The 115,343-nt window shown below is 53.7% G+C and carries 107 protein-coding genes, 3 tRNA genes and 1 other annotated feature (1 of these 111 running past the window's edge); of the genes, 78 read left to right on the top strand and 32 right to left on the bottom strand.

Annotated elements, in window-relative coordinates; genetic code table 11:
• From ACSIPU_RS19105 to ACSIPU_RS19065, 9 genes are all read left to right on the top strand, one after another.
• Positions 1-135: the 3' end of a tagaturonate reductase gene (locus ACSIPU_RS19105; RefSeq protein ID WP_196551482.1), read on the top strand. 1,311 nt of this gene lie to the left of the window's left edge; the window shows 135 of its 1,446 coding nt (coding positions 1,312-1,446); its start codon lies beyond the left edge, outside the window; it ends in the stop codon at positions 133-135.
• A gap of 134 nt (positions 136-269) precedes the next feature.
• Complete coding sequence (locus ACSIPU_RS19100; protein ID WP_024273694.1) at positions 270-3,035, top strand: sigma 54-interacting transcriptional regulator; 2,766 nt, start codon at positions 270-272, stop codon at positions 3,033-3,035.
• Between the two features lie 99 nt (positions 3,036-3,134).
• Complete coding sequence (locus ACSIPU_RS19095) at positions 3,135-3,557, top strand: PTS sugar transporter subunit IIA (protein WP_004108510.1); 423 nt, start codon at positions 3,135-3,137, stop codon at positions 3,555-3,557.
• A gap of 14 nt (positions 3,558-3,571) precedes the next feature.
• On the top strand, positions 3,572-4,042 hold the full coding sequence (locus ACSIPU_RS19090) for a PTS sugar transporter subunit IIB (protein WP_004108507.1): 471 nt from the start codon (positions 3,572-3,574) through the stop codon (positions 4,040-4,042).
• Positions 4,043-4,060: 18 nt separating this feature from the next.
• The gene (locus ACSIPU_RS19085; protein WP_004108505.1) at positions 4,061-4,840 is read left to right on the top strand and encodes a PTS mannose/fructose/sorbose/N-acetylgalactosamine transporter subunit IIC; all 780 of its coding nucleotides are present in this window, start codon (positions 4,061-4,063) and stop codon (positions 4,838-4,840) included.
• Positions 4,818-5,669: a PTS system mannose/fructose/sorbose family transporter subunit IID gene (locus ACSIPU_RS19080; RefSeq protein WP_004108503.1), complete on the top strand. Its 852-nt coding sequence runs from the start codon at positions 4,818-4,820 to the stop codon at positions 5,667-5,669. Before ACSIPU_RS19085 ends, ACSIPU_RS19080 begins: the two co-directional genes overlap by 23 nt.
• A gap of 12 nt (positions 5,670-5,681) precedes the next feature.
• Entirely contained in the window at positions 5,682-6,743 is a 1,062-nt protein-coding gene (locus ACSIPU_RS19075) for an SIS domain-containing protein (RefSeq protein WP_004108501.1), read from the top strand.
• Positions 6,744-6,760: 17 nt separating this feature from the next.
• Positions 6,761-7,771, top strand: coding sequence for an SIS domain-containing protein (locus ACSIPU_RS19070; protein ID WP_004110359.1), 1,011 nt, complete (start codon positions 6,761-6,763; stop codon positions 7,769-7,771).
• Between the two features lie 139 nt (positions 7,772-7,910).
• The gene (locus ACSIPU_RS19065; RefSeq protein WP_017145046.1) at positions 7,911-8,837 is read left to right on the top strand and encodes an Rpn family recombination-promoting nuclease/putative transposase; all 927 of its coding nucleotides are present in this window, start codon (positions 7,911-7,913) and stop codon (positions 8,835-8,837) included.
• A 52-nt stretch (positions 8,838-8,889) separates the two neighbouring features.
• On the opposite strand, the gene opgB is transcribed toward ACSIPU_RS19065, so the two are convergent.
• From opgB to ACSIPU_RS19035, 6 genes are all read right to left on the bottom strand, one after another.
• The gene (gene opgB, locus ACSIPU_RS19060) at positions 8,890-11,181 is read right to left on the bottom strand and encodes a phosphatidylglycerol--membrane-oligosaccharide glycerophosphotransferase (protein ID WP_053064586.1); all 2,292 of its coding nucleotides are present in this window, start codon (positions 11,179-11,181) and stop codon (positions 8,890-8,892) included.
• Positions 11,182-11,437: 256 nt separating this feature from the next.
• Entirely contained in the window at positions 11,438-11,932 is a 495-nt protein-coding gene (locus ACSIPU_RS19055) for a DUF2501 domain-containing protein (RefSeq protein ID WP_004108494.1), read from the bottom strand.
• A 64-nt stretch (positions 11,933-11,996) separates the two neighbouring features.
• Entirely contained in the window at positions 11,997-12,734 is a 738-nt protein-coding gene (gene dnaC / locus ACSIPU_RS19050) for a DNA replication protein DnaC (protein ID WP_024273697.1), read from the bottom strand.
• A 2-nt stretch (positions 12,735-12,736) separates the two neighbouring features.
• Entirely contained in the window at positions 12,737-13,276 is a 540-nt protein-coding gene (gene dnaT, locus ACSIPU_RS19045; protein WP_004108490.1) for a primosomal protein DnaT, read from the bottom strand.
• 108 nt (positions 13,277-13,384) lie between these two features.
• Positions 13,385-13,858 (bottom strand): threonine/serine exporter, encoded by a 474-nt coding sequence (locus ACSIPU_RS19040; RefSeq protein ID WP_004108488.1) that lies wholly within the window; start codon positions 13,856-13,858, stop codon positions 13,385-13,387.
• A complete protein-coding gene (locus ACSIPU_RS19035; protein ID WP_004108487.1) occupies positions 13,849-14,625 on the bottom strand; it encodes a threonine/serine exporter family protein in 777 nt (258 codons plus the stop codon). The genes ACSIPU_RS19040 and ACSIPU_RS19035 overlap by 10 nt, the downstream gene beginning before the upstream one ends.
• A gap of 283 nt (positions 14,626-14,908) precedes the next feature.
• Between ACSIPU_RS19035 and pobA the strand changes: the two genes are divergently transcribed.
• From pobA to bglJ, 4 genes are all read left to right on the top strand, one after another.
• Positions 14,909-16,093 (top strand): 4-hydroxybenzoate 3-monooxygenase, encoded by a 1,185-nt coding sequence (pobA, locus tag ACSIPU_RS19030; RefSeq protein ID WP_024273698.1) that lies wholly within the window; start codon positions 14,909-14,911, stop codon positions 16,091-16,093.
• A gap of 23 nt (positions 16,094-16,116) precedes the next feature.
• A complete protein-coding gene (locus ACSIPU_RS19025) occupies positions 16,117-16,986 on the top strand; it encodes a helix-turn-helix domain-containing protein (protein ID WP_004108485.1) in 870 nt (289 codons plus the stop codon).
• 278 nt (positions 16,987-17,264) lie between these two features.
• Positions 17,265-17,987 carry a helix-turn-helix transcriptional regulator gene (locus ACSIPU_RS19020; protein ID WP_004108484.1) on the top strand — a complete coding sequence of 241 codons (723 nt, stop codon included), beginning with the start codon at positions 17,265-17,267 and terminating at the stop codon, positions 17,985-17,987.
• Positions 17,948-18,628 (top strand): DNA-binding transcriptional activator BglJ, encoded by a 681-nt coding sequence (bglJ, locus tag ACSIPU_RS19015; RefSeq protein WP_004108483.1) that lies wholly within the window; start codon positions 17,948-17,950, stop codon positions 18,626-18,628. Before ACSIPU_RS19020 ends, bglJ begins: the two co-directional genes overlap by 40 nt.
• Before the next feature lie 13 nt (positions 18,629-18,641).
• On the opposite strand, the gene ACSIPU_RS19010 is transcribed toward bglJ, so the two are convergent.
• Positions 18,642-19,100 carry a YbaK/EbsC family protein gene (locus tag ACSIPU_RS19010; RefSeq protein WP_004108482.1) on the bottom strand — a complete coding sequence of 153 codons (459 nt, stop codon included), beginning with the start codon at positions 19,098-19,100 and terminating at the stop codon, positions 18,642-18,644.
• A 341-nt stretch (positions 19,101-19,441) separates the two neighbouring features.
• Here ACSIPU_RS19010 and ACSIPU_RS19005 point away from each other — a divergent pair, with 341 nt between their 5' ends.
• Positions 19,442-20,785, top strand: a complete 1,344-nt coding sequence (locus ACSIPU_RS19005; protein ID WP_004108481.1) for a PTS cellobiose transporter subunit IIC — start codon at positions 19,442-19,444, stop codon at positions 20,783-20,785.
• Between the two features lie 42 nt (positions 20,786-20,827).
• Here ACSIPU_RS19005 and fhuF read toward each other — a convergent pair whose 3' ends face one another.
• Entirely contained in the window at positions 20,828-21,616 is a 789-nt protein-coding gene (fhuF, locus tag ACSIPU_RS19000) for a siderophore-iron reductase FhuF (RefSeq protein WP_004108480.1), read from the bottom strand.
• Between the two features lie 110 nt (positions 21,617-21,726).
• Complete coding sequence (locus ACSIPU_RS18995; protein WP_004110370.1) at positions 21,727-22,773, bottom strand: GGDEF domain-containing protein; 1,047 nt, start codon at positions 22,771-22,773, stop codon at positions 21,727-21,729.
• Positions 22,774-23,035: 262 nt separating this feature from the next.
• Between ACSIPU_RS18995 and ACSIPU_RS18990 the strand changes: the two genes are divergently transcribed.
• Positions 23,036-23,275 carry a DUF1435 domain-containing protein gene (locus tag ACSIPU_RS18990; RefSeq protein ID WP_004110371.1) on the top strand — a complete coding sequence of 80 codons (240 nt, stop codon included), beginning with the start codon at positions 23,036-23,038 and terminating at the stop codon, positions 23,273-23,275.
• Positions 23,276-23,294: 19 nt separating this feature from the next.
• On the opposite strand, the gene ACSIPU_RS18985 is transcribed toward ACSIPU_RS18990, so the two are convergent.
• The 4 genes from ACSIPU_RS18985 to rsmC form a co-directional block, all read right to left on the bottom strand.
• Positions 23,295-23,381 (bottom strand) — tRNA-Leu (locus tag ACSIPU_RS18985).
• 31 nt (positions 23,382-23,412) lie between these two features.
• Positions 23,413-23,499: transfer RNA gene (locus ACSIPU_RS18980), tRNA-Leu, on the bottom strand.
• A gap of 28 nt (positions 23,500-23,527) precedes the next feature.
• Positions 23,528-23,614, bottom strand: a tRNA-Leu gene (locus ACSIPU_RS18975).
• Positions 23,615-23,781: 167 nt separating this feature from the next.
• Positions 23,782-24,810, bottom strand: a complete 1,029-nt coding sequence (rsmC, locus tag ACSIPU_RS18970; RefSeq protein ID WP_032728863.1) for a 16S rRNA (guanine(1207)-N(2))-methyltransferase RsmC — start codon at positions 24,808-24,810, stop codon at positions 23,782-23,784.
• Between the two features lie 158 nt (positions 24,811-24,968).
• Between rsmC and ACSIPU_RS18965 the strand changes: the two genes are divergently transcribed.
• The 13 genes from ACSIPU_RS18965 (at position 24,969) to deoD (ending at position 37,366) form a co-directional block, all read left to right on the top strand.
• Positions 24,969-25,382, top strand: coding sequence for a DNA polymerase III subunit psi (locus ACSIPU_RS18965; RefSeq protein ID WP_017145042.1), 414 nt, complete (start codon positions 24,969-24,971; stop codon positions 25,380-25,382).
• Positions 25,351-25,797 (top strand): ribosomal protein S18-alanine N-acetyltransferase, encoded by a 447-nt coding sequence (gene rimI, locus ACSIPU_RS18960; protein WP_004108475.1) that lies wholly within the window; start codon positions 25,351-25,353, stop codon positions 25,795-25,797. Before ACSIPU_RS18965 ends, rimI begins: the two co-directional genes overlap by 32 nt.
• A 14-nt stretch (positions 25,798-25,811) precedes the next feature.
• A complete protein-coding gene (gene yjjG / locus ACSIPU_RS18955; protein ID WP_017145041.1) occupies positions 25,812-26,489 on the top strand; it encodes a pyrimidine 5'-nucleotidase in 678 nt (225 codons plus the stop codon).
• A gap of 92 nt (positions 26,490-26,581) precedes the next feature.
• Entirely contained in the window at positions 26,582-28,171 is a 1,590-nt protein-coding gene (gene prfC / locus ACSIPU_RS18950) for a peptide chain release factor 3 (protein ID WP_004108474.1), read from the top strand.
• Between the two features lie 217 nt (positions 28,172-28,388).
• The gene (osmY, locus tag ACSIPU_RS18945; RefSeq protein ID WP_004108473.1) at positions 28,389-29,000 is read left to right on the top strand and encodes a molecular chaperone OsmY; all 612 of its coding nucleotides are present in this window, start codon (positions 28,389-28,391) and stop codon (positions 28,998-29,000) included.
• A 124-nt stretch (positions 29,001-29,124) separates the two neighbouring features.
• Positions 29,125-29,286 (top strand): DUF1328 domain-containing protein, encoded by a 162-nt coding sequence (locus ACSIPU_RS18940; RefSeq protein ID WP_003856556.1) that lies wholly within the window; start codon positions 29,125-29,127, stop codon positions 29,284-29,286.
• Positions 29,287-29,406: 120 nt separating this feature from the next.
• The gene (locus ACSIPU_RS18935; protein WP_004108471.1) at positions 29,407-30,480 is read left to right on the top strand and encodes a patatin-like phospholipase family protein; all 1,074 of its coding nucleotides are present in this window, start codon (positions 29,407-29,409) and stop codon (positions 30,478-30,480) included.
• A complete protein-coding gene (locus ACSIPU_RS18930) occupies positions 30,477-31,256 on the top strand; it encodes a metal-dependent hydrolase (protein WP_032728864.1) in 780 nt (259 codons plus the stop codon). Before ACSIPU_RS18935 ends, ACSIPU_RS18930 begins: the two co-directional genes overlap by 4 nt.
• A 145-nt stretch (positions 31,257-31,401) precedes the next feature.
• Complete coding sequence (locus ACSIPU_RS18925) at positions 31,402-32,679, top strand: NupC/NupG family nucleoside CNT transporter (protein ID WP_004108467.1); 1,278 nt, start codon at positions 31,402-31,404, stop codon at positions 32,677-32,679.
• A gap of 414 nt (positions 32,680-33,093) precedes the next feature.
• Positions 33,094-33,873, top strand: coding sequence for a deoxyribose-phosphate aldolase (gene deoC, locus ACSIPU_RS18920; protein ID WP_004098396.1), 780 nt, complete (start codon positions 33,094-33,096; stop codon positions 33,871-33,873).
• A 78-nt stretch (positions 33,874-33,951) separates the two neighbouring features.
• A complete protein-coding gene (gene deoA / locus ACSIPU_RS18915; protein ID WP_004108464.1) occupies positions 33,952-35,274 on the top strand; it encodes a thymidine phosphorylase in 1,323 nt (440 codons plus the stop codon).
• Between the two features lie 52 nt (positions 35,275-35,326).
• Positions 35,327-36,550, top strand: a complete 1,224-nt coding sequence (gene deoB / locus ACSIPU_RS18910) for a phosphopentomutase (RefSeq protein ID WP_004108462.1) — start codon at positions 35,327-35,329, stop codon at positions 36,548-36,550.
• A gap of 93 nt (positions 36,551-36,643) precedes the next feature.
• Positions 36,644-37,366, top strand: a complete 723-nt coding sequence (deoD, locus tag ACSIPU_RS18905) for a purine-nucleoside phosphorylase (protein ID WP_004108460.1) — start codon at positions 36,644-36,646, stop codon at positions 37,364-37,366.
• Positions 37,367-37,420: 54 nt separating this feature from the next.
• Here the strand turns inward: deoD and lplA are convergent, their stop codons facing one another.
• Positions 37,421-38,437 carry a lipoate--protein ligase LplA gene (gene lplA, locus ACSIPU_RS18900; RefSeq protein ID WP_032728933.1) on the bottom strand — a complete coding sequence of 339 codons (1,017 nt, stop codon included), beginning with the start codon at positions 38,435-38,437 and terminating at the stop codon, positions 37,421-37,423.
• A 10-nt stretch (positions 38,438-38,447) separates the two neighbouring features.
• Entirely contained in the window at positions 38,448-39,089 is a 642-nt protein-coding gene (locus tag ACSIPU_RS18895; protein ID WP_004108456.1) for a YtjB family periplasmic protein, read from the bottom strand.
• 104 nt (positions 39,090-39,193) lie between these two features.
• Here ACSIPU_RS18895 and serB point away from each other — a divergent pair, with 104 nt between their 5' ends.
• Genes serB through nadR form a run of 3 tightly spaced genes read left to right on the top strand, consistent with a single transcriptional unit; the run spans position 39,194 to position 42,811 of the window.
• Positions 39,194-40,165 carry a phosphoserine phosphatase gene (gene serB / locus ACSIPU_RS18890; RefSeq protein ID WP_004108454.1) on the top strand — a complete coding sequence of 324 codons (972 nt, stop codon included), beginning with the start codon at positions 39,194-39,196 and terminating at the stop codon, positions 40,163-40,165.
• A gap of 9 nt (positions 40,166-40,174) precedes the next feature.
• Positions 40,175-41,557 (top strand): DNA repair protein RadA, encoded by a 1,383-nt coding sequence (gene radA / locus ACSIPU_RS18885; RefSeq protein WP_004110386.1) that lies wholly within the window; start codon positions 40,175-40,177, stop codon positions 41,555-41,557.
• A gap of 21 nt (positions 41,558-41,578) precedes the next feature.
• Entirely contained in the window at positions 41,579-42,811 is a 1,233-nt protein-coding gene (nadR, locus tag ACSIPU_RS18880; protein WP_004108450.1) for a multifunctional transcriptional regulator/nicotinamide-nucleotide adenylyltransferase/ribosylnicotinamide kinase NadR, read from the top strand.
• A gap of 189 nt (positions 42,812-43,000) precedes the next feature.
• Here nadR and ettA read toward each other — a convergent pair whose 3' ends face one another.
• Positions 43,001-44,668 (bottom strand): energy-dependent translational throttle protein EttA, encoded by a 1,668-nt coding sequence (gene ettA / locus ACSIPU_RS18875; protein ID WP_004108448.1) that lies wholly within the window; start codon positions 44,666-44,668, stop codon positions 43,001-43,003.
• A gap of 223 nt (positions 44,669-44,891) precedes the next feature.
• Here ettA and sltY point away from each other — a divergent pair, with 223 nt between their 5' ends.
• Together sltY and trpR are read left to right on the top strand one after the other, a co-directional pair.
• Positions 44,892-46,829, top strand: coding sequence for a murein transglycosylase (gene sltY / locus ACSIPU_RS18870; protein WP_017145038.1), 1,938 nt, complete (start codon positions 44,892-44,894; stop codon positions 46,827-46,829).
• A gap of 117 nt (positions 46,830-46,946) precedes the next feature.
• Entirely contained in the window at positions 46,947-47,279 is a 333-nt protein-coding gene (gene trpR / locus ACSIPU_RS18865; RefSeq protein ID WP_004108439.1) for a trp operon repressor, read from the top strand.
• Here trpR and yjjX read toward each other — a convergent pair.
• Positions 47,260-47,781, bottom strand: coding sequence for an inosine/xanthosine triphosphatase (gene yjjX / locus ACSIPU_RS18860; RefSeq protein ID WP_004110389.1), 522 nt, complete (start codon positions 47,779-47,781; stop codon positions 47,260-47,262). The genes trpR and yjjX overlap by 20 nt on opposite strands.
• Positions 47,782-47,895: 114 nt before the next feature.
• Here yjjX and gpmB point away from each other — a divergent pair, with 114 nt between their 5' ends.
• Complete coding sequence (gene gpmB, locus ACSIPU_RS18855) at positions 47,896-48,543, top strand: 2,3-diphosphoglycerate-dependent phosphoglycerate mutase GpmB (RefSeq protein ID WP_004108435.1); 648 nt, start codon at positions 47,896-47,898, stop codon at positions 48,541-48,543.
• Here the strand turns inward: gpmB and robA are convergent.
• Positions 48,540-49,409 carry an MDR efflux pump AcrAB transcriptional activator RobA gene (gene robA / locus ACSIPU_RS18850; RefSeq protein WP_004108433.1) on the bottom strand — a complete coding sequence of 290 codons (870 nt, stop codon included), beginning with the start codon at positions 49,407-49,409 and terminating at the stop codon, positions 48,540-48,542. The genes gpmB and robA overlap by 4 nt on opposite strands.
• Positions 49,410-49,618: 209 nt before the next feature.
• On the opposite strand from robA, the gene creA reads away from it, so the two are divergent.
• Genes creA through creD form a run of 4 tightly spaced genes read left to right on the top strand, consistent with a single transcriptional unit; the run spans position 49,619 to position 53,646 of the window.
• Positions 49,619-50,092, top strand: a complete 474-nt coding sequence (gene creA / locus ACSIPU_RS18845) for a protein CreA (RefSeq protein ID WP_004110391.1) — start codon at positions 49,619-49,621, stop codon at positions 50,090-50,092.
• A 12-nt stretch (positions 50,093-50,104) separates the two neighbouring features.
• The gene (gene creB, locus ACSIPU_RS18840; RefSeq protein WP_004108429.1) at positions 50,105-50,791 is read left to right on the top strand and encodes a two-component system response regulator CreB; all 687 of its coding nucleotides are present in this window, start codon (positions 50,105-50,107) and stop codon (positions 50,789-50,791) included.
• Between the two features lie 2 nt (positions 50,792-50,793).
• Positions 50,794-52,218: a two-component system sensor histidine kinase CreC gene (gene creC, locus ACSIPU_RS18835; RefSeq protein WP_032728866.1), complete on the top strand. Its 1,425-nt coding sequence runs from the start codon at positions 50,794-50,796 to the stop codon at positions 52,216-52,218.
• Between the two features lie 57 nt (positions 52,219-52,275).
• On the top strand, positions 52,276-53,646 hold the full coding sequence (creD, locus tag ACSIPU_RS18830; RefSeq protein WP_004110399.1) for a cell envelope integrity protein CreD: 1,371 nt from the start codon (positions 52,276-52,278) through the stop codon (positions 53,644-53,646).
• A gap of 53 nt (positions 53,647-53,699) precedes the next feature.
• On the opposite strand, the gene arcA is transcribed toward creD, so the two are convergent.
• Positions 53,700-54,416 (bottom strand): two-component system response regulator ArcA, encoded by a 717-nt coding sequence (arcA, locus tag ACSIPU_RS18825; RefSeq protein WP_002887843.1) that lies wholly within the window; start codon positions 54,414-54,416, stop codon positions 53,700-53,702.
• 95 nt (positions 54,417-54,511) lie between these two features.
• Between arcA and yjjY the strand changes: the two genes are divergently transcribed.
• From yjjY to thrC, 6 genes are all read left to right on the top strand, one after another.
• The gene (yjjY, locus tag ACSIPU_RS18820; protein ID WP_001541509.1) at positions 54,512-54,652 is read left to right on the top strand and encodes a protein YjjY; all 141 of its coding nucleotides are present in this window, start codon (positions 54,512-54,514) and stop codon (positions 54,650-54,652) included.
• Between the two features lie 398 nt (positions 54,653-55,050).
• The gene (locus ACSIPU_RS18815) at positions 55,051-55,737 is read left to right on the top strand and encodes a tRNA/rRNA methyltransferase (RefSeq protein WP_196558147.1); all 687 of its coding nucleotides are present in this window, start codon (positions 55,051-55,053) and stop codon (positions 55,735-55,737) included.
• Positions 55,738-55,949: 212 nt separating this feature from the next.
• Positions 55,950-56,018 carry a thr operon leader peptide gene (gene thrL, locus ACSIPU_RS18810; protein ID WP_004222578.1) on the top strand — a complete coding sequence of 23 codons (69 nt, stop codon included), beginning with the start codon at positions 55,950-55,952 and terminating at the stop codon, positions 56,016-56,018.
• Positions 55,957-56,074 (top strand) — a sequence feature (Thr leader region). Its footprint overlaps the gene before it by 62 nt.
• A 25-nt stretch (positions 56,075-56,099) precedes the next feature.
• A complete protein-coding gene (gene thrA / locus ACSIPU_RS18805; protein ID WP_023320300.1) occupies positions 56,100-58,562 on the top strand; it encodes a bifunctional aspartate kinase/homoserine dehydrogenase I in 2,463 nt (820 codons plus the stop codon).
• Position 58,563: 1 nt separating this feature from the next.
• On the top strand, positions 58,564-59,493 hold the full coding sequence (gene thrB / locus ACSIPU_RS18800; RefSeq protein WP_134883117.1) for a homoserine kinase: 930 nt from the start codon (positions 58,564-58,566) through the stop codon (positions 59,491-59,493).
• A 3-nt stretch (positions 59,494-59,496) separates the two neighbouring features.
• Complete coding sequence (gene thrC / locus ACSIPU_RS18795; RefSeq protein ID WP_004108418.1) at positions 59,497-60,777, top strand: threonine synthase; 1,281 nt, start codon at positions 59,497-59,499, stop codon at positions 60,775-60,777.
• Positions 60,778-60,828: 51 nt separating this feature from the next.
• Here thrC and yaaA read toward each other — a convergent pair whose 3' ends face one another.
• On the bottom strand, positions 60,829-61,602 hold the full coding sequence (gene yaaA, locus ACSIPU_RS18790; protein ID WP_126488404.1) for a peroxide stress protein YaaA: 774 nt from the start codon (positions 61,600-61,602) through the stop codon (positions 60,829-60,831).
• 77 nt (positions 61,603-61,679) lie between these two features.
• Positions 61,680-63,110 (bottom strand): alanine/glycine:cation symporter family protein, encoded by a 1,431-nt coding sequence (locus ACSIPU_RS18785; RefSeq protein WP_004108414.1) that lies wholly within the window; start codon positions 63,108-63,110, stop codon positions 61,680-61,682.
• A 203-nt stretch (positions 63,111-63,313) separates the two neighbouring features.
• Between ACSIPU_RS18785 and tal the strand changes: the two genes are divergently transcribed.
• The 3 genes from tal to ACSIPU_RS18770 all read left to right on the top strand — a co-directional run bounded on the left by tal (position 63,314) and on the right by ACSIPU_RS18770 (position 66,385).
• Positions 63,314-64,267 carry a transaldolase gene (tal, locus tag ACSIPU_RS18780; RefSeq protein WP_004108412.1) on the top strand — a complete coding sequence of 318 codons (954 nt, stop codon included), beginning with the start codon at positions 63,314-63,316 and terminating at the stop codon, positions 64,265-64,267.
• 99 nt (positions 64,268-64,366) lie between these two features.
• A complete protein-coding gene (gene mog, locus ACSIPU_RS18775) occupies positions 64,367-64,954 on the top strand; it encodes a molybdopterin adenylyltransferase (protein WP_004108410.1) in 588 nt (195 codons plus the stop codon).
• Between the two features lie 120 nt (positions 64,955-65,074).
• Positions 65,075-66,385 carry an MFS transporter gene (locus ACSIPU_RS18770; RefSeq protein ID WP_004108409.1) on the top strand — a complete coding sequence of 437 codons (1,311 nt, stop codon included), beginning with the start codon at positions 65,075-65,077 and terminating at the stop codon, positions 66,383-66,385.
• 47 nt (positions 66,386-66,432) lie between these two features.
• Here ACSIPU_RS18770 and satP read toward each other — a convergent pair whose 3' ends face one another.
• The 3 genes from satP to ACSIPU_RS18755 form a co-directional block, all read right to left on the bottom strand.
• The gene (gene satP / locus ACSIPU_RS18765) at positions 66,433-66,999 is read right to left on the bottom strand and encodes an acetate uptake transporter (RefSeq protein WP_004110413.1); all 567 of its coding nucleotides are present in this window, start codon (positions 66,997-66,999) and stop codon (positions 66,433-66,435) included.
• Positions 67,000-67,088: 89 nt separating this feature from the next.
• On the bottom strand, positions 67,089-67,838 hold the full coding sequence (msyB, locus tag ACSIPU_RS18760; RefSeq protein WP_004108405.1) for an acidic protein MsyB: 750 nt from the start codon (positions 67,836-67,838) through the stop codon (positions 67,089-67,091).
• 28 nt (positions 67,839-67,866) lie between these two features.
• Positions 67,867-68,271: a DUF2541 family protein gene (locus ACSIPU_RS18755; RefSeq protein WP_004108403.1), complete on the bottom strand. Its 405-nt coding sequence runs from the start codon at positions 68,269-68,271 to the stop codon at positions 67,867-67,869.
• Positions 68,272-68,656: 385 nt separating this feature from the next.
• Here ACSIPU_RS18755 and dnaK point away from each other — a divergent pair, with 385 nt between their 5' ends.
• The 4 genes from dnaK to ACSIPU_RS18735 all read left to right on the top strand — a co-directional run bounded on the left by dnaK (position 68,657) and on the right by ACSIPU_RS18735 (position 73,381).
• Positions 68,657-70,573: a molecular chaperone DnaK gene (dnaK, locus tag ACSIPU_RS18750; RefSeq protein ID WP_004108401.1), complete on the top strand. Its 1,917-nt coding sequence runs from the start codon at positions 68,657-68,659 to the stop codon at positions 70,571-70,573.
• 87 nt (positions 70,574-70,660) lie between these two features.
• Complete coding sequence (dnaJ, locus tag ACSIPU_RS18745) at positions 70,661-71,794, top strand: molecular chaperone DnaJ (protein WP_435322255.1); 1,134 nt, start codon at positions 70,661-70,663, stop codon at positions 71,792-71,794.
• 167 nt (positions 71,795-71,961) lie between these two features.
• Entirely contained in the window at positions 71,962-72,909 is a 948-nt protein-coding gene (locus ACSIPU_RS18740; protein ID WP_004108397.1) for a LysR family transcriptional regulator, read from the top strand.
• Positions 72,910-73,033: 124 nt separating this feature from the next.
• A complete protein-coding gene (locus ACSIPU_RS18735) occupies positions 73,034-73,381 on the top strand; it encodes a phage holin family protein (protein ID WP_004108395.1) in 348 nt (115 codons plus the stop codon).
• A gap of 76 nt (positions 73,382-73,457) precedes the next feature.
• Here the strand turns inward: ACSIPU_RS18735 and ACSIPU_RS18730 are convergent, their stop codons facing one another.
• A complete protein-coding gene (locus ACSIPU_RS18730) occupies positions 73,458-73,991 on the bottom strand; it encodes a glycoside hydrolase family 108 protein (protein WP_004110420.1) in 534 nt (177 codons plus the stop codon).
• Between the two features lie 16 nt (positions 73,992-74,007).
• The gene (locus ACSIPU_RS18725; protein WP_004108388.1) at positions 74,008-74,451 is read right to left on the bottom strand and encodes a winged helix-turn-helix domain-containing protein; all 444 of its coding nucleotides are present in this window, start codon (positions 74,449-74,451) and stop codon (positions 74,008-74,010) included.
• A gap of 389 nt (positions 74,452-74,840) precedes the next feature.
• Here ACSIPU_RS18725 and ACSIPU_RS18720 point away from each other — a divergent pair, with 389 nt between their 5' ends.
• From ACSIPU_RS18720 to nhaR, 16 genes are all read left to right on the top strand, one after another.
• A complete protein-coding gene (locus ACSIPU_RS18720) occupies positions 74,841-76,955 on the top strand; it encodes a glycosyl hydrolase family 18 protein (protein ID WP_032728873.1) in 2,115 nt (704 codons plus the stop codon).
• Between the two features lie 91 nt (positions 76,956-77,046).
• On the top strand, positions 77,047-80,106 hold the full coding sequence (locus ACSIPU_RS18715; protein ID WP_196558261.1) for a chitinase: 3,060 nt from the start codon (positions 77,047-77,049) through the stop codon (positions 80,104-80,106).
• A 311-nt stretch (positions 80,107-80,417) separates the two neighbouring features.
• The gene (locus ACSIPU_RS18710) at positions 80,418-81,134 is read left to right on the top strand and encodes a winged helix-turn-helix transcriptional regulator (RefSeq protein WP_017145027.1); all 717 of its coding nucleotides are present in this window, start codon (positions 80,418-80,420) and stop codon (positions 81,132-81,134) included.
• 417 nt (positions 81,135-81,551) lie between these two features.
• Positions 81,552-82,094: a fimbrial protein BcfA gene (locus tag ACSIPU_RS18705; protein WP_004108376.1), complete on the top strand. Its 543-nt coding sequence runs from the start codon at positions 81,552-81,554 to the stop codon at positions 82,092-82,094.
• 84 nt (positions 82,095-82,178) lie between these two features.
• Positions 82,179-82,862 carry a fimbria/pilus periplasmic chaperone gene (locus ACSIPU_RS18700; RefSeq protein WP_004108372.1) on the top strand — a complete coding sequence of 228 codons (684 nt, stop codon included), beginning with the start codon at positions 82,179-82,181 and terminating at the stop codon, positions 82,860-82,862.
• 10 nt (positions 82,863-82,872) lie between these two features.
• Positions 82,873-85,482: a fimbrial biogenesis usher protein gene (locus tag ACSIPU_RS18695; protein WP_196558263.1), complete on the top strand. Its 2,610-nt coding sequence runs from the start codon at positions 82,873-82,875 to the stop codon at positions 85,480-85,482.
• Positions 85,483-86,490: a fimbrial protein BcfD gene (locus tag ACSIPU_RS18690; protein ID WP_017145025.1), complete on the top strand. Its 1,008-nt coding sequence runs from the start codon at positions 85,483-85,485 to the stop codon at positions 86,488-86,490.
• On the top strand, positions 86,491-87,027 hold the full coding sequence (locus tag ACSIPU_RS18685; protein WP_004108360.1) for a fimbrial protein BcfE: 537 nt from the start codon (positions 86,491-86,493) through the stop codon (positions 87,025-87,027).
• Positions 87,028-87,062: 35 nt separating this feature from the next.
• On the top strand, positions 87,063-87,560 hold the full coding sequence (locus ACSIPU_RS18680; protein WP_196558271.1) for a fimbrial protein BcfF: 498 nt from the start codon (positions 87,063-87,065) through the stop codon (positions 87,558-87,560).
• On the top strand, positions 87,553-88,257 hold the full coding sequence (locus ACSIPU_RS18675) for a pili/flagellar-assembly chaperone (protein WP_032725853.1): 705 nt from the start codon (positions 87,553-87,555) through the stop codon (positions 88,255-88,257). Before ACSIPU_RS18680 ends, ACSIPU_RS18675 begins: the two co-directional genes overlap by 8 nt.
• A gap of 29 nt (positions 88,258-88,286) precedes the next feature.
• Positions 88,287-89,132, top strand: coding sequence for a DsbA family protein (locus ACSIPU_RS18670; RefSeq protein WP_004110447.1), 846 nt, complete (start codon positions 88,287-88,289; stop codon positions 89,130-89,132).
• Between the two features lie 62 nt (positions 89,133-89,194).
• Entirely contained in the window at positions 89,195-89,494 is a 300-nt protein-coding gene (locus ACSIPU_RS18665) for a hypothetical protein (protein WP_004108350.1), read from the top strand.
• Positions 89,495-89,927: 433 nt separating this feature from the next.
• Entirely contained in the window at positions 89,928-91,421 is a 1,494-nt protein-coding gene (locus ACSIPU_RS18660) for a sulfatase family protein (RefSeq protein WP_004108345.1), read from the top strand.
• A gap of 232 nt (positions 91,422-91,653) precedes the next feature.
• Positions 91,654-92,916 (top strand): IS1 family transposase, encoded by a 1,263-nt coding sequence (locus tag ACSIPU_RS18655; RefSeq protein ID WP_196558265.1) that lies wholly within the window; start codon positions 91,654-91,656, stop codon positions 92,914-92,916.
• 148 nt (positions 92,917-93,064) lie between these two features.
• Entirely contained in the window at positions 93,065-94,240 is a 1,176-nt protein-coding gene (nhaA, locus tag ACSIPU_RS18650) for a Na+/H+ antiporter NhaA (protein ID WP_196558267.1), read from the top strand.
• 52 nt (positions 94,241-94,292) lie between these two features.
• Entirely contained in the window at positions 94,293-95,228 is a 936-nt protein-coding gene (gene nhaR, locus ACSIPU_RS18645; protein WP_004108338.1) for a transcriptional activator NhaR, read from the top strand.
• A gap of 99 nt (positions 95,229-95,327) precedes the next feature.
• Here the strand turns inward: nhaR and rpsT are convergent, their stop codons facing one another.
• Positions 95,328-95,591 (bottom strand): 30S ribosomal protein S20, encoded by a 264-nt coding sequence (gene rpsT / locus ACSIPU_RS18640; protein WP_003018940.1) that lies wholly within the window; start codon positions 95,589-95,591, stop codon positions 95,328-95,330.
• A 330-nt stretch (positions 95,592-95,921) separates the two neighbouring features.
• Here rpsT and ribF point away from each other — a divergent pair, with 330 nt between their 5' ends.
• The 6 genes from ribF to rihC all read left to right on the top strand — a co-directional run bounded on the left by ribF (position 95,922) and on the right by rihC (position 102,700).
• A complete protein-coding gene (ribF, locus tag ACSIPU_RS18635) occupies positions 95,922-96,860 on the top strand; it encodes a bifunctional riboflavin kinase/FAD synthetase (protein ID WP_004108323.1) in 939 nt (312 codons plus the stop codon).
• Positions 96,861-96,904: 44 nt separating this feature from the next.
• Complete coding sequence (gene ileS, locus ACSIPU_RS18630; RefSeq protein WP_024273713.1) at positions 96,905-99,721, top strand: isoleucine--tRNA ligase; 2,817 nt, start codon at positions 96,905-96,907, stop codon at positions 99,719-99,721.
• Positions 99,721-100,221 carry a signal peptidase II gene (gene lspA / locus ACSIPU_RS18625; protein WP_004108317.1) on the top strand — a complete coding sequence of 167 codons (501 nt, stop codon included), beginning with the start codon at positions 99,721-99,723 and terminating at the stop codon, positions 100,219-100,221. The genes ileS and lspA overlap by 1 nt, the downstream gene beginning before the upstream one ends.
• Positions 100,222-100,318: 97 nt before the next feature.
• Positions 100,319-100,768 (top strand): FKBP-type peptidyl-prolyl cis-trans isomerase, encoded by a 450-nt coding sequence (fkpB, locus tag ACSIPU_RS18620; RefSeq protein WP_004098486.1) that lies wholly within the window; start codon positions 100,319-100,321, stop codon positions 100,766-100,768.
• A gap of 1 nt (position 100,769) precedes the next feature.
• On the top strand, positions 100,770-101,720 hold the full coding sequence (gene ispH / locus ACSIPU_RS18615) for a 4-hydroxy-3-methylbut-2-enyl diphosphate reductase (protein WP_004108315.1): 951 nt from the start codon (positions 100,770-100,772) through the stop codon (positions 101,718-101,720).
• 65 nt (positions 101,721-101,785) lie between these two features.
• Positions 101,786-102,700 (top strand): ribonucleoside hydrolase RihC, encoded by a 915-nt coding sequence (rihC, locus tag ACSIPU_RS18610; protein ID WP_004110476.1) that lies wholly within the window; start codon positions 101,786-101,788, stop codon positions 102,698-102,700.
• Between the two features lie 28 nt (positions 102,701-102,728).
• Here rihC and ACSIPU_RS18605 read toward each other — a convergent pair whose 3' ends face one another.
• Positions 102,729-103,664: a LysR family transcriptional regulator gene (locus ACSIPU_RS18605; RefSeq protein WP_004108311.1), complete on the bottom strand. Its 936-nt coding sequence runs from the start codon at positions 103,662-103,664 to the stop codon at positions 102,729-102,731.
• Positions 103,665-103,943: 279 nt separating this feature from the next.
• On the opposite strand from ACSIPU_RS18605, the gene ACSIPU_RS18600 reads away from it, so the two are divergent.
• The 4 genes from ACSIPU_RS18600 to ACSIPU_RS18585 all read left to right on the top strand — a co-directional run bounded on the left by ACSIPU_RS18600 (position 103,944) and on the right by ACSIPU_RS18585 (position 110,342).
• On the top strand, positions 103,944-104,999 hold the full coding sequence (locus ACSIPU_RS18600; protein ID WP_064373458.1) for a 4-oxalomesaconate tautomerase: 1,056 nt from the start codon (positions 103,944-103,946) through the stop codon (positions 104,997-104,999).
• 107 nt (positions 105,000-105,106) lie between these two features.
• Complete coding sequence (locus tag ACSIPU_RS18595; protein WP_004108306.1) at positions 105,107-106,540, top strand: anion permease; 1,434 nt, start codon at positions 105,107-105,109, stop codon at positions 106,538-106,540.
• A 183-nt stretch (positions 106,541-106,723) separates the two neighbouring features.
• Complete coding sequence (locus ACSIPU_RS18590; RefSeq protein ID WP_004108304.1) at positions 106,724-107,983, top strand: SLC13 family permease; 1,260 nt, start codon at positions 106,724-106,726, stop codon at positions 107,981-107,983.
• A gap of 70 nt (positions 107,984-108,053) precedes the next feature.
• Positions 108,054-110,342 (top strand): hydratase, encoded by a 2,289-nt coding sequence (locus ACSIPU_RS18585; protein WP_142448023.1) that lies wholly within the window; start codon positions 108,054-108,056, stop codon positions 110,340-110,342.
• Between the two features lie 55 nt (positions 110,343-110,397).
• Here the strand turns inward: ACSIPU_RS18585 and ACSIPU_RS18580 are convergent, their stop codons facing one another.
• Positions 110,398-111,351, bottom strand: coding sequence for a LysR family transcriptional regulator (locus tag ACSIPU_RS18580; RefSeq protein ID WP_004110488.1), 954 nt, complete (start codon positions 111,349-111,351; stop codon positions 110,398-110,400).
• A gap of 92 nt (positions 111,352-111,443) precedes the next feature.
• Here ACSIPU_RS18580 and ACSIPU_RS18575 point away from each other — a divergent pair, with 92 nt between their 5' ends.
• Complete coding sequence (locus ACSIPU_RS18575) at positions 111,444-112,073, top strand: hypothetical protein (protein ID WP_004108297.1); 630 nt, start codon at positions 111,444-111,446, stop codon at positions 112,071-112,073.
• A 45-nt stretch (positions 112,074-112,118) separates the two neighbouring features.
• On the opposite strand, the gene citB is transcribed toward ACSIPU_RS18575, so the two are convergent.
• The 3 genes from citB to ACSIPU_RS18560 all read right to left on the bottom strand — a co-directional run.
• Positions 112,119-112,817, bottom strand: a complete 699-nt coding sequence (citB, locus tag ACSIPU_RS18570) for a citrate response regulator transcription factor CitB (protein WP_004108295.1) — start codon at positions 112,815-112,817, stop codon at positions 112,119-112,121.
• Complete coding sequence (citA, locus tag ACSIPU_RS18565) at positions 112,810-114,438, bottom strand: citrate sensor histidine kinase CitA (protein WP_004108293.1); 1,629 nt, start codon at positions 114,436-114,438, stop codon at positions 112,810-112,812. Before citA ends, citB begins: the two co-directional genes overlap by 8 nt.
• Before the next feature lie 323 nt (positions 114,439-114,761).
• A partial coding sequence (locus ACSIPU_RS18560) for a sodium ion-translocating decarboxylase subunit beta (protein WP_226907483.1) occupies positions 114,762-115,343 on the bottom strand: 582 nt, incomplete at its 5' end.

Below are 115,343 nucleotides of genomic sequence, written 5' to 3'. Positions count from 1 at the left end.
GTCACGGAAGTCCTGCAGGATGCAGCGCACTGGGGTGAAGATCTGACGACCGTTCCGGGGCTTGCCGATCAGGTTACGCGGTATCTGGAAATGATTTTGAGCGCGGGGATGCGGGAGGCCCTGAGGCGGCTGTAGTCGGTTTGTTGTGCGGCGTCCGCGGATTTGGGCGCCGTTTTTTTTGTGCTCTGAACCGCAAAAAATAAATTAAGCGCCAATGGTTGGCGGATTTCCCGCATCATAAGCCCCTGTAAGGTGAAGAGGGGGATGCGATGCGTAAAACGGAACTATTGGCTTTTCTGCAAAATCAGACCGATTTTTTTGATCCGGATAACCTGAGCGAGGTCTTCACCGCCGGCTACCTGGCCCGGCGTTTTGCCATGCAAAGAAATACCGCCAGCCACTATCTGAATCAGCTGGTGGCCCAGGATGTGCTGGTGAAGATTAATACCCGTCCGGTCTATTTTTTCCATAAAGCCACCTTCTGCCAGCAGTTTTTCCCCCTTTCCCGCAGCGAGTACGCCAGCATGGTGGAGCTGCTCGCGGAGAGCGATCGACAGCCGGAGCAGGCGGATCATTTTTCATTGCTTACCGGCCATGACGGTAGCCTGCGCAAGCCGATCGAACAGATGAAAACCGCGCTGTTTTATCCCAACGGTGGCCTGCCGCTACTGATCGTCGGCGACAGCGGAACTGGCAAAAGCTATATGGCGGAGCTGATGCATGAGTTTGCCATCGCCCAGGGACTGCTGCCGCCCGATGCGCCCTTTGTCAGCTTCAACTGCGCCCAGTATGCCAGCAACCCGGAGCTGCTGGCCGCCAACCTGTTTGGCTACGTGAAAGGCGCGTTTACCGGCGCGCAGGGCGATAAAGCCGGGGCGTTTGAAGCGGCAAACGGCGGCGTGCTGTTTCTCGATGAAGTCCACCGCCTGGATGCGCAGGGACAGGAGAAGCTCTTCACCTGGCTGGATCGCAAAGAGATCTATCGGCTGGGAGAAACGGCGCAGGGGATGCCGATATCCCTGCGGCTGGTGTTTGCCACTACCGAAGATATTCACAGCACGTTTCTGACCACCTTTATTCGTCGTATCCCGATCCTCGTTAGCCTGCCTGATTTACAGACCCGCAGCCGCCACGAGAAAGAAGCGCTCACGCTGCAGTTTTTCTGGCAGGAGGCGCGCACGCTCGCCGCCCGGCTGCAGCTGACGCCCCGGCTTTTGCAGGTGCTGACGCACTACGTATATCGCGGTAACGTCGGTGAGCTAAAAAACGTGATTAAGTACGCCGTTGCGTCAGCCTGGGCCAGGGCTCCGGGCAGCGAGAAGCTGAACGTCACGCTGCACGATCTGCCGGAAAATATCATGGCCGCGACGCCGGCGCTTAGTGAACCGATGGGCCATGAAGAGCCGCTGCTTATCGAACCGCAGACCAGCCTGGTCTGGCTGCTGCGCGCGCGCGACCCGGTTCAGGGGCTGATTTATGATACTCAGTGCCGCGTTCTCGCGCTGTATGAGGCGGTGCTGAGCAAAAAAAGGCTCTGGGAAGAAGCGCAAAAAAGCATGGGCGAGGAGATTGAAACCCTCTTCGATCGGCTGATATTTGATAATCACGATACCCAGAGTTCGCATATGCTGCTGCTGATAACGCATCAGGTGCGGGAGGAATTTTATCGCCTTGAAAAGCGCTTCAATATCCAGTTTAACGGCAACTGTATTTATGCTCTAAGCCACTACCTGATTCATCGTTCCCGCCAGGCGCAGTCGACGATGAGCAACGAGAAAAGCCGCCAGCTGGAGGATTTCCTGGCGCAAAAATATCCGTTGCTGTATCGCTTTTGTGAAGAGATCCTCGCCGCGCTGGCGCTGAAGCTGGACATTGAACCCCGACGTATTGACCTGTTGTTACTGGTGCTGTGGTTACAGAAAAATGGCGCCATTAGCCAGCAGCAGGTGACCCGGGCAATTATCCTCGCCCACGGTTACGCCACCGCCAGCAGTATCGCTAACGTGGCGAACCGGTTGCTGAAAAGCCAGCTGTTTGAGTCATTCGATATGCCGCTTGATGTCACGCCGGAGGCTATTGCTAACCAGGTGATGGCCTATATTGAGAGTCACGCGCTGGCCTCCGGACTGGTCATCCTGGTCGATATGGGTTCGCTGAACGCCATTCATAGCCATTTTAACCGTCGGCTGACGACGCCGATGGCGATAATTAATAACGTCTCGACCGGGATGGCGATGTACGTCGGCGAGCGAATTTTGCTGGGCGACATGCTGGAAGATATCGTCCGGGAGATCCGCGGTGACCTCGCGATCGAGCATCAGCTCTATTACCCGCAAGCGGACAAACCGCGGGCGATTCTTACGACCTGCGCCACCGGCCTGGGAGCGGCGGCGAATCTGTCGGCGCTGTTAAAAGCCAGTATCCCTGAAGCGCTGGGGATCGATATTGTGGCATGCGATGTGGAGACGCTCGCCGATCCCGCGCGGCGGCAGCCGATGCTGAGCCGCTATGAGGTGCTGGCGATCGTCGGAACCCTGGACCCGCAGCTTGCCGATCTGCCGTGGATTTCGCTGGATTCGTTAATCTCCGGCGAAGGGAGCCGCCCGCTGATGCGCATCTTCGGCGAGCTGGCCACCGCTGAGCAGGTCAGCGAAATCAATAACCTGATCCTGAAGAATTTCTCGCTGCGCCGGGTGATCGAGTCGGTGACGATCCTCGATACCGGTAAAGTGATCAATCAGGTTGAGCAGTTTTTACTGCGCTATGAGCATCTGGCCGGCTGCGATGTGCCTAACGATCGCAAGGTAGCGCTGTATGTGCATATCAGCTGTCTGATAGAGCGCCTGATCCGCAACGCCTCGCCATCCCATTATTCCGGAAGGCAGTGTCCGCAGAGCGAGCTGGCGACGCTCCGCGAGGCTTTTAGTGTCATAGAGAGTGGATATAGTGTCAAAATCCCCGCCGTAGAGCTGTACTACATTCACGATATTCTGACGCGGGAAACTGAATTTATTCAGGAAGATCAAGAGTTTTAATCCCCTTCATTAGTTGATCCTTGCGCTAGCCGGCGCGCCACTGTTTCTGGCACGCCGGTTGCAATCAAGAAAGCAGTGGAATGCGCTTTCGAGGTAAGGATGAAACGACACTATATTTTTGCCAGCCATGGCACCTTTGCTAACGGTTTGCTGAACTCCGTGGAGCTGATCCTCGGTAAACAGCCGGATATTCATACCCTGTGCGCCTACGTCGAGGAGGAGGCCGACCTCACGCAGCAGGTGGAGACGCTGCTGGCGCGTTTTCCCGCCCAGGATGAGCTGATTGTGATTACGGATATTTTCGCCGGTAGCGTCAATAATGAATTTGTGCGCTTTCTATCGCGCCCGCACTTTCATTTATTGTCCGGCTTAAATCTGCCGCTGATTATTGATTTGCTCATTTCAGCTGGCGAAGAGAATACCGAAAAATTAATTTCTGAAGCATTAATAAGCGCCAAAGAGAGCATTCAGTACTGCAATCAGACGATTGCCAGTGCGATGACTATTGATAAAGACTTCTGAAATGAGGGAACACTATGATTACGCTATTAAGGGTTGACCATCGATTACTTCACGGCCAGGTTGCCTTTTCCTGGACGCAGTATGTCGGCGCTGATTGCATTTTAATTGCCAACGATAATGTCCCTGATGATGAGCTACGGAAAACGACGATTAAGCTCGCTAAACCCCCTTCAGTCAAACTGGTGATTAAAAATATTAACGACTCTATTGAATCGATAAAAAGCGGCGTGACCGACAAATATAATCTGTTTATCGTCGTGGAATCGGTAAATGATGCCTGGCGGATTGCCAGCGCCGTCGAGGAAATTAAAAGTATTAATCTCGGCGGAATTAAAGCCAAAGAGGGCAGTAAAAATATCTCTAAGGCGATTAATTTACTCCCGGAAGAAATAGAGCAACTGCAGCAACTGGTTGGGAAAGGCGTCGAAGTTGAGATTCGCCAGGTCCCTAACGACCGCAAACAGCTTTTTGCGGAATGCGTTTAATTCCGCGGAGGACAGATTATGGTAGAGGCTCTCTTACTGGGGCTGGTGGCGTTTATCGCGCAATCGGAATATGCATTAGGAACGTCGCTGATTTCGCGGCCTATCGTGACCGGGCTGCTGACCGGGCTGGTGCTGGGGGATGTACAAACCGGCGTCATCATGGGCGCGACGCTTGAGCTGGCCTTTATTGGCTCTTTCTCGGTCGGCGCATCGATTCCGCCTGATGTAGTAACCGGCGGTATTCTCGGCGTGGCGTTCGCCATTACCTCCGGCGCGGGAACGGAAACGGCGCTGCTGCTTGGCCTGCCCATCGCCACCCTGACGCTGATCCTGAAAAACGTCTATCTGGGGATGTTTATTCCGATGCTCAGCCAGAAGGCTGACGGCTATGCGGAGCGGGCGGATACCCGCGGCATTGAACGTATGCATTTGATTGCTGGCTTCGGGCTGTCGCTGATGCTCGCCACGGTGGTCACCGTGTCATTCCTGGTCGGCAGCAATGCGGTGAAATCCCTGCTTGACACGATCCCGGAATTTATCAAACACGGGCTCAGCGTCGCCACCGGCATCATTCCGGCCCTCGGCTTCGCAATGCTCGCCAGGCTACTGATTAATAAGAAAGTTGCGCCGTACTTTTTCCTCGGTTTCGTGCTGATGGCCTACCTGAAAATTCCGGTAACCGGCATCGCCATTCTCGGCGCTATTGTGGCGGTGGTCATGGTTAACGTCACCGCGTTGAGCTCACCTCGTACGACGACAGAACAAGGAGTCAGCGATGACGACGAAGATGATTTCTGAAGAAACTCTGCAGCCGCAGGCGCAGGAAGAGGCCCGTATTACGCCGCGCGATCTACGCCGGGTCTTCTGGCGCTCCTTCCAGATGGAGTTCTCCTGGAACTATGAGCGGCAGATGAATCTTGCCTTTGTTTACGCGTTGATTCCGGTGCTGAAAAAGCTCTATCCGCGCAAAGAGGAGCTGGCTGGGGCGTTAAAGCGACATCTGGTGTTTTTCAATACCACGCCGCATATCGTCACCCTGCTGCTGGGGATCACCGCGGCGATGGAGGAGAAGAATAGCCAGCAGAAGAACATGGACGCCAACGCGATTGATAACGTCAAAGCGTCGCTGATGGGGCCGCTGGCCGGGCTGGGGGACTCCTTCTTCTGGGGCACGCTGCGCCTGATCGCCACCGGCATCGGCACCAGCCTGGCCCTGAAAGGCAACATTCTCGGTCCCATCCTGTTTCTGCTGGTGTTTAACGTGCCGCACATCCTGGTGCGCTGGTTCTTTACCCGCTGGGGTTATGTGCTGGGCACCGGGGTACTGCAGCGCATCCAGAAGAGCGGAATGATGGAGAGCCTGACCTACGGCGCGTCGATTATCGGCCTGATGGTGGTCGGGGCGATGACCGCTTCAATGATTGATATCACCATCCCCATCGCATTCGGCGCCGGAGAGGCGAAAACCCAGGTGCAGGACATTATCAACGACATTCTGCCCTGCATGCTGCCGCTGGTAAGTTTCGGCATCGTTTACTGGCTGCTGGGGCGCAAGGTTAAACCGCTCTCTATTATCGGGGGGATGGCGCTGGTGGGCATTCTGGGTTCGTGGATTGGCTTGTTTTAACAGGAGTCGAAAATGGTAGCAACGATGATGACCTATATCAGCGAGGAGTCGGCCTGTCTGACGCAGATCCTGCGCGACTACCGGCAAAAGCTGGCGGCGATTGAGACTTTTGCCCGCCAGCACCCGGTGCGCCGCATTCTGCTGTTGGCGACCGGGTCGTCGCTGAACGCCGCCCTGTGCGCGCGCTATTTCTTTGAGCAGCGCTTCGGCGTCCTGGTTGAGATTAAAGAGCCGTACAACTTTACGCACTACGAGGCGGTCGATCCGCATACCGATCTGGTGGTGGCGATTTCGCAGAGCGGTAAAAGCGCCTCAACGCTGGAGGCGATGCGTAAGGTGCAGGCATTGAGCCTGCCGGTTTTTGCTCTGACCTCCGATCCGCAAAGCCCGATAGCCCGGGCCTGCGACGGGATACTGGATATCAACACCGGGATTGAGAGCGTGGGGTTTGTCACCAGAGGGTTTAGCGCGACGGTGCTGAATTTGCTGCTGATGGCGCTGACCATCGCCCGTAGCCAGGGAAAAGCCAGCGAGGCCGAGGAGCAGCGCTATCTTGCCGAACTGCAGCGGCTGGCGGCGGCGATCCCGGATGTCATTGACCGCACCTCGCGGTTTATCGACAGGCATGGCGAAGCGTTGCGGGGCGGCGAGCGCTTTGTCGCCACCGGCTATGGCGCTCTGGTTGGGGTTGCGAAAGAGTTTGAAACTAAATTTACCGAAACGGTGCGCGTGCCTTCCAGCGGCTTTGAGCTGGAAGCTTATATGCATGGTCCCTATCTTGAGGCGAATTGCCGCCATGTGATGCTGTTTATTGAAGATGCGCCGGATGGGCGGACCCGGGCGCTGCGGGACTATATGGCGCCGTCCATTGCCCGCGCCTTTACGCTGACGCTGAGCGATGAAGAGGATGCGCAGACGCTGGCGCTAAACTGCCCGTGTGAACATCACCTGGCGCCGCTGCTGCTGATTGTTCCCGTCCAGATGCTGGCCTGGCATACCGCCGGACTGAAAGGCATCGATCTGGCTAAACGTATTTTTGACGATTTTGACCGCGTCTTAAAAAGTAAAATCTGATTATTCAGGAGAAAACTATGTTGGGTTTTAATCAGGACGAGTACCTGACCAGTGCTCGCGAAATCATCGCTGCGCGCAAACAGGCGGAAGCCGTCGCCGACGATATTTATCACAGCGGCTGCAGCGCCTTATTTTTCGCCTCGGTAGGCGGTTCTTTAGCTCCGATGATGGCAATTAATGAGTTTGCTAAAGAATTAACTGGCGTGCCGGTTTATCTTGAGCAGGCGGCGGAATTAATCCATCGCGGGCATAAAAAATTAAATAAAGATGCGGTGGTGGTGACGTTATCCAAATCCGGCGATACCAAAGAGTCGGTGGCCATTGCCGAATGGTGCAAAGCACAGGGGATTCGCGTCGTGGCCATTACCCGTAATGCCGATTCGCCATTAGCTGAGGCGGCGAGCTGGCATATTCCGATGTGCCACAAGAACGGCGTGGAATATGAATATATGCTGCTCTACTGGTTATTCTTCCGCGTCATTTATCGTCACGGCGATTTCGCCCATTACGATCGTTTTGCCAGCCAGCTGGAGTTGCTGCCGGAAAATCTTCTGCAGGCCAAACGCCAGTTCGATCCGCAGGCGGATAAAATTGCCGCTCAGTATCACGGCTGCGACTATATGATGTGGATCGGCGGGGCGGAAATGTGGGGCGAGGTTTATCTGTTCTCGATGTGTATTCTCGAAGAGATGCAGTGGAAGCGGACCAAGTCGGTGAGTTCGGCTGAGTTTTTCCACGGCACCCTGGAGTTACTGGAAAAAGAGGTCCCCCTGTTCCTGGTGAAAGGCGAGGGTAAATGTCGGGCGCTGGATGAGCGCGTTGAGCGCTTTGCTGAGAAGATCACCGACCACCTGGTGGTTATCGACCCGCGTGACTATCCGCTGAACGGTATTGATGATGCTTTCCGCTGGATCATGGCGCCGTGTGTCGTTTCTACTCTGCTGGTGGACCGGCTGGCGGCCCACTTTGAACATCATACCGGACACGACCTTAATATCCGTCGTTATTATCGTCAGTTTGATTACTAAGCTATGCTGATGGCGGCCAGCCCGGCTGGCCGCCGCGCTATTCTCCGAGGCGCTTCCCAGAAAATTATCGTCAAACCCAACGGGTCAAAAACTGATGGTAGAGTCCGGCTTTCCTTCTCTTTCTGGCAAGCGGACGGCCATGAAAAAACGGATGACCTCAACGCCGCATGATGCGGTTTTTAAGCGATTTCTTCGCCACCCGGAAACGGCAAATGATTTTCTCACGCTGCACCTGCCGGAAGCGATCCGTCAGCGATGTGATTTTTCTACCCTGCGGCTGGAACCGGCGAGCTTTGTCGATGAAGATCTGCGCGCCTGGTACTCGGACGTACTATGGTCGGTACAAACCCCCTGCGGCCTGGGATATGTGTATGTGGTGATAGAGCATCAGAGCTCGCCGGATAACCATATGGCTTTTCGCCTGATGCGCTATGCGATTGCCGCCATGCAGCGTCACCTCGACGCCGGGCACAAAACGCTACCGCTGGTGGTGCCGATGCTTTTTTATCACGGTGCGACCAGCCCCTATCCCTTTTCCCTGAACTGGCTGGACGAATTTGCCGACCCGCAGATGGCGAGGACGCTGTATGCCTGTCCGTTTCCGCTGGTTGATGTGACGGTGATACCGGACGATGAAATTGTTCAGCACCGGCGGGTCGCGCTGCTGGAACTGATGCAAAAGCATATTCGCCAGCGCGATCTCAGCGGGATTACGGAGTCATTGGCGACCCTTGTCATGCTGGGATACACTAACCGCAGGCAGTTGAGAGTGCTGTTTCATTATATGCTGCAGTACGGCAACACCGCCGATCCGAGCGTGTTTCTCCGCCGGTTGGCCCGCCGTCTGCCACAATATGAGGAGAGGTTGATGTCTATCGCTCAAAAACTCAAGCAGGAAGGGATACAGGAAGGCCGGCAAGAAGGGCGCCTGGAAGGTCTGCAGGAAGGTAGCCGGCGGGAAGCGTTGCGCATTGCCGGCAGTATGCTGCAAAACGGTTTAGATACCGAGACGGTTCAGCGGATTACCGGGCTCTCAGCGGATGAGTTAAAGCCGCTGCATAGCTAATATCCGCACCCAGTCACCGCGACCCGGCGCAAAAGCCGCCGGGTGGAAGGGGTTACCCTTCGCTTTTCACCACTTTGATTTCAACCATACCGATGCCCAACTGACGCGGGGAGTGGCCGAGAATATTGCCCTCGTTCGTGGACTGCGGGTCCGGCGGCGCAATCGTCAACGTACTGCTGCGCGACGGATTATCGAAATGCAGGGTAGTGGTGGTGACATCATTAGCCAGGACGATCGTTTGTTCGCTGCTGCCTACCCGTACCGGAATCGGCTTATTGGCATTCGGACCGTAGGCTTTGGCGGTAATCACCAGATCGAATTTCTCCGGCAGCGGCTCCTTATATTCAATTTTCACTTCGCTGCCGAGCTGAGCGTTAGACCATCGCCCCCATGTTTCCGGTCGAGAGATACCGCTAAATTGCTTCACCTCTTCCGGCGCGCCGGCAACGTTGAACAGGAAGCTGTCGGCTTTATAGCGAATGTCGTTATCGACTATCTTCAGCGTATCGACGTTGCCCTTATAACGTTCCATATCGATAAGGGTATCTTTGAACGCGGTTTTACCCTGCCACTGGGCTTTGTCAACGCGCTGGACTTTCTGTTCGCCTCCCAGCTGGCCCTGCGATACGCACCAGTTGGTGGAGAGCGCCACTTCCGGCGACCACAGCTGACCCATCTTGTAGCAGCGGTCGACCCAGACGAAATTATCACGCGGCGCGAAATCGGCCAGCTGGAAGCGCAACGGTGCGGAGTATTCGCTTTCCGGCAGCGGCTCAACGCGTTTGTCGGAGATGCGCAGCAGCAGCGGCAGGCGGAAATGGCTGCCGGAGAAGGAGATCATATTTTTCTGCGCATCAACGGTGAAGTTCTTCATCTCTTTGGGGAAATTCCACAGGCGGATGATATCCGGCTTCCACGCCAGCACTTTCTCTTTCATATTGAGGAACACGGTGGAGAGCGACTCTCCGGAAAGGCTGCTGCGGCCAAGGCCAATAAAGTTATCGCCGCCGAGAATATCGAGCACTGTCGCGCCGTTATCCATGGTATTACGTTTGACGGCCAGCGTATCCTGCTGGGGTTGATCGCCGCGCAGGACGAAAAACAGATTGCTGCGATCCTGCTTATTCAGATAATCCCAGGCGCTGTTTTTCATCGCCAGGTGATCGGATGACACTACGATGACCGTATTTTTGAACCACGGAGAAGCTTTAATCTTCTCGATTAACGCCGCAATGTGCTCCTGACTGCAGGAGACGGCGCTAAAGGAGAGGTTCTTTTTGCCGTCCATGTCGTAGCTTTTGCGCTGGCAGGTTCGGGAGATGAAACCATCCGGATGATGGGTATCGACCGTCAAAGCAAACAGCGAGAAGCGTTTACCGGACTGCGAAAGCGCTTCGAATTTTTTCCAGGTTTCATCAAGCACCGTATCATCGTAGAAGCCCCAGTCGTTACGATAGGCCGGATCGGCAACCGTGGTTTTTAGCTCTTCCGCGCCGTACAGATGATCGAAGCCGTGAGACTTCAGGAAGACATCTTTTCCGGCGAAGCGCAGATTCGCGCCCTGTACGAAGTAGTTCTCATAACCCGAGTTTTTCAGGATATCCCCAAGGCAGATATTCTGCGGGAAAAAGCTGGAAACTGAGGCCGAGGCGTTGCCTTCAAACGGCGCAAACAGCGGGATCCCGCACTGAGAGGCGACCATTCCGGCAATCGTGTAGTCTGTGCCGGGCAGCTGGGCGGTATTGCTGAAATCCAGCCCCTCGCTTTTGAGTTTACCGAGCTCCGGCGTCAGGTCCGGGAAGGCGTCGTTATCAAAATAAGTGCGCTCCAGACTTTCGCCGTAGATGTACACCAGGTTCAGTTGCGGATTGGCGATGCTTTTTGATGGCTCTTTGTAGTAAGCCACGAAGTCAGGATCGCCATCGCGGGACTGGGATTTAACCAACTCGCTAATCTGGCGAAAAGCGGGGCTGGCATCCACTGAAGCCAGCGCCAGAACCAGCGCCACGAGGCTGTAGCCAAAGTGATGAGGGTGATGCCGGCGGCGGCGGAGCACCCAGCCGAGTGCGCCAAATACCGCGACCAGCGCCACGACCAGCCCAACGCCAGGCAGGATATATTTGCCCACGCCAGCGCCCGTCAGGCTGTTGGTCAACGTATAAAGTACCGCGTCATTGATACCATCGCCGGTGAAGTAATTGCTGGCGTAGAGGGTAATATTCAGAATAACGAACAGGCCCAGCACCGTGAGCGTGGCGGCGAACCACCAGGTATTACGACCGGCTTTTAATGCATAAATCATCACCGAGGCAAGAAACAGGGCGATGGATAACAACTCTGACACAGCTCATCCTCATTCACGCCAGTTGTCTGCTGGCCAGATAGATCTTTTTCCACGCTACACTGTAATTGCAGCGCAATATTGCCGCAATTGTAACGTCATGAATTTGTGCTGTGGTTCAGAATTGGTTTAGAAATCGCCGTTTTTGATCTGCTTCACATCCAGTCAGCCAGGGGATTCCGGGCAAAGATGTTAAAAAACAGACGTTGCCGCCGCGTTGGCCAGGGTAACCCGCCAAACGCGGCATTAAGAGGATAAATCAGGAGAGGAAGCTCACGCCCTGTTTTAAGACCAGGTCGCAGGCTTTGGTTTTGACTTTTTCCGCCAGCGGGCTGCTGCCAAGGTTGTTCAGATTCAGCTGCTGGCCATCTTTGCTGGTCAGCAAACCCTGAAGACCCTCAAGATAGCTGGTGTCTTCTTTTTGTTTTTCCGGCGTGCTGAGACCCAGTTTATCCAGCACCTGATTTTTGATGTTTTCAGTATTGGTGACTGAAGCCAGCTTCTGTTTCGCGCAATAAGACATAATCCCTGCGGCATTATTCATGCTGCTGGAGGTCAACGACTGGTTGCCGCCGTTGAGCAAACCGGTCAGCGAAGAGAGGGACATCCCGCCGCTTTGCTGGCTACCGTTCTGGCTGCTGAGCTGGTTTGCGGCGCTGGAGAGAGAATCCTGCCAGGAGGTGGCGTGGGCGCCGAAGGTGAATAAAGCGCCGGCCACTATCGCCGTGCGGAACAACGTTTTTGCAGATTTCATAGACGTACTCTTCGCCGTGGCTGAACATGCAAAGATTATAACGCTGGCGGTGTTCAGAAATATCTTAATACTCTTTTCCGGTTACGCGATCGCGGTAGCTTTCCCAGTTAAAATTGACCCACAGGCTATTGCCCAGCCGCATACGGTCCATTACGCGCTCGCCAAGTAGTTTGTTCATCTCGTCCATGGTGCTGTTCGTCAGCATACCGGTTGGGCGCTTTGACGAAGAGCGGCGATCGACAATCTGATTAATGATGACCTTCTCGTAGCGTGATTCCGTTTGCATACCGATTTCGTCTATTACCAGCAGGTCGACCTTGCTCAAATCGGTGAGTAGCTGCTCTTCGCTGGTTTCCCGGTTGCCGAAGGTATCTTTCATCGCTGACATAATATCGGCGACGGTGATAATCAATACCGATTTCCCCCGCAGCAGCAGCTCGTTGCAGATAGCGGCGGCAAGGTGGTTTTTTCCGGTACCCGGCTTTCCGGAGAAGATAAAGCTGGCGATATTGCCGTCGAACTCCTCAACGTACTGGCGCGCTCTGGACAGCGCAATCATCTGGCCCTCGCACTCAACCCGGTAGTTATCCAGCGAACAGTTCTGGTGCAGCGGGCGGATGCCGGAGCGGTTAAAGGTACGCTGCATTTTCATGGCGCGGTTTTCGCGTTCCAGCGCCTCAGAGCGCAGCTTGCCCTGTTCTTTTTGCCACGCCAGCAGCTCTTCACCTGTCTTGAACGCGGGTTCGACATGGGCTGGCATCATCTTTTGCAGGCGCTTCATTAAATCGCCGACATTTTTCATGCTCATCCTCGGAATCCTCGTGGAATATGGTTATCGGGTTCGCTAATCGCGTTGACATCCCGTCGCGGCTGGCCGCCGTTGCTGGCCCGGCCAATCTGCACGCTGCGCGCCAGCTTCTGCTGCCACTGGACATGATGAAAGACTTTACCTTCCGCCTGCCAGTAAGCGACAAATGCCGCCAGCTCTTCCGGCGTGACGGGCTGGCTGAGGGCGATGCCCCACAGCGCGGCCAGACGCTGGAAATCGGCATCCGGCTGCCAGTCGGCATACATCGGAAATTTACCCATCGGTACCGCAACGGGGGCCGCTGTCGGCTCGTCAAAAAACTGCGCATCCAGCGCAATATCGCTATTAGGGCGCGATAATTTGGCTTCCAGCTCCAGCAGCTGCGCCAGACGCTCCGGCGTCAGCGCATAGAATGCGGGCGCGTTGTTGGCAAATACGGCGACGGCGCCGGCGGTGGATTTTGCCAGCACCGCCGCGTGATCCTGCATGAAGTCATCCAGACCGCTAAAATCGGTAGTTAATATTCGTGAAGACATAAATCAATCTCAACTCTGAACAACTAAAAAGAGAGGGGTAGCTGCACACATAGTAGCATAGAGGTCGCTCAGGAAGGAGCGCCGCGGGCGAACCGGCGGCGCGGTTAGCTAGACGCGCGGACGCTTGCGATACAGCCAAAGTCCCGGAATAGAAAGCCCGATAGATAATGCACCAACGATAGACGAAGCCTTAAGAAAATTGCTTAACAGCATAATCATCATCTCTTCCGAGTAGCCAAAATGGCTGATTTTCACCGCAGAGATCATCGCGGTATAGGCGGAGATGCCCGGGAACATCGGGATTACCGCAGCAACGGTGAAAATCTTCGGGTGAGCCAGATACCAGCGCGACCACTGGATGCCGATGCTGCCAACCACCAGGGCGGCCATAAACGTCGCCCATTCAATATTAAAACCTGCCGTCATCATAACCATGCGCGAGCCGTGGCCGATAGCCCCCAACAGGGCGCACCAGCGCAGCGCTCGCTGCGGAACGTTGAATACCATCGCAAACCCAACGGCAGGGATGGCGGCCAGCACCATATCCAGCGCCAGTTCGTAGAGATAAATGATTATGCCCATCCGCGTAGCCCCCACATTGTCATCGCCATCACCACGCCAATACAGGTCGCGAGGGTTAACAGGCTGGCGATTGCCCAGCGCGCCAGGCCGGTGTTGATATGTCCCTTAAACATGTCGGCAACCGCATTGATCAGCGGAAAGCCGGGTACCAGCAGCAGCACGCTGGCGGCCATCGCGATCGTCGGCGTGCTGGCGAAAGCCGGCAGGCGCAGCATCAGCCCGGAGATGGTGGTTGCGACAAAGGCGGTGAGGCAGAAGTTGATTTGCGGATGCATGGAGCGATGAGTCAGGACCTGGCGAATATACATCGCTACCGTGCTGGCGCAGAAAGTGACCAGCGCGCCGTCCCAGCCGCCGTTGTTAAGCTTGCAAAAGCAGGCGCAGGAAAGGCCGACCATTAAAACCAGCAGCCAGCGTGGATAGCGCAGCGGCTTGATCTGGGCGAAGCGTTTTTCGACATCTTTATAATCCAGCAGCTTATGTTCCGCCATAATCACAATATGCTGAACTTCCGTGACGACGTGCATGTTGATGCCGCGATCGCTGTTTTTCCGCGTCGACGTCAGACACTCGCCATCTTTGATGGTGGTGAGAACAATCGCATTAGAAGAGATGGCGCTTTCCACGCTATCCATCCCCAGCGCCAGGCCCAGGCGGGTTGAAAGCTCCTCTACCAGCGCGCTTTCCGCTCCGTGTTGTAATAAGAAAAGACCACATTGAATGCACAATCGCGTGATTGCGCGCTGAGTTGCCCGATCTGCTTGCATAGATACCTGCTGTCCGTGATGCCCGATGCCGTAGTGTCTGGCGATACTTTTACCTGAAGTTGCGTTTTATCTGAGCGGTCCGGATCAAACAATGTGTAAAAAACCGCCGCATCCAGAGGGGCGCTGAAATTTGAACTCCGCCACACTTCCGCAAGATTGGTGAAAAGTACAATTTTTGCACCAATTTCTCCCTTCTTTTTCCCGCCAGACTTATCAAAAATGCAAATTCAAACTTTTAATAAACAAAAAACAAACAAATAATTAACCATACTGAGGCGATGCTATGAAAACACAGGTGGCGATTATCGGGGCTGGCCCATCCGGACTCCTGCTGGGGCAGTTGTTACATCACGCCGGGATTCAAACCGTCATCCTTGAGCGACAGACTCCTGAGTACGTGCTGGGGAGGATCCGCGCGGGCATTCTGGAAAGCGGAACGGTAGAGCTGCTGCGCGAAGCCGGCGCCGCCCGGCGAATGGAGGCTGAAGGCCTGGTGCATCATGGCGTCGAATTTTTGTTTGAGGGCAAGCGGGTACCGGTTGCGCTGACGGAACTGACGGCGGGCAAAAGCGTGATGGTTTATGGCCAGACTGAAGTGACGCGGGATTTGATGGCCGCGCGGGCGGAATGCGGGGCGGCGACGATTTATGGCGTCAGCGAAGTCACTATTAATGAGGCAAAGAGCGATCGACCATCGGTCTCTTTTATCAGCAATGGCGAACACTGCCGCTTAGAGTGCGACTTTATCGCCGGCTGCGATGGCTTTCACGGCGTGTCCCGTCAAAGTATTCCTCCTGGGGTGCTGAAAGAGTACGAAAGCGTCTGGCCGTTTGGCTGGCTGGGGCTGCTGGCCGATACGCCGCCGGTGAACCCGGAGCTTATTTACGCGCACCACGAACGCGGGTTTGTTCTTTGTAGTCAGCGCTCACTAACTCGAAGCCGTTATTACCTCCAGGTCCCGCTCAGTGAAAAGGTTGAGGCATGGTCTGATGAGCGTTTCTGGAATGAACTCAAACGCCGCCTCCCTGAAGAGCTGTCCAGCAAGTTAGTGATTGGTCACTCACTCGAGAAGAGCATCGCGCCGCTGCGCAGCTATGTGGTGGAGCCGATGCAGTACGGCAGATTGTTTCTGGTGGGGGATGCGGCGCATATCGTACCGCCTACCGGGGCAAAAGGATTGAATCTCGCGGCGTCCGATGTGAACTATTTATGGCGCATCCTCCGTGAATATTATCACCATGGTCGCGTTGACCTGCTGGCGAGCTACTCTCGTTTTGCGCTGGATAGGGTATGGAAAGGCGAAAGATTCAGCTGGTTTATGACCCGTCTGCTGCATGATTTCCCGCAACAAAGCGAGTTCGATAGAAAAATGCAGGCGGCGGATCGGCGTTATTATCTTGGCTCACGCGCCGGATTAACCACGATCGCTGAAAACTATGTCGGTTTGCCGATGGAGCGCGTGGCATAAAGAGAAACCGTTCAGGAGTCCCGATGCAGGCAGTGAGTACCATTCCCGTTTTCAAACTGTATGGCGAAGAGCAGGGCTGGCCGACGCCCGATCTGCTGCACTGCGAGTCGATACTCCAGCGAAGCCATCTTTATGAATGGCATATCCGCCTGCATCAGCACGCAGAGCTGGTGCAGCTGCTATATCTGCACAAAGGGCAGGCGGAAATTGAAATCGAAGGTACGACGACCGTGATGAGGGAGTCCTGTATTCAGATCGTTCCGGCGCTGTGTATTCATGGTTTTCGTTTTTCCCCGGGTACGGAAGGCTACGTCTTGTCGCTGGCGCTGCCGCTGCTCGGAAGTCTCGAAAGTCAGTTTGCCAGTCAGTTGGATGTACTCGGCCAGCCGCGATGCGTGCCGGTCAAGGCGTCGCGGAGCCATATTCGGGCCCTATTCACCGCTTTGCGCGAAGAGTATCGCGAAGAGTATGACGCGCGTGAAATGATGCTGCATTCCCTGCTGGGAGCGCTGCTGGTGTGGTTGAACCGGCAGCATCGCCCGCAGCCGATAACGGCAGACAAAGCTGAGCGCAAGCGTAGCGTCATGCGTCATTTTTCTCGACTGATAGAAAGTCATTATCGCGAACATATGCCCTTAGCCGCTTATGCAAAGCTGGCGGGCGTTTCTGCAACGCATCTGAATTATTTATGCCATGAATTCTACGGCTGCAGCGCGCTGGGAGTATTACATCAAAGATTGATGCTTGAGGCGCGTCGCAATCTGCAATACACCAGCATGACGATTGCACAACTTTCTGATTATTTAGGATTTACTGATGCAGCCTATTTTTCTCGTTTCTTTCGTCGTTATAACGGCGAATCTCCTAAAGCATTTAGGAACAAAATAAAATGAAAAAAGATTTATTAAATATATCTTAAGTTAGCGTATCTAACGAAGCTTTTAATCATTTCTAATTTATTGCTGACAACTACCTGTGTTAATGTTAATCATTGGCGGGGATAACAGCAATATGTTACTCCCTATAATATAAATTGGCTTTAGAGCGCGGTACCGCGTGTTCGCCAGGGACGATAAAGATTCATTTTGGCAAAATAATATGATGGCTATTAAGTTATTCATCCAATTGTTTTTCTGCCGGTCGTGAATCTTCGACAGGAAGCGGAGGGTTTATGTTACCAGGACAGGGTAAGTTCGGCATTATTATCAGCAGAATACCGGTTATGCAGTCCGGCTTGAAGGCCATTGTTGGGGAGCATCTACCCGATTATGAACTGAGTTTTTGCCGTTCTCAGGATGAGCTCACCCTGCTGCAACTGCGGCGCGCAGTACTGGTTATTGCAGATTTATCCGGTGAAATAGAGAATCCAAGAAATATTTGTGAACACTACTACTCCTTAATGACGCAATACAGGGATATACACTGGGTCTTTATGGTAGGAAGTGCCTGTTTCCCATTAGCGGTTGAATTATTAATGCGGCCTGAAAGCACATTAATTTCAGACAGTGAGCCGGTAAAACGTCTCATCGAAGTGGTTCGCGCGGGTGGGCTTGCCGCCGAGCGAATCAGCCAGACATTGTTCTCTCCTGAAGTGGAACACATCGGTGACGAACAGCAAAAAATGGTCATTCTGACGCTTTCTGAGCGAAAAGTGTTGCGGCTTCTCGCTAAAGGATGGGGAATTAATCAAATTGCTGCTTTATTGAAGAAGAGCAATAAAACCATAAGTGCGCAGAAAAATAGTGCTATGCGCCGCTTGTCTTTGCGTAGCAATGCAGAGATGTATGCCTGGATTAATAGTGCACAGGGAATGAAGGAGCTGAATATTTATTCAGCCTATGGAGATCAAACTGAATGGAAAAAGACCTCACAGCACGATATGTCGCTATCGTAGAGAAATGTGCGATGACGGAAGTGGCCCTTCGCCACATTTTAATTAATGAAAGTGGTAAGAATTATCGCATTCAATTCTTTAAAGATACTCAGGCATTAAAGCGGGAGTTCCAGTCTAAAGATTTTTCGGCGATTATTTTTTCTCTTTCAGGTAACCGCCGATCCCGGCTTGAAAGCTTACTCTTTCTTCATGAGATTGCACGCTACTGCCCTGAAATGCAAAGAATTGTCTTAGCCAATGATGAAGCTGAAATGCGTCTGGTTAGCCATCTGACGCCTTCACGCCTGCACGGCATTTTGAATAAATCAGCCTGTCGGCTACAGCTGCAGGAACATCTGCTGCAGCTTCTCGAACGCAGCGGCCCGGCAAATGAAAGCTCGCTAAACCAAAAGCAGGGCATGTGTAGTCAAATTCTGAGCCCGACGGAACATACCATCCTGCGCTATATGTCTTATGGCTATTCGTTGCCTGAGATTGCGACACAGCTGGAGCGCAATATTAAAACGATTCGGGCGCATAAATTTAATGCCATGACCAAGCTGGGCGTCAGTTCTGATATGGGACTACTGAGCGCGGCTGATATATTAATGCGCTTATCGGCAAACAATGATGATGCCAGGGTAATGCGCCTTGCCCAGTAGTGCTAATCGTCTATTAAAGACAAACGTCAATCCATGTAGCATCCGTCAGCTGCGCCATTCGCTCGGGTGAAATGCGAACGGCGCTATGTATTGAACCTGCTGCTGGAAGCACTTCCGGATACTGTCTTAATGAAATATCGCAATACACTGCCAGCGGAACTTCCAGGCCAAAAGGGCAAACGCCGCCAATGGGGTGTCCGGTTAACGTAATGACCTCATCGCTACTCAGCATGCGCGCTTTAGCGCCGAATGCTTCCTTGAGTTTTTTATTATCCAGGCGTGCATCGCCTTTTGCGACAACAAGTACGACCCTTTCCTTTATTTTTAAAGAGAGGGTTTTTGCTATTTGTCCGGGTTCAACGTTATGCGCCGCCGCGGCTAACGCTACTGTGGCCGTACTCTGATTAAGTTCGATGATTTCGATATCGGGGGCGCGGTCAGCAAAAAACTGCCGCACGGACTGCAGACTCATTGGAATCTCCTGATTAAGGCTTGTTAAAAATCTGTCACAAGCTTCGCAAAGTGTAAATATCCCTGATAGATAATCAAGAATCTTTCCAATTTCTGGATCTCCTTCACATTCGCCGCAACCGGTTACTGTAACCGGTTGCGGTTATTCATTTAGATATGAATACTGACAAGGTAACTTCCCTGCTTCACCTATAACAAAAGAGCCGTGGATGAATCGAAAAGTCTTGAGCTGTAGAGGCGGTAGCTTATCCAAACGGATGGGTTCTTCGCAGAAGCGCATTCATCACAACGGCAAAATAATCGTTGTTGGGCCTGTTCATCTAGCCTGTCAGGAGGGCTGCCATGTCTGCTAACCATGCTGCATTTAATCTGATATTTCGCTTTGTAGAGAATTACATCAGCCCTGTCGCCGGACGCATCTCGTCCCAGCGTCACGTGATGGCTATTCGTGATGGTTTCATCTCCGCGATGCCGTTTATGATTGTTGGTTCATTTCTTCTGGTATTTGCTTACCCGCCGTTTTCGCCGGATACCACCTGGGGATTTGCTCGCGCCTGGCTGGATCTGGCAAAAGAGTTTGAAGGGCGTATTCTGACGCCGTTCGATATGACGATGGGCATCATGTCTATCTACATCTGCGCCGCGATCGCCTATAACCTCGGAAAGCATTACGAAAAAAGCAATCAGCTCGATCCCTTCATGTGCGCCATGCTGTCGATTATGGCCTTCCTGCTGGTGGCGGCGCCAAAAACGAACGGTAACCTGCCGGTAGATAGCCTGGGCGGAACGGGGATTTTTACCGCGATTCTGGTTGCCGTTTACTGCGTTGAGATGATGCGCTTTCTTAAAGCACATAATATTGGTATTCGCCTGCCGGATCAGGTGCCGCCGATGATCAAAAACTCTTTTGATCTGTTGATCCCGGTACTGGTGGTCGTCCTGACGCTTTATCCTTTGAGTCTGCTTATCCAGCATCATTTCGATATGCTGATCCCTCAGGCCATTATGGCTATTTTTAAACCGCTGGTTTCCGCAGCGGATTCGCTGCCGGCGATTTTATTGGCGGTACTGGTGGGGCACCTGCTATGGTTTGCGGGGATCCACGGCGCCGCTATTGTTTCCGGTATGCTGCAGATGTTCTGGCTGACTAACCTTGGAATGAACCAGCAGGCTCTGGCTCAGGGGGCTCCGCTGCCGCATATTTTTATGGAGGCGTTCTGGACATTCTTCATTGTGATTGGCGGTTCCGGGGCGACGATGGGGTTAGTATTCTGCTATTTGCGTAGCCGCTCGGCGCATCTGCGTTCAATTGGTCGTCTTAGCGTGGTGCCAAGCCTTTTCAACATCAACGAACCGGTTATCTTTGGCACACCTATCGTGATGAACCCGGTGTTCTTTATTCCCTTTCTGCTGGCGCCGATGGTTAACGCCGTACTGGCGTGGGCGGCAATGAAGCTGGATCTTATCGGCCGGGTGATTTCGGTTGTTCCGTGGACGGCTCCGGCGCCGATCGGCGGCGCGTGGGCGCTGGGATGGGATTTCCGGGCGGCGATTCTGGTCGTCGTTCTCGCCTGCGTTTCCGCGATTATCTACTTCCCGTTCTTCAAGGTGTATGAGAAACAGCTGCTGGCGCAGGAGGCCGAAGAGGCACAGCGCATGGCGGAAGAGAGTCAACAAACGGCATAAAAAAACGGGCGGCTAAAATAGCCGCCCGTTTTTAACAATTGTTTATTTCAACGTGCAGTCCCCGCACTGCTGAACATCCGGCAGGCGATAGCGCTGGCAGCAGGTTCGACGGACGAGCTGCCCTTCCCGCAAAACGACCGTACGCCAGAGCGGATTATCCTGGCCATCAGAAAACTGTTTTTCGAAGAAGCAGTGCTGACGCAGAGCGGCAATTTTTTCATCTCCGAGCAGGGTTTTCATTTCACCCAGATACCAGTTGATCAGGTAACCCGTATTGCTCCAGATAAGTTTGCCATTGATATCACCCGTGGCTTCAAGCGCCTGAACGACAGGTTGGAGAGCCGTAGCGATCAGCTTTTCCATCCTTGATTGCGCAGATTGTTCCGGCGAGGCGCCCGCCGAATGTACCTCAATCCAGAAACGGGCCGCACGGCCGGTTTCGTGAAACTCGACGCGAAAATGCTCCGGCGCCAGGCTAAGGGCGCGCTCTTCACTCAACAGCGCCAGCATTAATGGCGGAACCAGCAAACCGATGTACCACTGTGCCCACAGGGAAAGCAGCGGTTTCTGCTCACGGGGTTTCCCCGGCTGGTTACGATAAATATGGTCGGACCAGGTCGCCAACAGGGAACTTAGCATTGCGGGCTGCGACCACTCTGTAAGCGTCAGCGCATGATGGGGGGCTTCTTCATTTAGTCTCAGAAAATCAAGCAGATGGGGACGTAGCGCAGCGATCTTGTCATGTAATGCATTCGCCAGTTCGCGCTCAGCCGAAGGCAGCGGGGCCCGCCAGATGAGGTCATTATTGAATGCAAGTGAACGGTAAGCCATTGCGCGCCAGATACAAATCTAAATGATAATGATTTCCGATGTTAATGCCGGGGCGCCAGCTTGGCAAGCGATTTGTCCGCCTGATGACACCCTGCTGCGCGATACAGGGGTTAGCTGGCGAGAATAATGTTTCGCCCCATATTTTTGGCTTCATAGAGCGCGTTATCCGCTCGTTTCAGGGCGCTATCGATATCGGCATCTACGAGCGGCGTCATGCCGATACTAATGGTGACATTGGTCGCGACGCTTTCATTGAACATATGCGGGATTTTCAGATCGTAGACCCGCTGCCTGATTCGCTCCGCGGCCTGAAGGGCGTTTTCCGCACTACTGCTGGTCAAGAGCACCATAAACTCTTCGCCGCCAAAGCGGGCCACAATATCGCGCGAGCGCACGGCGTTACGAATGGCTGCGGAGACCTGAATTAAGGCCTGGTCGCCCATCATATGCCCATAGTGGTCGTTATAGGCTTTGAAATGATCAATATCCAGCAGCAGGACGTAATGCTCGCTACTATCCAAAGAAAGAATGGTGTCCAGACGATTTTGTAAGCCCCGACGGTTATACAAGCCGGTGAGAGGATCCAACATGCTGAGATCGTTAAGGGTATTACGTTCTTTCAACAGTTTATCCATGAGGCCCTGGGTGAAAACATCGCTGCGTTTTTGCATCAGGCTTTGCAGGGCGATCCCTGCAATCGGCAACACAAAGCACCAGGACATGCGCAACCACTGTTCGCCTCCGCCGAGAAACAGGCAGGTCACGTAGGTGGGTAGCGAGTGCAACGTAAAGGCAATGATATTGCTGGAAAAAGCAATGGTGCCGATAAATAGCACGCTTAATAACGCGATGACCAGGTAGTTAAAATGTGGGGGGCCCATCACCATTGCTTTTAGGGCTACATGCCATGCCCACAGCAGACCAAATATCAGTGAAATAAGCGGAATATTTATTTTGTGCTGGGCGAATTTCCAGTGCCATAGCAGCAGAACCGCGCTGCAGGCCACGATCAAAAAGCAAGGTGGGGTAAATGTAATGACGGTAAAGAGCGGGCTGACCAGAGATAAAAAGGATGAAACCAAATTAAGCAGTAAAAATAGCCGTAAGGAATACTGATATTTCTGTTCGTAATGGGATCGCCAGGATTGTGCAGTCATGTCGGAGTTGTCATTATTAATCGTTAAAATTCAAAGTGATGTGAGGTTGGAATGAATAATAAAAAACAGTGCGTAAAATAAGGTTTTTACGAAATAATCAGACAATTTAATATATAAATTATTTTGTTTAATTTATCACCTTCATGAATGTATGTCATTACCGCAAACGTAAAGAATAAGGATGCGCTATTTTCCCTGGATGACAAATGATAAAAATTATCATATGGTATTGGTTATCATTATCGTTGTGAGAGGCGAAATCATGTTGCAGCGAACTTTAGGGAGTGGATGGGGCGTGTTGATCCCTGGCGTAGTGCTTGCCGCCCTCGGGTTTGCCGATTTGTCGGTAGATGCCTGGCGTGGATTGGTCACTTTGGGAATGCTGATGTCAGCGATGATGATTTGGCACCGGCAGCTACGGCATTTTGTTTTGCTGCCATCATGCGTGGCGCTGATCGGTGGAATAATGCTGATATTGCTGAATTTGAGGCTGATGGGATAAAGCAGAAGGGTAAGAATATTGGTGCGAGGGGGGGGACTTGAACCCCCACGTCCGTAAGGACACTAACACCTGAAGCTAGCGCGTCTACCAATTCCGCCACCTTCGCACAGTATTCTTAATTTTTGATATCGCCTCGTTGGTGCGAGGGGGGGGACTTGAACCCCCACGTCCGTAAGAACACTAACACCTGAAGCTAGCGCGTCTACCAATTCCGCCACCTTCGCCCAGTGCGAGCAATATCAACGTGGATTATGGTGCGAGGGGGGGGACTTGAACCCCCACGTCCGTAAGGACACTAACACCTGAAGCTAGCGCGTCTACCAATTCCGCCACCTTCGCATACCATCGACACTATAAAAGTATCGTTACCACGGAGGCGCATTCTAGTGGTTTTCAGCTATTCGTCAATAGTTAATTGTATCAGTTGGATTGATTGTTGCAAAAATGGGCGACTGAGAGGGTAAAGTTCGGCGACGAGCGTCTGCTGTCGCCGAAAAAACGCGGGACTATTTCCTGGCCTGACGCGTCATCACCGTCCGGTAAACCTTAAAGCGGCCCGTCTGGGCAATCACTTCATGGAAGCCGAAGATCTCATCCAGCACATTCGGATAGGGCAAGAAGGCGTTGGCGACGATGCGTAGCTCTCCGCCGCTGTTCAAATGCCGAACGGCGCCGCGAATCAGGGTCTGAGCGGCTTCCAGGCTGGTCTGCAGACCATCGTGGAAAGGCGGATTGGAGATAATCATATCGAAGCGGCCGTTCACTTCAGAAAATACATTGCTGGCGAATACTTCCCCTTCGATACCGTTAGCGGCGAGCGTGGCGCGGCTGGCTTCAACTGCCGGGGCGCTGACGTCGCATAAGGATAAGCGGACTTTAGGCGAGTGGCTGGCCAGCACGGTTGCCAGCACGCCGGCGCCGCAGCCGACGTCCAATATTTTACCTTTGGTGTGCGGCGTCAGGGTTGAAAGCAGCAGCTGGCTACCAATATCCAGGCCATCGCGGCTGAAGACGCCCGGCAGCGTTTTAATCGTCAGATTTTCCAGCGGATACTCGCCCCAGAACTGCTCGGGATCGAAGGCCGGCTGTTTTTCCAGACGACCGTGATAGAGACCACAGCGGCGCGCGCTGTCGACTTTAGTCAGCGGCGCATATTCCGCCAGCATCTGCTCGGCGCTGCGCACGCCGCTGCGGTTTTCGCCAACCACGAAAATATCAATACCGACCGGCATCAGGGAAAGCAGATTCATCAGCTGAAACTGAGCTTCGGGTTTGTTTTTTGGCCAGTAGTAGATCAGCGTATCGCAATCGGCAACATCGCTGGCTTCCGCGACCAGGCTAAAACGGGCGTTTTCACCCATCTGGCGGCTCAGTACCTGCCAGTGGTGAAACTGCTGGGTATGGGCGCGGCTGGCAGCCGTATCCAGACGAGCGGGCAGGTCATCCTGCAGGTCACCGGCAAACAGAACGCGGGCGGACTCGAAATCATCACTGTGGCGCAGCAAGACTTCACTTGCCGGGGTAAAAGCGGACATGAAACACTCCTTCATTAAGACTGGCGCCGATTATACACGTTATCTTTCAGCCTGCCTCTTTGTTGGCGGCGGGATACGCTCCGGCCGCCGCGTAGTTTGTTGGCGCAAATACGACGTATTTGCTATATTGCGCGCTTAATTAACAGGAGTGTTTCGCTATGACATCCCGACGAGACTGGCAATTACAGCAGCTGGGTATTACCCAGTGGTCGCTGCGTCGTCCTGGGGCGTTACAGGGTGAAATCGCTATCTCGCTTCCTGGACACATTCGTCTGGTGATGGTGGCGGAAGAACCGCCATCGCTGACCGAACCGCTTATCCGCGATATTCTGCGCACGCTGTCCCTGACGCCGGAGCAGGTAATGCAGTTGACGCCTGAGCGCGTGGCGATGTTGCCTCAGGACGCACGCTGTAATAGCTGGCGGCTGGGTACGGACACGCCGCTGATGCTGGCGGGCGCGCAGCTATCCACGCCCGCTTTCGATGAACTTCAGACCAGTACGCCTGCTCGCATGGCGCTCTGGCAACAGATCTGCTCACATGAACACGATTTCTACCCTCAACGCGGCTGATTTGCCACGGGCCTGGCAAATTGAAACGCGCGCCCACGCTTTCCCCTGGAGCGAGCAGACGTTTGCCAGCAATCAGGGCGATCGCTATCTGAATCTTCAGCTGTCCGTAGACGGGGAGATGGCGGCCTTTGCTATTACGCAAATCGTGCTCGACGAGGCGACGCTGTTTAATATCGCCGTCGATCCCGCTTTTCAGCGTCGTGGTCTGGGCAGAGCGCTGCTGGAGCAGGTGATTGATGAAGTAGAAAAACGCGGCGTCGTCACGCTGTGGCTGGAGGTGCGCGCGTCTAACGTCGCCGCCATCGCGCTCTATGAAAGCTTAGGCTTTAACGAGGCGACGATTCGCCGCAACTATTACCCCACGGTCGACGGACGTGAGGACGCCATTATTATGGCACTGCCAATCAGTATGTAAGACAAGGTGATACGATGAAGTGGGACTGGATTTTCTTTGATGCCGATGAAACGTTATTTACGTTTGACTCGTTTAGCGGCCTACAGCGGATGTTTCTCGACTATAGCGTGACCTTCTCCGCAGAGGATTTTCAGGACTACCAGGCCGTGAATAAGCCGCTGTGGGTGGATTATCAGAACGGCGCTATCACTTCTCTTCAACTGCAGCATCAGCGCTTTGACGGTTGGGCGGAGCGCCTGAACGTCCCTCCTGGTGAGCTGAACGCCGCGTTTATGAACGCGATGGCGGAGATCTGCTCGCCGCTGCCGGGCGCGGTGTCGCTGCTGGATTCGCTGCAGGGTAAGGTGAAAATGGGCATCATCACCAACGGTTTTACCTCGCTACAGCAGACGCGTCTTGAACGTACCGGGTTACGCGATCATTTTGATTTACTGATTATTTCCGAAGAGGTTGGGGTCGCTAAACCGGATACGCGCATCTTTGATTATGCCCTGGCGCAGGCGGGTAACCCCGATCGTTCACGGGTGCTGATGGTGGGTGATACGGCGGAATCTGATATTCGCGGCGGCGTGAATGCCGGCCTGGCCACCTGCTGGTTTAACCCTCATCAACGCGAGCTGCCTGCCGACCTCCGCGCGGACTGGACGGTCACCTCTTTAAGCGAACTGGAGCAACTCCTGTGTAAACACTGATTGCCTCCCCCCCATTGATGGGTAAAATAGCCGCAATTTTTTCGTATTCAACATGCGCGGCGCATTGCCGCGTTTACTAAGAAGATTGAATTATGACGTTGTCTCCTTATTTGCAGGAGGTGGCCAAGCGCCGCACTTTTGCCATTATTTCTCACCCGGATGCCGGTAAAACGACCATTACTGAAAAGGTGCTGTTATTCGGACAGGCTATCCAGACCGCCGGTACGGTAAAAGGCCGCGGCTCCAGTCAGCATGCGAAGTCTGACTGGATGGAAATGGAAAAGCAGCGCGGTATCTCCATTACCACTTCCGTAATGCAGTTCCCGTATCACGACTGTCTGGTCAATCTGCTGGATACTCCGGGGCACGAAGACTTCTCCGAAGATACCTATCGTACGCTGACGGCGGTGGACTGCTGTCTGATGGTTATCGATGCCGCGAAAGGCGTCGAGGATCGTACCCGTAAGCTGATGGAAGTCACCCGTCTGCGCGATACGCCGATCCTGACGTTTATGAACAAACTTGACCGTGACATCCGCGACCCGATGGAGCTGCTGGATGAAGTGGAAAACGAGCTGAAAATCGGCTGCGCGCCGATCACCTGGCCCATTGGCTGCGGCAAGCTGTTCAAGGGCGTTTACCACCTCTATAAAGATGAAACCTATCTCTACCAGACCGGTAAAGGTCACACTATCCAGGAAGTGCGCATCGTTAAAGGGTTAAATAACCCGGATCTGGACGCGGCGGTGGGCGAAGACCTGGCGCAGCAGCTGCGCGACGAGCTGGAGCTGGTGCAGGGCGCGTCTAACGAATTTGATAAAGATCTGTTCCTGGCGGGCGAAATTACGCCGGTATTCTTCGGAACCGCGCTGGGTAACTTCGGCGTTGACCATATGCTGGACGGTTTAGTGGAGTGGGCGCCTGCGCCGATGCCGCGTAAAACCGATACCCGCACCGTGGAAGCCTCGGAAGAGAAGTTCACCGGCTTTGTCTTTAAAATTCAGGCCAACATGGACCCGAAACACCGCGACCGCGTGGCCTTTATGCGCGTGGTTTCCGGTAAGTACGAGAAGGGCATGAAGATGCGCCAGGTGCGTATCGGCAAGGATGTGGTGATCTCCGACGCGCTGACCTTCATGGCCGGCGACCGTTCGCATGTGGAAGAAGCGTATCCGGGCGATATCCTGGGTCTGCATAACCACGGCACCATCCAGATTGGCGATACCTTCACCCAGGGTGAAATGATGAAGTTCACCGGTATCCCGAACTTCGCCCCGGAACTGTTCCGCCGCATTCGCCTGAAAGATCCGCTCAAGCAGAAACAGCTGCTGAAGGGTCTGGTTCAGCTTTCTGAAGAAGGCGCGGTGCAGGTGTTCCGTCCGATCGCCAATAACGATCTGATCGTCGGCGCGGTGGGGGTACTGCAGTTTGACGTCGTCGTCGCTCGCCTGAAGAGCGAATACAACGTTGAGGCGATCTACGAGTCGGTCAACGTCGCCACCGCCCGCTGGGTGGAATGCAGCGACGCGAAGAAATTCGAAGAGTTTAAGCGTAAGAACGAAATTCAGCTGGCGCTCGATGGCGGCGATAATCTGACCTACATCGCCCCGACCATGGTTAACCTGAACCTGACGCAGGAGCGTTATCCTGACGTCCAGTTCCGCAAAACTCGCGAGCATTAATCCTCTCCGGAGCGCGGTTTTCGCCGCGCTCCACGTCGTTTTTCTTTCAGAAGCCCCTATCTGGAAAGTTCTTAATTCTTACCGTTTTGCCTGCTTTTTTACCCGTTCATGCCGCACTCTTCCGTGTATCTACTACATTTAATAAGTAATTTTTGGAATCCTGGCTTAATAGACTACTTATTTTGCTTTACCTGCTTAGATATAACGAGGAACGACGATGACAAGACTTAAGAGCGGCAAGACACTCCTGGCCCTCTTCCTGGGCTCAGCAATAATCAGCGCTTCGGCGTATGCAGAAAACTCGACCGTAGACAGCGCAAAATCTGCAGCCAGCAATGCCGGTCAAGCCGTTGATAATTCGATGAACAAAGTCGGAAACTTTATGGACGACAGCACCATCACCGCCAGGGTGAAAGCGGCGCTGATCGATCATAAGGATATTCGCAGCACCGATATCTCGGTGAAAACGGAAAATAAAGTCGTCACGTTAAGCGGTACAGTTGATAGTTCAGAGCAGCATAAACAAGCGCTTAGCGTAGCTAAAGCCGTTGAAGGCGTGAGCTCGGTAAACGACAAGCTTAGCGTGCAGAACGAAAAATCAGCGTCGCTGAAGGGCTACGCGGGCGATACCGCGGTGACCAGCGAGATCAAAGCTAAATTACTGGCTGACGATATCGTCCCGTCGCGTAACGTGAAAGTTGAGACCACCGATGGCGTCGTACATTTATCCGGCACGGTCGAGTCCAGCAAGCAGTCGGAACGTGCTGAAGGCATTGCTAAAGCCGTTTCCGGCGTCAAAAGCGTGAAGAACGATCTTAGCGTTAAATAAATCCATTCATTAAAAGAATTTATTCTGCGGTCTTTCCGCAGGATGTGTAGCACCACAGGGTTGTGTATGCGCGGCCTGAGTGCGCAGAAAATCGACCGTCATTAACTATGGTAAGGAGAGACGTATGTTTAGATGGGGCATTATTTTTCTGGTGATCGCTTTAATTGCCGCCGCTCTGGGTTTTGGTGGCCTGGCAGGTACCGCTGCCTGGGCTGCTAAAATTGTCTTTGTTGTCGGTATTATTCTGTTCCTGGTCAGCCTGTTCACCGGCCGTCGACGTCCCTAGACGTTAATCAGTGAAATACCGTCTTACATAAAGCCAGTCAATGAGACTGGCTTTCTCTGTTTCAGGGCGTTAAAAATTGCGTTACCTTTGTTTTTATAATAAGCCAGACAGGAAAGCAGGGTGGGGCAGCGAATTCCCGTGACGTTGGGCAACATTACGCCGTTATCTGTTAAACCCTTCCAGCCGGGCAGGCTTGCGCTGGTGTGCGAAGGTGGGGGACAGAGGGGCATTTTTACCGCCGGGGTGCTGGACGAATTTATGCGCGCGGGATTTAACCCGTTCGATATGCTGTTTGGCACCTCTGCCGGGGCGCAAAATCTCTCGGCCTATCTGTGCAACCAGCCCGGCTATGCCCGCAAGGTGATCACCCGCTACACCACCGCCCGCGAGTTTTTCGACCCGATGCGTTTTGTCCGCGGAGGCAACCTCATCGATCTCGACTGGCTGGTCGACAGCACCGCCAAAAAAATGCCGCTGGCGATGGCTTATGCTGAAGACCGTTTTGCTCAGGGTAAAGAGTTCTGGATGTGCGCCTGCCGCGGCGATGATTATACGCCCAACTACTTTTCCCCTACCCAGCAAACCTGGCTCGATCTGATTCGCGCCTCCAGCGCGATTCCCGGTTTTTACCGCAGCGGCGTTATGCTGGATGGGGTGAGCTATCTGGACGGCGGCGTCAGCGATGCGATCCCGGTGCAGGAGGCCGCCCGTCGGGGCGCGCAAACAATTGTAGTGATCCGCACCGTGCCTTCGCAGATGTACTACACCCCGCAGTGGTTTAAACGGATGGAGCGCTGGCTTGGCGAAAGTAGCCTGCAGCCGTTTGTGAATCTGGTACAGCACCACGAAACCACCTATCGCTCCACGCAAGAGTTCATTGAGAAGCCGCCGGGTAAGCTGAGAATTCTGGAAATATATCCACAGAAGCCATTGAAAAGTATGGCGTTAGGCAGCCGTCTTCCTGCTTTACTGGAAGACTACAAAACCGGGCGCCAGTGCGGGCGCTATTTCCTCGCTACGGTCGGTAAACTGCTGGCCGACAGGCCTCCTTTGCTGCGTCATGCGCCACGCATTGCGGTACCGAAAACGGTGGTTATCCCGCCGGCGCCCGTGGCCAACGAGATCCCTCAGGTTCCGGTCATCGCGGCTGAGCAGGCCAATGATGCCAGCTTTGATAATGAGGACCTCGCGTGACCTTGCGATTGATTGATACCCACTGTCACTTCGATTTCCCTCCTTTCACCGGCGACGAAACTGCCAGTATTGCCCGAGCGGCTCAGGCTGGCGTGAGGCAAATCATCGTACCGGCGACGGAAGCGGATAACTTTGCCCGCGTATTAGGGCTTGCGGCGCAGTATGCTCCGCTCTACGCGGCCCTGGGGCTTCATCCGATAGTAATTGAGCGGCATGAAGAAGAGAGTCTGGCGCGGCTTGAAGCCTGCCTGGCGAAACGCGATGCTAAGCTGATCGCGGTTGGGGAAATTGGCCTCGATCTCTATCGCGAAGATCCGCAGTTCGAGCGCCAGATTTCTCTCCTGGAGGCGCAGTTGCGTCTGGCGAAACGCTACGACTTGCCGGTCATCCTCCACTCCAGACGCACTCATGACAAGCTGGCGATGCTGCTAAAAAAGCACGCTTTACCGCGTACCGGCGTGGTGCACGGTTTTGCCGGTAGTCTTCAGCAAGCCGAACGTTTTGTCCAGCTGGGCTATAAAATCGGCGTTGGCGGTACCATTACCTACCCGCGCGCCAGCAAGACCCGCGATGTGATGGCGCAGCTACCACTTTCTGCGCTGTTACTGGAGACCGATGCGCCGGATATGCCGTTAAACGGTTTCCAGGGGCAGCCGAACAGGCCTGAGCAAGCGGCTCGCGTCTTCACCGCCTTATGTGAGCTACGCTCTGAGCCTGCTGAAGAGATAGCTAATACCATGTTTTGTAATACAAAAGAGGTTTTTGCTATTTTATAACCTTTTATTGAGTGACTTGTGTCTCATTCCTGCCTTTTTATCTCATTGTTTTGCCTAAAATGTGTGAGCTGTGATGAGCGTGATGGTTCCATGCCGTTATAATCGCGGGGTTTTACGCTGAACTATCAATACACAGGGATTCTGTATGCAAATTATCATGGGACTTATCGGCATGGTGGTGCTGTTAGCCATCGCAGTGCTCCTCTCCAGTAATCGAAAAGCCATCAACCTGCGCACCGTCCTCGGCGCCTGGATTATCCAGGTGGGGATCGGCGCGTTAATTCTCTACGTGCCGGCCGGGCGCACGGCGCTGCTGGCCATGTCTAACGGCGTTGCCAACGTGATTGCTTACGGCAATGAAGGGATCGGCTTTATTTTCGGCGGTCTGGTTTCCGACAAGATGTTTGAGGTCTTCGGCGGCGGCGGGTTTGTTTTTGCCCTGCGCGTCCTGCCGGTCATTGTCTTCTTCTCATCGCTGATCGCCGTGCTTTATTACCTGGGCATTATGCAGTTTGTGATCCGCATACTCGGCGGGGCGCTGCGCGCGGTACTGAAAACCTCGCGCACGGAATCGCTCTCTGCCACGGCGAATATTTTTGTTGGCCAGACCGAAGCGCCGCTGGTCGTGCGTCCTTACATCGCCACCATGACGCGCTCTGAGCTATTTGCGGTGATGTGCGGGGGCCTGGCTTCGGTCGCAGGCTCCGTTCTGGCCGGTTATGCCCAGATGGGCGTACCGTTAGAATATCTGATTGCCGCTTCATTTATGGCGGCACCGGGCGGCCTGCTGTTTGCGAAAATTATCGTGCCGGAAACCGAGCAGCCGCAAGATAGCCCGGCGCTGGAAAAAAATGACGCCGATCCGGAAGCGCCGGCAAACGTACTGGATGCTGCCGCATCCGGGGCAGCTTCGGGGATGCAGCTGGCGCTTAACGTTGGCGCGATGCTGCTGGCGTTTATCGCGCTGATTGCGCTGGTTAACGGGATCCTCTCCGGCGTGGGCGGCTGGTTTAACTACCCGGATCTGTCGCTGCAAATGATTCTCGGCTGGGTCTTCTCGCCGCTGGCGTGGGTGATTGGCGTTCCATGGAGTGAAGCCACCGTGGCCGGCTCATTTATCGGCCAGAAGCTGATCATCAATGAGTTTGTAGCCTATATGAATTTCGGCGAATATCTGAAAGCCGACGCCGAGGTGGCTGCCGCAGGTTTGCAGGTCATTTCAACCCACACTAAGGCCATTATCTCCTTTGCCCTTTGCGGTTTTGCCAACCTGTCATCCATTGCCATTCTGATTGGCGGTTTAGGCGGTATGGCGCCCAATCGCCGCCAGGAAATCGCACAGCTGGGCATGCGGGCGGTGGCGGCGGGTACGCTCTCAAATCTGATGAGCGCCACCATCGCAGGCGTCTTCCTCGCGCTATAACGCGTCCTTCAGCGAGAAAATACCGGTGGCGGCGCTGCCGCCGGTATTTTTATCACAATTGTTAAAATTCCATCATCCTGCAACGCTCTGTTTTTCCATCGTTAGTGCTCTTTTTCGCCGTTGTTCGCACAAAATGACCCTGCTGATATCGAGTTGTCGCGTTCGGATATGTTATAATAATAACATTCCGTCGGGCCGGAGCTTGCTGTTTATGCTTATAAAGTGCTGTACGCTCATGAAGCCCGGGCTTGGCTATTTAGTGTGATTTAAATCACGTCACAGCAATGCAAATTGGCAATTAGTTTTCATTAACTGTGATGTATATCGAAGTGTGGCGGCGAGGCAATGTTACAATAGTAACAGACTCGCAAGGTGAACAAACTTTTAACCGGCAATACGCCGTCGGAGTATGAAATGACTGATTTAACTGCCAGCAGCCTGCGCGCGTTGAAACTGATGGACCTGACCACCCTGAATGATGACGACACTAATGAGAAAGTGATCGCGTTGTGTCATCAGGCCAAAACACCGGTAGGGAATACCGCCGCAGTGTGTATCTACCCGCGCTTTATCCCGATCGCGCGCAAAACGCTGAACGAACAGGGAACCCCGGATATCCGCATTGCGACGGTGACCAACTTCCCGCACGGTAACGATGATATCGATATTGCGCTGGCGGAAACCCGCGCGGCGATTGCCTACGGCGCGGATGAAGTCGACGTCGTCTTCCCTTATCGCGCGCTGATTGCGGGCAACGAACAGGTGGGTTTTGACCTGGTCAAAGCCTGTAAAGAAGCCTGCGCGGCAGCAAACGTGCTGCTGAAAGTCATTATCGAAACCGGCGAGCTGAAAGAAGAAGCGCTGATTCGTAAAGCGTCTGAAATTTCCATCAAAGCCGGCGCTGATTTTATCAAAACGTCGACCGGTAAAGTTCCGGTGAATGCGACCCCGGAAAGCGCGCGCATTATGCTGGAAGTCATCCGCGATATGGGTGTTCAGCAGAGCGTTGGCTTCAAACCGGCAGGCGGCGTGCGCAGCGCGGAAGACGCGCAAAAGTTCCTCGCCATTGCTGATGAGCTGTTCGGGGCCGACTGGGCCGATTCTCGCCACTATCGCTTCGGCGCTTCCAGCCTGCTGGCAAGCCTGCTGAAAGCGTTGGGTCACGGCGATGGTAAGAGCGCCAGCAGCTACTAATACGTAATTTGTCTGACCTTAAGGCCGGATGTCGTCCGGCCTGAGGTTAGTCTTTGACTCTTTCCTCGGGAGGTAATCTTGTTTCTCGCACAAGAAATTATTCGTAAAAAACGTGATGGTCATGCGCTGAGCGATGAAGAAATTCGTTTTTTCATTAACGGTATCCGCGATAACACCATCTCTGAAGGGCAGATCGCCGCGCTGGCGATGACCATTTTTTTCCACGATATGTCTATGCCGGAACGCGTTTCGCTGACCATGGCGATGCGGGATTCAGGAACCGTCCTCGACTGGAAGAGCCTTAATCTTAACGGCCCAATTGTCGATAAACACTCTACCGGCGGCGTAGGCGATGTGACTTCCCTGATGCTGGGGCCGATGGTCGCTGCCTGCGGCGGCTATGTACCGATGATCTCCGGCCGCGGACTCGGTCATACCGGCGGTACGCTGGACAAGCTGGAAGCGATCCCCGGTTTCGATATCTTCCCGGACGATAGCCGCTTCCGTGAAATCATTAAAGATGTCGGCGTCGCGATTATCGGGCAGACCAGCTCTCTGGCACCGGCGGACAAACGTTTTTACGCCACGCGTGATATCACCGCGACGGTGGACTCTATCCCGCTGATCACCGCCTCGATTCTCGCCAAGAAGCTGGCGGAAGGGCTGGACGCGCTGGTGATGGATGTCAAAGTCGGCAGCGGCGCCTTTATGCCCACTTATGAGCTTTCCGCCGCGCTGGCCGAAGCGATCGTCGGCGTTGCTAATGGCGCCGGCGTGCGGACGACAGCCCTGTTGACCGATATGAACCAGGTGCTGGCTTCCAGCGCCGGTAATGCGGTGGAAGTGCGGGAAGCCGTGCAGTTCCTCACCGGCGAGTACCGCAATCCGCGGCTGCTTGAGGTGACGATGGCGCTCTGCGTTGAGATGCTGATTTCCGGCAAGCTGGCGGAGAACGATGCCGATGCGCGGGCTAAGCTTCAGGCGGTGCTTGATAACGGTAAAGCCGCAGAAGTCTTTGGCCGGATGGTGGCGGCGCAAAAAGGCCCTGGCGATTTCGTGGAAAACTACGATAAATACCTGCCGGGCGCGATGCTAAGCAAAGCGGTCTACGCCGAAGGCGAAGGATTTGTTGCCGAAATGGACACTCGCGCGCTGGGCATGGCGGTGGTCTCTATGGGCGGCGGTCGCCGTCAGGCTGCAGATCTAATTGATTACAGCGTCGGCTTCACCGACATGGTTCCCCTCGGCGCGCGCATTGATACGCAGCAGCCGCTGGCGGTTATCCATGCGAAAGATGAGAACAGCTGGCAGGAAGCGGCCAAAGCAGTGAAAGCGGCCATAAAACTTGACGATAAAGCGCCTGAAATTACGCCGACAGTCTATCGTCGTATCACCGAATAGTTATATACTGATCTGATCGCTTTTTTGCAGCGCAAAAGGTACGGAGAATAATATGAAACGTGCATTTATTATGGTGCTGGACTCATTCGGCATCGGTGCGACTGAAGACGCTGAACGCTTTGGCGACGTCGGTTCAGACACCATGGGCCATATTGCAGAAGCTTGTGCCAAAGGCGAGGCTGACAACGGCCGTAAAGGTCCGCTCAATTTGCCTAATCTGACCCGCCTGGGGCTGGTTAAGGCCCATGAAGGTTCTACCGGTAAAGTTGCAGCCGGTATGGACGGCAACGCGGAAGTTATCGGCGCTTACGCATGGGCGCATGAGCTCTCTTCCGGCAAAGACACCCCGTCAGGCCACTGGGAAATCGCCGGCGTGCCGGTTCTGTTTGACTGGGGCTACTTTCCTGAGCATGAAAACAGCTTCCCGCAGGAGCTGCTTGATAAACTGGTTAAGCGCGCAAATCTGCCGGGCTACCTCGGCAACTGCCACTCTTCCGGTACCGTTATCCTCGATCAACTGGGCGAAGAGCATATGAAAACCGGCAAGCCGATTTTCTATACCTCTGCTGACTCGGTGTTCCAGATTGCCTGCCATGAAGAGACCTTTGGTCTCGATAAGCTGTACGAACTGTGCGAAATCGCGCGTGAAGAGCTGACCGAAGGCGGCTACAACATCGGCCGCGTTATTGCGCGTCCGTTTATCGGCGACAAAGCCGGTCACTTCCAGCGCACCGGTAACCGCCACGATCTGGCCGTTGAGCCGCCGGCACCGACGGTGCTACAGAAGCTGGTTGACGAGAAAAAAGGGCAGGTGGTTTCGGTCGGTAAAATCGCCGACATCTATGCCAACTGCGGCATTACTAAAAAAGTGAAGGCGACCGGTCTGGATGCGCTGTTTGACGCCACCATTAAAGAGATGAAAGAAGCGGGGGACGAAACCATCGTCTTCACCAACTTCGTGGACTTCGACTCTTCCTGGGGCCACCGCCGAGATGTTGCTGGCTATGCTGCGGGTCTGGAGCTGTTCGATCGCCGTCTGCCGGAGCTGATGGAACTGGTAGGGGAAGATGACATTCTGATCCTGACCGCTGACCACGGCTGCGACCCGACCTGGACCGGTACTGACCATACCCGCGAACATATTCCGGTACTGATTTATGGCCCGAAAGTGAAGCCGGGTTCGCTGGGTCACCGCGAAACCTTCGCCGATATCGGCCAGACTCTGGCAACGTACTTCGGTACGTCTCCGATGGAATACGGCAAAAACATGCTGTGATTTTTTGCCCGGTGAGTCACGCTCACCGGGCCTTTTTTGTCAGCCTGATTAGGCGTAGCCGCCATCAGGTATAACATTCAGAAGGATTTAACGATGGCTACTCCACACATTAACGCAGAAATGGGCGATTTCGCTGACGTTGTGCTGATGCCTGGCGACCCGCTGCGCGCGAAGCACATTGCCGAAACTTTCCTTGAAGATATCCGTGAAGTAAACAACGTCCGCGGTATGCTGGGCTTCACCGGTACCTATAAAGGCCGCAAAATTTCCGTTATGGGTCACGGTATGGGTATCCCCTCCTGCTCCATTTATGCGAAAGAGCTGATCACCGACTTCGGCGTCAAAAAAATCATTCGCGTAGGCTCCTGCGGCGCGGTGCGTATGGACGTTAAACTGCGCGACGTGGTTATCGGCATGGGCGCCTGCACCGACTCTAAAGTTAACCGTATGCGTTTCAAAGACCACGACTTTGCGGCGATTGCCGACTTTGGCATGGTGCGTAACGCGGTTGACGCGGCAAAAGCGCTGGGCGTTGACGCTCGCGTGGGCAACATCTTCTCTGCTGATCTGTTTTATGCGCCGGACGGCGGTGAGATGTTCGACGTAATGGAAAAATACGGCATTCTGGGCGTGGAAATGGAAGCGGCCGGGATCTACGGCGTCGCGGCGGAATTCGGCGCGAAAGCGCTGACCATCTGCACCGTATCTGACCACATCCGTACCCACGAGCAGACCACGGCTGCTGAACGCCAGACGACCTTCAACGATATGATCAAAATCGCGCTGGAATCCGTTCTGCTGGGCGATAAAGAGTAATCATCTCTTCCTCCCTCTCCCTATGGGAGAGGGGCGACGTGATCTGACCGCACGTTAGCGTACCGCGCCGGCAATCCACGCCGACAGCTCACGCAGCTCTTTCTCCTGCTCCGGGAAATCAACGAATAAAGCCTCGCACTCCTGCTGCAGCATATCCGCGCGGTACGGGCAGCCCTGCAGTCGGGCGGCAAGCGCTTCCAGCGGTGCCGGGTTAAGGCTGTCGGTAAAGACCTGAGTGCGCGTGATATGGCCTTTTTCGACGTCGAAATGGAGCTCTACGCCGCCCCAGGTAAAACGTTCGTCCAGCAGATGGCTGAAAGCCGGTGCCTGGCCAAAGTTCCACTCCCAGCTGCTCTGGCGAGCAAAGGTCGCGGCAAAATTCGGCAGGTCCGGCATTTTCTCCGGGGAGATCACTTCTGCAGTGACGCGTTCGCCGTAATGGGCGAAAAACGCCTCCTGGATCGCCTCGCAGACCTGCTGATGGGTAATGCCCGGTAGCAGCTCGACCAGATTGGCTACGCGCCCGCGTACGGAGGTAATGCCTTTAGCCTGCAGCTTTTTCTTATCGGGATTGAGGTAGTTGGCCAGACGGTTTAAATCGGCGTTCAGCAGCAGCGTTCCGTGGTGAAAGCCGCGATCCATCGTTTCGCGATAGGCGGAGCCGGAGACTTTTCGGTCGCCTTCAGCGGTTTTTACGACCAGATCGTTACGGCCTGAGGCTTCCGCCGTGACGCCCAGCGAATTCAGCGCCGTCAGGACGATATTCGTGGAAACGGTTTTATCGTACTCTGGCTTTCCGGCCATAAAGGTAAAGCAGGTATTGCCCAGATCGTGGAATACCGCGCCGCCGCCGCTGCTGCGACGCGCCAGGCGCACGTTGTCTTCTTCCATACGTCGGGTGTTGCACTCTTTCCACGGGTTTTGTGCGCGGCCAATGACCACCGTATCGGCGTTGCGCCACAGAAACAGCACCCGTTGAGTTGCGGGCATCTGGCGAAAAATGGACTCCTCAACCGCCAGATTGAACCAGGGGTCGTAAGAGTCAGAGAGCAGCAGGCGCAGCGTGGGCATAGCGATTTCCTTATTCTGATTCATCTTTATCTTCATCCTGCACCGGCTTATTGGCGGTAAGCAGGAAAGGCGATTGCTGCCAGCGGGTACGTTTTCCCTGCAGCAGGGTGCGCGTCAGGACGACGCCGATGGCCAGAGATAGCAGCAGCATCAGACGCAGGATATTGGTGGTATTATCGACCTGTTGCGCTTCGGTGGCTAACGTGTGGGTATCCAGCGTCAGGCGCAGGTAGCCGAGCGGCCCATTTTTACCCTGAACAGGCTCAACGATTTGCTGGTTGAAGTAGCCGCCCGCTTTTTTCCCGTCCAGCGCCAGCCGATCGCGTACCTCGACGCTTTCGCCGGAACGCGCCACCAGGTCACCCTGTTCGTCATACACGCCGGCGTCGAGGATCCGGCTTTTATGGGTAAGCTGGTCCAGCAGCTGGCTAATTCGCTTTTCGTCGGGCGTTTCGCTGTGCATCAGCGGCGCCAGGTTCAGCGTGACCTGCTGGGCGAGCGTGCGGGCCAGTTCTTCCAGCTGCGGATTGCGCTGCTTCTGACTGTTCTGGCTAAACCACGAAGCGCCCTGCATAAGGGCGACGAGGAGTGCGAGACAGATCAGAACTATCACCGCGCGATGCAGCCGGAATTTAAGTTTTGCGCGTACCATATTCCACCTTTGAAAATTTGCAGCTTAATGTTGCCAGAAGCGCTGGTTACAAGGTAGCCTCATGCGTTATTTTCCTCGCCTGAATGAAGTTATGTGGAGCCGTGATGCCAAACAGTTTGACCTGGTGCGACCTGCCTGAAGATGTTTCCCAGTGGCCTGGATTGCCGCTTTCCCTGAGCGGTGATGAGGTTATGCCGTTGGATTATCATGCCGGACGTAGCGGCTGGCTGCTGTATGGTCGCGGTCTCAACAAGCGTCGTCTGACCGAATGGCAACGGGAGCTGGGGGCGGCCCTGGTAATTGTTGCCTCCTGGGCGGTTGACGACTATCAGGTGATTCGTCTGGCTGGTTCGTTAACGCTACGAGCGACCCGTCTGGCCCATGAGGCCGGGTTTGACGTCGCGCCGCTGGGGAAAATCCCGCATTTACGCACGCCGGGCCTGCTGGTTATGGATATGGACTCGACGGCGATTCAGATCGAGTGCATTGATGAAATCGCCAAACTGGCTGGTACCGGCGAGCTGGTCTCTGAAGTGACCGAGCGCGCGATGCGCGGCGAACTTGATTTCACCGCCAGCCTGCGTCAGCGGGTAGCGACGCTGAAAGATGCCGATGCCAACATTCTTCTGCAGGTGCGTGAAACGCTGCCGCTGATGCCGGGGCTGACCCAGCTGGTGCTGAAGCTGGAAACGCTCGGCTGGAAGGTGGCGATCGCCTCCGGCGGCTTCACCTTCTTTGCCGAGTATTTGCGCGACAAGCTGCATCTCGACGCGGTGTTCGCCAACGAACTGGAGATCATGGACGGTAAGCTGACCGGCAACGTCATCGGCGATATCGTCGATGCGAAATATAAAGCCAGTACGCTGCGTAAACTGGCGGAAAAGTATGAAATCCCGCCGGCGCAAACCGTCGCTATTGGCGATGGCGCAAACGATCTGCCGATGATTAAAGCGGCAGGACTCGGCATCGCCTATCATGCTAAGCCCAAAGTGAATGAACTGGCGGAAGTGACAATCCGCCACGCTGACCTGATGGGGGTATTCTGTATTCTCTCCGGCAGCATGAATCAAAAGTAAGAGGTTAACGTGGCGAAAGCTCCAAAACGCGCATTTGTCTGTAATGAATGCGGTGCGGATTATCCGCGCTGGCAGGGGCAGTGCAGCGCCTGTCATGCCTGGAATACCATAACCGAGATGCGCATTGCCGCTTCGCCGCAGGTGGCAAGAAACGAACGCCTGTCAGGTTACGCCGGTAATGCCGGCGTATCGAAGGTGCAAAAGCTCTCTGATATCAGCCTCGAAGCGCTGCCGCGCTTTTCGACCGGATTTAAAGAATTTGACCGCGTGCTCGGCGGCGGCGTGGTGCCGGGAAGCGCGATTCTGATCGGCGGTAACCCCGGCGCGGGCAAGTCGACGCTGCTGCTGCAAACCCTGTGTAAGCTCTCCGAAGGCATGAAAACGCTCTACGTCACCGGGGAAGAGTCGCTTCAGCAGGTGGCGATGCGCGCTCACCGCTTAGGTCTGCCCACCGCCAACCTGAATATGCTGTCAGAAACCAGCATTGAGCAGATTTGCCAGATTGCCGACGAAGAAAAGCCGCAGCTGATGGTTATCGACTCCATCCAGGTGATGCATATGGCCGACGTGCAGTCGTCGCCGGGCAGCGTGGCTCAGGTGCGCGAAACGGCGGCCTATTTAACGCGCTTTGCCAAGACGCGCGGCGTGGCGATCGTCATGGTCGGCCACGTGACCAAAGACGGCTCGCTGGCCGGGCCGAAAGTGCTGGAGCACTGTATTGACTGCTCCGTGCTGCTCGACGGCGACGCCGATTCTCGTTTTCGCACCTTGCGCAGCCATAAAAACCGCTTCGGCGCGGTCAACGAGCTGGGCGTATTCGCTATGACCGAGCAGGGGCTACGTGAAGTGAGCAACCCCTCGGCTATCTTCCTGAGCCGCGGTGACGAAGTGACTTCGGGCAGTTCGGTAATGGTGGTCTGGGAAGGTACCCGACCGCTGCTGGTGGAGATCCAGGCGCTGGTCGATCACTCGATGATGTCCAACCCGCGCCGCGTGGCGGTGGGGCTGGAGCAGAACCGTCTGGCGATCCTGCTGGCGGTACTGCATCGTCACGGTGGTCTGCAGATGGCTGACCAGGACGTGTTCGTCAACGTTGTTGGCGGTGTGAAGGTCACCGAAACCAGCGCCGACCTGGCGCTGCTGCTGGCGATGGTTTCCAGCCTGCGCGACCGTCCTCTGCCGCAGGACCTGGTGGTTTTCGGCGAAGTGGGTCTGGCGGGCGAAATTCGCCCGGTGCCGAGCGGCCAGGAGCGTATTTCCGAAGCGGCTAAGCATGGTTTTCGTCGGGCGATTGTTCCGGCCGCGAATGTGCCGAAAAAAGTGCCGGAAGGGATGCAAATCTTTGGCGTGAAAAAGCTTGCGGACGCGCTAAGCGTCTTTGACGACTTATAATAAGTTAAAAGGAGACTCGCCATGTCGTCATTTGACTATTTAAAAAGCGCCATAAAGCAGAAGGGCTGTACGCTACAGCAGGTGGCGGACGCCAGCGGAATGACAAAAGGCTACCTGAGCCAACTGCTGAACGCCAAAATTAAAAGCCCCAGCGCGCAAAAGCTCGAAGCGTTGCACCGGTTTCTCGGGCTGGAGTTTCCACGTCGGCAAAAAAGCGTTGGCGTGGTATTTGGTAAGTTTTACCCGCTGCACACCGGGCACATCTACTTGATTCAGCGCGCCTGTAGCCAGGTCGATGAGCTGCATATCATTATGGGCTACGACGATCCCCGCGATCGCGAGCTGTTTGAAAAGAGCGCGATGTCGCAGCAGCCAACCGTGCCTGACCGCCTGCGCTGGCTGCTGCAAACGTTCAAATATCAAAAAAATATCCGCATCCACGCCTTCAATGAAGAGGGAATGGAGCCTTATCCGCACGGCTGGGACGTCTGGAGCCGCGGGATCCGCGCCTTTATGAGCGAGAAGGGCATTGAGCCTAACTGGATCTACACCTCGGAAGAGGGCGACGCGCCGCAGTATCTGGATCATCTGGGGATTGAAACCGTTCTTATCGATCCTAAACGCACCTTTATGAACATCAGCGGCGGGCAGATTCGTGAGAATCCGTTCCGTTACTGGGAATATATTCCTACCGAAGTGAAGCCCTTTTTCGTACGCACGGTGGCGATCCTCGGCGGTGAGTCGAGCGGGAAGTCGACGCTGGTGAATAAGCTTTCCAATATCTTTAATACCACCAGCGCCTGGGAGTATGGCCGCGACTACGTCTTTTCGCACCTCGGCGGCGATGAGATGGCGCTGCAATATTCCGACTATGACAAAATCGCTCTTGGTCATGCGCAGTATATTGATTTTGCAGTAAAATATGCCAATAAAGTGGCATTTATCGATACTGACTTTGTCAGTACTCAGGCGTTTTGTTTGAAGTATGAAGGGCGGGAACATCCCTTTGTTCAGGCGCTGATCGATGAGTATCGCTTCGACCTGGTCATTCTGCTGGAAAACAACACGCCGTGGGTAGCCGATGGCTTGCGAAGCCTTGGCAGCTCCGTAGACCGCAAAGAGTTCCAGTCGCTGCTGGTGTCGCTGCTCAGGGAGAACGAGATAGATTTTGTGCATGTGAAAGAGGCTGATTACGACGCCCGCTTCCTGCGCTGCGTTGAGCTGGTGAAAGAGATGATGGGCGAGCAGGGATAGGCCTTCTGCGGCCTGATGCCGCATGAATCCCTGGCCCGTCTAAGCGCAGCGTGAGCCGGGGAAATGGCTGAAGCGGTATTGCAGTTGGTTTCCCGGCTGGCGGCATGAATGCCTGAGCCGGGCTACAACACTCTCCCGGCGGGAGAGTGACAAATATTAAAAAGGGCAACCTGCGTTGCCCTTATGCTCTTATTTCGCAATACGTTTGTACTTGATACGCTTCGGCTCCAGCGCATCGGCGCCGAGGGTGCGTTTCTTATACTCTTCGTATTCGGTAAAGTTACCTTCGAAGAACTCCACCTTACCTTCATCCTGGTAGTCCAGAATGTGGGTCGCGATGCGGTCGAGGAACCAGCGGTCGTGCGAGATAACCATCGCGCAGCCCGGGAACTCCAGCAGGGCGTTTTCCAGCGCGCGCAGGGTTTCGATATCCAGGTCGTTGGTCGGTTCATCGAGCAGCAGGACGTTACCGCCAACCTGCAGCAGCTTCGCCAGGTGCAGACGACCGCGCTCACCGCCGGACAATTCGCCAACGCGCTTGCCCTGGTCAACGCCTTTGAAGTTAAAGCGGCCCACGTAGGCGCGGCTCGGCATCTCGGTGTTGCCGATCTTCATGATATCCAGCCCGCCGGAAACTTCTTCCCACACGGTTTTGCTGTTGTCCATAGCGTCGCGGAACTGATCGACGGAGGCCAGCTTGACGGTTTCACCCAGGGTGATAGAACCGGCGTCAGGCTGTTCCTGACCGGACATCATGCGGAACAGGGTCGATTTACCCGCGCCGTTAGGACCGATGATGCCGACGATAGCGCCCTTCGGTACTGAGAAGCTCAGATCGTCAATCAGCACGCGGTCGCCGTAGGACTTACGCAGATTGCTGACTTCCACGACTTTATCCCCCAGACGCGGGCCTGGCGGAATAAACAGTTCGTTGGTTTCGTTACGTTTCTGATACTCGACGTTGTTAAGCTCTTCAAAGCGCGCCAGACGGGCCTTACCCTTAGACTGACGGCCCTTCGCGCCCTGACGGACCCACTCCAGCTCTTTCTCGATTGACTTACGACGCGCCGCTTCCTGAGAAGCTTCCTGCGCCAGACGCTGGTCTTTCTGCTCCAGCCAGGAGGAGTAGTTACCTTCCCACGGAATACCTTCGCCGCGGTCAAGCTCAAGGATCCAGCCGGCCACGTTGTCGAGGAAGTAACGGTCGTGGGTAATCGCCACCACGGTACCTTCGAAGTCGTGAAGGAAACGTTCCAGCCACGCTACGGATTCCGCATCCAGGTGGTTAGTCGGTTCGTCGAGCAGCAGCATGTCTGGCTTTTCGAGCAGCAGACGGCACAGCGCGACGCGGCGGCGTTCACCCCCGGAGAGATTGGCGATTTTCGCGTCCCAGTCCGGCAGACGCAGGGCATCTGCGGCGCGCTCCAGCTGCACGTTCAGGTTATGGCCGTCGTGCGCCTGGATAATCTCTTCAAACTTGCCCTGCTGAGCGGCGAGCTTGTCGAAGTCGGCATCCGGCTCAGCGTACTTCGCGTACACCTCGTCCAGACCTTTCAGCGCATTGACCACTTCGGCCACCGCCTCTTCAACCGACTCACGTACGGTCTGCTCTGGATTGAGCTGCGGCTCCTGCGGCAGATAGCCGATTTTCAGGCCCGGCTGCGGACGAGCTTCGCCTTCGATATCGGTATCAATGCCGGCCATGATGCGTAGCAGGGTAGACTTACCGGCGCCGTTCAGACCGAGAACACCGATTTTTGCGCCAGGGAAGAAGCTCAGGGAGATATTTTTCAGAATATGACGTTTCGGCGGAACCACTTTGCCGACACGATGCATGGTATAAACGAATTGAGCCACGTTGGACTTCGCCTCTCATTTATAATGATAGATAGTTTTCAAAGGCGAAGTGTAGCCTTTTTCGCGCTTTAATCCCAGCGAGGCGATGGGTTTCACAAAAGAGTAAAAAAATGTCCGGGACGTGGCGCGATTCGCGTTGTCTGATTAGCATATCTACGTAATACCTGAAATTTTTGCCCGCGGCATGATGCTGCTGTGATGTACCTGAATAGAGGAAGAGCTTGTGGAAAAAGCCAAAACTGTGACGTGGCGTCTTCTGGCCGCCGGCGTAAGTCTGCTGACGTTAAGCCAACTGGCGCATGCGGATTCACTGGATGAACAGCGCAGCCGCTATGCTCAAACTAAACAGGCATGGGACAACCGACAGATGGATGTCGTCAATCAGCTGATGCCCACCCTGACGACCTATCCGCTTTATCCTTATCTCCAGTATCGTCAGATAACCGACGATCTGATGAACCAACCGGCGCTGGTGGTCACCAATTTTATCGCCGCTAACCCTACGCTGCCTCCCGCACGATCGCTGAAATCCCGCTTTGTTAACGAACTGGCGCGTCGCGACGACTGGCGAGGCCTGCTGGCGTTTAGCCCGGAGAAACCGACCGGTACCGAAGCGCAGTGTAATTACTACTATGCGAAATGGAACGTCGGCCAGACTCAGGAAGCCTGGGATGGGGCGAAAGCGCTGTGGCTGAGCGGCAAAAGCCAGCCAAACGCCTGCGATCGGCTATTTGGCGCCTGGCGGGCCTCAGGTCAGCAGGATCCGTTGGCCTATCTTGAACGGATCCGTCTGGCGATGAAGGCGGGAAATACCAGCCTGGTAAGGGTTCTGGCCCAGCAGATGCCGTCCGATTATCAAACGATTGCGACGGCGGTTATCGCGCTGGCTAACGATCCGAATAGCGTTATGACCTTTGCCCGTACAACCGGCGCGACGGATTTTACCCGCCAGATGGCGGCGGTCGCCTTTGCCAGCGTTGCGCGGCAGGACGTGGAAAATGCGCGCCTGATGATCCCTTCATTAGCGCAGGCGCAGCAGCTTAATGAAGATCAAATCCAGGAGCTGCGTGACATCGTCGCCTGGCGACTGATGGGCAGCGACGTGACCGAAGAGCAGGCCATCTGGCGCGACGACGCTATCATGCGCTCCCAATCGACTTCGTTGGTGGAGCGCCGGGTACGTATGGCGCTTGGTCTTGGCGATCGTCGCGGCCTGAATACCTGGCTGGCGCGTTTGCCGATGGAAGCGAAAGAGAAGGATGAATGGCGCTACTGGCAGGCCGATCTGCTGCTGGAGCGCGGGCGCGATGATGAAGCGAAAGATATTCTGCGCTCGCTGATGCAGCAGCGCGGTTTCTACCCGATGGTCGCAGCCCAGCGCCTGGGCGAGGAGTACACTTTCCGTATTGATAAAGCTCCCGCTAATCTCGATCCGGCGCTGACCTCCGGGCCGGAAATGGCGCGAGTCCGCGAGCTCATGTACTGGAATATGGACAATACCGCCCGCAGCGAGTGGGCCAATCTGGTCACCAGCAAGACCAAAGATCAGCAGGCACAGCTGGCGCGTTACGCGTTTAATCAGAACTGGTGGGATCTCAGCGTTCAGGCCACGATCGCCGGGAAACTGTGGGATCAACTGGAAGAGCGTTTCCCGCTGGCCTATAACGATCTTTTCAAACGCTACATCAGAGGGAAAGATATTCCGCAAAGCTACGCGATGGCCATTGCGCGTCAGGAGAGCGCCTGGAACCCGAAAGCCGGTTCACCGGTAGGTGCCCGCGGTCTGATGCAGATTATGCCGGGTACGGCGACGCATACGGTGAGCATGTTCAGTATCCCTGGCTATAGCGGTCCATCGCGGCTGCTGGATCCGGAAATGAACATCAACATTGGTACCAGCTATCTGCAGTATGTTTATCAGCAGTTTGGCAATAACCGTATCTTCGCCTCAGCGGCCTATAACGCCGGGCCAGGGCGGGTGCGCACGTGGCGGGGCAACAGCGGCGGCCGTATTGACGCGGTGGCGTTCGTCGAGAGCATTCCGTTCTCTGAAACGCGCGGCTACGTCAAAAACGTTTTGTCCTATGATGCCTACTATCGCTATTTTATGGGCCAGAAAGATGCTCTGCTGAGCGATGCGGAGTGGAAGCTGCGCTACTAGCGCTGTCGTTTTCGGGCAACATAGCAAAAGGCGATGTTGCCCGAAATCCGTAGAGTCCGGACAGAAGTATGTTATGCTTTGTACTCGTTAGTGAGTACATCCGACAGGTGGCGTAACATGACCCAACAATCCCCCTATTCAGCAGCGGTAGCCGAACAGCGTCATCAGGAGTGGCTGCGTTTTGTCGCGCTCTTACAGCAGGCGTACGCCGACGATCTTCATCTGCCGCTTTTACAGCTTATGCTGACCCCCGACGAGCGCGAGGCGCTGGGTACGCGGGTACGTATTATTGAAGAGCTGCTGCGCGGTGAGATGAGCCAGCGCGAGCTAAAAAATGAACTCGGCGCCGGCATCGCGACTATCACCCGCGGTTCGAACAGCCTCAAGTCAGCGCCGCCGGAGCTGCGTTTATGGCTGGAGCAGTCGTTGTTTAACGCTGGCGATAAATAGCGTTATGAAACGGACTTAGCGCCAGCACGACGGCCTGATGATAAACGCTGCTGCGGGTCAGTTTTCCGGCCGTAAATACGCCGATTGCGCCCTCTTTACGGCCAATTTCATCGATGCCGGTATGCTGAGACATCACTGGACCCAGCGCTTCCCCTGCCTGAACTTTTTCAAGAATGACCTGCGGCAGCGGTAGGGTTGCCGAGCGCGCTTCGCCGCGCAGGCTACCGTTATCGATGGTCACCCAGCTAAAAGTGCTGCCCTCGTCGATTCCGGCTTCAATGGCGACCCAAAAGTCCGCATTTGGCTGCGCAAGACGCGCGTTAGCCACGCGATTTCGTGCGCCAGCGCGCGTTTCGTCGCTACCAAAAGGCTGTTCCGGCACGCCGCTCTCGACGGAGACGGACTCAATGTGGCAGGATCCTTCGCCGAAGATCTCGTTGAAAGCCTGCAGAATTGCCTGAATTTTGGCGGGATTAGTGGTAGCTGAGACAACATGGTGCATAATCAAAATAACTCAGAATGACTTAACATCATCGCAGTATACTCCAAACCCTTCTTGTTGCAGGCGGCTATGCTTGAAGCGAGAGGGTTAAGAGCTCATAACGGATAATAAAGCATGTTACAGGTATACCTTGTTCGCCACGGTGAAACGCAGTGGAACGCCGAGCGACGTATTCAGGGCCAGTCCGACAGTCCGCTTACCGCCCACGGTGAGCGTCAGGCCTGGCAGGTAGGCGAGCGCGCCAGAACGCTGGGGATTACGCATATAATTGCCAGCGACTTAGGTCGGACGCGGCGTACCGCAGAAATCATCGCTGAAGCCTGCGGATGCAGCGTCATAACCGATTCACGCTTGCGTGAGCTGGATATGGGCGTGCTGGAAAAGCGCCATATTGACTCGCTAAGCGAAGAAGAAGAGGGCTGGCGTCGCCAGCTGGTCAACGGCACGCCCGATGGGCGTATCCCGCAGGGGGAATCGATGCAGGAGCTGAGCGAGCGTATGCATGCGGCGCTGGCATCTTGCCTGGAACTGCCCGCAGGCAGCCGGCCGCTGTTGGTGAGCCACGGCATGGCGCTGGGATGTCTGGTGAGTACGATTCTTGGTTTGCCGGCATACGCGGAGCGACGTCTGCGTCTGCGCAACTGCTCCATTTCCCGCGTTGACTATCAGCAGAGCCCCTGGCTGGCGTCAGGATGGGTAGTGGAAACCGCGGGGGATGTTTCGCATCTTGATGCCCCCGCGATGGATGAACTACAGCGTTAACGACGAATCGGGATCAGGTATTCGCAGCGTAGCTGAATGGGCGGTTCCTGATTCCGGCTTTCATCTTCCGGAAAGAAACGTTCGATATCCAGACCTTTACGGCGGGTGAGGTTGAGCATCGGCATGCAGGTGCCGTAAACCGTCAGAATAAATTCCTGTAACCCGGTACCCAATCCTTCGTAGGTAAACATCACGTACTCGCCGCCTTCCAGCGTCACCGGATGGGCGTTGTGCAGGTGACCGTTAGCCAGCTCCGGCGTCAGCGCGGTGGTGTAGAACACCTCCTGCTCATCGTCTTTATCCATGCTGGGGCGCGGTTCGTGCAGGCCGTACAGCGTCGGAGGAATTGACGGCGTATTGGCGAGGAATTCACGCCAGAACTGAACGCGCATCTGATTACGGAAATCGGAGATCTCTTCCAGCTTACAGGTATAGCTCTGAGTGACGCCAACCAGCTGAGTGGTGTTCAGCGTGACGAATTCATACTGCGGCATGGTGAACTCGCCCAGACGCAGCGGAGGGCGCATACCGTAAGAACTCCAGTCTGGAGAGCGTCGATAGAGGGCTGGCGTCAGCGAAAACTGCTTTTTGAAAGCACGCGTAAACGTCTGCTGCGAATCAAAACGATACTGCAGCGCGATATCGAGAATCGGACGTGCGGTCAGGCGCAGGGCAACCGCTGACTTAGATAAGCGACGGGCGCGAATATAGGCACCGATGGCGTGGCCGGTGACGTCCTTGAACATTCTTTGCAGATGCCACTTGGAATAACCTGCCTTCGCTGCCACATTGTCCAGTGAGAGTGGCTGATCCAGGTGACCTTCCAGCCAGCTAAGGAGATCGCGAATAATCCCTGCTTGATCCATAAAATATCCCCATCCTTAAACTCAGGTGCCTGATACTAAAGGTAGCGGATAATAGCATTTTTTGATGTTTTAGCATTCAGTGTTTTTTTTGCTTTTAAATGCGATTATTCCACAAGTATCGGTGGTAATTTTGTAAAGCTGTGATCTATAAAACTTTTCTTCATAATGAGTGATAATCACTCAGCTAAATTTTTAAGAATGGTAACAATATGAAATACAAGAAGTTAGTTGCAGGAATGTTTTTACTGGCCGGCTGTCAGGTGGCTCAGGCGGAGCAAATCGGCTCCGTGGATACGGTATTTAAGTTTCTTGGTCCGGATCATAAAATCGTCGTGGAGGCCTTTGACGATCCGGATGTCCAGAACGTGACGTGCTACATCAGTCGCGCGAAAACCGGCGGAATTAAAGGCGGGTTAGGCCTGGCGGAAGATACCTCTGATGCCGCAATTTCCTGTCAGCAGGTGGGGCCCATTGAGCTGACGGATAAAATTAAAAACGGGAAAAAGCAGGGCGATGTGGTATTCCAGAAACGCACCTCGCTGGTTTTTAAAAAGCTGCAGGTCGTGCGTTTTTATGATGCGAAACGCAATGCGCTGGTCTATCTGACCTATTCAGATAAAATCGTTGATGGCTCGCCGAAGAATGCGCTTAGCGCCGTGCCGATTATGCCATGGAATAAATAACAGGGAACGCCGATGCAACAACCGCGGATCTGGTTGGTGGAAGATGAGCTCAGCATTGCCGATACGCTTGTCTACATGCTGCAACAGGAAGGATTTATCGTTACGGCGTTTGAGCGCGGGCTACCCGCTCTGGATGCCGCCCATCATCAAATACCCGACCTGGCGATCCTCGACGTCGGGCTGCCGGATATCAGCGGTTTTGAGCTATGCCGTCGTCTGCTGGCCCGCTATCCGGCGTTGCCGGTGCTGTTCCTGACGGCCCGCAGCGAAGAGGTGGATAAGCTGCTTGGCCTGGAAATCGGCGCCGATGATTATATCGCCAAGCCCTTTTCCCCTCGTGAAGTGTGCGCCAGGGTGCGCACCGTCCTGCGGCGGCTGCAAAAATTTGCCGCGCCTTCACCGCTGCTACGGGTAGGGGAATTTACTTTGCATGACGCTGCGGCTCAGGTTACGTGGTGCGGACAGCCCCTGAATCTGACCCGCTATGAGTTTTTATTATTAAAAACGCTGCTTCACTCTCCCGGCCGCATTTTTTCTCGCCAGCTGCTGATGGAGCAAGTTTGGGGCGACGCGAACGAGAGCTTCGATCGCACCGTGGATACCCATATCAAAACGCTGCGCGCGAAGCTGCGAGAAGTTAACCCCAATATCTCCCCTATTAGTACGCATCGCGGCATGGGATACAGCCTTGGAGGTTAGTGATGCGCATCGGAATGCGGCTGCTGCTGGGCTATTTTTTGATTGTCGCTATCGCGGCCTGGTTTGTGCTTTCCATCTTTGTCCAGGAGATTAAGCCCGGGGTGCGGCGGGCAACGGAAGGTACGCTGATTGATACGGCCACCTTGCTTGCCGAGTTGGCCCGCGAGGATTTACTCTCCGCCGATCCCCAGCATGGGCGGCTGGCCCAGGCTTTCCAGTCGCTTCATCGACAACCGATTAACGCCAATATCGCCGGCATTAATAAAGTGCGTAACGAATATCATATCTATCTGACCGACGCGCAGGGCAAAGTGGTATTTGATTCGGCGGGCAAAGCGCTGGGACAGGACTATTCGCGCTGGAACGATGTCTGGCTCACTTTACGCGGTCAATATGGGGCGCGCAGTACCCGCAGCGACCCGAACGACGACAACAGCTCGGTGATGTATATTGCCGCGCCGGTGAGCGACAATGGCCGGATCATTGGCGTGCTGAGCGTTGGGAAACCCAATCTGGCCATGGCCCCGGTAATCAAACGCAGCGAGCGCCGTATTCTGTGGGCCGGAGGCGCGCTGCTGGGTATCGCGCTACTGATCGGCGCCGGGATGGTGTGGTGGATTAATTTCTCCATCGGCAAGCTGGTTCGCTACGCGGACTCCGTGACCGCCGACCGCCCGGTTCCGTTGCCGGATGTCGGCGGCAGCGAACTGCGTAGGCTGGCGCAGGCGCTGGAGAGTATGCGCCTTAAGCTGGAAGGAAAAAACGCCATTGAAAACTACGTGTATGCCTTGACCCATGAGCTGAAGAGCCCGCTGGCGGCGATTCGCGGCGCGGCAGAAATTCTCCAGGAAGCGCCTCCGCCTGAGATCGCAGCGCGTTTTACCCGTAATATCCTGGCGCAGAATGCGCGTATGCAGTCGCTAGTAGAAAATTTACTCCAGCAGGCCCGGCTGGAGAATCGGCTGGAGATCGCCAGGCGTCCCGTCTCTGTAGCGGCGCTTTTTCGCCGCCTTGCCGAGGAGCGAGAGATCGCGCTGGCGGCGAAAAACCTCAGGCTACGCTGGCAGGAGACAACCCTGACGGTTGAGGGCGATCGCGAACTTTTGGCGCAGGCGTTGGGCAATCTCCTTGATAACGCTATCGATTTCACTCCTGTGGAAGGAGTGATCCTGCTTGGCGCGGAAGAAAACGATGGCGGCGTACTCTTGACCGTAAGCGATACGGGAAGCGGTGTTCCAGACTATGCGCTGGGGCGTATTTTTGAGCGTTTCTACTCACTGCCGCGCGACGATGGACATAAAAGCAGCGGCCTGGGGCTGGCATTTGTGCGTGAGGTTGCGCGCCTGCATCAGGGGGATATTCAGCTGATTAATCGCCCTGAAGGCGGGGCGTGCGCTTTGCTGAGACTTCACGCTCACTTCACATAGCTTCAAACTCTCCCCACATAGCCTCTTTATGGTGAGCGCATCACTAAGGAGAGGGCTATGTTGAAATCACCACTATTCTGGAAAATGAGCACCCTGCTGGGATGTATTTTACTGTTGTCGATCCCGCTGATGATTGTCAGACAGCTGATCGACGAACGCGCGGATTATCGTAGCGACGTCATTGAGGCTCTGGAGAGCAGCACCAGCGGGGCGCAGAAGCTGGCCGGGCCGCTCATCGCCATTCCCGTAACCGAGACGTTGACTCGGGTTGAGGGCAAAAAAACGGTCGAATATCAGAATCAATGGGTGCATTACTGGCTGCCGGAGACGCTGGCGGTTAACGGTAATCAGGACGTTGAATCCCGGCGGGTCGGTATCTATGAAGGGCAAATCTGGCACAATAATCTCAGCATCAAGGCGCATTTTGACCCGGCACGAATCACGGCGCTCAGGAAAAGTACGATTACGCTGGGGAGGCCATTTCTGGTCGTTAGCGTTAGCGATGCGCGCGGGATTGGCGAGATTAAGGCTCCTGAGGTCAACGGCGAGACGCTGTCCGTTGAGCCAGGGCCCGGCACTGGCGAGAGCGGAGAGGGCATTCATATGCCAATGCCGCTGTTGTTACCTGAACAAAAAGCGCTGGATATTGAATTCACACTTAATCTGAATGGTAGCGGCAGCTTCTCGGTGGTACCGCTTGGGCGCAACAGCACGCTACAGCTAACCAGCAACTGGCCGCATCCGGGATTCCTTGGCGATTTTTTACCCGGCAAGCGTGAGGTTAGCCCAACAGGCTATAGCGCACAGTGGCAAAGTACCTGGTTTGCCAACAATATGGCCAGGTTTTTTGTCGATGACCGGGAAATTGAGTGGCGTCAGCTACCTGCATTCAACGTGAATGTCACCACGCCTGCCGATCAATATCAGCTGACCGACAGGGCGACAAAATATGCCATTCTATTGATAGCACTGACATTTATGGCGTTCTTTGTGTTTGAAAGTTTAACCCTTTATCGTATGCACCCCATGCAGTATATGCTGGTGGGGCTGTCGCTGGTTATGTTCTATCTGGTGCTGCTGGCGCTGTCCGAACATATCGGCTTTACGTCATCATGGATTGCCGCCAGTTTGATTGGCGCGCTCATCAATGGCGTGTATCTTCAGGCGGTGCTGAAAGGGTGGCGGAATAGCTTTCTGTTCGTCTGTGCGCTACTGCTGCTGGATGGCATTATGTGGCTGCTGCTGCGTTCGGAAGATAGCGCATTATTGCTGGGTACCGGTGTGCTGCTGCTGGCGTTAAGTGCGCTTATGTTCCTGACTCGCCATGTTGACTGGTACGCGTTATCTCTGCCGAAAGCCAAAGATAATCAGCCAGGCGTTGGCGATGATGTTGGCGATGATGACGATAGGCTCAGGATCTGGAAATAAAAAAACGGCGCGAATAGCGCCGTTTTTACGTTATGACAGCAAGAAAAACGGAGTTATTCCTGCAGGTCGCCACAGAAGCGGTACCCCTCGCCATGAATGGTGGCGATAATTTCCGGGGTGTCCGGAGTGGACTCAAAATGCTTACGAATGCGACGGATGGTCACGTCCACGGTACGGTCGTGCGGCTTCAGCTCACGGCCGGTCATTTTCTTCAGCAGTTCTGCACGCGACTGGATTTTGCCCGGATTTTCGCAGAAGTGCAGCATGGCGCGGAATTCACTGCGCGGCAGCTTATACTGCTCACCATTTGGGCTTACCAGCGAACGGCTATTGATATCCAGCTCCCAGCCGTTGAACTTATAGCTTTCTACGCTGCGGCGTTCTTCGCTCACGGTACCCAGGTTCATGGTACGGGAGAGGAGGTTGCGAGCGCGGATCGTCAGTTCACGCGGGTTGAACGGTTTAGTGATATAGTCATCGGCGCCGATTTCGAGGCCAAGGATTTTATCCACTTCGTTATCGCGACCGGTGAGGAACATCAGCGCGACGTCCGCCTGCTCACGCAGCTCGCGTGCTAACAGGAGACCATTTTTGCCTGGCAGGTTGATATCCATGATCACCAGGTTGATATCATTTTCAGACAGGATCTGATGCATTTCCGCGCCATCGGTCGCTTCGAATACATCATAACCTTCTGCTTCGAAAATACTTTTTAACGTGTTGCGTGTTACCAACTCGTCTTCAACGATAAGAATGTGCGGGGTCTGCATGTTTGCTACCTAAATTGCCAACTAAATCGAAACAGGAAGTACCAAAGTCCCTGACCTGCCTGGTGCATGTCGCAAATTAACATGCCCGGCGTAACATGACTAAAGTACGTAATTGCGTTCTTGATGCACTTTCCATCAACGTCAACAACATCATTAGCTTGGTCGTGGGTACTTTCCCTCTGGACCCGACGGTGTCAAAAACGGCTGTCATCCTAACCATTTTAACAGCAACATAACAGGCTAAGTGAGGCATGACACCCAATAAAACTACGCTTCGTTGACATATATCAAGTTCAATTGTAGCACGTTAACAGTCATGTGAAATCATTGCATCTAAACCGGATTCATACTCACAATTCATACCCTGCTCAACTAGTTGCAATGAGAAAATAATAAACGTGGTGAATCCAAAGCTTCAAAACGTATTCGGGCATAAATCTCATTGCCAAACATACGGATAAAGCTGTTCTGTTAACATACTCTGTGTCATGGTGCCTTGGGAATAGTTTAGTTTTTTTTATGGGTGATAAAGCTCAAATTTAGTGATTTTTGTTGCAAATTTGTAAATTTACGGCGCGTAAAATGAAGGGGTGAATTGTCATTTCCACGCCTGGAAAAGCAAAAGAGAGAACGAATGCGTTTATCAATAGTATTAGTGTCCCCGGCGCGGGCAGAAAACGTGGGTGCGGCAGCCAGGGCAATGAAAACTATGGGGTTTAGCGATATGAGGATCGTCGATAGCGAGGCTCATTTGCAGCCTGCCGCGCGCTGGGTCGCGCACGGCTCTGGCGATATTCTCGATAATATTCAGACTTATGCCACTCTGGAGCAGGCGCTCCACGATGTCGATTTTACCGTCGCCACGACGGCCCGCAGCCGGGCTCGTTTTCACTACTACGCGACGCCGCAGCAGCTTTTACCGCTACTGGAAGAGAAAGCTCAGTGGATGCATCATGCCGCGCTGGTATTTGGCCGTGAAGATTCCGGTCTGACCAATGAAGAGCTGGCGCTTGCCGATGTGCTGACCGGCGTGCCGATGGCGGCAGACTATCCTTCGCTGAATCTGGGGCAGTCGGTGATGGTATATTGCTATCAGCTGACCTCTTTACTGCAAAAAACCACGACCGTAGCCCCAGGCGTCGATGACAATCAGCTGCAGGCGTTACGTCTGCGCACGCTCGATCTGCTCAATCGCCTCGGCGTAGGCGAGGATATAAAATTGACCGACTGGCTTCAGCAGCGAATAGGTCTTCTGCAGCAGCGAGACACCGCCATGCTGCATCGTTTACTGCATGATATTGAAAAAAACCTTCCAGAGTAAAGCTCTGCCATGGTGTTTTAACATAGTTTTATGTGCTAAAAAACAACGAAGAAATGCGTAAATACGGATGAAGTATCAGGTTGTTGTGGCGTATTGGCCAGGTGCATAAAAACCGGCTAAAAGTAGAAATTCATTGACTTACGTCGGCAGATACTTTAACCAATATAGGCACAGGACACAGACAGATAAAAATTACAGAGTACACAACATCCATGAATCGCATCGGCATGATCACCACGATTATCACCACCACTATTACCACAGGTAACGGTGCGGGCTGACGCGTACAGGAAACACAGAAAAAAGCCCGCACCTGAACAGTGCGGGCTTTTTTTTCGATAAAAAATCAAGGGGTCATAACCATGCGTGTGTTGAAGTTCGGCGGTACATCAGTGGCAAATGCAGAACGTTTTCTGCGTGTTGCCGATATTCTGGAAAGTAATGCCAGGCAGGGGCAGGTAGCGACCGTACTGTCTGCCCCGGCGAAGATCACTAACCACCTGGTTGCGATGATCGAAAAAACGATCGGCGGGCAGGATGCGTTGACCAATATCGCTGATGCCGAACGCATTTTCGCCGAACTTCTGCAAGGGCTCGCCGATGCTCAGCCGGGCTTTCCACACGCTCAGCTGAAGGTTTTTGTCGAGCAGGAATTTGCGCAAATCAAACACGTTCTGCACGGTATTAGCCTGCTTGGGCAGTGTCCGGATAGCGTTAACGCGTCCCTTATTTGCCGGGGTGAAAAGCTCTCAATCGCCATTATGGCCGGCTTGCTGGAAGCGCGCGGTCATAACGTCACGGTGATTAACCCGGTTGAAAAACTGCTTGCCGTTGGCCATTACCTCGAATCCACCGTAGATATCGCAGAGTCGACTCGTCGCATTGCCGCCAGCCAGATCCCGGCTGACCATATGGTGCTGATGGCGGGCTTTACCGCGGGTAACGAAAAGGGTGAGCTGGTGGTGCTGGGGCGTAACGGCTCTGACTACTCCGCAGCGGTACTGGCAGCCTGCCTGCGCGCCGACTGCTGTGAAATCTGGACCGACGTTGACGGCGTTTATACCTGCGACCCGCGTCAGGTCCCGGATGCGCGTCTGTTGAAGTCGATGTCCTATCAGGAAGCGATGGAGCTTTCCTACTTCGGCGCTAAAGTTTTGCACCCGCGTACTATCGCACCCATCGCCCAGTTCCAGATCCCCTGTTTAATCAAAAATACCGGTAATCCGCAGGCGCCGGGTACGCTTATCGGCGGCAGCAGCGATGAAGACGATCTGCCGGTGAAAGGTATCTCTAATCTCAACAACATGGCGATGTTCAACGTCTCCGGTCCGGGGATGAAGGGGATGGTTGGCATGGCAGCGCGCGTGTTCGCCACTATGTCCCGCGCGGGAATCTCCGTCGTACTTATCACCCAATCCTCATCCGAATACAGCATCAGCTTCTGCGTGCCGCAGAGCGACTGCGCTCGGGCGAAGCGGGTAATGGAAGATGAATTTTATCTGGAGCTGAAAGAGGGGCTGCTTGAGCCGCTGTCGATCATGGAACGCCTGGCAATTATTTCGGTTGTCGGCGATGGCATGCGGACGCTACGCGGGATTTCCGCCAAATTCTTCGCTGCGCTGGCGCGCGCCAATATCAACATTGTGGCGATTGCACAGGGCTCTTCCGAGCGCTCCATCTCCGTTGTCGTCAGCAACGATGATGCGACTACCGGCGTTCGCGTGACGCACCAGATGCTGTTCAATACCGATCAGGTGATAGAAGTGTTTGTGATTGGCATCGGCGGCGTCGGCGGCGCGTTGATCGAACAGATTAAGCGCCAGCAGGGCTGGTTGAAGAGTAAACATATTGACCTGCGCGTTTGCGGGGTAGCCAACTCTCGCGCTTTACTGACCAACGTACACGGTCTGAACCTGGAACACTGGCGCGATGAGCTGGCGGAAGCCAAAGAGGCGTTCAACCTGGGACGACTCATTCGTCTGGTGAAAGAGTACCATCTGCTGAACCCAGTGATTGTCGACTGTACCTCCAGCCAGGCGGTGGCCGATCAGTATGCCGATTTCCTGCGCGAAGGCTTCCACGTGGTGACGCCGAACAAAAAGGCCAATACCTCATCGCTGGATTACTATCATCAGCTGCGTCATGCCGCGAGCAGCTCACGACGCAAGTTTCTCTACGACACCAACGTCGGCGCGGGGCTGCCGGTAATCGAAAACCTGCAAAATTTGCTGAATGCCGGTGATGAACTGCTGCACTTCTCCGGTATTCTGTCCGGCTCGCTGTCATTTATCTTCGGCAAGCTGGATGAGGGCGTAAGCTTCTCTGCCGCGACGAAGCTGGCGCGTGAGATGGGCTATACCGAACCGGATCCGCGCGACGATCTTTCTGGCGTTGATGTCGCGCGTAAGCTGCTGATTCTGGCTCGTGAAACCGGGCGAGAGCTGGAGCTGTCTGACATTATCGTAGAGCCGGCGCTGCCGGCGGATTTTGATGCCAGCGGCGATGTTGACAGCTTTATGGCGCGTCTGCCGTCACTGGATGATGAGTTTGCTTCACGGGTCGCTAAAGCGCGCGATGAAGGTAAAGTCTTGCGTTATGTTGGCAATATCGAAGAGGATGGCACCTGCCGCGTGAAAATTGCCGCGGTAGACGGCAACGATCCGCTGTTTAAAGTGAAAAACGGCGAGAATGCGCTGGCGTTTTACAGCCACTATTATCAGCCACTGCCGCTGGTGCTGCGCGGTTATGGCGCGGGGAATGATGTCACCGCGGCTGGCGTTTTTGCCGACCTGCTGCGTACCCTGTCATGGAAGTTAGGAGTTTAAGATGGTCAAAGTATATGCCCCGGCTTCCAGTGCCAACATGAGCGTCGGGTTTGACGTGCTGGGCGCGGCGGTAACGCCGGTCGACGGCACGCTGCTGGGGGACAACGTCTCGGTTGAAGCGGCGGCGAGCTTTAGCCTGCAAAACGTGGGTCGCTTCGCCAGTAAACTGCCGACGGCTGCGCAGGAGAATATCGTCTATCAATGCTGGGAGCGTTTTTGCCAGGAGATTGGCAAACAGGTACCGGTGGCGATGACGCTGGAAAAAAACATGCCGATTGGTTCCGGCCTGGGCTCCAGCGCCTGTTCCGTGGTTGCCGCGCTGGTAGCGATGAATGAATTCTGCGGTAAGCCGCTCAATAAGAGCCGAATGCTGGCGCTGATGGGCGAGATGGAAGGGCGGATTTCCGGCAGCATTCACTATGATAACGTCGCCCCTTGCTATCTGGGCGGGATTCAGCTGATGCTTGAGGAAAACGGCATCATCAGCCAGCAGATACCGGCATTTGATGAATGGCTGTGGGTGCTGGCCTATCCGGGGATTAAAGTCTCAACTGCGGAAGCACGGGCCATTCTCCCGGCGCAGTATCGCCGTCAGGACTGTATTGCCCACGGTCGCCATCTGGCGGGCTTTATTCACGCCTGCTATAGCCGTCAGCCTCAGCTGGCGGCGAAGTTGATGAAAGATGTCATTGCCGAACCATATCGTACCAAACTACTGCCGGGCTTCAGCGAAGCGCGTCAGGCAGCAATGGAAATTGGCGCGCAGGCGTGCGGCATTTCCGGTTCCGGTCCAACGTTGTTTGCATTATGCGATAAACCGGAAACCGCGCAGCGCGTCGCCGACTGGCTGGCTACGCACTATCTGCAAAATAAGGAAGGCTTCGTTCATATTTGCCGGCTGGACACGGCGGGCGCTCGAGTAGTGGGATAACCAATGAAACTCTATAACTTAAAAGATCATAACGAACAGGTCAGCTTTGCGCAGGCCGTTACGCAGGGGCTTGGCAAGCATCAGGGGCTGTTCTTCCCGCACGATCTGCCGGAATTCAGCCTGACTGAAATCGACGAAATGCTGCAGCAGGACTTCGTGTCGCGTAGCGCAAAAATTTTGTCGGCATTTATCGGCGACGAGATCCCGCAGGAGGTTCTGCAAGAACGTATCGGCGCCGCCTTTACCTTCCCGGCACCGGTAAGTAAAGTGCAGGACGACGTCGGCTGCCTCGAACTGTTTCACGGTCCGACTCTGGCGTTTAAAGACTTCGGCGGCCGCTTTATGGCGCAAATGCTGACCCATATCGCAGGCGACAAACCGGTCACTATTCTGACGGCCACCTCGGGTGATACCGGCGCGGCGGTTGCGCATGCGTTCTATGGTCTGCCAAACGTCAAAGTCGTCATTCTCTATCCGCGCGGCAAAATCAGCCCGCTGCAGGAAAAGCTGTTCTGCACCCTGGGCGGCAACATTGAAACCGTAGCAATCGACGGTGACTTTGATGCCTGCCAGGCGCTGGTTAAGCAGGCATTTGATGATGAAGAGCTGAAAGCCGCGCTGGGTCTTAACTCGGCTAACTCAATCAATATCAGCCGCCTGCTGGCGCAGATTTGCTACTACTTTGAAGCCGTTGCTCAGCTGCCTCAGGAAGCCCGTAATCAGCTGGTTATCTCGGTACCCAGCGGTAACTTTGGCGATCTGACCGCCGGTCTGCTGGCTAAATCTCTGGGGCTGCCGATCAAGCGTTTTATCGCGGCGACTAACGCCAATGATACCGTGCCGCGCTTCCTGCAGGACGGTAACTGGTCGCCAAAAGCGACTCAGGCCACGCTGTCTAACGCGATGGACGTCAGCCAGCCGAACAACTGGCCGCGTGTGGAAGAGCTGTTCCGTCGTAAAATCTGGCGTCTGAACGAGCTGGGCTACGCGGCGGTGGATGATGAAACCACCAAAAAGACCATGCGTGAGCTGAAAGCCATCGGCTATACCTCTGAACCGCATGCGGCGATTGCCTATCGCGCGCTACGCGACCAGCTGCAGCCTGGCGAATATGGCCTGTTCCTCGGCACGGCGCATCCGGCGAAATTTAAAGAGAGCGTGGAAGAGATTCTGCAGGAGACGCTGCCGCTGCCGAAAGAGCTGGCCGATCGTGCCGATTTGCCGCTGCTGTCGCATGATCTGCCGGCTGATTTTGCCGCGCTGCGTAAGCTGATGATGGGTTAAGCCTGATTCAGCGCTCCCCTCCTGCATTATCCGCAGCAGGGGAGCGTGTTTTTACTGCTCGTGGCGTTTAAAGACCAGTTCTCCGTTATCCGAAGCCTCGGCGTCAAAGAAATAGCCTTCACTATCAAAGCGGGTCAACTGCTCAGGCTTCGTTAAGCGATTCTCAATGATATAACGACTCATCAAGCCGCGCGCTTTTTTAGCGTAGAAGCTGATCACTTTAAACTTGCCGTTTTTCTCATCAAGGAATACCGGCTTAATCAGCTGGCCCTCAAGCCGTTTGGCTTTCACCGACCTGAAGTATTCATCAGAGGCAAGGTTGACCACGATATCGTCGCCCTGGGCTTTCAGTGCCTGATTCAGCTTATCGGTGATGACGTCTCCCCAATAGTGATACAGGTCTTTACCCCTCGTATTCTCAAGCTTAATACCCATTTCCAGGCGATACGGCTGCATCAGATCCAGCGGGCGCAGAACGCCATACAGGCCGGACAGCATCCGCAGATGCTGCTGGGCAAAATCGAAATCAGCTTCGCTAAAGGTCTCTGCCTGCAGGCCGGTATAGACATCGCCCTTAAACGCCAGGATCGCCTGACGGGCATTGTCCGGGGTGAAGTCTGGCTGCCAGTCGTGGAAGCGGGTCGCGTTCAGATCGGCCAGCTTGTCGCTGATGCCCATCAGTTTAGCAATCTGTGGTGCCGACAGCTGGCGGGCAATGCCGATAAGCTCCTGAGAGTGTTCCAGCAGCTCTGGCTGAGTATAACGCGTCGTTGCCAGCGGACTTTGATAATCAAGCGTTTTGGCAGGTGAAATCAGAATGAGCATATCCAGTCCTTACGGGAAATTTTTGACGACTTTAGCAAAAAAACCTCAAGAGAGGATCGATAGCTGCGATTGCCGCGCTATTCGCGCGGCAGGTTATCCCAGGTTCCCGGTACCAGCTGTTGATGGATTTCAGGGTAGCGGGTGACGTCAAATTCCGGCCGCTGGCCCAGCTTGCGCTGCCGCAGGTAATCGCTGGCAATGATGCGCACCGTCGGCGACAGCAGCAGGATAGCCGTCAGGTTAGTTATCGCCATCAGCGCCATGATAATATCCGCCATCTGCCAGACTACCGGCAGGCTGACTACCGCTCCGGTGATGACCATGCACAGCGTCAGCAGACGCAGCAGCCAGATGTTGCGGAGGCTATCCATGCGCAGAAAGATGAGGTTATTTTCGGCATAGATATAGTTTGCGACGATCGAACTGAAGGCGAACAGCAGCACGATACAAGCGACAAAGCTGGCACCCCAGTCGCCGACAAGATTGTTCATCGAATGCTGGATAGCCTGAATACCGTTTGCCACCCCTTCATTGCCGTCTCTTGGCGCCAGCATAATGATCACGGCGCTGGCGGTACAGATGACGATGGTATCAATAAAGACGCCGATCATTTGTACGATCCCCTGCGCTGCGGGATGAGGTGGCCAGGAGGCAGCGGCGGCGGCAGAATTTGGCGTCGAACCCATACCCGCTTCATTGGAGAACATCCCGCGCTGAAAGCCGCTGGTGAGCGCCTGGCTGATGGTATAGCCCACCGCGCCCGCAGCGGCCTCCTGCCAACCGAAAGCGCAGCGGAAAATAATTTCAAAAATCGTCGGCAGGGCGCTGATATGCCATAAGCCAATGACCAGGCTGGCCATCACCCACAGCAAAGCCATAGCCGGCACGAGCCACTGCATCAAGCGCGCTACGCCGCGAATACCGCGAATGATGACCAGCAGGGTCAGGGCCGCAAGCACGCCGCCGGTGATGACATCAGGTAAACGAAACGCATACTCCATGGCATGGGCAACGGAGTTGGCCTGGACGGTGTTAAAAATAACACCGTAGGCCAGCAGGAGAAGAATAGAGAACAGCACGCCCATCCAGCGCATGCCAAGCCCCCGGGCCATATACCAGGCCGGACCGCCGCGAAAGTGTCCGCGAGAGTCGCGCTCTTTATAAAGCTGCGCCAGAGAGCATTCGGCGAAGCTGCTGGCCATGCCGAGCAGCGCCGAGATCCACATCCAAAAAACGGCGCCTGGGCCGCCAGCGGCAATGGCCAGCGCAACCCCAGCCATATTGCCGCTGCCCACGCGCGCCGCCAGGCTCATGCACAGCGCCTGAAAAGACGTTAAGCCGCCGGGCTGCGGCTGAAGGCTCTTTTTCAGACTTTTGCTGAACTGGCGGATATAACGGAACTGAATATATTTTGTTCGCCAGGTAAACCAGACGCCAGCGCCCAGTAACAGGTAGATCATTACCGAGCCCCAAAGTATTTCATTGATAAACGACAGAAAATCAGGCATCAAGCATCCTCTTGCCCATATCGGCGCGCGAGTGTAAGCGCTACCAATCCAGTGACAATCCTTTAGTGTTCAGGTAATTAATTGGCCCAGTTTATCACACTCTGCGCTCATGCATTGTAGGCGGTTGCGCTGCCCCGGCAGCGTGTTATCATCTTGGCAGACCGGTTACATCCCCTTAACTGCTGTTTAAGAGAAACACTATCATGACGGATAAATTGACTTCTCTGCGTCAGTACACCACTGTCGTAGCTGATACCGGAGATATCGCGGCAATGAAGCTGTATCAGCCTCAGGACGCCACGACTAACCCTTCTTTGATTCTCGGCGCGGCTCAGATCCCTGAGTACCGTAAGCTGATTGATGACGCTGTTGCCTGGGCTCGCGGCCAGAGTAGCGATCGCGCGCAGCAGATTATCGATGCTTCCGATAAGCTGGCGGTGAACATTGGTCTCGAAATCCTTAAGCTGATCCCTGGCCGTATTTCCACCGAAGTTGATGCTCGTCTGTCCTATGACACCGATGCATCTATCGCCAAAGCTAAGCGCCTAATCAAGCTGTATAACGATGCCGGCATCAGTAACGATCGCATTCTGATCAAACTGGCTTCTACCTGGCAGGGCATTCGCGCCGCTGAGCAGCTGGAAAAAGAAGGCATCAACTGTAACCTGACTCTGCTGTTCTCCTTCGCTCAGGCGCGTGCTTGTGCGGAAGCGGGCGTATTCCTGATTTCTCCGTTTGTGGGCCGTATCCTCGACTGGTACAAAGCGAACACCGATAAGAAAGAATACGCGCCGGCAGAAGATCCGGGCGTGGTGTCCGTAAGCGAAATCTACGAATACTACAAACAGCACGGCTACGAAACTGTGGTTATGGGCGCAAGCTTCCGTAACCTCGGCGAGATCCTGGAACTGGCCGGCTGCGATCGCCTGACCATCGCTCCGGCCCTGCTGAAAGAGCTGGCTGAAAGCGAAGGCGCGGTTGAGCGTAAACTGTCTTTCAGCGGCGAAGTGAAAGCCCGTCCGGCTCGCATCACCGAATCCGAATTCCTGTGGCAGCACAATCAGGATCCGATGGCGGTAGACAAACTGGCGGAAGGTATCCGTAAGTTTGCGATCGACCAGGAAAAACTGGAAAAAATGATCGGCGATCTGCTGTAATCCCCCATGTGGCCGACGCCCGTCGGCCACATTAAACTGTCTGCCTTGCTCCCCTCGGTGTATTATTCTGGCTATTAATACTGTTTGAACGGAATAATCATGAACACCTTACGAATCGGCTTAGTTTCCATCTCCGATCGCGCCTCCAGCGGCGTCTATCAGGATAAAGGCATCCCGGCGCTTGAAGAGTGGCTGGCCCGTGCGCTATCCACGCCTTTCGAATTGCAAACCCGCTTGATCCCGGATGAACAGGTTATTATCGAGCAAACGCTGTGCGAACTGGTTGATGAAATGGGCTGTCATCTGGTCCTGACTACCGGTGGCACGGGCCCGGCTCGCCGTGACGTGACCCCGGATGCAACGCTGGCGATTGCCGATCGGGTGATGCCAGGCTTTGGCGAGCAAATGCGCCAGGTGAGCCTGCACTTTGTGCCGACGGCCATTCTTTCTCGCCAGGTTGGCGTTATTCGCAAGCAGGCGCTGATCCTTAACCTGCCCGGGCAGCCGAAAGCGATTGAAGAAACCCTGGAAGGCGTAAAAGATGCCGAGGGTAACGTGCTGGTGCACGGAGTTTTTGCAAGTGTACCGTATTGTGTACAGTTGCTTGAGGGGCCATATGTCGAAACAAACGGCAATGTTGTAGCAGCTTTTCGCCCTAAAAGCGCGAGGCGTGAAACATTATCCTGAATTTAATGCATTCCTGAAATAACCTGCAACATCAGTGGTGTGTTGTTTTATTTACGATATAGTGTTTTTTACTTTACACACTGCGTAGAATCTCTTCACACCTCTGGATGATTGCTCGTTATGTCACACTATACCCGACCCCTGAACCGACAGGATTATAAAACCCTGACGCTTGCCGCGCTTGGCGGCGCGCTGGAGTTTTATGATTTCATCATCTTTGTTTTCTTTGCCGCCGTTGTCGGCGAGCTGTTTTTCCCGGCGGATATTCCTGAGTGGCTGCGACAGGTACAAACCTTCGGCATTTTTGCGGCAGGCTATTTAGCGCGTCCTCTTGGCGGCATCATTATGGCCCACTTTGGCGATCTGGTTGGGCGTAAGAAAATGTTTACTTTGAGCATTTTACTGATGGCGCTGCCTACGCTGGCGATTGGTCTGCTGCCTACCTACGCATCGATGGGCATCGTGGCGCCGATTTTGCTGTTGCTGATGCGCATTCTTCAGGGCGCAGCGATTGGCGGTGAAGTTCCCGGCGCCTGGGTCTTCGTTGCCGAGCATGTACCGGAAAAAAGAATAGGTATCGCCTGCGGTACGCTGACTGCCGGTCTGACAGTGGGTATTTTACTCGGTTCGGTTGTCGCGACGCTGATTAATACGCACCTCACCCCTCAGGGTATCCACGATGGCGGCTGGCGTATCCCGTTCCTGTTAGGCGGCGCATTTGGCCTCGTCGCCATGTATCTGCGCCGTTGGCTTCAGGAGACGCCGATTTTCCTCGAAATGCAGCAGCGTAAGGCATTAGCGCAGGAGCTGCCGGTTAAAGCCGTCGCGCTGAAGCATCAGAAGGCGGTTGTGGTCTCAATGCTGCTGACGTGGCTGTTATCCGCAGGCGTGGTGGTGGTGATCCTCATGTCTCCGGTCTGGCTACAAAAACACTACGGCTTTGCTCCCGCCATCACCCTGCAGGCGAACAGTATCGCTACCATCATGCTCTGTATCGGCTGCCTGCTGGCAGGCCTGGCCGCCGATCGTTTTGGCGCCAGCCGCACGTTTATTGTCGGCAGCTTATTCCTCGCTGCGGCAAGCTGGGCTTTCTATCATCTTTCCGGTGATAGCCCGCAGCGCCTGTTCCTGCTCTACGGTACGGTGGGGTTATGCGTTGGCGTGGTCGGGGCGGTTCCGTATGTGATGGTGCGCGCGTTTCCGGCGGAGGTCCGATTTACCGGTATTTCGTTCTCTTATAACGTCTCTTACGCCATCTTTGGCGGCCTGACGCCGATTGCGGTGACCATGCTGATGGGCGTTTCGCCGATGGCGCCCGCGTGGTACGTGCTGGCACTGTCGTTTATGGGATTGGGGTTGGGGATCTGGCTGCGTCAGGGACTGGATCAGCAGGTCGCAGCGCCGAAAGCTGAACTGCAGCGTCTGCCTTAAATCAAGGTGACCCATGTCGCCGCTCGCGAACGAGCGGCGACAATGAATTAATGCTTTTCGCCGATTGGCAGAACGGTGCGGCCAAACTGCTCGTTCAGCACTTCACCCATCGCCAGATAGATGGCGCTGCCGCCGCAGACCAGACCCACCCAGCCAGCAATCTTCACAATGCCTTCGTTATCAGCCAGGTGGCCAATCGCCAGCAGAGCGAACAACACGGTCAGGCTGAGGAAAACAAACTGCAGCATACGTGCGGCTTTCAGAGTGCCAAAGAACATGAACAGGGTGAAAACGCCCCACAGTCCAAGGTACATACCGAGGAAGTGTGCATCAGGCGCTTCAGCAAGGCCCATTTTCGGCATCAGAAGAATGGCAACCAGCGTCAGCCAAAAAGCGCCGTAAGACGTAAATGCGGTTAAGCCAAAAGTGTTGCCTTTTTTAAATTCCAGCAGGCCGGCAAAAATCTGCGCAATGCCGCCATAAAAAATGCCCATCGCCAGGATAGCTACATCAAACGCGAACAGGCCGCTATTTGCCAGGTTAAGCAGAATAGTGGTCATGCCGAAGCCCATAAGGCCCAGCGGTGCCGGATTAGCCAACTTAGTGTTGCCCATAATTCCTCAAAATAATGATTAGAAAGGGAAGCATTCCCCGCCGTCTCTGCGTCGGGGCGCGGCATAATAATTAGGCGTTACGATACTGTCTATGATCTGGCGGGGTATTTTTCGCCAATTTCATTTTTTCCCTGATGAAGTCTGGTCATTTGCCTTAAACAGGCAATATGCAACACGGCTGGAATGGTCACCCGATATGCGCTGCCGCTCACGGCTTTTACCCCATTAAACGCGGCGCCGAGCGGTCCGCCAAGCCCTGCTCCGCGTACCAGCCCGTGGCCGATGACGCTCACCGCGGCGTGGGTGCGGAGGATCTTCGTCAGTCGGGTTTCAAGAAGATGCGAGACTCCCTGCGCTAACTTATTTGTCTGAAGCAGATGGGGAAGCAGTTCTTTCTGCTCTTTGACACGACACTCAACGGCACTAAAGAAGTCGGCTTTTTGCCGCTCATCCATCTTTTTCCAGCTATGCTCCAGAAAGTGTTCCAGGAGATGTTGTTCTATTTCCGGGGTAGAGGCTTGTTTATCGGTTTTGATTTTTAGTCTCTTGCAGACGTCCAGCAAAATTTCGCGATAGAACTTGCCATGACGACGCAGCGTGTTGGCGATGCTATCACCGCCAAAGTGCTGGAGTTCCCCGGCAATGAGCTGCCAGTTGCGGCGATAGCGCTCAGGGTGTCCTTCCATCGCCTGAAAGGTTTCATTACGCAATAGCGTACTTGAAAGCCGGGGTTTTCCATTCTCATTGTGAGTCAGAATTCGAGTGAATGTTTCCAGATGCTCTTCGCTGCAGCGATGCAGAAAAGAGAGGTCTTCATCATCCAGATAATTAATCTTCATAAGCGTTTTGATAATGTGAACCGGAATATTAATCGTCGCCGATAATTTTTAGCGAGGCCATATCGGAAGAGTTAATGGTGTGACCAGAAAAAGCGATTTTTTTAACGCAGCGTTTGTTGTCGTTGTCGCTATTAATATTAATCCAGCCGGTCGTTTCCCCTTCTTTTATAGTTGACGGGACGCTGAGGCTTTGGCTGGCGCTGTTGCTGACTTTGAAGTACACCGTTGCGCCGGACAGCTGGACATCGCCGCGATCGGCAGTCAGCTGGATACGCTTAATTACCCTGCATATCGGTAGCTTCAGGGTGAGATCGTTAGTTTCATTTCGCGGCATGGCGACAACCCCTAAAATTTTATGATCGTTAGCGGACGCCGACGCGACTAACGTTGCGCTCAAAAATAATCCTGCTGATATATGAATCAGTGATTTCATGAGGATTTCCTGATTATTAGATGGGTTATTAGGACGACGCATTTTATCACTGGAACTTTATTGTATTTAGCACGTAATGATTGCGGATTATGTCAATTACAGAGTGAATGTATTTAGGTTTAATTATGATTTTAAATTATGTAATGGGCGTTTTTAGCGCGGCATTTCGCGCGTTTTCGGCTGCCGGGACGTACCCGGCGGCGCGGCCAGAGTAAAAATTTTTCGTATCCCCCCCTTGATGAAGACGCGGGTGACCCCATCTTGTAGTCAACCGCAGTGAATGAACCTGAAAAAAAATGATGTCTGGGTAGTTGAAACCGCACGTTTCGCCCTTATTACAGGTTCACAACCACATGTTGACTGAATTTTTAGTGGAGACGTTTAGATGGGTAAAATTATTGGTATCGACCTGGGTACTACCAACTCTTGTGTAGCGATTATGGATGGCACTACTGCACGCGTGCTGGAGAACGCCGAAGGCGATCGCACCACGCCTTCTATCATTGCCTATACCCAGGATGGTGAAACTCTGGTTGGTCAGCCGGCTAAACGTCAGGCAGTGACAAACCCGCAAAACACCCTGTTTGCGATTAAACGCCTGATTGGCCGCCGCTTCCAGGACGAAGAAGTCCAGCGTGACGTTTCTATCATGCCGTACAAAATCGTGGCCGCAGATAACGGCGACGCATGGCTTGATGTGAAAGGCACCAAAACCGCACCGCCGCAGATCTCTGCTGAAGTGCTGAAGAAAATGAAGAAAACGGCTGAAGATTACCTGGGCGAACCGGTAACTGAAGCGGTAATCACCGTACCAGCTTACTTCAACGATGCTCAGCGTCAGGCAACCAAAGACGCCGGCCGTATCGCAGGTCTGGAAGTCAAACGTATCATCAACGAACCGACAGCCGCTGCGCTGGCTTACGGTCTGGATAAAGAAGTCGGCAACCGTACTATTGCGGTATACGACCTTGGTGGTGGTACTTTCGATATCTCCATTATCGAAATCGACGAAGTTGACGGTGAAAAAACCTTCGAAGTTCTGGCGACCAACGGTGATACCCACCTGGGCGGCGAAGACTTCGACACCCGTCTGATCAACTACCTCGTTGACGAGTTTAAGAAAGATCAGGGCATCGACCTGCGTAACGACCCGCTGGCGATGCAGCGCCTGAAAGAAGCCGCTGAGAAAGCGAAGATTGAACTCTCTTCTGCTCAGCAGACCGACGTGAATCTGCCGTACATCACCGCAGATGCCACCGGTCCGAAACACATGAACATTAAAGTGACCCGTGCGAAACTGGAAAGCCTGGTAGAAGATCTGGTTAACCGTTCCATCGAGCCGCTGAAAGTTGCTCTGCAGGATGCTGGCCTGTCCGTGTCTGACATCAACGACGTTATTCTCGTTGGCGGCCAGACTCGTATGCCAATGGTGCAGAAGAAAGTTGCTGAGTTCTTTGGTAAAGAGCCGCGTAAAGACGTTAACCCGGACGAAGCCGTGGCCATTGGCGCAGCTGTCCAGGGCGGTGTTCTGACCGGTGAAGTAAAAGACGTACTGCTGCTGGACGTTACCCCGCTTTCTCTGGGTATCGAAACCATGGGCGGCGTGATGACTGCGCTGATCAACAAGAACACCACTATCCCGACTAAGCACAGCCAGGTGTTCTCTACTGCGGAAGACAACCAGTCTGCGGTAACCATCCATGTGCTGCAGGGTGAGCGTAAACGCGCATCTGATAACAAATCTCTGGGTCAGTTCAACCTGGATGGGATTAACCCGGCGCCGCGCGGCATGCCGCAGATCGAAGTCACCTTCGATATTGACGCCGACGGTATCCTGCACGTTTCCGCGAAAGACAAAAACAGCGGTAAAGAGCAGAAGATCACCATCAAAGCCTCTTCTGGCCTGAACGAAGAAGAGATCCAGAAAATGGTTCGTGAAGCAGAAGCTAACGCGGAATCTGACCGTAAGTTTGAAGAACTGGTTCAGACCCGTAACCAGGGTGACCATCTGCTGCACAGCACCCGTAAGCAGGTTGAAGAAGCGGGCGATAAACTGCCGGCTGACGATAAAACCGCTATCGAGTCTGCATTGACCGCGCTGGAAACTTCCCTGAAAGGTGAAGATAAAGCCGATATTGAAGCGAAAATGCAGGCGCTGGCCCAGGCTTCCCAGAAGCTGATGGAAATCGCTCAGCAGCAGCACGCCCAGCAGCAGGCTGGCGGCGCTGACGCTTCCGAGAGCAACGCGAAGGACGACGATGTTGTTGACGCTGAGTTCGAAGAAGTGAAAGACAAAAAATAATCGCCCTTTGAACGGGTAAAACACTGGCACGGGCGAAGAGGTTTCCTCTCCGCCCGTGCACGCATGTTAAGGGGCTGAAAAACACCAATGGCAAAGCAAGACTATTACGAGATTTTAGGCGTTTCCAAAACAGCGGAAGAGCGTGAAATCAAAAAGGCGTACAAGCGCCTGGCCATGAAGTATCACCCGGACCGCAACCAGGGCGATAAAGAGGCAGAATCAAAGTTTAAAGAAATCAAAGAAGCGTATGAAATCCTGACTGATGCCCAGAAGCGTGCAGCTTACGATCAGTACGGCCATGCTGCGTTTGAGCAGGGCGGTATGGGCGGCGGCGGCGGTTTTGGCGGCGGCGCGGATTTCAGCGATATCTTTGGCGATGTTTTCGGCGATATTTTCGGCGGCGGACGTGGTCGTCAGCGCGCATCGCGCGGTTCAGACCTGCGCTATAACATGGATCTTACGCTCGAAGAAGCCGTTCGCGGTGTAACGAAAGAGATCCGTATCCCGACTCTGGAAGAGTGCGACGTTTGTCACGGCAGCGGCGCCAAAGCGGGCAGCCAGCCGCAGACCTGTCCGACCTGCCACGGGGCAGGCCAGGTTCAGATGCGCCAGGGCTTCTTCGCCGTTCAGCAGACCTGTCCGCACTGTCAGGGACGCGGTACGCTGATCAAAGATCCGTGCAATAAATGTCACGGTCATGGCCGCGTCGAGAAAACGAAAACGCTGTCGGTTAAAATCCCGGCGGGCGTTGATACCGGCGACCGTATTCGTCTGGCAGGTGAAGGTGAAGCCGGCGAGCATGGCGCACCGGCAGGCGATCTGTATGTTCAGGTTCAGGTTAAGCAGCACGCCATTTTCGAGCGTGAAGGAAATGATCTGTACTGTGAAGTACCGATCAACTTCACTATGGCTGCTCTCGGCGGTGAAATCGAAGTCCCGACGCTGGACGGTCGTGTAAATCTTAAAATACCGGGCGAGACGCAGACAGGTAAGCTGTTCCGGATGCGCGGTAAAGGCGTGAAGTCCGTTCGCGGCGGCGCGCAGGGCGATCTGCTGTGCCGCGTGGTTGTCGAAACGCCGGTTGGTCTGAACGATAAACAAAAGCAGCTGCTGAAAGATCTGCAGGAAAGCTTTGGTGGCCCAACGGGTGAAAAGAATAGCCCGCGCTCCAAAAGTTTCTTCGATGGCGTGAAGAAATTTTTCGATGATTTGACCCGCTAATTGCATTTCATTTTCAGTCTTCCACTAAGCCTGGGCCTTCGCGCTCAGGCTTTTTTCTATCCGCAGCCCCTATCTTTTTAATTAACCTATTATTTATAAGGGCTAAGAATTGATTTATTTTGAGTATTATCTATATTGCTTTTTTCGTTTTTAGAGGCTGACAGCGGATGGGATCGAAAGGTGCCAACAAGGATTTTGATTACAATTTAATCAAGACCCTTGACGCTGTTATTTCAGCTGGAAATGCTGCCAAAGCAGCAAAAAAACTTGGTATCACTCCGGCGGCGGTCTCGTTGGCGCTTCGCCGTTTACAGAGCTATTATCAGGAAGAGTTGTTTATCCGTGGTAAAGATGGCCTGTTACCCACCGCTAAAGCGATCGAGATCCATCAAAATTTCCGTCAGGTTATGGAACTGATAAATAGTACCTTTATTCCCGAGCATAAAGGGAGTCGTGATGCCCGGCTGACTATTTTAGGCGGTGATATCGTTGAGGCTTACTATCTCTCACAGCTTTATGCCGGAGATATCTTTGAACGGGTATTACTCAACCATTATTCATCAAGAAATCTCTCTCGTGAGATGATGACGGAGCTACTGCTTACAGCAGAATGTGATGTTCTGATTGGTACCGAGCCGTTGAACGTCCCCGGGATTGATAATCAACTGATCGATAGCTTCAAAAGCTTTGTCTGCATTTTTGCCAGTAATCATATCTTAAGCACCTTACCTCATCTTTCATTACATCATTTCTATTCCTCCCGTCATGCGATGTATCAGCCGGGCATGCACTCCCCGATGATTATTAATGATAAGGGTCTTTTTAAAGATGATCTTTATTATAAAGGCTCACGTATTATTGGCTATCGTAGCGACTCCCTTAATGGCTTAATGAGTATGATTGAACGTACTTCATTAATAGCCTTAATGCCATTGAAGTTGGCGCTATTCTATAAGAATCAGCGTAAATATGATATTAAGTTTGTGCAACCGCCACCGGAACTTACTTTTAAATCTATACAGATTTATGCATCATGGAACAGAAACAGTAAAAATATATCAGTGATAAATGAAATTGTTTCCATGTTACACACTCTGTCATCATTTCGTCGCTGAGGAGTATCACTTCAAACGATATAGTTAATATGGTTTGGTTTGATGCTCTTTGATTACTGGTAAATAGCTAACCTCTTTACACTTATTGGGTACCATTTTGTACGCCTTCATCAAGGAGTGTTCTATGTCTATTCCAAATCATTTGGCGACAACGGAAGTCGTTTTGCTGGAAGTCGAAATTTTTATCACCATTATTGCTATCGGAGCCTGGGGCGGGTTTGTTAGCTACCTTATCCGGCGTGATAAGCAAGAAGGTGATGATCATTCCCATAAGGGCATCATGCACTGTTTAACCCAGGTTGTGGTTTCCTGTTTTACCAGTTTTTTGCTCAGCGCCGTGGCGATTGAAAAAGAGCTTAGTTTTAATATGGTGTTGCTCGCCGCGGGGCTTGGCGGGGTATTTGCAGGGCCGATTTTGAAAATTCTTGGCGAGAAGATTAAAAAGGCTCTGGAAAATGCAAAAATTCATTAAGTGATGTCCAGTCTATATTTATGCTAATAAAAGTCTCGTCCCTGAGTCTTTTATTAGCTGTATTGCCACGATGATCTTAGGTGATTCTGGCCTTCATCCAGCCATAAATAAACTCTTCATTACCTTTGTTTTTTTCTGTGATATCCAGATAGTAGGCTCCCTGGCTGCAGTTGAGCGCTTTTATCAGCACTTCTTCACCCTGTTTGCCCCTTAAGGCCAGAAAGTGATTGAGAGCGGAGAGGGTCCGAGGGCCAATTTTGCCATCGGTTTTGATATCCTGGTAACTTTTTTCTTCCCGGTTTAGCGCGTTGAGCCAGCGCTGTAGCCAGACGCAAGGATAGTGGGGGCCAATATTGACTGCGGCATCGCAGAGTTCGAAAGAAATGGGCCAGGATATAGTTGAGATCTGCTCAAATCCGGGTTTGATCCAGTAATCCTCTTCGAGGATAGAAAATGCTTCAGCTCGCGTCAGGTTGATCATCTCTCCTGTATAACCATGAGCTCGGGCCGTTGCCTCAGTGATCCCCCAGTTGGTGGCTCCACCTTTATCTTTAGGATTGTTGGTATAGCCGCCTTCCATTACTAAAATACCATCAATAATCGGGTTCATTTTTCATTTCCTTGAATTAATGAATGTGCAGGTACATCACCGTGCCGAGGGTGACAGAAAACACGGTGGTTAATGCTGCCAGCGTCTTTCTGAACACCTGTCGTTTTGTTCCTTTCTTTTCGCTCTCCATGGCTTTAATAGGAATCTCTTTATTAACCTGAATGCCCTGTCTTGGAATGGTGATAAACAGGTCATTTATCCCAAGGGACTTCAGATCTCTTCTGATTAAGTAGAGTATTTGCGTTAAATTTGCGTCATTCACAAAGTGACTACGGCTTCCCCATAATTCTGAAGTTATTTTTTGCCGTTCAATAATATCCATATTTGCATTTTCGATGATGAAGCTCAGGCACTTCGCCCTCATTGCCGTCATTTTAATGACCTGTGAGTTTGAGGTGGTTCTCAGCTCATACTTTCCTTCGTTGTAAACGCAATTATCATTGATGAGATAAGTTTTCATGTTGTCGTCCTTTAGATATAGAGATCCTGATTGCGTGGGTTCAATATATTGTACGAGAATTGGCTTAATCTATTACTTGTCATTCGTATTATTCTAATGTCATTTGATGATGAGAGCTTAATCACATAATCTCATGTAAAGTAAATGATATTTAACCCACTGATAAATGAGATTTAATGTGCTGCTGATGTTTTCGCCATGATTTTGCTGAGATACGTATATCCGCTGATGATTTAAGAATTACCGCCATCATTTTTCTCGCATAAAATAGCGTGAATGAGATGTTGAAAACATGATGTTATGTGATTAGCCATTGTCTCGTAAGCATTGAATTATTGGTCCGGCAGAACGAACTGCGACAATTTTTCAAGCTTAAAAGGAAATTAATAATGGCTACTAGCAAACTGATTCAGGGCGATACGCTGACCGAAACCAGCAACGCCGCAGACGGCTTTAACCCAGCGAAAGAAGTCAGCGCATACAGCTATACTTCTGCTCGCGTCGCGAAGCCGGTATATAACCAGTACAAGTCTTCCACGGCTAAGCCCAAAGTATTCGGCTACTACACCGACTGGTCCCAGTATGATGGTCGCCTGCAGGGAGATGATTCGAAAGATAACCGCGGTCGCGGTTACGATCTGACCAACGTTGCGCCTACCGCTTACGACAAAATCATCGTCGGTTTCGTCGGCGTCACCGGCTTCCATAAAGTGGATGGGATGTACCGCGATGTGGTTGCCGAAGGCGCCGAGCAGTGCGGAAAAGTTAAATATGAGCCGACCTTCCTCGACCCGTGGGGCGATTTCCAGTCCTACGTTAACGTTGGCCACTCCGTCAGCGGCTGGGACGTCGATCCGAAAACCGTCACTCAGGCGAATGCCAAAGGTCTGCTCGGCGGCCTGCGCGATCTGCAGGCTAAAGCGAAGCAGCAGGGTCACGATCTGGTGCTGTCCATGAGCATCGGCGGCTGGACCATGAGTAACGGCTTCCACGAAACCGCAGCTTCTGATTCCGCCCGTAAAACCTTCGCGAAAGGCGTGGTAAAACTGTTCAAACAGTTCCCGATGTTCAGCGAAGTGGATATCGACTGGGAATACCCGAACGCGGAAGGCGCGGGCAACCCTTACGGCCCGGAAGACGGCGAAAACTATGCGCTGCTGATCGGCGAGCTGCGTAAGCAGCTGGATTCAGCCGGTCTGAGCAACGTCAAAATCTCCATTGCCAGCTCCGCGGTAGTGAAGACCTTCGATTACTCCAACGTGAAAGCGCTGCTGCAGGCCGGTCTGTACGGCATCAACGTGATGACCTATGACTTCTTCGGTACGCCGTGGGCGGAAACCCTGACCCATCACACCAACCTGAACGCGCTGGAAGAAGGCGGCTGGGCGGTCAATACCATCGTCGACCATCTGCTGGCCGAAGGCTTCCCGGCAGACCGCATTAACATTGGCTATGCCGGTTATACCCGCAATGGCCGCAGCGTTGAGCTGGAATCTCTGTCTCCGCTGAAAGGCTCCTATAACCCGGGTACCGGTACTACCACCGGTACCTTCGAATCCGGTACCACCGAATGGTATGACGTTATTTATAACTACCTGGACCTGGAAAACCAGAAAGGCCGCAACGGTTTCAACGTCTATACCGACCAGGTGGCCAATGCGGATTACCTCTACAACCCGGAAAGCAAACTGTTCATGTCTCTGGACACGCCGCGTTCTGTTAAAGCTAAGGGCGAGTACGCCGCGAAGTTGGGGCTCGGAGGAATGTTCACCTGGACTATCGACCAGGACAACGGCGTGCTGGTGAACGCCGCGCGTGAAGGTCTGGGCTATGAAATGGCCTCTGAAGTTATCGATATGGAACCGTTCTATTTCGAAGGCATCAACGTCGACCCGGCAGATGAACAGGATGACGATAGCGTTCAGCCTGAACCGGCGATCAACCACGCGCCGAAGGCTGCCATTGAACTGCGCGTTGTGGGCGGTTCTACCGTACAGCTCTCTGGTGAAGGTTCCTCTGATGAAGATAAAGACGAGATTACCTGGAGCTGGGGCGTTCCTTCTGAAATCAGCGTGGCAGACAAGACCAGTGCTGTCATCGAGTTCGTCGTTCCGGAAGTGACCGTTAACACCAACTTCCAGTTCACCCTGTTCGTTCGTGATGCCTGGGGCGAGCCTTCTTCCCAGCAGCGTTATGTGCTGGTTGTCGTTCCGTCGGCGTCTCAGGTGCAGCCTGAGCCTGAAGAGGACGATACCGTAGTTCCGGTAGAGCCTGTCGAACCGGAAGAAGACACCACGCCTGCGGAAGATGACACTTCCACGGATGACGCGACGACGCCTTACCCGCTGTGGGATGCCAGCACCGTTTATGGCGGCAACTGGGGTACCTTTGAAACCGTCAGCTGGAAAGGCCATAACTACCAGGTGAAATGGTGGTCTCAGGGCGACCAGCCGGATCTGAACTGCGCTGCGGGCCAGGCATGGACTGACCTTGGTGCTTACTGATCCTTTTCGTTAAGCGAAAAATAGTGGGCTAAAAAATGCAAGCCCCGGTTTACCGGGGCTTTTTTCCACCAGGGAATGAGGAATTTTGTCAATGACGGTCTCGATTAAAAACAGCCAGATCGATGTGAACAGCTGGTATCAAAAAATCACCTTAACCATCACCAATGAAAATAACAGCGCCGTGGATATCAATCATGCGGCCATTGGTTTTACCGGGTCCGGACATCAGGATCCGTGGGGCAATTTTGGCGGTACGCTTAAAGGGGATATGCCCCTCACCTTGAGCGGTAAAACGCAGGGAGCCCTCGACGTCAATGAAATCATTATTAATAACAGCCAACCGCTGCTGCTGCAGCCCGGTGAAAGCGGCACGTTATTCTTCAGCTTTGCCGCCACTCAGGTACCGGTCAAAATCTCAACTTTTAGCTTAACCCTGGCCTCATCTGCGCAAGATGATAGCGCTGATGAATCTGCGGACGAGGGGCAGCCGGAACCTGAAGCCCCCGTCGATGATCAAACTGATGATGTCGCGCCTGTACCGGAAGAGATTATCCCTGACGATGAGGGTACGGATGAGATGGCTCCTGAGCCTGAAGAGCAGGGCGATGATGCGGTTGTGGAAGGAGAGGGAATGACTGTTGTCGCAAGCCCGCTGAGCACGACCAGCTGGTATCAACGGGTGACTCTGACGCTGACCAACCTCTATGCCCAGGCTATCGACCTTAACCAACTTAAGCTGCAGTTTACCGCCAGCGCGCATCCCGATCCTTACAGCGCGTTCAGCGGATCTTTGCTCGGCAACAAGCCCGTAACGTTGGGCAGCGACGGCGGTTGGCCAATCGAAAAGAACACGATTACGATAAATAATGATGGGCAATTCTGGCTAAAGGGCGGCGCAAGCGCTGAGCTGCAGTTCTATCTTTCCGCTACCCAAACTCCGGTCACTATGAGCGGCTTAACGGCAATCCTCGCGCACGACCCAGGTCGTCAGGGCAAGATCAATATTCAGTTCCCTTCGTTAAAACAAAACACCACCCTGAAGCCGACGATCGACCTGTACTATCCGGATGCGACTTCACGACGCTTTGCAGGCGAGTGGGGAGAGACGCTGACCATCAGCGATCTTAGCGCAGGTGAGTACACGATCGCTGTGCTGGAGCTGAGTAATGATGATATGCAGATCGTACCCGTTGAATCGACGTTCAGGCTGAAGCTGGCTGGTGGATCTGACTGCCAGACCTGTCAGGTCGCGTATCAGGCGCCGGTACAGTTTGCTTCAGTACGTCTTATCGTCGATGCCCCTGAGTTTGCCGGCGCGGAAATGGTGGTTGAGCTGTGGTCGGAATCTGGGGTATGCGAAAGAACCCTGACGATGCCCGTCAACCAAATACAGCTGGTGGATCGGCTTATCGCCGGTCACTGCTACGAGATTGGCTTACAGTCGACGGTAATCAATAACCAGATGATTAGCCATCCCGCCCGACCGACGATTTTTACCCCTGAGCAGGGCCAGGTGAAAGAGGTGAGCATCGGCTTCCAGCAGACCGGGGTTGATAGTCATGATTTTGTCGAAGTTCAGGTGACGATACTAGGTTTACCTGAGGGCGTATCGCCTCAGCGCTATCGGTTCTGCTGCGGGCAATATCAATATACCGTGATGCTGGAGAGCGATGCCCGTCTGCAAACGCTGGCGATGCATCTGGCTCCCGGACAGTATAGCGTTGAGACTCCCGATGTTTACGTCGCCGGTACACCGTGGCGCTGTGAACAGGATGCGCCGCTGCGGCTGCTGAAAAGCGTCAATCACATTACGCTCGAGTTTGTGCAGGGCGTTCCACTGCAGGTTAAAGGCTGGCCGGACTATCTTGCCCACGGCGGGGTGACGGTGAATGCCGCGGATACCGTATCGCTATATCGCGACGTCCCTTTTAGCGCCCTGTTTAAATATGATGGTTTTGACGGCGGCGGCGACCCGCTACCGGCGGCGGAAGTGGATAAAAACGGTGACGGCTTCCTTGATTATGACTCGCTGCCGATTCACAAAACCGTTCCGCTGGTGCGTGAGATTGAAAAAGAAGCGGGACGCTCCGTGATGCCGGTCATGGTGGTTTATACCGCTAACGCCAGCGGCGGCAGCGCGCTCTCGGATCTTCAGGACGGACAGCGGTTACGTAACCACTTTGGTAACTTCATCACCCAGTGTCTTGCGGCGCAGTCCTGGAAGGACGACCAGCACGCCGTTCCCGCCACCTTTGTGCTGAATCCGGATTTCCTTGGCGCGATACAGCAGGAGCCGTACGGCTATACCGCGGTACGTAAAGCGAATAGCGTACAGGTTAACGTCCAGCTGGCGGCGGCGATTAACGCTTTGCCTGCTCTTCCGGGATTCAGCGCGCCGCTGTTGCCGACGTTTTCTAACGATCTTTATGGTTATGTCCAGGCGATTAACTATATTGTGCGCCAGTTTGCGCCGGACGTGGCCTTCGGCTGGCAGACCAACGTCTGGGCGACGGGAACGGCAGACTGGGTACTCAGAGCAAATGCCGATCCTGTGGCCCAGGGGACAGCGATAGCCAGCTTTATCAATGAGCTGGGAGTGTATAGCGGTGAGTATGCGCCAGATTTTATCGCCTTTGATAAATTTGAACGCGATTGCTTTAGCCCGGATGCATTAGCGCACTATGGCTGGAACGCGACCTGCTGGTTTAATTATTTAGGGATGGTAAAACAAGCGGCTAAAGACCTGCATAAACCGGCTATGCTATGGCAAATCCCGGGGGGCCATATGCCAACCGTAGACGAAGGCAACAGTAAAATTGCCGCCGCGCACTACGCGTCGGGCGGAAGCTTCTTTATGGGCGATGCGCGTATTGGCAGCGATCTCAATACCATCGCTTCGGATCTGTTAAATACGACGGTGAATAGCGCGACTTATGGCGTAGCGACAGTCGGCGACTTTTTACGCCAGGATAATGGCTACGACTGGGGGCAGATGCAGGCGTTAAATCTCCCTGATTATAACGTTTTCTCGGTACTTTGGGGCGGAGGCTCAACGGTAAGCATTACGACAATTCACTCTAACGGTGAAGATGGCGGTTGGCTGGCAGAAAAAATGGTGGAATATTACTCAGCGCCAAAATATTTTAGTTAATAACACCTCTTTCCCTGCTGTTTAGTGAAGAAAAATCGTCTTGTTCATAGTGATTCAGAGAGTTTAATATTCTGAATCACTATTTTTTATGAGGTTTTTTATTTTCCGAGAAATAGTTTCATTTGTGATTTTATTTCCCTGTTAATATTATGTTTTGAGGTTTAATTGAGCTTGTTGATATTTTTATTAAGAATTTACTCATCGTGCTAAGTATTGCGTATTTGTGCGGGTTTGGTACAGATATACTACCAGGTGGTTTTATTTATAATTAATTGAAGACACCTTTCATTAAGTATATGTTGGGTTGACCTATGATTATGGTTTTTAATGAAAAAATGAAAGTTGACATTGCTGAAAACGATAATGAGAATACCTTGCACTCATATTTATTTTCCCAGCAGGCTAAACCACATGCAGCGCTTGATGCGCTCTTCTCCGCATTATGGTCTTTTGGTAAGCCTTTTAATTTAAATCCTGGTGATGAGTTTTTACTTAATTCTGGCGGTGAGAATAAAATAGTCCTTCTGCAGTCCGGGATTTTTTCATTTTGCCGCTGCGGCAGTGGACTTCATGTGAGTTCTACATTTGCGCCCTCTATTGTCGGACTCGTCGATAGCTATGGGGTAACCTACGATGTTCCGACCCGACCGGAGCACTTTCTGGTGGCCGAAACCGAGTGCAGCGGACGTGCGGTTTCTTTGCCCGACTTTATTAAGACCGTCGATGAGTGCGATCTGTGGCACGATGTCGCACGAATACTTGCCTATCGTCTGATGGTGATGAGCGTACGGGATCGGGAGTTGGTTGGCGTGGATTCTTATCTGAAGGTGCGCGCATTATTAATCGAGCTTTGGGCTTATGCCAGCGAATACCGACAAAGCATTAACGTCCTTAACTTTATTCAAAGACGAACGGGCATATCCCGTAGCCGTACGATGAAACTTCTCTCTGAACTTAAGAAAGGGGGTTATATTAGTATCGATGGCGGTCGTTTATTAGACATGAAGAAATTACCGACGGCCTATTAGCGATGTTGCATAAAAGGTGTTTTTTTACATCAATTAAACACCTTTTAAAAAGTATTACGAACGGTTGTCTTTCGTGTGTTCATGTATTAATTAAAAAGTCAATAGTCCTGATGGCATAGGGTGTATCTCATGACTATAGTTCTTTTAAAACATGAGGTTATCTGTAGTCCTATAAAAACAGCAGGTGATGATTGCAACTGTTTATACCTTTTATAATAATTAACTAATGTCAGAGTGTTTATTTGAGTGAGGCGATTACTGGTCAGTAAGTTATCTCATATTAATGACGTGAGTGTCTTCCTGTAGCATATAAAGCCAGAGATCGTCAGGCTGGCCTGAGCGAAAGCCCTTGTCCACCAATGTCTGATATTTATCAAACTATAACACTGGGTTTTTATTAAATTTAAAAGGGATTATATGAAAAAGCATCTATTAGCCATGATGGTGACTGCTATTTCTGCAGGCGGCATGATGACTTCCGCTTTTGCGGATACGGCGACCGTTTCTGGTGGCACTGTTAATTTTGTCGGCCAGGTTGTTAATGCCGCCTGTTCTGTTTCTGCTGACTCCGTTGATCAAACGGTCACCTTAAGCCAGGTTCGTGCCAGCAAATTAACGGCCGCCGGCATGGTTGCGAATCAAAAAGAAGATTTCTCGATCAAACTGGAAGATTGCGATACCACGGTAAGCCAGGAAGCCGCAGTTATTTTTAACGGTCAGCAGGACGGTACGCTGGCCGGCTCCCTTGCCAACACCGCAGGTGCTGGTGCGGCTACCAACGTCGCTCTGCAGCTGTATGGTCCGGACGGCCAGCCGCTCAATATTGGCGATACTTCTGGCACCGTAACGTTAATTGATGGTGAAAACGTGGTTCCGCTGAGCGTCGATTATATCGCCACCGGCGCTGTAGTTGCCGGTAACGTCTCTGCTACCGCCACCTTTAGTATGGTGTACTCCTGATTTCTTTTCAGGTATTCCTCCGTGCATCTTGCACGGAGGAAACGCTATTTATGTTGCGCCCAAAATCGTTTATTTACTTAGAAAATGCTTAAAAGAACAATTCAATTTCTATCGCTGTTGCTGGCTATCGCTGGAATAATAAACCAGGCGCACGCGGGCGGTATCGCTCTGGGATCAACCCGCGTTATCTATCCGCAGGGAAGCAAGCAGGTCTCTCTGCCGGTTATTAACTCCTCGGAGAACAACGTTTTCCTGATTCAGTCCTGGGTTGCCAATGCTGATGGTAGCCGGAGCGCTGATTTTATTATTACCCCGCCGCTGTTCGTGATTCAGCCGAAAAAAGAGAACACCCTGCGAATTATGTACATCGGTCCGTCTTTGCCCACCGACCGGGAAAGCGTGTTCTATCTCAATAGCAAAGCGATCCCCTCGGTCGATAAAACCAGGCTGGCGAATAATTCATTGCAAATTGCGACCCAAAGCGTCATTAAACTTTTTATTCGTCCTGCGGATTTGTCCGTTCCTTCCACAAATGCGCCCGCGATGCTGCGCTGCCATAGCCAAAACGGTCGATTAATCGTTACCAATCCGTCGCCCTACTATGTCTCTCTGGTTGAAATACATGCTGGAAGCCGAAAACTGCCGAATGCCATGGTCGCGCCAAAAAGCGAGCTGACGTTGCAGAGCAGCGAAAGCCGGGTAACCTTCCAGACCGTCAATGATTTTGGTGCGACCACGCCTGTACAAACCTGCCAGAGCCAATCTTAGCGTGCAGAAAATGGCTGCTATAAAGCGTCAATCGCCGTCTGTCAGTAAACCGGTGCTGATGACCCTGACTTTAGTCAGCGTGTTAACGCTGCCGAAGGGCTGGGCGGATAACTATTTTAATCCCGCGTTTTTATCGGACGATCCGTCCAGGATCGCCGATCTTTCACGTTTTGAAGGCAACGGCCAGGCGCCTGGCGTTTATCGGGTCGACGTCTATCTGAATGGCGCCTTTCTTGCCACCCGCGATATGACCTTCTACGAAGCGAAACCCTCCGCCAGGATGCCAGCCGCAGACGACTCCGGGCTAAGCGCTTGTCTGACGCCTGATATGCTCAAAGAGATGAAGGTGAACGTTGAGGCCTTTCCGGGGTTGTTAAAGCCCTCTTCTCAAGGGTGCGTGGATATTGCCGCCGCCATTCCCGCGGCTTTCGCGCGCTTTGATTTCACCCAGCAGCGCCTGAATATCAGTATTCCCCAGGCGGCGATGAAGAACAGCGCCAGGGGCTATATTGCACCTGAATACTGGGATGAAGGGATCAACGCGCTATTGCTTAATTACACGTTTACCGGTGCGAATAGCCGCGATCGCAGCGAGGGCGGCGTTGATGCCCGTACCCTGTTTCTTGGCCTTAACAGTGGCCTGAACCTTGGCGCCTGGCGCTTGCGTAACTATTCCACCTGGAACGATAACAGCGGCGGCGAGAGCAATAAAAGCGACTGGCAGCATATCAGCACATATGTAGAGCGCGATTTGCGCGCTCTGAAAAGCGAACTGACCGCAGGAGATAGCTATACGCCTTCCGCGATCTTCGACAGTTTGCCCTTTCGCGGCATTCAGCTGGCTTCCGATGACAACATGCTGCCTGACAGTATGAAAGGCTTCGCACCGACCATCCACGGTATCGCTAAAAGCAATGCCCAGGTGACCATTCGGCAGAATGGCTACACCATCGACCAGCGCTACGTCTCTCCCGGCGCATTTACCATTGACGACCTTTACTCCACGGCCAGCAGCGGTGATTTGAGCGTTGAGATAAAAGAGTCCGATGGCAGCATCACTCGCTATAGCGTGCCGTATTCCGCTGTGCCAATTCTGCAACGTGAAGGGCGGTTGAAATACGCGGCCACGGCGGCGACCTATCGCGGCGACAGCAGCCAGAAAGAGGACGTTAAGTTTGGCCAGGCGACGCTGATATGGGGCCTGCCGCACGGCTTTACCGTCTACGGCGGGACGCAGTTTGCCGATCATTATCGCGCGCTGGCGTTAGGTACGGGAGCCAATCTGGGCGACTGGGGGGCGATTTCCGTCGACCTGACCCAGGCGCGCAGCACCCTGGCTGATGATAGCGAGCATCAGGGGCAATCCACGCGTTTTCTTTACGCTAAATCGCTGAATAGTCTGGGAACTAACTTTCAGCTGCTCGGCTATCGCTACTCAACATCGGGTTTTTATACCCTCGACGAGACGGCGTTGAAGCGCATGTCTGGCTATAACGGTCCAACCGACGAAAATGAAGACCAGCGTAGCTGGAGCGATTACTACAACCTCTATTACACCAAACGCGGCAAGATTCAGCTGAATATCTCGCAGCAGCTTGGGCGTTTTGGTTCGCTTTATGTAACCGGTAGTCAGCAGAGCTACTGGCATACCGGTGAGAAGAACACGCTGCTGCAAGTGGGCTATAGCGATACCCTGGCGGGCGTGTCATGGAGCCTCTCTTATAACCAAAGCCGTGCCCCGGGAGAGGACAAGAGCGACCAGCTTATTGCCCTGAATCTCTCGCTGCCGCTCAGCCAGTGGCTACATCACAGCGATGATGTTACCCACAAGCATCACAATATCTACGCCACGTTCAGCACCAGTACCGATCGGCACGGCGGCGTCAGCCAAAATGCCGGAATAAGCGGTACCGCGCTGGCGCAAAACAATCTCAGCTATAGCGTACAGCAGGGTTATCAAAATCATGGCGTTGGTAAAAGCGGCGCCGCCAGCCTCGAATATGATGGCGCCGAAGGCAATGTCAACGTGGGCTATAACACCAGCAATAACGGCGATTATCAGCAGATAAATTACGGTCTGAGCGGCGGCATAGTGGCGCATGCGCACGGCTTAACGCTGAGCCAGCCGCTGGGCGAGACCAACGTGCTGATCGCCGCTCCGGGAGCAGGCAATGTCAATATTGATGACGAGCCGGGCATTCATACCGATCGCCGGGGCTATGCGGTGGTGCCTTACGCCACGACCTATCGCCAAAATCGCATGGCGCTGGATGTGAACTCGATGGCGGATGACGTGGATATCGACGATGCCGTCGTGAACGTCGTGCCTACGCAGGGCGCGCTGGTACTGGCCAGCTTTAAAGCGCGCGTCGGCGAACGTGCGCTCCTGACGCTGCTGCACGACGGGCAGCCGGTACCGTTCGGCGCGACCGCCTCGACCGATGCGTCAGCGGAGGAGGCGATCGTCGGCGATGACGGCGAAGTTTACCTGGCCGGTTTGAGCCCCCAGGGAACGCTCAAAGTGCAGTGGGGCCGGGGAGCTTCCCGGCAGTGTCTGGTGCATTATCAACTTCCCGCAACCCGGCAGGCCCTGGTGCGACAACGCGTGGAATGCCGCTAAATGAAGACGGGTTTATTTTTTATTCCGCTGGCGGGACTGCTGTTAGCCAATGCGGCTCAGGCTGCCGTCTGTCAAAACGTCAACGGCGCGCCTACTACGGTCGATTACGATCTGAGTACCACCCTCACGGCGGCCCAAAACGCGGCGGGGAATACGGTTCAGTTGACCAAAAACCAGGAAGTGAACGTTCAGGCCGTGTGTCCCGCAGGGTCGGCATTCTCGAACCGGACGTATCGTTCCTATGTTTCACCCTACGCCGTGGTTGAAACCAGCGGCCCCTGGAAGTATTTAAAGCTCGACCCTGACTATCTGGAGGGGGCGATGAGAATTGACGACTCCGCGGCAGGAACCCTTTATCTCCCTACCAACTACGCCTATATGGGCACCGATGACAGCGTAAACGCCGGCAAACCGTTCTACATCCGCGACTCGAACCTGGTGTTTCAGCTCAAGATTGCCAGGCCTTTCGTGGGAACCGTCACTATCACTCCGAAGACCATGTTCAACGTCTACGTGACGACAGGGACGAGCGATCCCCTGAGCAACGTGGTTTACAACATTGCTTACAGCGGAACGGTAACCGTGCCACAAAGCTGCGAAATCAACGCAGGGCAGACCATTCTTGTGGATTTCGGCTCGCTTTATAGCGGTGGCTTCAACCGCGCCGGGGCAAAGCCGGTGAGCGTCAGAAATAAAAAATTCAGGGTGCCGGTGAAATGCAGCGGCGTGAATTCGCAGGTTAATTTAAGCCTGCGGCTGATTGCGACAGCGGATACTCACCTTAACCAGGCTATCGCCTCGGATAACCCGGGCGTCGGCGTGGTGGTTGAGACCAACGATGGCGCGGTATTGACGCCAAACGATGCCAGCAGCGTGGTGCCTTTCGTCACTGACGATGCCGGCAAAGCCAACATCGCGCTGCAGGCTTATCCGGTTAGCACGACCGGAGAAATCCCCGCAGAGGGCGTATTTACCGCGCTGGCTAACCTGCGGGTGGACTTCGACTAAATGAGCTTAAAACGCGGTCTCTTTTTAGCGCTCCTCTGCGGGAGCCCATTTTGCCAGGCCGGTGATACCGGCAACAACCTGGAATTTACCGGCACGATCGTTGCGCAAACCTGCGATGTGGAGATTTCCAGCGTCAGCCAGAGTATCGATTTGGGGCAGTTTTCGGTTGAGGATTTTCCCGCAACCGGAACGACGACAAAATTTAAGCCGTTTAACATTAATCTGAAAAACTGCTCCCGGGGAATTACCGGAACCAAAATCTGGTTTACCGGCACGGCAGACAGTGATGATCCGTCGCTGCTGGCGCTGACCGATACCGGCATGGGTAACGAAAATATGCTGGCCAGCGGCATCGGCGTGGAGCTGCTTGATGAAGATCAAGATGATGTCAGTATGAATAATAGTGAATCAGTAGTTTATCCCCTCAAGGCCGGGCGCAATACGCTCTCCTTCTACATTCGCTACAAATCGACACGGCCAGTGGTCACCTCCGGCAATGCGACGGCGGTGATGTATTTCGACCTGCAATACGAATAGGCGCAGCGATGAATAAATATGCTTATTATGCCTGCATGGCTTGCTGCCTTCTGACGACAGCAACAGCAGACGCGCATGACGGGCGTGTCTATGTCACCGGCACGATTACCGACAATACCTGCACGCTGTTGCCGGATTCAGAAAACATTAACGTGGAGATGGGCAGCGTATCGAACCGTCAGTTTTACCAGGCTGGCGATGGTTCCGCCTGGCAGCCTTTCGCCATTGATTTGCAAAACTGCGGCAGCACCGTCAGCGGCGTTACGGTGAGCTTCAGCGGGACGGCAAATCAGCGAAATACGGATCTCCTGGCGCTTATCGACGCGGCGGACGATGCCACAGGGATTGGCATTGGCCTCTATGACCAGGATAAACATCTTATTCCGCCAGGGCAGACGAGCGAAGTCATCGCGCTTTCTCCGGGGCAGACTTCCGCGCATCTGCAGTTCTATGCTCGTTATGTCGCGGACGGCAGCGCGGTTACGGCCGGAAAGGCGAATGCTTCAGCCACGTTTATCCTCGCCTATGAATAAACTCCTTTTTTATATCGTCATGAGCTGGCTGCTGCCGATCCCTGTGGCTCAGGCGGGCGTGGTGATCGGCGGGACGCGGTTTATCTATCATGCGCAGATGCCGACCCTAAGCGTGCCGGTGAGCAACACCTCTTCTGAGAGCTGGCTTATTGATAGCCACATTCAGTCGGCGCAACGATGGCCCGGCGCGGCTATTGCCGCAGGGAACAGACCCCCCTTTATCATTACGCCGCCGTTGTTCCGTCTTGCGGCAGAGCAGGAGAATACGCTGCGCGTGACCTGGACCGGCGACGCGCTCCCCTCCGACCGGGAAAGCCTGTTCACATTGAGTATTGCCGCCATACCCTCCGGTAAGCCTGGCGACCATCATGTTCAGATGGCCTTTCGTTCCGCGCTGAAGCTTATCTATCGTCCTGCTGGCCTGGCAGGCAATCCCCAGCAGGCGTACCGGGGGCTGCGCTGGACGTTGACCCCGGAGGGGCTGTCGGTACAGAACCCGGGCCCTTATTACGTCACGCTCTTCTCGCTCAAGGCCAACGGCCGGCCCATTGATACCGCAGGTGTCGTCGCCCCTTTTTCGACGCGCAAAACCGACTGGTGCCAGCGGGCGACCCGCTGCGAGGTGCGCTGGCAAAGCATTAATGATTATGGCCGCGTGCTGCCGCCGATAGCGGCGAACGTACTGCTGGCGCGCTGATTTTTATCCCTGGAATGAGAGTTTGTTTTATGCACGAGTCATCTTTAAAGCTGAGCTGCCTGGCGGCGCTGGCGCTGGTTAGCGGCGCGATTTCTTTACCGGCGCAGGCGGAGAACGGCGAGCCGGCGTCGCAGATTGGTCCGGCGGCGGAGGCCTATATCGCCAGCCATCCGGATAAAGTCGGCGAAGCCGTAGCCACGTATCTGGCCAATCACCCGGAATTTCTCATCGCCGCCAGCGAAACGCTACATCAGCGGCAGCAGATCGCCCAACAGCAGGCTTACGTACAGCTGGCCCTGCAGTATCAGGCCGGGCTGTTGAGCAGCGCCAGCCCATCCGTTGGCCCGGCAGATGCGAAAGCTGCAGTGGTCATGTTCTTTGATTATCAGTGTTCATGGTGCAGCAAAATGGCGCCGGTTATCGAGGCGCTGATCAAAGCCAACCCGGATACGCGCTTTGTTTTCAAAGAGTTCCCTATTTTTTCTTCGCGCTGGCCGGTATCGGGGCTGGCAGCAAGGATCGGCGAACAGGTGTGGTTAAGCGACGGCGGCGCCAAATATCTTGACTGGCATAACGCGCTCTATGCCACCGGTAAAGTGGAAGGCGCGCTCACGGAACAGGATGTCTATGGCCTGGCGCAGCATTATCTGTCGAAAGAGAAGATCGCGGAGGTCAAGCAGGCGCAGGATAGCGGGGCGGTTCATGACGCTCTGCTGGCAAATCAGGCGCTGGCCCAGCATATGAACTTTTCCGGTACCCCCGCGTTTGTCGTGATGCCACAGGCGAAAACGCCGGAGGCTAACCGCGTCTCGGTGATGCCCGGCAGCTCCTCGCAGGACGCTCTGCAGACGGCGATTCAGAAAGCGAAAGGCTAGGGACGGCGTTCTCCACCGGGGTGGTCACGCCCCGGTGAAATCAAACACAGGAGTGTCGAAACATGGAAAAAATGCCCCTCATACATAGTGTGATGCCCGCGCTGGTCTTGCCGCTATGGTTTATCGGCTGCGCGTGCCTCGCCTCCGGCGGTCAGCTTCAGTTTTCCGGTAGCGTGATAACCGCCGCCTGCTGGAACGAAACGGGAACCTCCGATATTTTATGCCAGCGTCAGGATCGTCTTGAGCGTCATATCACCGTGGAAAACCTCATTGTGCCCATATCCTCCCCCTATGCCACGATTGAAAAGTCCTACCTGGATGAGGACAAACAGCTAACGCTGCTGCGCGTGGTCTATGACTGATCCTCACGCCCGTCTGTCATTGCCAATAATCCGATCGCCCCGGTCCCTCAGGCAAGATAAGGGGCGGAGAAGAGGGTATTTCTTGCGCATCTGTTTAATGAGTCAGTGCCGTTTTCATTATTGTTAAGAGAATATTCTCTGCAACAGAAACATTCATTTATGTGGTTATTAACAACATTCATTGACACCCTTTTTGCATGAGTTTTTATGCCGTTGCTATGTGAGATTTCAATCACTAATATCATTTTCTTTTCGATTGATACTTCTTTCCCGATTGGCCGGTTTGGCTATGGATACATCAATTTTACTCCCATGAATATCTGCAATTATAGGCTGGTGAGAGAGCAATAATACATCTGGCCAGAGGGCTTATGGGATTAAATGCGTTATATGTTGCGTTATCAATTTTTAAATTTTTTTCTGAGGGATTAACATGAAAAAAACATGTGTTGCCGGCCTGATTGGCCTGGCATTATGCGCAGGTAGCGCCATGCATTCTGTTTATGCCGCTGATGCTAAACATCCCAATCTGGTCATCATTCTGGCAGATGATTTAGGCTATGGTGACCTGGGCGCCTATGGGCATCAAATCGTCAAAACGCCCAATATTGATAAGCTGGCTCAGGAAGGGGTGAAGTTCACCGATTATTATGCTCCGGCGCCGCTCTGCTCACCTTCGCGGGCGGGCCTGTTGACCGGCCGCATGCCGTTTCGTACGGGCATTAGATCGTGGATCCCGGAGGGGAAAAATGTTGCCTTAGGCCGTAACGAGCTGACGATTGCGAATCTGCTGAAGCAGCAGGGTTACGATACGGCGATTATGGGCAAACTCCATCTCAACGCCGGCGGCGATCGTACCGACCAGCCGCAGGCGAAGGACATGGGCTTTGACTACAGGCTGGTCAATACCGCCGGGTTCGTGAGCGACTCAACGCTGGATAACGCCAAAGAGCGTCCTCGCTACGGCATGGTCTATCCCACCGGTTTTACCCGCAACGAGAAACCTATCGGTCGCGCGAAGACGTTCAGCGGCGAGCTGGTGAGTTCGGAAGTCGTCAACTGGCTGGATAAGAAGAAAGATAACAACCCCTTCTTCCTCTACGTCGCCTTTACCGAAGTGCATAGCCCGCTGGCCTCGCCGAAGAAATATCTCGATATGTACGCGCCTTATATCAGCGCTTATGCGAAGCAGCACCCGGATCTGTTCTACGGTGATTGGGCGGATAAGCCCTGGCGCGGCGCCGGTGAGTACTATGCCAACATCAGCTATATGGATGCTCAGGTAGGGAAAGTGCTCGACAAGATTAAAGCAATGGGTGAAGAAGATAACACGATCGTAATTTTTACCAGCGATAACGGCCCGGTTACCCGCGAAGCGCGAAAAGTTTATGAGCTGAACCTTGCTGGTGAAACGGATGGGCTGCGGGGTCGTAAAGATAACCTGTGGGAAGGCGGAATTCGCGTCCCGGCGATTATCAAATATGGTCACCATATTCCGCAGGGGATGGTCTCAGAAACGCCGATGTCGGGTCTGGACTGGATGCCGACGCTGGCGCAGATGATGAACTTCCCTCTGCCGAAGGACCGTACCTATGACGGCCAGTCAATCGTACCGGTACTGGAGAAGCAAGCGTTCAAGCGGGAAAAACCGCTGATTTTCGGTATCGATATGCCGTTCCAGGACGATCCGACCGATGAATGGGCGATTCGCGACGGCGACTGGAAAATGATTATTGACCGCGAAGGTAAGGCTAAATACCTCTATAATCTGAAGCAGGATCGCGCAGAAACGCTAAATCAAATCGGTAAGCAGCCCGAAATTGAGCAGCGGATGTTCGCTGAGTTTCTGAAATATAAAAATGACATCGATAATGATTCACTGATGAAAGCCCGCGGAGATAAACCGACGCCGGTGACCTGGGGCTGATGAAATATTAGCATATCATAATCGTATGCTACCAGGCGCCATACCTGCCTGATTCAGCGTTCTGACGTTGAATCAGGTATTTTTATTGGCCCGCATCGGCGGATAGACAGAGGCTGCAATAACCTGAACCGTTACTCATAATCAAAAAAAGGGTGATAACGCGCTTTTACCCTGGAGAAATAATAGTGATAAAATCAGCGAGGCCCGAGGGAAATATTCGCAGTGAGTGAATATGTTTAACGACGTTAATGTTAATAGTTGCAAAACGCCCGGTTGTAAAAATCTTGGCGTGCTTAATAGCCCTGATTATCTTCGTCAGGGAGAAAATATCCTGTGCCGGGAATGCGGCTTTCTCTTTCCGCCCATTTCGGCGATTTCCCTTAACACTTTTCGCCGCACGGTAAACCAGGGATGGAAGGGGCTGGTTAAGCAGTGTCCGGGATGCGGCAGCGTTTCTCTAAAACGCTACGGCTACTCGGCGCAGGGCGAGCGGCGTATGGCATGTCGCGACTGCAGCAAGACCTTCGTGATACCGGACAGCCTGACCCTCACGCCTCGCCAGCAGGAGCTTGCCGCTTTCATCCAGCAAGGCAGCTCGCTTAACGATATTCGCACTCTACTGGCTATCGATAACACTACATTAGGCCGCGAATTAGCTAACCTCTCTTATCGCGCGGACCTGGCGGAGCGCGCTTTTGACTTTCCGGCGTTTGATATTGTTCTCACCACCCGGGCGTTTAGCCTTGGTTTTAACGGTGGAGAGAATCGGCTGTATGTGCTGGTCACCGCTGAGGAAAAAAGCGGTAAAGTGGTGGCTATCTCGACGAACTATACTCCACGCCCGGTTGAGCCGGCGTATCAGTATCAATCGCAATATGAAGAACGACTGCCCCCAGGCACGCTGGCGTATCTCGTGCAACGCAAAGAAATGCTCACTATGCGGCGTCGTGGCGCGCTGTTTGATATTGATTACGGGCCGGGAACGTTGCACCGGCATGTGCGAGGTATGCTGGTTAAACCCGTATTGCCGGCCTATCGACATTTTGAACTGGTGCGAATGTTAACCGATGAGCGTTCGCTAAATGTGCAGCATTATCTCGATCATGAGTGTTTCATCCTTGGCGGATGTATGATGGCAAACCTGGCGCAGGTCCGGCAGGGGCGCTGCCATATTTCATTCGTCAGAGAACGCGGTGTAAACCCCCCTCAGGGCGAAATGCCACCGCGACTGTTCTACAGCGGCGGGATCCGCAACAATGTCTGGCGAACATTCTCCACGCGGGACTACGCCATGGCCGTTTGTAACCTGACCGGAAGTAAGAAAACCGGCCTGTTACGGCATGCGACCCTGCGAAGCGCCAGCGAATTTATAGACTATATTTATCGCCATCCTTTCCTTCCCTGGCTCACCAGGATGTCGCCTGCCAACGTGACGTCTGCGCTAAATCATTTGAAATATGAATATAACAACCGTCTTTCCTGCCTGCCTTTTTAAACTTCACTGCCCGGTTAACCCGGTCAGCATTTGACGGGCGTACATTCGTAAAAAACGATCTTAACGGCAATTTAAACCTACTTTTTTCGATGTATTTGCGTCTGTATTATACTTTTATCGAGTTGTTTGCCGATAAGGTGAGGTAAAAGTGAAACATCTACAGCGTTTTTTTCATAGCGAGGCATCCGGGGGGATAATCCTCATCTTCGCCGCCGCTATGGCGATGCTATTAGCCAATACGGGCCTGACCAGCGGCCTGTATCACTCTTTTCTGGAGACGCCCGTTCAGCTGCGCGTAGGCGCGTTAGAGATCAACAAGAACATGCTGTTGTGGATAAACGACGCGCTGATGGCGGTATTTTTCCTGCTTATAGGTCTGGAAGTAAAGCGCGAGATGAAACAGGGCGCGTTGGCCAGCCGTCGCCAGGCCGTATTTCCGGTCGTCGCGGCGTTGGGCGGCATGGTGGTTCCGGCGTTAGTCTATCTGGCATTTAACGGCCAGGATGCGATTGCCAGAGAAGGGTGGGCGATACCGGCTGCGACCGATATTGCCTTCGCGCTGGGCGTGCTGGCGCTGCTGGGCAATCGGGTTCCCGCTGCGCTGAAGATCTTTCTGATGGCGCTGGCCATCATCGACGATCTGGGCGCCATTATTATTATTGCGCTGTTCTACACGCACGATCTTTCCGTGGTGTCGTTGGTTGTCGCTGCAGGCGCCATTATGGTGCTGGCGGCGCTGAATATGAGCGGCGTACGGCGTACCGGGATCTATATTCTGGTCGGCGCCATACTCTGGACTGCGGTGCTGAAGTCGGGGGTTCACGCAACGCTGGCTGGCGTCATTGTCGGCTTTATGATCCCGCTAAAAGAGCAGAACGGTAAATCGCCGGCGAAGCAGCTTGAGCACGTGCTGCATCCGTGGGTGGCCTTCCTGATCCTGCCGCTGTTCGCCTTCGCTAACGCGGGCGTTTCTTTGCAGGGCGTCACGGTAGAAGGGCTGACCTCGCTGCTGCCGTTAGGTATTATTGCCGGGCTGTTTATCGGTAAGCCATTGGGAATTAGCGTATTCTGCTGGCTGGCGCTGAAGCTGAAATGGGCCTCGTTGCCGGAAGGGACAACCTGCAAGCAAATTATGGCGGTCGGCATTCTATGTGGGATTGGCTTCACAATGTCGATTTTTATTGCCACCCTGGCCTTCGGCAGCGTCGACCCCGGATTGATCAACTGGGCCAAGCTTGGCATCCTGATTGGATCGATATTATCGGCAGTCACGGGATACATCATACTGCGTAAGCGCGTAACGGATTCGGGCTACGCGGCTTAACATCTCACGGAGAGCCGCTACGGCTCTCCTGGACATTATCAGGGAGAGAAGCATGTCGCATATTAACTACAACCATCTGTACTACTTCTGGCATGTCTATAAAGAAGGCTCCGTTGTTGGCGCGGCGGAAGCGCTGTTCCTGACGCCGCAGACCATTACCGGGCAAATTAAGGCGCTGGAAGAGCGCCTGCAGGGGAAGTTGTTCAAGCGAAAAGGAAGAGGGCTGGAGCCCAGCGAATTAGGCGAGTTGGTTTTCCGCTATGCGGATCGCATGTTTACGCTGAGCCAGGAAATGCTCGATATCGTTAACTATCGTAAAGAGTCGAATCTGCTGTTTGACGTCGGCGTCGCGGACGCGCTGTCGAAAAGGTTGGTGAGCGGGGTACTGGATGCTGCCGTTGTCGATAATGAACAGATCCATTTACGCTGTTTCGAATCGACCCACGAAATGCTGCTGGAGCAGCTTAGCCAGCATAAGCTCGATATGATTATTTCCGACTGCCCTATTGATTCAACCCAGCAGGAAGGGCTGTTTTCAGTGAAAATTGGCGAATGCAGCGTCAGCTTCTGGTGCATGAATCCGCCGCCGAAAAAGCCGTTCCCGGCCTGTCTGGAAGAGCGTCGCTTACTGATCCCTGGCCGTCGTTCGATGTTAGGGCGCAAGCTGCTCAACTGGTTTAACTCGCAGGGATTGCAGGTGGAAATCCTCGGCGAGTTTGACGATGCGGCGTTGATGAAAGCCTTCGGCGCGGCGCATAATGCGATATTCGTTGCCCCGACGCTGTATGCGCATGATTTCTATAGCGATGAGTCGATAGTTGAGATCGGACGGATGGACAACGTCATGGAAGAGTATCACGCGATCTTCGCTGAACGAATGATCCAGCATCCGGCGGTGCAGCGTATTTGTCATCGCGACTATTCGGCGCTCTTTACGCCGCCGCAGGCCCAGGACAGCGCCGTTTCTGGCGGTTCGGCAAAGCAATAGTCACCAGAAGCGCGATGGTTGACGCTTTGAGCGATAGACGACAGACATAAAAAAACCCGCTTTCGCGGGTTTTTTTACAAAGCGACAACAAGCAGACGATTAAGCCAGTTTGTTGATTTGAGCGGTCAGGTTTGCTTTATGACGCGCAGCTTTGTTTTTGTGGATCAGACCTTTAGCAGCCTGACGGTCCACGATTGGTTGCATTTCGTTAAATGCTTTCAGTGCAGTAGCTTTGTCGCCAGCTTCGATAGCTGCGTATACTTTCTTGATGAAAGTACGCATCATAGAGCGACGGCTAGCGTTGTGCTTGCGGGCCTTTTCAGACTGAACGGCGCGCTTCTTAGCTGATTTGATATTAGCCAAGGTCCAACTCCCAAATGTGTTCTATATGGACAATTCAAAGGCCGAGGAGAATGCCCGTTTAGCCTTCTTTTGTCAATGGATTTGTGCAAATAAGCGTCGTTTAAACGAACAACGCTTCATTACGTAGTGATGGCGCAAGATTCTACCAGCTTGTTGCAGGCGAATACAGCCTTTCAACCATAAAAATCGACGACGTCGGAGAGATTTTCCCGCAATCTCGCGCTGAGTGAATGAATTCCCGGGATCTTTCGGTGAAGAGGTGCAATCGCTGGTTAACGTCGCCAGTTGTACAAGGTATACTCGGACGATTTTCACTGTTTTGAGCCAGACATGAAGCTGATACGCGGCATACATAATCTCAGTCAGGCCCCGCACGGGTGCGTGCTGACCATTGGAAATTTTGACGGCGTGCATCGCGGGCACCAGGCATTATTGCAGCGTTTGCGCGCAGAAGGTCGCCAGCGTGGCTTACCGGTGGTGGTGATGATTTTTGAGCCGCAGCCGCTTGAGCTTTTTGCCGCCGATAAAGCGCCGGCACGTTTAACGCGCCTGCGTGAGAAGCTGAACTATCTGGCTGAAAGCGGCGTCGATTACGTCCTGTGCGTGCGTTTCGATCGGCGCTTCGCGGCATTGACCGCCCAGGACTTTATCAGCGAACTGCTGGTCCGCCAGCTGGGCGTTCAGTTCCTCGCCGTTGGCGATGATTTCCGCTTTGGCGCAGGTCGCCAGGGGGATTTCTTGTTATTACAAAAAGCCGGCGTGGAGTATGGCTTTGACGTCACCAGCACCCAAACCTTCTGTGAAGGCGGCGTGCGCATCAGCAGCACCGCGGTGCGCCAGGCGCTGGCAGACGACGATCTGCCCCTGGCGGAGACGCTGCTGGGGCATCCGTTTACCATCTCCGGCCGCGTTGTGCACGGTGATGAACTCGGGCGCACAATAGGTTTCCCGACGGCGAATTTACCGCTGCGTCGTCAGGTTTCCCCGGTTAAAGGGGTCTATGCGGTAGAAGTGACAGGGCTTGGCGACAAACCTTTTATGGGCGTCGCCAACATTGGTACTCGTCCAACGGTGTCCGGCGTGCGTCAGCAGCTGGAAGTCCATCTCCTGGATGTTGTAATGGACCTCTACGGTCGCCATATAGATGTAATACTGCGTAAAAAAATACGTAACGAGCAGCGATTTGCGTCGCTTGATGAGCTAAAAGCGCAAATCGCACGTGATGAGTTAACGGCCCGCGACTTCTTTGGGCTAACCGGGCAGGCATAACCCTGACGGTGTTTATCAAACCGAAATACGGAACCGAGAATCTGATGAGTGACTATAAATCGACCCTGAATTTGCCGGAAACAGGGTTCCCGATGCGCGGCGACCTCGCCAAGCGTGAACCGGGAATGCTGGCGCGTTGGACCGATGATGACCTGTACGGCATCATTCGTGCAGCCAAAAAAGGCAAAAAAACCTTCATTCTGCATGATGGCCCTCCTTATGCGAATGGCAGCATTCATATTGGTCACTCGGTTAACAAGATTCTGAAAGACATTATCGTTAAGTCCAAAGGGCTGGCGGGCTATGACTCTCCGTACGTACCGGGCTGGGACTGTCACGGTCTGCCAATCGAGCTGAAGGTAGAGCAGGAATACGGCAAGCCGGGCGAGAAATTCACCGCCGCCGAGTTCCGCGCCAAGTGCCGCGAATATGCCGCCACTCAGGTTGACGGGCAGCGCAAAGACTTTATCCGTCTGGGCGTGCTCGGCGACTGGTCGCACCCGTACCTGACCATGGACTTCAAAACGGAAGCCAACATCATCCGCGCGCTGGGTAAAATCATCGGCAACGGCCACCTGCACAAAGGCGCTAAGCCGGTGCACTGGTGCGTAGACTGCCGTTCCGCGCTGGCGGAAGCGGAAGTTGAGTATTACGACAAAACTTCTCCGTCCATCGACGTGGCGTTCCACGCGACCGATAAAGCGGCGGTGCTGGCGAAATTCGGCGTGGCCGACGTTAACGGTCCGGTTTCTCTGGTTATCTGGACCACCACCCCGTGGACCCTGCCAGCGAACCGCGCCATCTCCCTGTCCCCGGAGTTTGACTATGCGCTGGTGCAGGTTGACGGCCAGGCGCTGATCCTGGCGAAAGATCTGGTCGACAGCGTCATGAAACGCGCCGGCATTGCTGATTACACCATCCTTGCGGTGGTAAACGGCGCCGAGCTGGAGCTGATGCGCTTTAAGCATCCGTTCCTCGATTTCGACGTCCCGGCGATCCTGGGCGATCACGTCACTCTGGACGCGGGTACCGGTGCGGTACATACCGCGCCAGGCCACGGCCCGGATGACTATGTCATCGGTCAAAAATATGGCCTGGAAGTCGCTAACCCGGTGGGTCCGGACGGCGCCTATCTGCCGGGAACTTACCCGACGCTGGATGGCGTAAACGTGTTTAAAGCCAACGATATTGTCGTTGCGCTGCTGTCTGAAAAAGGCGCGCTGCTGCACGTAGAGAAAATGCAGCACAGCTACCCGTGCTGCTGGCGTCACAAAACGCCGATCATCTTCCGCGCCACGCCGCAGTGGTTCGTGAGCATGGATCAGAAAGGCCTGCGCGCGCAGTCGCTTGCCGAAATCAAAGGCGTGCAGTGGATCCCTGACTGGGGCCAGGCACGTATTGAATCGATGGTCGCCAACCGTCCTGACTGGTGTATTTCCCGTCAGCGTACCTGGGGCGTACCGATGTCGCTGTTCGTGCATAAAGAGACGCAGGAGCTGCATCCGCGTACTCTCGAACTGATGGAAGAAGTGGCGAAACGCGTTGAGATCGACGGCATTCAGGCGTGGTGGGATCTCGATTCCCGCGACATCCTCGGCGCCGATGCCGATAGCTATGAGAAGGTGCCGGATACGCTGGACGTGTGGTTTGACTCCGGATCGACCCACTCCTCCGTTGTTGACGTGCGTCCGGAATTTGCCGGTCACGCCGCCGATATGTATCTCGAAGGTTCTGACCAGCACCGCGGCTGGTTCATGTCATCCCTGATGATCTCTACCGCGATGAAGGGCAAAGCGCCTTACCGCCAGGTGCTGACCCACGGCTTTACCGTTGATGGCCAGGGCCGCAAGATGTCCAAGTCTATCGGCAACACCGTCTCTCCGCAGGACGTGATGAACAAACTGGGCGCGGATATTCTGCGTCTGTGGGTGGCTTCCACCGACTACACCGGCGAAATGGCGGTCTCCGACGAGATCCTTAAACGCGCCGCCGACAGCTATCGTCGTATCCGTAACACCGCGCGCTTCCTGCTGGCGAACCTCAATGGTTTCGATCCAGCTAAAGATATGGTGAAACCGGAAGAGATGGTCGTGCTGGACCGCTGGGCAGTAGGCTGCGCGCAAGCGGCGCAGGACGATATCGTCAAAGCCTATGAATCTTACGATTTCCACGAAGTCGTGCAGCGTCTGATGCGCTTCTGCTCCATCGAAATGGGTTCGTTCTGGCTTGATATCATTAAAGACCGTCAGTACACCACCAAGGCGGACAGCGTCGCGCGCCGTAGCTGCCAGACCGCGCTGTACCACATTGCCGAAGCGCTGGTACGCTGGATGGCGCCGATCATGTCCTTTACCGCTGACGAAATCTGGGGTTACCTGCCGGGCGACCGCGAGAAATACGTCTTTACCGGCGAATGGTACACCGGTCTGTTTGGCCTGGCCGACGACGAAGCGATGAACGATGGTTTCTGGGACGAGCTGCTGAAAGTGCGCGGCGAAGTCAACAAGGTTATCGAACAGGCGCGTGCTGACAAGCAGGTGGGGGGCTCTCTGGAAGCGGCGGTAACGCTGTATGCCGATGCCGATCTCGCGGCGAAGCTCAACGCGCTGGGCGACGAATTGCGATTTGTCCTGTTGACCTCAGGGGCGAAAGTTGCCGATTATGCGCAGGCTCCGGCCGACGCATGGCAGAGTGAGCTGCTGAAAGGCCTGAAAGTCGTGCTGAGCAAAGCCGAAGGTGATAAGTGCCCGCGCTGCTGGCATTACACGACGGACATCGGCAAGGTGGCGGAACACGCGGATATCTGCGGACGCTGTGTCAGCAACATCGCCGGTGACGGCGAAAAACGTAAATTTGCCTGATGAGTAAACCGATTAGTTCAACGGGGCTACGCTGGCTCTGGGTCGTCGTAGCCGTGCTGATTATCGATTTAGGCAGCAAATTCCTGATCCTCCAGAACTTCGCTCTGGGGGATACGGTATCGCTGTTCCCATCGCTTAATCTGCATTATGCGCGTAACTATGGCGCGGCCTTTAGCTTCCTCGCCGACAGTGGCGGCTGGCAGCGCTGGTTCTTCGCCGGTATCGCTATCGGTATCTGCGTGATCCTTGCGGTGCTGATGTATCGCTCTAAGGCGACGCAAAAGCTGAATAATATTGCCTATGCGCTGATTATTGGCGGCGCGTTGGGCAATTTATTCGACAGGCTTTGGCATGGTTTTGTCGTCGATATGATCGATTTCTACGTCGGGGACTGGCATTTCGCCACCTTCAACCTTGCCGATACCGCTATTTGTATCGGCGCGGCGCTGATTGTGCTGGAAGGCTTCTTGCCGAACGCGGCTGCGAAGAAACAGGCGTAACAATACCCGCCGGGCGGCGCGACGTTTGCACGGGTCTACGTTCTCCGTAGGCCCGTTCAGCGCCAGCGTCACCGGACAAAACTAGTGAGCAACCTGCATGTCTAAATCAGTACAGAGCAACAGTGCGGTGCTGGTGCACTTCACCTTAAAGCTCGACGATGGCTCCACCGCAGAGTCAACCCGCAACAACGGTAAACCGGCGCTCTTTCGTCTGGGCGATACTTCCCTGTCTGAAGGTCTGGAACAGCATCTGCTGGGGCTAAAAGAGGGGGATAAAACCACCTTTTCGCTGGAACCGGACGCCGCGTTTGGCGTACCGAGCCCGGACCTGATCCAATATTTCTCGCGTCGGGAATTTATCGATGCGGGCGAGCCGGAAGTCGGCGCGATTATGCTCTTTACCGCAATGGATGGCAGCGAAATGCCCGGCGTGATCCGTGAAGTAAACGGCGATTCGATTACCGTTGATTTCAACCATCCGCTGGCCGGGCGTACCGTTCATTTTGATGTTGAAGTGCTGGAGATCGATCCGGCGCTGGAGGGGTAACATGCAGATTCTGTTGGCTAACCCGCGCGGCTTCTGCGCAGGCGTTGACCGCGCTATCAGCATTGTTGAAAACGCGCTGACGCTATATGGCGCGCCGATCTACGTGCGTCATGAAGTCGTGCACAACCGCTATGTTGTCGATAGCCTGCGTCAACGCGGCGCTATTTTTATCGAGCAGATTAGCGAAGTGCCGGACGGCGCGATCCTGATTTTCTCCGCCCACGGCGTCTCTCAGGCCGTACGCAACGAGGCGAAAAGCCGCGATCTGACGGTTTTTGACGCTACCTGCCCGCTGGTGACCAAAGTCCATATGGAAGTTGCTCGCGCCAGCCGTCGGGGGGAAGAGTCGATCCTGATTGGTCACGCCGGTCACCCGGAAGTTGAAGGCACCATGGGCCAGTACAGTAACCCGCAGGGGGGGATGTACCTGGTGGAATCGCCGAATGACGTCTGGAAGCTGGATGTGAAAAACGACGCTAAGCTGTCGTTTATGACTCAGACGACGCTCTCCGTTGATGATACCTCCGACGTGATTGACGCCCTGCGCGAGCGCTTCCCGAAAATCGTCGGGCCGCGCAAAGATGATATCTGCTATGCGACGACAAACCGGCAAGAGGCCGTCCGCGCGCTGGCCGGGCAGGCTGACGTAGTGCTGGTGGTGGGGTCGAAGAACTCCTCGAACTCTAACCGTCTGGCCGAACTGGCCCAGCGGATGGGGAAAGCCGCCTATCTGATCGATGATGCGACCGATATCCAGGAAGCCTGGGTGAAAGACGCAACCTGCGTCGGCGTAACCGCAGGCGCATCGGCGCCGGATATTCTGGTACAGAACGTGATTTCGCGTTTGCAGGAGCTGGGCGGCGGCGAAGCGGTGCCGCTGGAAGGCCGTGAAGAGAACATTGTTTTCGAAGTGCCGAAAGAGCTGCGCGTAGACGTCCGTGAAGTAGAGTAAGTTCTTTTTCCCCGCAGTATGAGAAGATGCCAGGCTTAACGTCTGGCATTTTTTATGGAGAAACTATGCGCTTACCTATCATTCTGGATACCGATCCCGGCATTGATGACGCCGCAGCGATTGCCGCGGCGCTGTTCGCTCCCGAGCTGGACCTACAGCTGATGACCACGGTAGCGGGGAACGTATCCGTGGAGAAAACCACCCGCAACGCCCTGCAGCTTCTGCATTTCTGGAACGCCGATGTTCCGTTGGCTCAAGGCGCCTCTATGCCGCTGGTCCGCCCGCTGCGCGACGCCGCCTCCGTACACGGCGAGTCAGGGATGGAAGGCTACGATTTCGTGGAACATCACCGTCAGCCGCTGGCAAAACCGGCATTTCAGGCGATCCGCGATGCGCTGATGCACGCTACGGAGCCGATGACCCTGGTGGCGATTGGCCCGCTAACCAATATCGCGCTTCTGCTGACCCAGTATCCCGAATGCCGTTTTAATATCCGTCGGCTGGTTATCATGGGCGGTTCCGCCGGGCGCGGTAACTTTACGCCGAATGCGGAGTTCAATATCGCTATCGACCCGGAAGCGGCGGCGAAAGTTTTCCATAGCGGGCTGGAGATTGTGATGTGCGGGCTGGATGTCACCAACGAGGCGATGCTGGCTCCGGACTACCTTGCTACGCTACCGACGCTGAATCAGACCGGGAAGATGCTGCATGCGCTATTTAGCCACTACCGGAGCGGGAGCATGAGCAGCGGCCTGCGTATGCATGACCTGTGCGCGATTGCCTGGCTGGTTCGTCCGCAGCTCTTCACCCTCAAGCCCTGTTTTGTGACGGTAGAAACCCAGGGAACCTGGACTTCGGGAACGACGGTGGTCGATATCGAAGGCAAACTGGGCCAACCGGCAAACGTGCAGGTGGCGCTGGGTCTGGATGTAGAAGGTTTTCAGCGCTGGGCAGCGGAGGTGATTGCTTTAGCGCCCTAATCTGGCGATGAAGCGGCCGGCATGGCTTTCAGGTTTTCTGCGTTGAATCCACGACGTTGCGCCAGAGCGTGCCCGCTTCATCCGTCCACATCATCAGTAGCAGGGAAGCTAAGCGCTCTGCCGCTGCGGAAAGAGGCCTGTTTTTTACGCGAATCATACCCAGCGTGCGTCTGATGACCGGCTCCACAAGCGGGACGCTCACCACGGCGCTCTCTCCGTGGGGCATTGCCAGACAAGGGAGTGCGGAGACTCCGAGGCCTGCTTCGACAAGGCCGAGCGAGGTCGACAAATGTCTGACTTCATAAAACCAGCTCAGCTGCCAGGGTTTATCCGCCAGGCATTTCTCGATCAACTGTCTATTGCCGCTTGATTTCCTGACGCCGATTAACGTCTGGCTAACAAGCTCCCGCCATTCGACCAGTTTCCTGGTTGCCAGAGGATGATCTTGCCGGCAGGCCAGAACAAAAGGCTCGTTCACCAGGGGAATGAAATCGATATCCGGATGTGTGATGAAGTTCATGTTTATACCAAAATCAACATCGCCTTTTCGTACCGAGTCCATACAGGTTTCAATACCTTGTTCATAAATTCGTACTTTGATGTTGGGGTAACTTTGATTAAATTGCACGATAGCGCGCGGTAAAAAATAAAATACGGCAGTAGGAATGCAGGATAGCGTAACCGTATCATGCAATTGAGACGTTAAATCGTTAAGGTCAAATATTGCCGCATCAAGTCCGGAGATCAAAGATTTAGCTCTTGGGAGAAGCATTTTCCCGGCTTGCGTCAGCGCAATCTTTCGCGTCGTTCGTTCGAACAGCGCAATATCCAGATTACTCTCTATTTTTTTTATCTTCTTAGTTAATGCCGGTTGCGTAAGATTTAATTGTTCGGCGGCTTTACTAAAAGAGCCTAGCTCTGCAACGGTGACAAAGGCTTTCATCCCGGATAGTTCATTTTTCATTATTGCTCCGTAGGGCCTAATAAGTGTTTCTCTAAGTAGATGACAAGTGATTATTAATCGGTAATGGCACTTTTATTAATTCCTGGCAGGAATAACTCTTATGGCGAAATTTTATCAACCGGTAAAAATCTTGCAAGTAGAATGAATTTGTAAAATGCCTGACGTGAATGATGTAGCAGGTGAATTAAGTAAATAAAAAACTTAAACAGCATAAAGCAAATTAAATTCACAAGGCATTTCGTTTAATTCTTCTATGTTTTATCGGGTGAGGAACTTGCTATGAAGAGCATTCCCTGTGTATTAATGCGTGGTGGAACATCCAAAGGCGCCTTTTTATTAGCGGATGATTTACCAAAGGATATTAACCAACGTAATGACTTCCTGTTATCCATCATGGGATCGGGCCATGAGCTGGAAATTGACGGAATTGGCGGTGGAAGCCCACAAACCAGCAAAGTGGCCATTATTAGTCGATCTGTTAGTGAAAAAGCGGACATTGATTATCTGTTTGTTCAGGTTATCGTCAACGAACGGCGGGTCGATACCACGCCGAACTGCGGAAATATGCTGTGTGCTGTAGGGGGATTCGCAATAGAACAGGGGTTAATTAAAGCGGATTCTCCGGTCACGAGAGTGCGCATAAGGAATGTGAACACCAATACTTTTATTGAGGCTGACATTCAAACGCCTGAGGGAAAGGTTATCTACGACGGCGATACGCAGATAGACGGCGTTCCCGGCCGTGCCGCACCGGTTGCATTAACCTTTTTGAATTCTGCGGGTGCAAAATCCGGCCAGCTTTTCCCTACCGGGAATCGGCTGGACGTATTTGATAATGCGCAAGTCACCTGTATTGACATGGCAATGCCGATGGTCGTGATTCCAGCTCAGAGCCTGGGAAAAACCGGTTATGAATCTGCCTGCGAATTAGACCGGGACACAGCGCTTTTAGAATCGCTGGAGTCTATTCGGCGACAAGCGGGAAAGGCGATGGGATTTGGCGATGTGACAAATATGGTTATCCCGAAATCGGTTCTGATTTCTCCTGCGCTTAGCGGCGGAAATTTAAATGTTCGATATTTTATGCCCCACAGTTGCCATAAATCGTTGGCGATTACCGGCGCTATCGGCCTGGCGAGTGCATGTATTATTCCGGGAACGATTGCTAATGAACTGACGAAATTGTCTGGTGATGGCATCGTTAAAATCGAGCACCCCAGCGGGAGTATTGCGGTCGACTTAAGTAATACGACCGAAGCCCCTGAAGCGATCCGCGCCTCTGTTATTCGCACGGCACGGAAGATTCTTTCCGGCTCGGTTTATATTGCCGACTAAATACCGAGTCCCCTCCTTAACGAAAAATTACCGTGGATTGAGGCGGGGAGCTATGTGAATGCGTTCCACAAGCATCCTTAAATATTGAGTACAGCTAAGGAATGGAAATGCAAAAGAATAAGTTATGGAAGCTGCTGGTTATAATAGCAATACCGTTACTCATGAGTTTATTCCCGGCGCCGCAAGGATTATCAACACTTGCCTGGGTTTTATCAGGCATTTATCTGGCAGCCATTGTGGGGTTAGTCATTAAACCCTTTTCAGAGCCTGTGGTACTGCTGATTGCCGTCGCCGCATCAATGGTGGTCACCGGCAATCTGGGTGATGGTTCGGTAAAAGCCGCCAGCGTATTAAGCGGATATTCATCCGGCACCACCTGGTTAGTTTTCTCCGCATTTACTCTGAGTGCAGCTTTTGTTATTACCGGGCTAGGTAAAAGAATTGCTTATTTTCTTATCGGAAAAATTGGTAGTACAACGTTGGGCCTTGGCTATGTAACCGCCTTCCTTGACCTGATCCTGGCCCCCGCAACGCCATCGAATACAGCACGTGCTGGGGGGATTGTTTTACCGATCATTAATAGCGTCGCAGTCGCCCTTGGCTCGGAGCCGGAGCACAGCGCAAAGCGAGTTGGTCACTATCTTATGTTGAACATCTATATGGTGACGAAAACAACCAGCTATATGTTCTTTACCGCAATGGCCGGCAATATTCTTGCGCTGAAGATGATTGAAGATATCTGCCACATCAAATTAAGCTGGGGTGGCTGGGCGCTGGCCGCAGGATTACCTGGTATCATTATGCTGCTGCTGACGCCGCTGATTACCTACAAGCTTTATCCGCCGGAATTAAAGCGGGTTGATAATAAAAAGATCGCCAAAACGGGCATCGAAGCTTTGGGACCCATGACCCTGCGTGAAAAGATGCTCTCTTGCCTCTTTGTTCTGGCACTGGGCGGTTGGGTGTTCAGCAGCGCCCTGGGGGTTAATGAGTCAACCGTTGCTATCTGCGTCATGGCCTTGATGTTAGTGCTGAAAATCGTAACCTGGGATGATGTGATAAAAAATAAAGGCGGCTGGAATACGCTCATTTGGTACGGTGGGATTATTGGCTTAAGCTCGTTATTATCAAAAGTTGGCTTTTTCGTGTGGCTGGCTGATTTATTAAAAAATAATATTTCATTTGATGGTCACGGTAATATAGCCTTTATTGTTATTGTCGCCTTGAGCATACTGGTTCGTTATTTCTTCGCCTCGGGAAGCGCTTATATCGTCGCTATGGTTCCGGTCTTTGCCATGCTGGCGAATGTATCTGGTGCACCGATAACCCTCACCGCACTCGCGCTATTATTCAGCAATTCTTATGGCGGAATGGTCACTCACTATGGTGGCGCGGCGGGACCAGTTATTTTTGGTGTGGGTTATAACGATATCAAATCCTGGTGGATTATAGGTGGAATACTGGCGGTACTGACATTCCTCTTGCACATCACCCTCGGGGTATGGTGGTGGGAAATACTCATATCATCCGGGATGATTTAAGTCGTTACTGAGAAAGAATGCCGTGAATCTCTGGGCATCGGTTGATGCCCAGGACAATTGTAGATGATGCCATTGCCATGTGGTTATTATCTTACCTGGAGTTTAATGATTTAAGTATGAAAAAATTCACATGATCGCAAATATTATTATATGACCTTTAACAAGGTGAGGTGCAATATATTTATGTCTCCAGTTACGATTACGTTGTCGCTATTGGTTTTTTCGATCGTCATGTTCGTTTGGGAAAAAATACCATTAGCTGTAACTGCCATGATTGTTTGTATTACTCTGGTTGTCACCGGGGTCTTCGATGTCAAAACTGCTTTTGCAGGTTTTATTAATCAGAATGTTATTTTATTTGTGGCTATGTTTGTGGTAGGCGGGGCTTTATTCGAAACCGGCGTAACCGATAAAATTGGCGGTATCGTGACACGCTATGCGCGTACAGAAAAACAGCTGATAGTCATTATTATGTTAGTGTGTGGGACCCTTTCTGGATTTTTATCGAATACCGGGACGGCTGCAGTGTTAATACCTGTTGTGATCGGCGCAGCGATAAAATCAGGTTATGCCCAGTCACGTCTGCTTATGCCCCTGGCCTTTGCCTCTGCGTTGGGGGGAAATTTGTCGCTTATCGGTTCCCCAGGAAATCTGATTGCACAGTCGGCGCTGGAGCAGGTTGGCCAACGTTTTGGTTTTTTTGAATATGCTAAGCTGGGTATTCCGATGCTGGCTTGCGGTATTCTCTATTTTGTCACGATAGGCTACCGACTATTACCGCAAAAAAGTACGCTACACCAGCAACGCACTGAAAGTATGCGCAAGATAGCGTGCCCGAAATACAAGCAGGTGATTGCGCTGTCGGTACTAATCGCAACCGTATCCGGCATGATTTTCGAAGAACAGATTGGATTGCCGATTGCTATTGTTGGCTCAATTGGCGCTTTAACGCTGATTGTCACCAGGGTGATTACTGAAAAACAGGCATACCAGGCCATCGATTCACAGACCATTTTCCTGTTCGGCGGAACGCTGGCACTAGCAAAAGCGCTGGAAACCACCGGCGCTGGTGCGATCATGGCGCGTGCAATGATTGAACAACTGGGTAATCACGCTTCCCCCTTCTTACTTTTAAGCGCGGTATTGCTCATCTCCTGTGTGTTAACAAACTTCATGTCCAATACGGCAACCGCCGCTTTATTAATGCCGATTGGTCTATCTATTGCGCATTCGATGGGGGCCGATCCCCGGGCGGTATTAATGGCTATAGTTATTGGCTGCTCGTGTGCGTATGCAACCCCTGTGGGTACGCCCGCCAATATGATGATTTTTTCTGCGGGCGGCTATAAGTTTATTGATTACGTTAAAACCGGATTGCCGCTTATTGTTATATCGGTAATCGTCAGCTTTATTTTATTGCCTGTGTTTTTTCCATTTTATTAGCCGATAACGGTAGTGATTAAAAAGCGTTGCTATTCTGTCAGACCTTGTTTTTTATATAAGGATATATGTCATGATAAAACTGTATGACCATGGAGTATGTATATCACACCAGCATGGTATTGTCCCTGTTGGTCATCCTTCCTTCCCGGTGGACAAGCAGGAGGCGCGTAAAGGCACGATTTCGTGGTCGATCCTCACCGCCCATAATACTTCAGGCGATCACCGCAAGTTAAAAATAAAATTTGATTGTATGGCCTCACACGATATTACATTTGTGGGGATAATCCAAACCGCTAAAGCGTCTGGAATGCAGCGTTTTCCACTGCCTTACGTATTAACTAATTGTCATAATTCGCTATGTGCGGTCGGCGGTACCATTAATAGTGATGATCATATATTCGGTTTATCTTCGGCCAGAAAGTACGGCGGGATTTATGTTCCGCCGCATATTTCCGTTATTCATCAATATATGCGCGAGATGATGGCCGGCGGTGGCAAGATGGTGCTGGGCTCGGACAGCCATACCCGCTATGGCGCTTTAGGGACGATGGCCGTCGGCGAGGGGGGCGGCGAGTTAGTTAAGCAACTGCTGGGAGGGACCTGGGATATTGATTATCCCGAGGTTGTTGCGGTGTATTTGACAGGTAAACCCAGCCCTGGCGTGGGGCCTCAGGATATTGCCCTGGCGATAATTGGCGCGGTGTTCCGGCGCGGTTATGTGAAAAACAAGATAATGGAGTTTGTGGGACCGGGGGTGGCGACAATGTCTACCGATTTCCGCAACAGTGTTGATGTCATGACGACGGAGACCACCTGCTTATCGTCTATCTGGCAAACCGATGAAGAGACTCGAAGCTACTTGCGCGTTCATGGCAGGGAGCAAGACTATTATTCGCTCTCAGCATCCGATATGGCTTATTACGATGGTTGTATAGAAGTCAATTTAAGCGCTATCAAACCGATGATCGCCTTACCTTTTCATCCCGCCAACGTCTATGAAATTGATACGCTGAAGGAGAACTTGCCGGATATTTTGCATGAAGTCGAAATGGAATCCGAAAAAATTTCGCTTGGGCGCGCAAAACTCTCCCTGCTGGATAAAGTCGAAAAGGGTAAGCTCCGGATCCAGCAGGGAATTATTGCCGGTTGTGCTGGCGGAAATTACGTCAACGTAGTTGAAGCGGCAAATGCCTTAAAGCATCACTCCTGCGGCGACAACGTTTTCTCTCTCTCGATATATCCCTCATCCCAGCCGGTGCTGATGGATCTGACCAAAAAAGGGATAACGACCGATTTATTAAGCGCTGGCGCGATTATGCGTACCGCATTTTGTGGGCCCTGCTTTGGCGCAGGCGACACGCCTATGCATAATGGATTGAGCATTCGCCATACAACGCGCAATTTCCCAAACCGGGAAGGTTCAAAACCCGGAAATGGGCAAATGTCGGCTGTCGCGTTGATGGATGCCCGCTCAATTGCGGCGACGGCTGCCAACGGTGGTATTCTGACCTCGGCGTCAGAGCTCGATTGCTGGGAGAACATACCGCAATATGAATTTGACGCTTCACCCTATAAAAACCGTGTCTATCAAGGCTTTATTAAAGGCGCATCCCAGCAATCGCTGATTTATGGACCCAATATAAAAGACTGGCCGGAAATGAGTGAGTTAACGGAAAATATTCTCTTAAACGTTACCTCTAAAATCATGGATCCGGTGACGACTACTGACGAGCTTATCCCATCGGGAGAAACCTCATCATTTCGCTCTAACCCCTCAGGACTGGCGGAGTTTACCCTCTCACGGCGCGATCCGGGCTATGTTGGCCGCAGTAAGGAGATTGCCGCTCTGGAACAATTGCGCGTCGCGGGGGACAATCCTTGCAGGCTGCATCCTGAACTTGAGGACATCTTTACCCAAATCCGCCAGCTGCCGGGACAGGAGAGCGTCACCCTGCAGCAGACGGAAATAGGTAGTATGGTTTATGCGATAAAACCGGGCGATGGTTCAGCACGAGAACAAGCGGCCAGCTGCCAGCGCGTGCTGGGGGGGCTGGCAAATATTGCGCAGGAATACGCCACGAAACGTTATCGTTCGAATGTGATTAACTGGGGAATGCTGCCGCTGCAAATGAAAGCCTTACCCGAATTTGAAGTGGGGGATTTTATCTTTATTCCGGGCATAAAATCCGCCTTAGACAGCGAGCTGGGTCATATTACCGCGTTTGTCATTAGCCGCGAGCGCCCCATAAAAGAGATCGCGCTTTACATGGAGGGCCTGACCTCATCAGAGCGGGAGATTATTAAGGCAGGAAGCCTGATTAATTATAATAAATCACGCTTAACTTCCCACCATCAGTAAACGATAGTCCTCATTAAGATAATAAACGGGGGTGATATAGCATCCCCGTTTTTATTCATAGCGGCTTATCCGTGATTTTCGAACGTTGCGCTATGGCTGTGCTGCCTGCAGTCGGCTTCATCTTCTCGCTAAGATAATCAATCATTGCCCGCATTCTGGCGGGCATGTGCTTATTGCCCGACCACAGTAGCCAGAGCTGGCCGGAATAGCGACTGATAAACTCCCATTCCGGTAAAACCTGCACAATCTCGCCGTTCGCCAGCGCCTCACGGGCGGTAAACAACGGCAGGCTGCCGATACCCAGATTTTGCTTCACGGCATCAAGGCGTACGGCGGTGTGGTTTGCCGCGTAACGACCGTGGGTCTGGATAGTCTCCGTTTTGCCGTCGCGGCGAAACTTCCAGCGCGAATCGGCGGGCGTTTCCCCAAGGCTGATACAGCTATGTTCGCGCAGATCCTGCGGCGTTCGCGGTCTGCCATATTGCGCCAGGTAGCCGGGCGTCGCACAGACGATATGGCTGACGGACAGCAAAGGCTTACCGTGCAGCCCCGGCGAGGGCGTATGGGTGATGCGCAGCGCCAGATCGATACCGTCATCGATAAAATCGAGAACCCGATCTTCAAGGCGCAGACAGACGTCGATCTTCGGGTAGCGGCTAAAAAACTCCAGCATCAGCGGATGAATGACAAACCGTCCCACGGCTTTCGGCACGCTTAGCGTGAGCTTACCCTGCGGCACCGCCTGGGCGCTGCCGGCGGAATCCATGGCCAGACGCGCCGAGTCCAGCATCTCCAGCGCATGTTCATACACCGTTTTCCCGGCATCGCTAAGGCGCAGCTTGCGCGTGGTGCGATGCAGCAGCTTGCAGCCCATTTCCTGCTCCAGCCGCGAGACGCTGCGGCTAATGGCGGAAGGCGTCGCGCCTGTCTGGCGCGCGACGGCGGAAAAGCTGCCCTGATCGACAATCTGCACGAACAGGGCGAGATCGGGCAGTAAGTTCAGATTCATTTGTGCTTCCAGAGCAAAATTGCATTGATGATCGGCGGGATTATCGCTGTCGTTAATATCAATATACTGTCCTGACTGAGGGGAGGACAACCATGACTGAACGACTTTATTACACCAGCGATGCCACTGAATGCCCTGCGCGAGTCGTCAACTGCCTGGGCGAAGCCGATGGCCGCTATGCCATTGAGCTGGACCGCACGCTGTTTCATCCGCAGGGCGGAGGACAGCCAGCGGATCGCGGCTGGATTGGCGAGCTTGCGGTCGAGAGCGTTGCCGCGCGCGGCGAGAGCATCGTGCATATTGTTGCGCAGCCGCTACCCTCCGGCGAGGTGGCGATCCGGGTGGACGCGGACGCGAGACGGCTGCACGCTCGGCTACATTCCGCCGGGCACCTGATTGGCCAGGCCGGAGAGCGCTTTGGCTGGCGGCCGATTAAGGCGCATCACTGGCCGGGAGAAGGGCGCATCACCTTTGCCGCCGGGACGAACGCGTCACTGCCCGAAGCCAGCGCCCTGCTGGCGCAGATCGAAGGATGGCAGGCGGAGGATTTACCGCGTCGGATCTCTTTTGCCGAAGGTCTGCGCAAGGTCGGGTTCGGCGATATGCCGAGCTATCCCTGCGGCGGCACGCACGTGGCCAGCCTGTCAGAACTGGGAGAGGTCGTCATTACCCAGGTGAAGATGAAAAAAGGCCAGATGATTGTTAGCTACGCTATAGCGTAAACGAATAAAAGGAGATGCATGCTAAACAAAGCATCTCCGCGATCCTTAAACGTGCTCACTATTTTTGCCGTGATAAATCCGCTCCGGTCTGCCGACTTTACCGTAGCTTATTTCGGCCTCAAGAAAATCGTTTTTGACCCCTTGCTCCAGGTAGCGGCGGGCAGTGGTTTTGCTGCTGCCGAGGATACGCGCAAGGGAGTCTGCGGTATGGACGATCCCCGGGTCGGTGAAGAGCTGTAATACGCGGTTAAAGGTGCTTTCATCGATTCCGCGCAGAGCGGTGCCGGCGGCTTCCGCGTGCTCTTTGGCCTGGATATTGAAAAGGGCGTCAACGTGGGTCTGGCTCGCCTGCTCGCTCGAGCGCAGGGAGCTGCGATAGCGGGCAAAACGCTCGAGCGTATGCTGCAATCGCTGATAGTGAACCGGCTTAATCAAATAATCGAAAACGCCCATCCGCAGGGCTTCGCTGATGGTATCCATATGGTTGTCGGCGGTGATGAAAATGATACGTCCTTTATAATTGATATTGACGGCGTGACGGATCAAATCGAGGCCTTTGCCATCGGGCAAAAAGTTATCCAACAGAATCAGCTGGGGCTGATAGAGACGAAGCATTTTTTTTGCGCTTTCCAGCTTATCCGCAATGCCAATGACTTCGAACTGGGGAAATTGCTTGATGGTATCCACCAGAATTTCCGCCAGCATAGGTTCGTCTTCAACGATGAGAGTTGTGATGCTATCCATGGTGTTCATCTCGGGTCAGGGGGATATAAAGAGTAAAAATAGTGCCAAAAGGGATGTTGTCGTCGACGACGATATTGCCGCCCGCCTGCTCGACGTAGCTGCGTACCAGCCATAGCCCGATACCGTGATCGCCGCTGTCGCTGCTGGTGACGCCGCGCTCAAAAATACGATCGCGCAGCGATTCATCAATTCCGCAGCCCTGGTCGGCGATCTCGACGATCGCTTCGCCGCCCTCGCTGTTGATCAGGCACTCGATCTGCTTCGATCCTGCCGGCTGACGTAAGGCGGCATTGTAGGCATTGTCCAGCAGATTACCGACGATCGAGATCCACTCATTATGAGAAAGCGAGGAGGGGAGGGTTTCCACGTGACAGGCGGGATCGAAGACCAGCTCTAATCCGAGCTCTTTGGCGCGGTAATATTTGCCGATCAGCAGCCCGGCAAGATGGTTCACTTTAAAATTACGGGCGATAAAATCGAGAACTTTCTGGTGGCTTTCAGACTGCTGCTGAATGAGATCCAGCGCGTTATCGTAGCGTTTCAAAAACAGTAGCCCGGCAATGGTGGAGATCAAATTGCGGTGCTCGTGTTGCACGGCGCGAAGGTTATCTGCATACTGCTGGACCTGGCTGAGCTGCAGGCTCAGGGTGTTGATATCGTCTTTACTACGAAAGCTAATGACCCATCCCTGGGGCTCGCTATTGAGCGTGACGGCCATGCGGCTGGCGATCACTTTGATCTGATTAAAGGTGACAATTTCGTCTTTTTTATTTGTCTGCGGCGCGTCATAAAAGAACGTCTCCTGAGAGATCACGCTGCTGATGCTTTTGCCAATCAGGATGGTTTCCGGCTGGCTGAGGTTTAATAATCTCCTTGCGGTTTGGTTGATGGCGGTAATTCGGTAGTGAGAGTCAATGGCTATCAGTCCCTCAAAGACCGATTCAAACAAGACGCTTTGCTGGATAAGCAGCTGTGATAGCTGCTGCGGCTCCATATTCAGCATCTGTTTTTTGATATGCAGCGAGAAGCGTCGGGCGCAGTAGAGCAGCAGGAGCAGCATGATCGCCATCGGGATCATCAGCGATCCGATTTGCAGACTCAGCCAGTTCTCTAACTGTTCGATGGTGTAGCCCACCGAGACGATGCCGATCACTTTCCCGGTGCTGTCCTGGATCGGCGACTTACCGCGCAATGAAGAGCCGAGCGATCCTTTACGCACCGACACGTAGCTTTTAGCGTTATACAGCGCTTCGTCGCTGTCTCCGCCTTCCATATATTTGCCGATCTCATCCGGATTCACGTGATACAGACGCTGGCCTTTTGCATCACCGACGGTGATGTAGGTGGCATCGGAAAACGATCGCATGGGGTCGATAAGCGCTTTAATTCGCGCCAGATCGTGCTTTTCGACCGCCTCTACCAGCTCAGGCATGGCGGAGATCTGCATCGCCTGGATCAGCGCGCGCTGGCCGACCTGATAATGCAGACGCTCTTCCGTGATGCTGGTGAGATACCATGACATCGCCAGCATCACTATTGTCGAGGTAAACAGGATCAACAGGAAGATGCGGTTCTGGAACGAACGTCGGGCAAACCAGTGCGTGATTTTTCGGCTAAACATTGGGCGAATTGACATCAAAAGGCCATTTTCTCTTTTTTAGCGACCGACGGCGCGGAATCGGCCCACAGTTTTATGGATTTCAGAACACATCCAGATGGAATACGACGTTTTACGTATCCCGGGCTTGCGGTTGATGCCTTACCCGGCTACGGGTTTACAGCCTTCTGCGATCCGGTAGCCCGGACAAGGCGCGTTAAGCGCCGCCTCCGGGAGAATCCCCGGGTTGCGGCTGACGCCTTATCCCGGGCTACGGGTTTACAGCCGTCTGCGATACAGTAGCCCGGATAAGCCGTTTACGGCGCAATCCGGGGAAAGGTAACGATTCACATCGCCAGCACGTACTTGAGCATCACCCCGGCGGCAATCGCCGAGCCAATCACCCCCGCCACGTTCGGGCCCATCGCGTGCATCAGCAGGAAGTTCTGCGCGTCCGACTCCAGCCCCACCTTGTTCGACACCCTTGCCGCCATCGGCACCGCCGACACCCCGGCGGAGCCAATCAGCGGGTTGATTTTGTGCCGGCTGCACAGGTTCAGCAGCTTCGCCATCAGCACGCCCGCCGCCGTACCCACGCAGAACGCTGTCACTCCCAGCACCAGTATCCCCAGCGTCTGCGGCTGCAGGAATTTGTCCGCCACCAGCTTGGCACCCACCGACAGCCCGAGGAATATCGTCACGATATTTATCAGCCCGTTCTGCACCGTGTCGCTCAGGCGCTCCACCACCCCGCTCTCGCGCATCAGGTTGCCGAAGCAGAACATCCCCAGCAGCGGCGCCGCGTCCGGCAGCAGCAGCGCCACCAGCAGCAACAGCACCGCCGGGAAGAGGATTTTTTCCCGCTTACTCACCGTGCGCAGCTGCACCATGCGGATTTTCCGCTCCTTCTCGCTGGTCAGCGCCTTCAT

Origin of the sequence: Klebsiella sp. HN106, assembly GCF_051209435.1 — a bacterium.
Taxonomy (GTDB): Bacteria; Pseudomonadota; Gammaproteobacteria; order Enterobacterales; family Enterobacteriaceae; genus Klebsiella; species Klebsiella oxytoca.
The sequence above is the reverse complement of the archived record's forward strand: the minus strand, read 5'-3'. Positions and strand labels throughout refer to the sequence as shown.

Excerpts from the sequence above, each read along its gene's own strand:
- ACSIPU_RS19100 (WP_024273694.1), top strand. The coding sequence starts at position 270 with ATGCGTAAAACGGAACTATTGGCTTTTCTGCAAAATCAGACCGATTTT.
- ACSIPU_RS19095 (WP_004108510.1), top strand. The coding sequence starts at position 3,135 with ATGAAACGACACTATATTTTTGCCAGCCATGGCACCTTTGCTAACGGT.
- ACSIPU_RS19090 (WP_004108507.1), top strand. The coding sequence starts at position 3,572 with ATGATTACGCTATTAAGGGTTGACCATCGATTACTTCACGGCCAGGTT.
- ACSIPU_RS19085 (WP_004108505.1), top strand. The coding sequence starts at position 4,061 with ATGGTAGAGGCTCTCTTACTGGGGCTGGTGGCGTTTATCGCGCAATCG.
- ACSIPU_RS19080 (WP_004108503.1), top strand. The coding sequence starts at position 4,818 with ATGACGACGAAGATGATTTCTGAAGAAACTCTGCAGCCGCAGGCGCAG.
- ACSIPU_RS19075 (WP_004108501.1), top strand. The coding sequence starts at position 5,682 with ATGGTAGCAACGATGATGACCTATATCAGCGAGGAGTCGGCCTGTCTG.
- ACSIPU_RS19070 (WP_004110359.1), top strand. The coding sequence starts at position 6,761 with ATGTTGGGTTTTAATCAGGACGAGTACCTGACCAGTGCTCGCGAAATC.
- ACSIPU_RS19065 (WP_017145046.1), top strand. The coding sequence starts at position 7,911 with ATGAAAAAACGGATGACCTCAACGCCGCATGATGCGGTTTTTAAGCGA.
- ACSIPU_RS19055 (WP_004108494.1), bottom strand. The coding sequence starts at position 11,932 with ATGAAATCTGCAAAAACGTTGTTCCGCACGGCGATAGTGGCCGGCGCT.
- dnaC (WP_024273697.1), bottom strand. The coding sequence starts at position 12,734 with ATGAAAAATGTCGGCGATTTAATGAAGCGCCTGCAAAAGATGATGCCA.
- dnaT (WP_004108490.1), bottom strand. The coding sequence starts at position 13,276 with ATGTCTTCACGAATATTAACTACCGATTTTAGCGGTCTGGATGACTTC.
- ACSIPU_RS19040 (WP_004108488.1), bottom strand. The coding sequence starts at position 13,858 with ATGGGCATAATCATTTATCTCTACGAACTGGCGCTGGATATGGTGCTG.
- ACSIPU_RS19035 (WP_004108487.1), bottom strand. The coding sequence starts at position 14,625 with ATGCAAGCAGATCGGGCAACTCAGCGCGCAATCACGCGATTGTGCATT.
- pobA (WP_024273698.1), top strand. The coding sequence starts at position 14,909 with ATGAAAACACAGGTGGCGATTATCGGGGCTGGCCCATCCGGACTCCTG.
- ACSIPU_RS19025 (WP_004108485.1), top strand. The coding sequence starts at position 16,117 with ATGCAGGCAGTGAGTACCATTCCCGTTTTCAAACTGTATGGCGAAGAG.
- ACSIPU_RS19020 (WP_004108484.1), top strand. The coding sequence starts at position 17,265 with ATGTTACCAGGACAGGGTAAGTTCGGCATTATTATCAGCAGAATACCG.
- bglJ (WP_004108483.1), top strand. The coding sequence starts at position 17,948 with ATGGAAAAAGACCTCACAGCACGATATGTCGCTATCGTAGAGAAATGT.
- ACSIPU_RS19010 (WP_004108482.1), bottom strand. The coding sequence starts at position 19,100 with ATGAGTCTGCAGTCCGTGCGGCAGTTTTTTGCTGACCGCGCCCCCGAT.
- ACSIPU_RS19005 (WP_004108481.1), top strand. The coding sequence starts at position 19,442 with ATGTCTGCTAACCATGCTGCATTTAATCTGATATTTCGCTTTGTAGAG.
- fhuF (WP_004108480.1), bottom strand. The coding sequence starts at position 21,616 with ATGGCTTACCGTTCACTTGCATTCAATAATGACCTCATCTGGCGGGCC.
- ACSIPU_RS18995 (WP_004110370.1), bottom strand. The coding sequence starts at position 22,773 with ATGACTGCACAATCCTGGCGATCCCATTACGAACAGAAATATCAGTAT.
- ACSIPU_RS18990 (WP_004110371.1), top strand. The coding sequence starts at position 23,036 with ATGTTGCAGCGAACTTTAGGGAGTGGATGGGGCGTGTTGATCCCTGGC.
- rsmC (WP_032728863.1), bottom strand. The coding sequence starts at position 24,810 with ATGTCCGCTTTTACCCCGGCAAGTGAAGTCTTGCTGCGCCACAGTGAT.
- ACSIPU_RS18965 (WP_017145042.1), top strand. The coding sequence starts at position 24,969 with ATGACATCCCGACGAGACTGGCAATTACAGCAGCTGGGTATTACCCAG.
- rimI (WP_004108475.1), top strand. The coding sequence starts at position 25,351 with ATGAACACGATTTCTACCCTCAACGCGGCTGATTTGCCACGGGCCTGG.
- yjjG (WP_017145041.1), top strand. The coding sequence starts at position 25,812 with ATGAAGTGGGACTGGATTTTCTTTGATGCCGATGAAACGTTATTTACG.
- prfC (WP_004108474.1), top strand. The coding sequence starts at position 26,582 with ATGACGTTGTCTCCTTATTTGCAGGAGGTGGCCAAGCGCCGCACTTTT.
- osmY (WP_004108473.1), top strand. The coding sequence starts at position 28,389 with ATGACAAGACTTAAGAGCGGCAAGACACTCCTGGCCCTCTTCCTGGGC.
- ACSIPU_RS18940 (WP_003856556.1), top strand. The coding sequence starts at position 29,125 with ATGTTTAGATGGGGCATTATTTTTCTGGTGATCGCTTTAATTGCCGCC.
- ACSIPU_RS18925 (WP_004108467.1), top strand. The coding sequence starts at position 31,402 with ATGCAAATTATCATGGGACTTATCGGCATGGTGGTGCTGTTAGCCATC.
- deoC (WP_004098396.1), top strand. The coding sequence starts at position 33,094 with ATGACTGATTTAACTGCCAGCAGCCTGCGCGCGTTGAAACTGATGGAC.
- deoB (WP_004108462.1), top strand. The coding sequence starts at position 35,327 with ATGAAACGTGCATTTATTATGGTGCTGGACTCATTCGGCATCGGTGCG.
- deoD (WP_004108460.1), top strand. The coding sequence starts at position 36,644 with ATGGCTACTCCACACATTAACGCAGAAATGGGCGATTTCGCTGACGTT.
- lplA (WP_032728933.1), bottom strand. The coding sequence starts at position 38,437 with ATGCCCACGCTGCGCCTGCTGCTCTCTGACTCTTACGACCCCTGGTTC.
- ACSIPU_RS18895 (WP_004108456.1), bottom strand. The coding sequence starts at position 39,089 with ATGGTACGCGCAAAACTTAAATTCCGGCTGCATCGCGCGGTGATAGTT.
- serB (WP_004108454.1), top strand. The coding sequence starts at position 39,194 with ATGCCAAACAGTTTGACCTGGTGCGACCTGCCTGAAGATGTTTCCCAG.
- nadR (WP_004108450.1), top strand. The coding sequence starts at position 41,579 with ATGTCGTCATTTGACTATTTAAAAAGCGCCATAAAGCAGAAGGGCTGT.
- trpR (WP_004108439.1), top strand. The coding sequence starts at position 46,947 with ATGACCCAACAATCCCCCTATTCAGCAGCGGTAGCCGAACAGCGTCAT.
- yjjX (WP_004110389.1), bottom strand. The coding sequence starts at position 47,781 with ATGCACCATGTTGTCTCAGCTACCACTAATCCCGCCAAAATTCAGGCA.
- gpmB (WP_004108435.1), top strand. The coding sequence starts at position 47,896 with ATGTTACAGGTATACCTTGTTCGCCACGGTGAAACGCAGTGGAACGCC.
- robA (WP_004108433.1), bottom strand. The coding sequence starts at position 49,409 with ATGGATCAAGCAGGGATTATTCGCGATCTCCTTAGCTGGCTGGAAGGT.
- creA (WP_004110391.1), top strand. The coding sequence starts at position 49,619 with ATGAAATACAAGAAGTTAGTTGCAGGAATGTTTTTACTGGCCGGCTGT.
- creB (WP_004108429.1), top strand. The coding sequence starts at position 50,105 with ATGCAACAACCGCGGATCTGGTTGGTGGAAGATGAGCTCAGCATTGCC.
- creC (WP_032728866.1), top strand. The coding sequence starts at position 50,794 with ATGCGCATCGGAATGCGGCTGCTGCTGGGCTATTTTTTGATTGTCGCT.
- creD (WP_004110399.1), top strand. The coding sequence starts at position 52,276 with ATGTTGAAATCACCACTATTCTGGAAAATGAGCACCCTGCTGGGATGT.
- arcA (WP_002887843.1), bottom strand. The coding sequence starts at position 54,416 with ATGCAGACCCCGCACATTCTTATCGTTGAAGACGAGTTGGTAACACGC.
- yjjY (WP_001541509.1), top strand. The coding sequence starts at position 54,512 with ATGACTAAAGTACGTAATTGCGTTCTTGATGCACTTTCCATCAACGTC.
- ACSIPU_RS18815 (WP_196558147.1), top strand. The coding sequence starts at position 55,051 with ATGCGTTTATCAATAGTATTAGTGTCCCCGGCGCGGGCAGAAAACGTG.
- thrA (WP_023320300.1), top strand. The coding sequence starts at position 56,100 with ATGCGTGTGTTGAAGTTCGGCGGTACATCAGTGGCAAATGCAGAACGT.
- thrB (WP_134883117.1), top strand. The coding sequence starts at position 58,564 with ATGGTCAAAGTATATGCCCCGGCTTCCAGTGCCAACATGAGCGTCGGG.
- thrC (WP_004108418.1), top strand. The coding sequence starts at position 59,497 with ATGAAACTCTATAACTTAAAAGATCATAACGAACAGGTCAGCTTTGCG.
- yaaA (WP_126488404.1), bottom strand. The coding sequence starts at position 61,602 with ATGCTCATTCTGATTTCACCTGCCAAAACGCTTGATTATCAAAGTCCG.
- ACSIPU_RS18785 (WP_004108414.1), bottom strand. The coding sequence starts at position 63,110 with ATGCCTGATTTTCTGTCGTTTATCAATGAAATACTTTGGGGCTCGGTA.
- tal (WP_004108412.1), top strand. The coding sequence starts at position 63,314 with ATGACGGATAAATTGACTTCTCTGCGTCAGTACACCACTGTCGTAGCT.
- mog (WP_004108410.1), top strand. The coding sequence starts at position 64,367 with ATGAACACCTTACGAATCGGCTTAGTTTCCATCTCCGATCGCGCCTCC.
- ACSIPU_RS18770 (WP_004108409.1), top strand. The coding sequence starts at position 65,075 with ATGTCACACTATACCCGACCCCTGAACCGACAGGATTATAAAACCCTG.
- satP (WP_004110413.1), bottom strand. The coding sequence starts at position 66,999 with ATGGGCAACACTAAGTTGGCTAATCCGGCACCGCTGGGCCTTATGGGC.
- msyB (WP_004108405.1), bottom strand. The coding sequence starts at position 67,838 with ATGAAGATTAATTATCTGGATGATGAAGACCTCTCTTTTCTGCATCGC.
- ACSIPU_RS18755 (WP_004108403.1), bottom strand. The coding sequence starts at position 68,271 with ATGAAATCACTGATTCATATATCAGCAGGATTATTTTTGAGCGCAACG.
- dnaK (WP_004108401.1), top strand. The coding sequence starts at position 68,657 with ATGGGTAAAATTATTGGTATCGACCTGGGTACTACCAACTCTTGTGTA.
- dnaJ (WP_435322255.1), top strand. The coding sequence starts at position 70,661 with ATGGCAAAGCAAGACTATTACGAGATTTTAGGCGTTTCCAAAACAGCG.
- ACSIPU_RS18740 (WP_004108397.1), top strand. The coding sequence starts at position 71,962 with ATGGGATCGAAAGGTGCCAACAAGGATTTTGATTACAATTTAATCAAG.
- ACSIPU_RS18735 (WP_004108395.1), top strand. The coding sequence starts at position 73,034 with ATGTCTATTCCAAATCATTTGGCGACAACGGAAGTCGTTTTGCTGGAA.
- ACSIPU_RS18730 (WP_004110420.1), bottom strand. The coding sequence starts at position 73,991 with ATGAACCCGATTATTGATGGTATTTTAGTAATGGAAGGCGGCTATACC.
- ACSIPU_RS18725 (WP_004108388.1), bottom strand. The coding sequence starts at position 74,451 with ATGAAAACTTATCTCATCAATGATAATTGCGTTTACAACGAAGGAAAG.
- ACSIPU_RS18720 (WP_032728873.1), top strand. The coding sequence starts at position 74,841 with ATGGCTACTAGCAAACTGATTCAGGGCGATACGCTGACCGAAACCAGC.
- ACSIPU_RS18715 (WP_196558261.1), top strand. The coding sequence starts at position 77,047 with ATGACGGTCTCGATTAAAAACAGCCAGATCGATGTGAACAGCTGGTAT.
- ACSIPU_RS18710 (WP_017145027.1), top strand. The coding sequence starts at position 80,418 with ATGATTATGGTTTTTAATGAAAAAATGAAAGTTGACATTGCTGAAAAC.
- ACSIPU_RS18705 (WP_004108376.1), top strand. The coding sequence starts at position 81,552 with ATGAAAAAGCATCTATTAGCCATGATGGTGACTGCTATTTCTGCAGGC.
- ACSIPU_RS18700 (WP_004108372.1), top strand. The coding sequence starts at position 82,179 with ATGCTTAAAAGAACAATTCAATTTCTATCGCTGTTGCTGGCTATCGCT.
- ACSIPU_RS18695 (WP_196558263.1), top strand. The coding sequence starts at position 82,873 with ATGGCTGCTATAAAGCGTCAATCGCCGTCTGTCAGTAAACCGGTGCTG.
- ACSIPU_RS18690 (WP_017145025.1), top strand. The coding sequence starts at position 85,483 with ATGAAGACGGGTTTATTTTTTATTCCGCTGGCGGGACTGCTGTTAGCC.
- ACSIPU_RS18685 (WP_004108360.1), top strand. The coding sequence starts at position 86,491 with ATGAGCTTAAAACGCGGTCTCTTTTTAGCGCTCCTCTGCGGGAGCCCA.
- ACSIPU_RS18680 (WP_196558271.1), top strand. The coding sequence starts at position 87,063 with ATGGCTTGCTGCCTTCTGACGACAGCAACAGCAGACGCGCATGACGGG.
- ACSIPU_RS18675 (WP_032725853.1), top strand. The coding sequence starts at position 87,553 with ATGAATAAACTCCTTTTTTATATCGTCATGAGCTGGCTGCTGCCGATC.
- ACSIPU_RS18670 (WP_004110447.1), top strand. The coding sequence starts at position 88,287 with ATGCACGAGTCATCTTTAAAGCTGAGCTGCCTGGCGGCGCTGGCGCTG.
- ACSIPU_RS18665 (WP_004108350.1), top strand. The coding sequence starts at position 89,195 with ATGGAAAAAATGCCCCTCATACATAGTGTGATGCCCGCGCTGGTCTTG.
- ACSIPU_RS18660 (WP_004108345.1), top strand. The coding sequence starts at position 89,928 with ATGAAAAAAACATGTGTTGCCGGCCTGATTGGCCTGGCATTATGCGCA.
- ACSIPU_RS18655 (WP_196558265.1), top strand. The coding sequence starts at position 91,654 with ATGTTTAACGACGTTAATGTTAATAGTTGCAAAACGCCCGGTTGTAAA.
- nhaR (WP_004108338.1), top strand. The coding sequence starts at position 94,293 with ATGTCGCATATTAACTACAACCATCTGTACTACTTCTGGCATGTCTAT.
- ribF (WP_004108323.1), top strand. The coding sequence starts at position 95,922 with ATGAAGCTGATACGCGGCATACATAATCTCAGTCAGGCCCCGCACGGG.
- ileS (WP_024273713.1), top strand. The coding sequence starts at position 96,905 with ATGAGTGACTATAAATCGACCCTGAATTTGCCGGAAACAGGGTTCCCG.
- lspA (WP_004108317.1), top strand. The coding sequence starts at position 99,721 with ATGAGTAAACCGATTAGTTCAACGGGGCTACGCTGGCTCTGGGTCGTC.
- fkpB (WP_004098486.1), top strand. The coding sequence starts at position 100,319 with ATGTCTAAATCAGTACAGAGCAACAGTGCGGTGCTGGTGCACTTCACC.
- ispH (WP_004108315.1), top strand. The coding sequence starts at position 100,770 with ATGCAGATTCTGTTGGCTAACCCGCGCGGCTTCTGCGCAGGCGTTGAC.
- rihC (WP_004110476.1), top strand. The coding sequence starts at position 101,786 with ATGCGCTTACCTATCATTCTGGATACCGATCCCGGCATTGATGACGCC.
- ACSIPU_RS18605 (WP_004108311.1), bottom strand. The coding sequence starts at position 103,664 with ATGAAAAATGAACTATCCGGGATGAAAGCCTTTGTCACCGTTGCAGAG.
- ACSIPU_RS18600 (WP_064373458.1), top strand. The coding sequence starts at position 103,944 with ATGAAGAGCATTCCCTGTGTATTAATGCGTGGTGGAACATCCAAAGGC.
- ACSIPU_RS18595 (WP_004108306.1), top strand. The coding sequence starts at position 105,107 with ATGCAAAAGAATAAGTTATGGAAGCTGCTGGTTATAATAGCAATACCG.
- ACSIPU_RS18590 (WP_004108304.1), top strand. The coding sequence starts at position 106,724 with ATGTCTCCAGTTACGATTACGTTGTCGCTATTGGTTTTTTCGATCGTC.
- ACSIPU_RS18585 (WP_142448023.1), top strand. The coding sequence starts at position 108,054 with ATGATAAAACTGTATGACCATGGAGTATGTATATCACACCAGCATGGT.
- ACSIPU_RS18580 (WP_004110488.1), bottom strand. The coding sequence starts at position 111,351 with ATGAATCTGAACTTACTGCCCGATCTCGCCCTGTTCGTGCAGATTGTC.
- ACSIPU_RS18575 (WP_004108297.1), top strand. The coding sequence starts at position 111,444 with ATGACTGAACGACTTTATTACACCAGCGATGCCACTGAATGCCCTGCG.
- citB (WP_004108295.1), bottom strand. The coding sequence starts at position 112,817 with ATGGATAGCATCACAACTCTCATCGTTGAAGACGAACCTATGCTGGCG.
- citA (WP_004108293.1), bottom strand. The coding sequence starts at position 114,438 with ATGTTTAGCCGAAAAATCACGCACTGGTTTGCCCGACGTTCGTTCCAG.